This window comes from Paenibacillus sp. J22FR83 (genome assembly GCF_059691955.1).
The window spans coordinates 1-115343 of record NZ_JCAUAM010000010.1 but is presented as its reverse complement, the minus strand read 5'-3'; the positions used below and the strand labels follow the sequence as shown (position 1 = coordinate 115343).

Annotated in this window: 102 protein-coding genes (1 of these 102 running past the window's edge); 27 read left to right on the top strand and 75 right to left on the bottom strand. The window is 45.8% G+C overall.

Translation table 11 applies throughout. The annotated features are described in order from the left end of the window. From AC58PV_RS19010 to AC58PV_RS18980, 7 genes are all read right to left on the bottom strand, one after another. Nucleotides 1-625 carry the 5' portion of a PPK2 family polyphosphate kinase gene (locus AC58PV_RS19010; protein WP_497433871.1) on the bottom strand. It extends 191 nt beyond the left edge of the window, so the window shows 625 of its 816 coding nt (coding positions 1-625); its start codon is at nucleotides 623-625; its stop codon lies beyond the left edge, outside the window. Then, nucleotides 615-1784 (bottom strand): glucose-1-phosphate adenylyltransferase subunit GlgD, encoded by a 1170-nt coding sequence (gene glgD / locus AC58PV_RS19005; protein WP_497433870.1) that lies wholly within the window; start codon nucleotides 1782-1784, stop codon nucleotides 615-617. Before glgD ends, AC58PV_RS19010 begins: the two co-directional genes overlap by 11 nt. A gap of 18 nt (nucleotides 1785-1802) precedes the next feature. Next, nucleotides 1803-2984, bottom strand: a complete 1182-nt coding sequence (locus AC58PV_RS19000; RefSeq protein WP_497433868.1) for a glucose-1-phosphate adenylyltransferase — start codon at nucleotides 2982-2984, stop codon at nucleotides 1803-1805. A gap of 7 nt (nucleotides 2985-2991) precedes the next feature. Further along, nucleotides 2992-4896: a 1,4-alpha-glucan branching protein GlgB gene (gene glgB / locus AC58PV_RS18995; protein WP_497433867.1), complete on the bottom strand. Its 1905-nt coding sequence runs from the start codon at nucleotides 4894-4896 to the stop codon at nucleotides 2992-2994. A 214-nt stretch (nucleotides 4897-5110) separates the two neighbouring features. Continuing rightward, nucleotides 5111-6535 (bottom strand): L-arabinose isomerase, encoded by a 1425-nt coding sequence (araA, locus tag AC58PV_RS18990; protein ID WP_497433866.1) that lies wholly within the window; start codon nucleotides 6533-6535, stop codon nucleotides 5111-5113. A gap of 54 nt (nucleotides 6536-6589) precedes the next feature. Continuing rightward, entirely contained in the window at nucleotides 6590-7285 is a 696-nt protein-coding gene (locus AC58PV_RS18985) for an L-ribulose-5-phosphate 4-epimerase (RefSeq protein WP_497433864.1), read from the bottom strand. Nucleotides 7286-7287: 2 nt separating this feature from the next. Further along, on the bottom strand, nucleotides 7288-8904 hold the full coding sequence (locus AC58PV_RS18980; protein ID WP_497433863.1) for a xylulokinase: 1617 nt from the start codon (nucleotides 8902-8904) through the stop codon (nucleotides 7288-7290). Between the two features lie 285 nt (nucleotides 8905-9189). Here AC58PV_RS18980 and AC58PV_RS18975 point away from each other — a divergent pair, with 285 nt between their 5' ends. After that, complete coding sequence (locus AC58PV_RS18975; protein ID WP_497433862.1) at nucleotides 9190-10287, top strand: GntR family transcriptional regulator; 1098 nt, start codon at nucleotides 9190-9192, stop codon at nucleotides 10285-10287. A gap of 82 nt (nucleotides 10288-10369) precedes the next feature. Here the strand turns inward: AC58PV_RS18975 and AC58PV_RS18970 are convergent, their stop codons facing one another. From AC58PV_RS18970 to AC58PV_RS18955, 4 genes are all read right to left on the bottom strand, one after another. Then, nucleotides 10370-11131, bottom strand: coding sequence for a GTP cyclohydrolase II (locus AC58PV_RS18970; RefSeq protein WP_497433861.1), 762 nt, complete (start codon nucleotides 11129-11131; stop codon nucleotides 10370-10372). Nucleotides 11132-11192: 61 nt separating this feature from the next. Continuing rightward, the gene (locus AC58PV_RS18965) at nucleotides 11193-12554 is read right to left on the bottom strand and encodes a hypothetical protein (RefSeq protein WP_497433859.1); all 1362 of its coding nucleotides are present in this window, start codon (nucleotides 12552-12554) and stop codon (nucleotides 11193-11195) included. Nucleotides 12555-12582: 28 nt separating this feature from the next. After that, entirely contained in the window at nucleotides 12583-13353 is a 771-nt protein-coding gene (locus AC58PV_RS18960) for a DODA-type extradiol aromatic ring-opening family dioxygenase (RefSeq protein ID WP_497433858.1), read from the bottom strand. Nucleotides 13354-13361: 8 nt separating this feature from the next. Continuing rightward, entirely contained in the window at nucleotides 13362-14021 is a 660-nt protein-coding gene (locus tag AC58PV_RS18955; protein WP_497434062.1) for an alpha/beta hydrolase, read from the bottom strand. A gap of 142 nt (nucleotides 14022-14163) precedes the next feature. On the opposite strand from AC58PV_RS18955, the gene AC58PV_RS18950 reads away from it, so the two are divergent. From AC58PV_RS18950 to AC58PV_RS18940, 3 genes are all read left to right on the top strand, one after another. Beyond that, on the top strand, nucleotides 14164-14715 hold the full coding sequence (locus tag AC58PV_RS18950; RefSeq protein ID WP_497433857.1) for a helix-turn-helix domain-containing protein: 552 nt from the start codon (nucleotides 14164-14166) through the stop codon (nucleotides 14713-14715). A gap of 489 nt (nucleotides 14716-15204) precedes the next feature. Continuing rightward, nucleotides 15205-17022, top strand: a complete 1818-nt coding sequence (locus AC58PV_RS18945; RefSeq protein WP_497433856.1) for a PAS domain S-box protein — start codon at nucleotides 15205-15207, stop codon at nucleotides 17020-17022. Between the two features lie 27 nt (nucleotides 17023-17049). Further along, the gene (locus AC58PV_RS18940; RefSeq protein WP_497433854.1) at nucleotides 17050-17823 is read left to right on the top strand and encodes a helix-turn-helix domain-containing protein; all 774 of its coding nucleotides are present in this window, start codon (nucleotides 17050-17052) and stop codon (nucleotides 17821-17823) included. Nucleotides 17824-17930: 107 nt separating this feature from the next. Here AC58PV_RS18940 and AC58PV_RS18935 read toward each other — a convergent pair whose 3' ends face one another. Continuing rightward, complete coding sequence (locus AC58PV_RS18935) at nucleotides 17931-18902, bottom strand: Gfo/Idh/MocA family protein (RefSeq protein WP_497433853.1); 972 nt, start codon at nucleotides 18900-18902, stop codon at nucleotides 17931-17933. Between the two features lie 218 nt (nucleotides 18903-19120). Here AC58PV_RS18935 and AC58PV_RS18930 point away from each other — a divergent pair, with 218 nt between their 5' ends. Together AC58PV_RS18930 and AC58PV_RS18925 are read left to right on the top strand one after the other, a co-directional pair. After that, on the top strand, nucleotides 19121-19930 hold the full coding sequence (locus AC58PV_RS18930) for a helix-turn-helix domain-containing protein (RefSeq protein ID WP_497433852.1): 810 nt from the start codon (nucleotides 19121-19123) through the stop codon (nucleotides 19928-19930). Nucleotides 19931-20015: 85 nt separating this feature from the next. After that, nucleotides 20016-21830 (top strand): glycoside hydrolase family 43 protein, encoded by a 1815-nt coding sequence (locus AC58PV_RS18925; RefSeq protein WP_497433850.1) that lies wholly within the window; start codon nucleotides 20016-20018, stop codon nucleotides 21828-21830. Between the two features lie 64 nt (nucleotides 21831-21894). On the opposite strand, the gene AC58PV_RS18920 is transcribed toward AC58PV_RS18925, so the two are convergent. After that, nucleotides 21895-22737 carry a phytanoyl-CoA dioxygenase family protein gene (locus tag AC58PV_RS18920; RefSeq protein ID WP_497433849.1) on the bottom strand — a complete coding sequence of 281 codons (843 nt, stop codon included), beginning with the start codon at nucleotides 22735-22737 and terminating at the stop codon, nucleotides 21895-21897. 184 nt (nucleotides 22738-22921) lie between these two features. Between AC58PV_RS18920 and AC58PV_RS18915 the strand changes: the two genes are divergently transcribed. Further along, complete coding sequence (locus AC58PV_RS18915; protein ID WP_497433848.1) at nucleotides 22922-23800, top strand: helix-turn-helix domain-containing protein; 879 nt, start codon at nucleotides 22922-22924, stop codon at nucleotides 23798-23800. 70 nt (nucleotides 23801-23870) lie between these two features. Here AC58PV_RS18915 and AC58PV_RS18910 read toward each other — a convergent pair whose 3' ends face one another. The 4 genes from AC58PV_RS18910 to AC58PV_RS18895 form a co-directional block, all read right to left on the bottom strand. Further along, a complete protein-coding gene (locus AC58PV_RS18910) occupies nucleotides 23871-24953 on the bottom strand; it encodes a Gfo/Idh/MocA family protein (RefSeq protein WP_068662829.1) in 1083 nt (360 codons plus the stop codon). A 445-nt stretch (nucleotides 24954-25398) separates the two neighbouring features. After that, a complete protein-coding gene (locus AC58PV_RS18905; protein WP_497433846.1) occupies nucleotides 25399-26115 on the bottom strand; it encodes a response regulator transcription factor in 717 nt (238 codons plus the stop codon). 120 nt (nucleotides 26116-26235) lie between these two features. Beyond that, nucleotides 26236-28032 carry a two-component system histidine kinase PnpS gene (pnpS, locus tag AC58PV_RS18900; protein WP_497433845.1) on the bottom strand — a complete coding sequence of 599 codons (1797 nt, stop codon included), beginning with the start codon at nucleotides 28030-28032 and terminating at the stop codon, nucleotides 26236-26238. A 146-nt stretch (nucleotides 28033-28178) separates the two neighbouring features. Then, entirely contained in the window at nucleotides 28179-29729 is a 1551-nt protein-coding gene (locus tag AC58PV_RS18895; protein WP_497433844.1) for a fumarate hydratase, read from the bottom strand. Nucleotides 29730-29846: 117 nt separating this feature from the next. Between AC58PV_RS18895 and AC58PV_RS18890 the strand changes: the two genes are divergently transcribed. Beyond that, nucleotides 29847-30986, top strand: a complete 1140-nt coding sequence (locus AC58PV_RS18890) for a polysaccharide deacetylase family protein (RefSeq protein ID WP_497433842.1) — start codon at nucleotides 29847-29849, stop codon at nucleotides 30984-30986. A gap of 253 nt (nucleotides 30987-31239) precedes the next feature. After that, nucleotides 31240-31836: a 5'-deoxynucleotidase gene (yfbR, locus tag AC58PV_RS18885; protein ID WP_171637869.1), complete on the top strand. Its 597-nt coding sequence runs from the start codon at nucleotides 31240-31242 to the stop codon at nucleotides 31834-31836. Between the two features lie 471 nt (nucleotides 31837-32307). Here yfbR and AC58PV_RS18880 read toward each other — a convergent pair whose 3' ends face one another. The 4 genes from AC58PV_RS18880 to citZ form a co-directional block, all read right to left on the bottom strand. Then, the gene (locus AC58PV_RS18880; protein ID WP_497433840.1) at nucleotides 32308-32748 is read right to left on the bottom strand and encodes a hypothetical protein; all 441 of its coding nucleotides are present in this window, start codon (nucleotides 32746-32748) and stop codon (nucleotides 32308-32310) included. A gap of 191 nt (nucleotides 32749-32939) precedes the next feature. Continuing rightward, on the bottom strand, nucleotides 32940-33881 hold the full coding sequence (gene mdh, locus AC58PV_RS18875) for a malate dehydrogenase (protein ID WP_497433838.1): 942 nt from the start codon (nucleotides 33879-33881) through the stop codon (nucleotides 32940-32942). 51 nt (nucleotides 33882-33932) lie between these two features. Beyond that, entirely contained in the window at nucleotides 33933-35231 is a 1299-nt protein-coding gene (icd, locus tag AC58PV_RS18870) for an NADP-dependent isocitrate dehydrogenase (RefSeq protein WP_497433836.1), read from the bottom strand. A gap of 155 nt (nucleotides 35232-35386) precedes the next feature. Next, nucleotides 35387-36499: a citrate synthase gene (gene citZ / locus AC58PV_RS18865; protein ID WP_497433835.1), complete on the bottom strand. Its 1113-nt coding sequence runs from the start codon at nucleotides 36497-36499 to the stop codon at nucleotides 35387-35389. A 303-nt stretch (nucleotides 36500-36802) separates the two neighbouring features. On the opposite strand from citZ, the gene AC58PV_RS18860 reads away from it, so the two are divergent. Further along, complete coding sequence (locus tag AC58PV_RS18860) at nucleotides 36803-38341, top strand: Ppx/GppA phosphatase family protein (RefSeq protein WP_497433834.1); 1539 nt, start codon at nucleotides 36803-36805, stop codon at nucleotides 38339-38341. Here the strand turns inward: AC58PV_RS18860 and AC58PV_RS18855 are convergent. Then, nucleotides 38310-40466: an RNA degradosome polyphosphate kinase gene (locus AC58PV_RS18855; protein ID WP_497433833.1), complete on the bottom strand. Its 2157-nt coding sequence runs from the start codon at nucleotides 40464-40466 to the stop codon at nucleotides 38310-38312. The two genes, AC58PV_RS18860 and AC58PV_RS18855, sit on opposite strands and share 32 nt — an antisense overlap. A gap of 186 nt (nucleotides 40467-40652) precedes the next feature. Between AC58PV_RS18855 and ytvI (AC58PV_RS18850) the strand changes: the two genes are divergently transcribed. Continuing rightward, on the top strand, nucleotides 40653-41789 hold the full coding sequence (gene ytvI, locus AC58PV_RS18850; protein ID WP_497433831.1) for a sporulation integral membrane protein YtvI: 1137 nt from the start codon (nucleotides 40653-40655) through the stop codon (nucleotides 41787-41789). A gap of 32 nt (nucleotides 41790-41821) precedes the next feature. Here the strand turns inward: ytvI (AC58PV_RS18850) and AC58PV_RS18845 are convergent, their stop codons facing one another. The 8 genes from AC58PV_RS18845 to AC58PV_RS18810 all read right to left on the bottom strand — a co-directional run bounded on the left by AC58PV_RS18845 (nucleotide 41822) and on the right by AC58PV_RS18810 (nucleotide 51511). Beyond that, nucleotides 41822-42217 carry an FxsA family protein gene (locus tag AC58PV_RS18845; RefSeq protein WP_497433830.1) on the bottom strand — a complete coding sequence of 132 codons (396 nt, stop codon included), beginning with the start codon at nucleotides 42215-42217 and terminating at the stop codon, nucleotides 41822-41824. A 4-nt stretch (nucleotides 42218-42221) separates the two neighbouring features. After that, nucleotides 42222-42665, bottom strand: coding sequence for an acyl-CoA thioesterase (locus tag AC58PV_RS18840; protein ID WP_497433829.1), 444 nt, complete (start codon nucleotides 42663-42665; stop codon nucleotides 42222-42224). Nucleotides 42666-43275: 610 nt separating this feature from the next. Then, complete coding sequence (gene pyk, locus AC58PV_RS18835; protein WP_497433828.1) at nucleotides 43276-45030, bottom strand: pyruvate kinase; 1755 nt, start codon at nucleotides 45028-45030, stop codon at nucleotides 43276-43278. Further along, nucleotides 45023-46003 carry an acetyl-CoA carboxylase carboxyltransferase subunit alpha gene (locus AC58PV_RS18830; RefSeq protein WP_497433826.1) on the bottom strand — a complete coding sequence of 327 codons (981 nt, stop codon included), beginning with the start codon at nucleotides 46001-46003 and terminating at the stop codon, nucleotides 45023-45025. Before AC58PV_RS18830 ends, pyk begins: the two co-directional genes overlap by 8 nt. Next, a complete protein-coding gene (gene accD, locus AC58PV_RS18825) occupies nucleotides 45993-46859 on the bottom strand; it encodes an acetyl-CoA carboxylase, carboxyltransferase subunit beta (RefSeq protein WP_497433825.1) in 867 nt (288 codons plus the stop codon). Before accD ends, AC58PV_RS18830 begins: the two co-directional genes overlap by 11 nt. A gap of 66 nt (nucleotides 46860-46925) precedes the next feature. Then, a complete protein-coding gene (locus tag AC58PV_RS18820) occupies nucleotides 46926-47114 on the bottom strand; it encodes a hypothetical protein (RefSeq protein ID WP_028554922.1) in 189 nt (62 codons plus the stop codon). A gap of 170 nt (nucleotides 47115-47284) precedes the next feature. Beyond that, nucleotides 47285-47785 carry a phosphatidylglycerophosphatase A family protein gene (locus tag AC58PV_RS18815; RefSeq protein WP_497433824.1) on the bottom strand — a complete coding sequence of 167 codons (501 nt, stop codon included), beginning with the start codon at nucleotides 47783-47785 and terminating at the stop codon, nucleotides 47285-47287. A 129-nt stretch (nucleotides 47786-47914) separates the two neighbouring features. After that, nucleotides 47915-51511, bottom strand: coding sequence for a DNA polymerase III subunit alpha (locus tag AC58PV_RS18810; RefSeq protein ID WP_497433823.1), 3597 nt, complete (start codon nucleotides 51509-51511; stop codon nucleotides 47915-47917). A gap of 122 nt (nucleotides 51512-51633) precedes the next feature. Between AC58PV_RS18810 and AC58PV_RS18805 the strand changes: the two genes are divergently transcribed. The 3 genes from AC58PV_RS18805 (at nucleotide 51634) to AC58PV_RS18795 (ending at nucleotide 52833) form a co-directional block, all read left to right on the top strand. Continuing rightward, nucleotides 51634-51966 (top strand): YtrH family sporulation protein, encoded by a 333-nt coding sequence (locus AC58PV_RS18805; protein WP_068662847.1) that lies wholly within the window; start codon nucleotides 51634-51636, stop codon nucleotides 51964-51966. Continuing rightward, on the top strand, nucleotides 51963-52454 hold the full coding sequence (locus AC58PV_RS18800) for a sporulation membrane protein YtrI (RefSeq protein ID WP_497433821.1): 492 nt from the start codon (nucleotides 51963-51965) through the stop codon (nucleotides 52452-52454). The genes AC58PV_RS18805 and AC58PV_RS18800 overlap by 4 nt, the downstream gene beginning before the upstream one ends. Before the next feature lie 85 nt (nucleotides 52455-52539). Continuing rightward, nucleotides 52540-52833 carry a YtpI family protein gene (locus AC58PV_RS18795; protein WP_497433820.1) on the top strand — a complete coding sequence of 98 codons (294 nt, stop codon included), beginning with the start codon at nucleotides 52540-52542 and terminating at the stop codon, nucleotides 52831-52833. Here AC58PV_RS18795 and AC58PV_RS18790 read toward each other — a convergent pair. The 7 genes from AC58PV_RS18790 to AC58PV_RS18760 all read right to left on the bottom strand — a co-directional run bounded on the left by AC58PV_RS18790 (nucleotide 52830) and on the right by AC58PV_RS18760 (nucleotide 59254). Continuing rightward, on the bottom strand, nucleotides 52830-54158 hold the full coding sequence (locus AC58PV_RS18790; RefSeq protein WP_497433819.1) for a DRTGG domain-containing protein: 1329 nt from the start codon (nucleotides 54156-54158) through the stop codon (nucleotides 52830-52832). The two genes, AC58PV_RS18795 and AC58PV_RS18790, sit on opposite strands and share 4 nt — an antisense overlap. 176 nt (nucleotides 54159-54334) lie before the next feature. Continuing rightward, the gene (locus tag AC58PV_RS18785) at nucleotides 54335-54637 is read right to left on the bottom strand and encodes a hypothetical protein (RefSeq protein ID WP_497433818.1); all 303 of its coding nucleotides are present in this window, start codon (nucleotides 54635-54637) and stop codon (nucleotides 54335-54337) included. An 86-nt stretch (nucleotides 54638-54723) separates the two neighbouring features. Continuing rightward, the gene (gene nfsA / locus AC58PV_RS18780) at nucleotides 54724-55452 is read right to left on the bottom strand and encodes an oxygen-insensitive NADPH nitroreductase (protein WP_497433817.1); all 729 of its coding nucleotides are present in this window, start codon (nucleotides 55450-55452) and stop codon (nucleotides 54724-54726) included. A gap of 727 nt (nucleotides 55453-56179) precedes the next feature. Further along, nucleotides 56180-57235, bottom strand: a complete 1056-nt coding sequence (locus tag AC58PV_RS18775; protein WP_497433815.1) for an acyltransferase — start codon at nucleotides 57233-57235, stop codon at nucleotides 56180-56182. A 118-nt stretch (nucleotides 57236-57353) separates the two neighbouring features. Beyond that, nucleotides 57354-57926, bottom strand: a complete 573-nt coding sequence (locus AC58PV_RS18770; RefSeq protein WP_497433814.1) for a ferric reductase-like transmembrane domain-containing protein — start codon at nucleotides 57924-57926, stop codon at nucleotides 57354-57356. After that, nucleotides 57923-58888: an FAD:protein FMN transferase gene (locus tag AC58PV_RS18765; protein ID WP_497433813.1), complete on the bottom strand. Its 966-nt coding sequence runs from the start codon at nucleotides 58886-58888 to the stop codon at nucleotides 57923-57925. Before AC58PV_RS18765 ends, AC58PV_RS18770 begins: the two co-directional genes overlap by 4 nt. Before the next feature lie 30 nt (nucleotides 58889-58918). Next, nucleotides 58919-59254: a hypothetical protein gene (locus tag AC58PV_RS18760; protein ID WP_497433812.1), complete on the bottom strand. Its 336-nt coding sequence runs from the start codon at nucleotides 59252-59254 to the stop codon at nucleotides 58919-58921. Between the two features lie 407 nt (nucleotides 59255-59661). On the opposite strand from AC58PV_RS18760, the gene AC58PV_RS18755 reads away from it, so the two are divergent. From AC58PV_RS18755 to AC58PV_RS18735, 5 genes are all read left to right on the top strand, one after another. After that, nucleotides 59662-61053 carry a YheC/YheD family endospore coat-associated protein gene (locus tag AC58PV_RS18755; protein ID WP_497433810.1) on the top strand — a complete coding sequence of 464 codons (1392 nt, stop codon included), beginning with the start codon at nucleotides 59662-59664 and terminating at the stop codon, nucleotides 61051-61053. An 8-nt stretch (nucleotides 61054-61061) separates the two neighbouring features. Next, nucleotides 61062-62174 (top strand): YheC/YheD family endospore coat-associated protein, encoded by a 1113-nt coding sequence (locus AC58PV_RS18750; RefSeq protein ID WP_497433809.1) that lies wholly within the window; start codon nucleotides 61062-61064, stop codon nucleotides 62172-62174. A 104-nt stretch (nucleotides 62175-62278) separates the two neighbouring features. Continuing rightward, the gene (locus AC58PV_RS18745) at nucleotides 62279-63643 is read left to right on the top strand and encodes a YheC/YheD family endospore coat-associated protein (RefSeq protein ID WP_497433808.1); all 1365 of its coding nucleotides are present in this window, start codon (nucleotides 62279-62281) and stop codon (nucleotides 63641-63643) included. Continuing rightward, nucleotides 63643-64770, top strand: coding sequence for a YheC/YheD family endospore coat-associated protein (locus AC58PV_RS18740; protein ID WP_497433806.1), 1128 nt, complete (start codon nucleotides 63643-63645; stop codon nucleotides 64768-64770). Before AC58PV_RS18745 ends, AC58PV_RS18740 begins: the two co-directional genes overlap by 1 nt. A 6-nt stretch (nucleotides 64771-64776) precedes the next feature. Next, the gene (locus tag AC58PV_RS18735) at nucleotides 64777-65883 is read left to right on the top strand and encodes a YheC/YheD family endospore coat-associated protein (protein ID WP_497433805.1); all 1107 of its coding nucleotides are present in this window, start codon (nucleotides 64777-64779) and stop codon (nucleotides 65881-65883) included. 91 nt (nucleotides 65884-65974) lie between these two features. Here the strand turns inward: AC58PV_RS18735 and AC58PV_RS18730 are convergent, their stop codons facing one another. From AC58PV_RS18730 to AC58PV_RS18720, 3 genes are all read right to left on the bottom strand, one after another. Beyond that, nucleotides 65975-67033: a cation diffusion facilitator family transporter gene (locus AC58PV_RS18730; protein ID WP_497433804.1), complete on the bottom strand. Its 1059-nt coding sequence runs from the start codon at nucleotides 67031-67033 to the stop codon at nucleotides 65975-65977. A gap of 193 nt (nucleotides 67034-67226) precedes the next feature. After that, entirely contained in the window at nucleotides 67227-67451 is a 225-nt protein-coding gene (locus AC58PV_RS18725; protein ID WP_497433803.1) for a spore germination protein, read from the bottom strand. A 76-nt stretch (nucleotides 67452-67527) separates the two neighbouring features. Further along, a complete protein-coding gene (locus tag AC58PV_RS18720; RefSeq protein WP_497433801.1) occupies nucleotides 67528-68199 on the bottom strand; it encodes an HAD family hydrolase in 672 nt (223 codons plus the stop codon). A gap of 277 nt (nucleotides 68200-68476) precedes the next feature. Here AC58PV_RS18720 and nagB point away from each other — a divergent pair, with 277 nt between their 5' ends. Both nagB and nagA read left to right on the top strand, forming a co-directional pair. Then, a complete protein-coding gene (gene nagB, locus AC58PV_RS18715) occupies nucleotides 68477-69205 on the top strand; it encodes a glucosamine-6-phosphate deaminase (protein ID WP_497433799.1) in 729 nt (242 codons plus the stop codon). Continuing rightward, nucleotides 69202-70374, top strand: coding sequence for an N-acetylglucosamine-6-phosphate deacetylase (gene nagA, locus AC58PV_RS18710; RefSeq protein WP_497433797.1), 1173 nt, complete (start codon nucleotides 69202-69204; stop codon nucleotides 70372-70374). The genes nagB and nagA overlap by 4 nt, the downstream gene beginning before the upstream one ends. Before the next feature lie 298 nt (nucleotides 70375-70672). On the opposite strand, the gene AC58PV_RS18705 is transcribed toward nagA, so the two are convergent. The 11 genes from AC58PV_RS18705 to AC58PV_RS18655 all read right to left on the bottom strand — a co-directional run bounded on the left by AC58PV_RS18705 (nucleotide 70673) and on the right by AC58PV_RS18655 (nucleotide 82583). Continuing rightward, nucleotides 70673-71242, bottom strand: coding sequence for a manganese catalase family protein (locus AC58PV_RS18705; protein ID WP_497433796.1), 570 nt, complete (start codon nucleotides 71240-71242; stop codon nucleotides 70673-70675). Between the two features lie 21 nt (nucleotides 71243-71263). Beyond that, entirely contained in the window at nucleotides 71264-71530 is a 267-nt protein-coding gene (locus tag AC58PV_RS18700) for a spore coat protein CotJB (protein WP_068662867.1), read from the bottom strand. After that, on the bottom strand, nucleotides 71527-71766 hold the full coding sequence (locus AC58PV_RS18695; RefSeq protein WP_497433795.1) for a spore coat associated protein CotJA: 240 nt from the start codon (nucleotides 71764-71766) through the stop codon (nucleotides 71527-71529). The genes AC58PV_RS18700 and AC58PV_RS18695 overlap by 4 nt, the downstream gene beginning before the upstream one ends. 680 nt (nucleotides 71767-72446) lie before the next feature. Beyond that, nucleotides 72447-73493, bottom strand: coding sequence for a sporulation integral membrane protein YtvI (gene ytvI, locus AC58PV_RS18690; RefSeq protein ID WP_497433794.1), 1047 nt, complete (start codon nucleotides 73491-73493; stop codon nucleotides 72447-72449). A 14-nt stretch (nucleotides 73494-73507) separates the two neighbouring features. Further along, nucleotides 73508-74845: a hemolysin family protein gene (locus tag AC58PV_RS18685; protein WP_497433792.1), complete on the bottom strand. Its 1338-nt coding sequence runs from the start codon at nucleotides 74843-74845 to the stop codon at nucleotides 73508-73510. 27 nt (nucleotides 74846-74872) lie between these two features. Next, nucleotides 74873-76000: a radical SAM/CxCxxxxC motif protein YfkAB gene (yfkAB, locus tag AC58PV_RS18680; RefSeq protein ID WP_497433791.1), complete on the bottom strand. Its 1128-nt coding sequence runs from the start codon at nucleotides 75998-76000 to the stop codon at nucleotides 74873-74875. Between the two features lie 128 nt (nucleotides 76001-76128). Then, nucleotides 76129-78354 (bottom strand): MMPL family transporter, encoded by a 2226-nt coding sequence (locus AC58PV_RS18675; protein ID WP_497433790.1) that lies wholly within the window; start codon nucleotides 78352-78354, stop codon nucleotides 76129-76131. A gap of 72 nt (nucleotides 78355-78426) precedes the next feature. Next, nucleotides 78427-79560: an HD-GYP domain-containing protein gene (locus AC58PV_RS18670; protein WP_497433788.1), complete on the bottom strand. Its 1134-nt coding sequence runs from the start codon at nucleotides 79558-79560 to the stop codon at nucleotides 78427-78429. Nucleotides 79561-79677: 117 nt separating this feature from the next. Next, the gene (locus AC58PV_RS18665; RefSeq protein ID WP_497433787.1) at nucleotides 79678-80496 is read right to left on the bottom strand and encodes an undecaprenyl-diphosphate phosphatase; all 819 of its coding nucleotides are present in this window, start codon (nucleotides 80494-80496) and stop codon (nucleotides 79678-79680) included. 46 nt (nucleotides 80497-80542) lie between these two features. Continuing rightward, the gene (locus AC58PV_RS18660) at nucleotides 80543-82009 is read right to left on the bottom strand and encodes a bifunctional metallophosphatase/5'-nucleotidase (protein ID WP_497433786.1); all 1467 of its coding nucleotides are present in this window, start codon (nucleotides 82007-82009) and stop codon (nucleotides 80543-80545) included. Nucleotides 82010-82112: 103 nt separating this feature from the next. Further along, nucleotides 82113-82583 carry a hypothetical protein gene (locus tag AC58PV_RS18655; RefSeq protein ID WP_497433784.1) on the bottom strand — a complete coding sequence of 157 codons (471 nt, stop codon included), beginning with the start codon at nucleotides 82581-82583 and terminating at the stop codon, nucleotides 82113-82115. Between the two features lie 124 nt (nucleotides 82584-82707). Here AC58PV_RS18655 and AC58PV_RS18650 point away from each other — a divergent pair, with 124 nt between their 5' ends. The 3 genes from AC58PV_RS18650 to AC58PV_RS18640 are packed head-to-tail and all read left to right on the top strand — an operon-like array spanning nucleotide 82708 to nucleotide 85594. Continuing rightward, on the top strand, nucleotides 82708-83412 hold the full coding sequence (locus AC58PV_RS18650) for a molybdenum cofactor biosynthesis protein (RefSeq protein WP_497433783.1): 705 nt from the start codon (nucleotides 82708-82710) through the stop codon (nucleotides 83410-83412). Between the two features lie 57 nt (nucleotides 83413-83469). Beyond that, nucleotides 83470-84498, top strand: a complete 1029-nt coding sequence (locus AC58PV_RS18645; protein ID WP_497434061.1) for a ThiF family adenylyltransferase — start codon at nucleotides 83470-83472, stop codon at nucleotides 84496-84498. A gap of 46 nt (nucleotides 84499-84544) precedes the next feature. Continuing rightward, complete coding sequence (locus tag AC58PV_RS18640; RefSeq protein WP_497433782.1) at nucleotides 84545-85594, top strand: HD-GYP domain-containing protein; 1050 nt, start codon at nucleotides 84545-84547, stop codon at nucleotides 85592-85594. Nucleotides 85595-85620: 26 nt separating this feature from the next. On the opposite strand, the gene AC58PV_RS18635 is transcribed toward AC58PV_RS18640, so the two are convergent. The 14 genes from AC58PV_RS18635 to AC58PV_RS18570 all read right to left on the bottom strand — a co-directional run bounded on the left by AC58PV_RS18635 (nucleotide 85621) and on the right by AC58PV_RS18570 (nucleotide 97187). Further along, complete coding sequence (locus AC58PV_RS18635) at nucleotides 85621-86010, bottom strand: DUF350 domain-containing protein (RefSeq protein WP_497433781.1); 390 nt, start codon at nucleotides 86008-86010, stop codon at nucleotides 85621-85623. Continuing rightward, nucleotides 86007-86657 carry a signal peptide protein gene (locus AC58PV_RS18630; RefSeq protein ID WP_497433779.1) on the bottom strand — a complete coding sequence of 217 codons (651 nt, stop codon included), beginning with the start codon at nucleotides 86655-86657 and terminating at the stop codon, nucleotides 86007-86009. Before AC58PV_RS18630 ends, AC58PV_RS18635 begins: the two co-directional genes overlap by 4 nt. Further along, nucleotides 86654-87850: a glutathionylspermidine synthase family protein gene (locus tag AC58PV_RS18625; RefSeq protein WP_497433778.1), complete on the bottom strand. Its 1197-nt coding sequence runs from the start codon at nucleotides 87848-87850 to the stop codon at nucleotides 86654-86656. Before AC58PV_RS18625 ends, AC58PV_RS18630 begins: the two co-directional genes overlap by 4 nt. 4 nt (nucleotides 87851-87854) lie before the next feature. Further along, nucleotides 87855-88517: a hypothetical protein gene (locus tag AC58PV_RS18620; RefSeq protein WP_497433777.1), complete on the bottom strand. Its 663-nt coding sequence runs from the start codon at nucleotides 88515-88517 to the stop codon at nucleotides 87855-87857. Then, complete coding sequence (locus AC58PV_RS18615; RefSeq protein ID WP_497433775.1) at nucleotides 88514-88735, bottom strand: hypothetical protein; 222 nt, start codon at nucleotides 88733-88735, stop codon at nucleotides 88514-88516. The genes AC58PV_RS18620 and AC58PV_RS18615 overlap by 4 nt, the downstream gene beginning before the upstream one ends. Nucleotides 88736-88854: 119 nt before the next feature. Continuing rightward, nucleotides 88855-89967 (bottom strand): C40 family peptidase, encoded by a 1113-nt coding sequence (locus tag AC58PV_RS18610; RefSeq protein WP_497433774.1) that lies wholly within the window; start codon nucleotides 89965-89967, stop codon nucleotides 88855-88857. Between the two features lie 366 nt (nucleotides 89968-90333). Then, nucleotides 90334-91731, bottom strand: a complete 1398-nt coding sequence (sufB, locus tag AC58PV_RS18605) for a Fe-S cluster assembly protein SufB (protein WP_497433772.1) — start codon at nucleotides 91729-91731, stop codon at nucleotides 90334-90336. Nucleotides 91732-91794: 63 nt separating this feature from the next. Then, entirely contained in the window at nucleotides 91795-92229 is a 435-nt protein-coding gene (sufU, locus tag AC58PV_RS18600; RefSeq protein ID WP_497433771.1) for a Fe-S cluster assembly sulfur transfer protein SufU, read from the bottom strand. Further along, a complete protein-coding gene (locus AC58PV_RS18595) occupies nucleotides 92216-93442 on the bottom strand; it encodes a cysteine desulfurase (protein WP_497433770.1) in 1227 nt (408 codons plus the stop codon). Before AC58PV_RS18595 ends, sufU begins: the two co-directional genes overlap by 14 nt. Continuing rightward, entirely contained in the window at nucleotides 93439-94734 is a 1296-nt protein-coding gene (gene sufD, locus AC58PV_RS18590) for a Fe-S cluster assembly protein SufD (RefSeq protein ID WP_497433769.1), read from the bottom strand. Before sufD ends, AC58PV_RS18595 begins: the two co-directional genes overlap by 4 nt. A 53-nt stretch (nucleotides 94735-94787) precedes the next feature. Beyond that, on the bottom strand, nucleotides 94788-95618 hold the full coding sequence (sufC, locus tag AC58PV_RS18585; protein ID WP_497433767.1) for a Fe-S cluster assembly ATPase SufC: 831 nt from the start codon (nucleotides 95616-95618) through the stop codon (nucleotides 94788-94790). Nucleotides 95619-95727: 109 nt separating this feature from the next. Further along, nucleotides 95728-96354 (bottom strand): DUF1802 family protein, encoded by a 627-nt coding sequence (locus AC58PV_RS18580; RefSeq protein WP_497433766.1) that lies wholly within the window; start codon nucleotides 96352-96354, stop codon nucleotides 95728-95730. Between the two features lie 116 nt (nucleotides 96355-96470). Beyond that, nucleotides 96471-96638 carry a hypothetical protein gene (locus AC58PV_RS18575; protein ID WP_497433765.1) on the bottom strand — a complete coding sequence of 56 codons (168 nt, stop codon included), beginning with the start codon at nucleotides 96636-96638 and terminating at the stop codon, nucleotides 96471-96473. 90 nt (nucleotides 96639-96728) lie between these two features. Continuing rightward, on the bottom strand, nucleotides 96729-97187 hold the full coding sequence (locus AC58PV_RS18570) for a Dps family protein (RefSeq protein WP_497433764.1): 459 nt from the start codon (nucleotides 97185-97187) through the stop codon (nucleotides 96729-96731). Between the two features lie 239 nt (nucleotides 97188-97426). On the opposite strand from AC58PV_RS18570, the gene mtnK reads away from it, so the two are divergent. Both mtnK and mtnA read left to right on the top strand, forming a co-directional pair. Then, nucleotides 97427-98647, top strand: a complete 1221-nt coding sequence (gene mtnK / locus AC58PV_RS18565) for an S-methyl-5-thioribose kinase (protein ID WP_497433763.1) — start codon at nucleotides 97427-97429, stop codon at nucleotides 98645-98647. After that, on the top strand, nucleotides 98644-99738 hold the full coding sequence (mtnA, locus tag AC58PV_RS18560) for an S-methyl-5-thioribose-1-phosphate isomerase (protein ID WP_497433762.1): 1095 nt from the start codon (nucleotides 98644-98646) through the stop codon (nucleotides 99736-99738). The genes mtnK and mtnA overlap by 4 nt, the downstream gene beginning before the upstream one ends. Before the next feature lie 336 nt (nucleotides 99739-100074). Here mtnA and AC58PV_RS18555 read toward each other — a convergent pair whose 3' ends face one another. Together AC58PV_RS18555 and AC58PV_RS18550 are read right to left on the bottom strand one after the other, a co-directional pair. Next, the gene (locus tag AC58PV_RS18555) at nucleotides 100075-101058 is read right to left on the bottom strand and encodes a helix-turn-helix domain-containing protein (protein ID WP_497433760.1); all 984 of its coding nucleotides are present in this window, start codon (nucleotides 101056-101058) and stop codon (nucleotides 100075-100077) included. A gap of 34 nt (nucleotides 101059-101092) precedes the next feature. Further along, nucleotides 101093-102109 carry a Gfo/Idh/MocA family protein gene (locus AC58PV_RS18550; protein WP_497433759.1) on the bottom strand — a complete coding sequence of 339 codons (1017 nt, stop codon included), beginning with the start codon at nucleotides 102107-102109 and terminating at the stop codon, nucleotides 101093-101095. A gap of 277 nt (nucleotides 102110-102386) precedes the next feature. Between AC58PV_RS18550 and namA the strand changes: the two genes are divergently transcribed. Further along, complete coding sequence (gene namA, locus AC58PV_RS18545) at nucleotides 102387-103391, top strand: NADPH dehydrogenase NamA (RefSeq protein ID WP_497433758.1); 1005 nt, start codon at nucleotides 102387-102389, stop codon at nucleotides 103389-103391. Nucleotides 103392-103446: 55 nt separating this feature from the next. Here the strand turns inward: namA and AC58PV_RS18540 are convergent, their stop codons facing one another. From AC58PV_RS18540 to AC58PV_RS18505, 8 genes are all read right to left on the bottom strand, one after another. Next, nucleotides 103447-104310 (bottom strand): M15 family metallopeptidase, encoded by an 864-nt coding sequence (locus AC58PV_RS18540; RefSeq protein ID WP_497433757.1) that lies wholly within the window; start codon nucleotides 104308-104310, stop codon nucleotides 103447-103449. 205 nt (nucleotides 104311-104515) lie between these two features. Continuing rightward, the gene (locus AC58PV_RS18535; RefSeq protein WP_497433755.1) at nucleotides 104516-105811 is read right to left on the bottom strand and encodes a homocysteine synthase; all 1296 of its coding nucleotides are present in this window, start codon (nucleotides 105809-105811) and stop codon (nucleotides 104516-104518) included. Nucleotides 105812-105992: 181 nt separating this feature from the next. Next, nucleotides 105993-106874 carry an ABC transporter ATP-binding protein gene (locus AC58PV_RS18530; RefSeq protein WP_497433754.1) on the bottom strand — a complete coding sequence of 294 codons (882 nt, stop codon included), beginning with the start codon at nucleotides 106872-106874 and terminating at the stop codon, nucleotides 105993-105995. A gap of 2 nt (nucleotides 106875-106876) precedes the next feature. Beyond that, nucleotides 106877-109768, bottom strand: a complete 2892-nt coding sequence (locus AC58PV_RS18525) for an ABC transporter permease (RefSeq protein ID WP_497433753.1) — start codon at nucleotides 109766-109768, stop codon at nucleotides 106877-106879. Nucleotides 109769-109804: 36 nt separating this feature from the next. Then, nucleotides 109805-110845, bottom strand: a complete 1041-nt coding sequence (locus AC58PV_RS18520) for an efflux RND transporter periplasmic adaptor subunit (RefSeq protein ID WP_497433752.1) — start codon at nucleotides 110843-110845, stop codon at nucleotides 109805-109807. After that, the gene (locus AC58PV_RS18515) at nucleotides 110835-111524 is read right to left on the bottom strand and encodes an ABC transporter ATP-binding protein (RefSeq protein WP_497433750.1); all 690 of its coding nucleotides are present in this window, start codon (nucleotides 111522-111524) and stop codon (nucleotides 110835-110837) included. Before AC58PV_RS18515 ends, AC58PV_RS18520 begins: the two co-directional genes overlap by 11 nt. Before the next feature lie 154 nt (nucleotides 111525-111678). Continuing rightward, entirely contained in the window at nucleotides 111679-113232 is a 1554-nt protein-coding gene (locus tag AC58PV_RS18510) for a response regulator (protein WP_497433749.1), read from the bottom strand. A gap of 7 nt (nucleotides 113233-113239) precedes the next feature. After that, nucleotides 113240-114991: a sensor histidine kinase gene (locus tag AC58PV_RS18505; protein WP_497433748.1), complete on the bottom strand. Its 1752-nt coding sequence runs from the start codon at nucleotides 114989-114991 to the stop codon at nucleotides 113240-113242. Nucleotides 114992-115343: the final 352 nt, after the last annotated feature.

Below are 115343 nucleotides of genomic sequence, written 5' to 3'. Positions count from 1 at the left end.
CTTGATATTCATCCCAAGATTCACGTTCAACCAGGTCATTCTTATCGAACTTCCAACGCTTTGTTGGATCCTTGAGTCGATTTCGAAGCTTGGCTAATTGGAAATCTTGCGAAATATGCAAAAAAATCTTTACGATTTTCACACCACTGCTCTCCAACAATTTCTCAAAATGTTTAATATGTTTGAAGCGTTGCTTGGTTTCGAATTCGTCAATCGTTCGATGCACACGGGTGATCAGCACATCTTCATAGTACGAGCGGATGAAAGCTCCGATCATGCCTTTGGCCGGCGTTGCCCTATGTGCACGCCATAAGAAATCATGGGATGCTTCTTCTTCGGTAGGTGTTCGGAAACTCGTGACTTGGAATCCTTGCGGATGCAAGCTTCCAAGCGCATGCTTCACAACGCCATCTTTTCCACTGCAATCCATGCCTTGAATGACGAACAGAACAGACTGTTGCTTTTCTGCATACAGCATGTTTTGAAGAGCTTCCAATCGTTCCCTTAAACGTGCCATATTGAGCTCGATTTCATCTCTTTCATGATGTGCATTTGTATCGTTGGGATCTATTTCGGATAAATGTACTTTTTTACCAGGTTCCCATCGGAAATCGCTATTCGTCATACTTAACCTCCTCTGCCGTGTTGTCCTGTGCTACATTCACCCCATTTTTTTCTGCCACAATGGGGTGGGTGAATTCGCCGCGTAAAATGACCCCTTGTTCTACAACAACTTGTTTGTCCAAAATGACATGGTCCAAATAAGCATTCGCTTCAATGGCGCATTGATGCATCACGATACTATTTTTGATGGTAACCCCACGATTTACCTTCACACCTGGAAACAGAATACTGTTTTCCACATAGCCTTCAATGCTGCATCCAGGTGCAATAAAGGAGTTACGAATCAATGCTTGATTATAGCAAGCCGTCTCCAGTTCTTCTTCTTGCCTTGTATAGACAGAATCATGATTAATCATGATTTCCCGCCACCCATGCGGTTGCAGAAGGTGCATACTATGGGCGTAATAACTGTCAATCGAATCCATAATAGCCACGTACCCATGATTGGCATAGCCTTGCACATGTATATCTTCTAAGTGGTTCCAGATAACTTCTTTCAGATACCTTTCACAACCCAGCTTCATACTTTGTTCGATTAAATCAATGAGCAGACTTCGTTTGATAATCATCGTATCCAAATCGATATTTTGTGGTTTCAAGCTCGGTAACGCATGGTACGTTGGTGCGACACTTACGACTCTGCCCTGGTCATTCATCTCCAAGTTGTAGGCATGACCAATATGCGCATGTCGATCCATCTCCATCAAATGCTTATAGAGAATCGTAATATCAGCGTCGTTGTTAAGATGGTAATCAACCATATTTTCAAAATTCATATGGTAAATTACGCTGCTAGGCGCAAGCAGGATATAGGTTTCCGTGCAATTCTTTAGACTATCAATATGACTGTACAGGTGAAATAGATCTCCACGCATATCTTTGGCGAGTTGGCAAGGTGGGAGAACGGTTACCCCGCTTTCCCCCGTCATCGTTAAGCCCCAATGATAACCGTCACCCACATGTTCAAGAAGGGAGTCCGCCTTGTCATTCGCTAGCAGCATAACCTTCTGAATACCCGAATTGCTCATATTGGAGAGCGCAAAGTCGACGATCCGATAACGCCCTGCAAAAGGCACCGCACCTACGCACCGATTGCGTGTAAGTGTAGATAAATCATCCTGTTCATTCATCAAATTGATCATCCCAAGAATATCCTTCATCTTATATGCCTCCTTGGATTATCCGAAGTACACTTGATTGGTTAGCTTGGCCGGAATAACAGCTGGGTATTGACGTCTTACCGTTGTTCTCTCGGCAATGGTTGTAATCTCGAATCCGTCTAACTGGCCTACAACAGCTCCATCTCTAATGACCGCGCCTTCTCCGATAATCGCATTGCTAATAAGTACATTTTTCCCAATCTGCACGCCTGGCATGATAACACTATTGAGTATTCTGCTATTTTCTCCAACCTTTACGTTATCGAATATCACAGAATGACTGATATTTCCATAAATAGTCGTGCCATCACCGATGACTGCATTATTAACTCTAGCCGATAGGGCGACATGCGTTTTGGATAGATTCTTCTTTTTGGTCAGTACAGGCCACGTTTCCTGGTCCAACTGCAACTTCGGCGTATAGCCAAGTAAATCCATATGAGATTCCCAAAGGCTTTGAATCGTACCTACATCTTTCCAATACCCTTCAAATGGATACGCAGACAAATGAGCTCCTCCCGCCAGTAAACTCGGAATGATATTGTGTCCGAAATCATGGTCCGAAGTCTGGTCTTGCGCATCTTGTTCCAAGGAGGACCGAAGAACATCCCAGTTAAACAAATACACACCCATGGAAGCTAGATTACTATCAGGTTTCAGTGGTTTCTCTTCAAAAGCTGTCACCCGATGATTGTCATCCGTGCTCATAATGCCAAATCTGCTCGCTTCCTCCCATTTCACAGGCGTCACGGATATGGTCACATCTGCACCCGTTGACTTGTGATGCTCAATCATTTCGCGGTAATCCATGTTGTAGATATGATCACTGGAAATAATTAAGACATAACTTGGATTCTGTTTCCGAAGGTAGTCCAAATTCTGATAAATGGCATCTGCCGTCCCCGAATAAGCATTGGGTGCGCCCACTTGTCTCTCGAAGAGAGAGATTCCGCCTCTATCATTCTTCATTCCCCAAGCTTCCCCGTTTCCGATATGAGCATGCAGAGTAGCAGGTTTGTACTGTGTCAACACGCCAACCGTGTCAATACCCGAATGGGTGCAATTGCTCAAAGAAAAGTCAATAATTCTATATTTCCCACCAAAATGGACAGCTGGCTTTGCAATATTTTTCGTTAACGGACTAAGTCTACTGCCCTCACCACCTGCTAATAACATTGCTACGCATTCCTGTTTCTTCACTGTAATCTCATCCTTCCTTAGGCATATATTTGAGGATTACCGCTGCAAGTGGCGGTATGTTAACTGAAATACTGTGAGCATATCCTTGACAAGACCATTCCTCAGTTTCCAAACGATCCGCATTCGTTATTCCTGAACCGCCAAATTCCAACCTGTCGCTGTTAAAAACTTCCTGATAGCCCCCAGACTCCGGGACCCCAAGTCGATATCCCTCATGCGCTTCCTGTTTGAAATTGTTAATGATAATCAACTGTTCGTTGCCAGTCTTCGCATTTCGCAAGAGCGTTACCAAGCCATCCTCTTTCTCTTCCGCAACTAGGGAGGTAAAGCCGTTGGACTCGAAATCAAGTTCCCACAAAGCCTTTTCTCCTATGTAAAAATGATTCATCCCCTTCACGAATTCCGCAAATTGCTGATGTTCTTCATGGCTCAACAATTCCCATTCCAAGGAATCTTCTGAATTCCAATCGTTCATTTGACCGAATTCGGTGCCCATGAAAACTAGCTTTTTGCCCGGATGAGCCATCAAATAGGTATACAGGACACGCAGATTAGCAAAACGTTGCCAATTATCTTCCCCTGACATTTTACCTAGCAAGGATTTTTTCGGATAATTCACTTCATCATGCGAATACGGTAACACATAATTCGCATCCCTTGTCCCTAACAATGACCGGGTTAGCTGATCTTCTTGTCCGCTGCGTTCGCTTTGCGTTTGCTTCATATATGCCAGCGTGTCCGAGGTAAAAGCTAAATTCCACTTGTAATTAAACCCGAGTCCGCCAAACTCAACTGGTGTCGTAACACCCGAATATGCGCTGGAGTCTTCTGCAATCATTAACATCCCCGGATACCTGGAAAATACGACGGCATTTAATTTCTGCAGGAACGCAATCCCTTCCAGGTTCTCGTCTCCACCTTGTTCGTTTTGAATCCATTCCTCTTCGGGCCGATTAAAATTCAATGTTAACAGACTATATACAGCATCAACTCTTAACCCATCCACATGATACATGTCCATCCAGAACAGGGCATTCGAAATTAAATAGCTAATGACTTCCGGCTTCCCATAGTCGAAAATATACGTGCCCCATGTCGGATTCTCACCTTTGCGACTATCCGAATGCTCATACAAGGGCGAGCCATCAAACCTGCCTAAGCCATGTGCATCCTTGCAAAAATGTGCAGGAACCCAGTCCATAATGACGCCAATTCCCTTTTGATGACAACGATCAACAAAGTACATGAAGTCTTTCGGTGATCCAAAACGACTTGTCACGGAATAATAGCTAGTTACTTGATATCCCCAGGAGGAGTCAAGTGGATGTTCAGCTAATGGCATGAGCTCAATATGGGTATACCCCCGCTCGTGAACGTAATCCACGAGTTCGTCGGCGAGTTCCACATAACTATAAAATCCGCCGTCCTCCTTGCGCTTCCAACTGCCCAAATGCACCTCATAGATAAGTAGTGGCTTCTGCAAGTGTTGGTCTGACGCGTTATTCGCAAACCAGTCTTCATCCTGCCATTCATAATTTTCAAGAGACGTAATAATGGAAGCGGTTTCCGGTCGAACTTCCGTTTGAAACGCGTAAGGATCCGACTTTAAATACCGATCCCCGTCCAGCGTAACGATTTCATATTTGTATAGTGTTCCTTCTTCAAGATCAGGTATGAACAATGACCAAATGCCATCCTGCATGGTCATCGCATGATGGGTACCATCCCATCCGTTAAAACTGCCAGATACGTTCACTTCCTTGGCATTCGGCGCCCACACAGCGAAGTTGACTCCTTTGCAACCATCGCGTTCTTCCAAATGCGCGCCAAGAAAATGATAGCTTTGATATTGCGTGCCTTCATGCAGTAAATAGAAAGCATCTTTATTTGTTTTCGAGGCAATCAATGTCATGCTGTTTCCTCCCCGTGTGTCGAGTTTAATCCTAATTACACACATCTTGGTGAATTGAAACAACTGATGTATAACTTATTGCACGAATTTCCAAAAAAAAAATACCATAATGGTTCGTGCTTCGGGGTTGTAGTATTTATACTACAAAAAAAATACATGAAAAGCCCGGGGGATGTTTTCCCACGGGCTTAAAAACTCTTCTCTTCATGTCGAATTACTTAATGACGACGTATTCTAAGTTAACCAGCTTTGCATAGGTCACGATTTGGTCTGTCGTCAAGTTCAAGGAAACGACTGTATGGTGGCCTCCACCATTCTCGATCCAGGCTTTTACCCCATCTTGGAAATTCGGCTTAACGTTCCACAGAACTCTAGCTACGGGAAGATTAGGAGCTGGAACAGTCGGCTCGAATGCAGTAATTTCGTTGATTAACAGTTTATAATGTGTACCGAAATCCGCCATAGATACGACGACGCCATCGCCGGCTTTACCGTCGAATACTAGACGCGCCGGATCTTCTTTACCACCGATCCCGAGTGGGGAAACGATGATTTTCGGTTGGTTGCTTGCCAAAGTTGGATCTACCTCGAGCATATGGGATTGCAGAATGGATTCCTGACCAAGCGCCATCTCATACGTGTAATCCTCCATAAAGCCCGTGTTCTGGTTGCGGCTCATCACCTTCAACAAGCGATCGATTGCGGCTGTCTTCCAGTCGCCTTCTCCGGCAAAACCGTATCCTTGTGCCATCAGACGTTGAACCGCAAGGCCTGGTAACTGTTTCATCCCATGCAGATCCTCGAAGTTCGTGGTGAAAGCATTATAACCTCTCTCGTCGAAGAAGCGTTTCATAGCGATTTCATAGCTTGCTTGAACTCTGACGCTGGCTTCCCAGGACTCTTTGCTGTTCGTACCATAATCGAATGCATAAAGCTCCGCATATTCACCCATCAGAATGTCGATTTCCTGCTCTGTCACGGCATTCACGTATTGCACGAGGTCGCCGATGCCGTAGTAGTCCACGGTCCATCCGAACTGAATCTGAGCTTCAACCTTGTCCCCATCCGTTACACCAACGTTGCGCATGTTATCGCCAAAGCGGGCAACTTTGATGTTGAAGCTTTCGTTATAAGCAACAGCTACGTCCATCCAATCCGCAATCTGTTGCTTGACTTCCGCACGTTCCCAGTAGCCTACTACGATTTTATTTTGTTTCTTCAGACGAGCATTGATGAAACCATATTCACGATCGCCATGAGCGGCCTGATTCAGGTTCATGAAGTCCATGTCGATCGTTGCCCAAGGAATGCTTTCATTATATTGGGTTGCCAAATGCAGCAGAGGCTTCTGCAGCAATTTCGTACCGCGAATCCACATCTTGGCTGGTGAGAACGTATGCATCCACGTAATGACACCCGCCACTTCATCGCGATAGTTGACTTCTTTCATAATGTTTGTAATTTTATCTGCGGAGATAGCCAGGTCCTGCAAAACAAGCGGATAAGGTAACACGCCGCTATTATTCAAAGCATCTGTCATCGTCTGTGCATGAGCTTTAACTTCTGCCAAAGCTTCTTCCCCGTACAAATGCTGCGATCCTACAACAAACCAGAACTGTTTAGTAGTTGTTGCTGACATCCTGATCATCCTCTTTTCACTATTTTTATAATGAATAATGCCATTACTTCACCATTACTTCTGCCCGTAGTAGGCATCTTTCCCGTGTTTACGAAGATAGTGCTTATCCAAAATGCCTTGAGGCAATTCTTTGGCAAAGTTGTTAAGTTGTCGCGCGTACAAATTCATTTTGCATACTTCTTCCAGCACGACGCTGTTCACTACGGCTGATTTCACGTCTTTCCCCCAAGTGAACGGCGCATGACCTTGAAGAAGGACAGCAGGAATTGCCATAACATCCACGCCAAGTTTCTCGAAAGTCTCTATAATGACGTGACCCGTCTCAGCTTCATAACCACGGTCAACCTCTTCTTGGGTCAAAAAGCGCGCGCAAGGGATGGCGCCATAGAAGGTGTCCGCATGTGTCGTACCCATGACCGGTACGTCCAGTCCTGCTTGGGCCCAGATCGTTGCCCAAGTAGAGTGGGTATGGACGATACCGCCAATCTGCGGATAATGTTTGTACAAGACCGCATGCGTCGCCGTATCGGAGGAAGGTCTAAGCTCTCCTTCGACTACACGGCCATCGAGATCCACAACGACCATGTCGCTTGGCTTCATCGTTTCGTAGCTGACCCCGCTTGGTTTAATGACGAACAGACCGCTTTCCCGATCGACGGCGCTCGCATTGCCCCAAGTGAATTTCACCAGTCCGTGCTTCGGCAAGTCTAGATTCGCTTGATATACTTCTTCTTTCAGCTGTTCTAACAACGTTAGTCCCTCCCGTTCTCTAACAGATGCTCCACTGCAGCCTGTTCAATGGCCAGACCTGCCTGGTATCGTTTAATGAAGGCTTCGAACCCGCTTACGTCCTTCGCATCCGGAGCAATTTCCTGTCCTTCAACATCTTTGAATACCTTCTCAGCGAGGAAGGTCTCCAAGCTTTCACCCTGATCCTTATTAATCAGGTAAGAGGCCAATAGTGCCATGCCCCATGCCCCGCCTTCGCCAGCTGTGGACATAACCGAGATCGGTACATTCAGGGCAGCAGCAAGGATCTTTTGTCCAACGACAGGAGTCTTGAAGAGGCCGCCATGAGCTAGAATACTGTCGATGGCTACCTGTTCGTTTTCCGTCAAAATATCCATGCCGAGCTTGAGCGCTCCGAACGCCGCGAATAGATGCGTACGCATGAAATTCGCCAGATTGAAGTTGCTCTCTGGTGAACGAACGAACAACGGTCGGCCTTGCTCAATGCCCGTAATATTTTCGCCCGAGAGATAACCGTAGCTAAGCAAACCGCCGCCATCCGGGTCGGCTTCGAGCGCCTTGTTAAGCAGCACGCTGAACAATTTCCCGGAATCCACGTTGAATCCCATCGCTTCAGAGAACTCACGGAACATTCCGACCCAGGCATTGAGATCGCTGGAACAGTTGTTGGCATGCACCATTCCGACAGGGCTGCCATCCGGCGTCGTCACCATATCGATCTCTGGATATACCTTTGCTAATTCCTTCTCTAGTACAATCATCGCAAACACGGAAGTACCTACGGAAATGTTGCCCGTACGCTTCCTCACGCTATTGGTCGCCACCATACCTGTCCCGGCATCGCCTTCTGGAGGACATAGCGGAATTCCAAACTTCAGATCCCCGGCAGGGTCGAGAATTCCAGCTCCCGCTTCAGTTAATTCGCCTGCTTGCTCGCCGGAAAGATATACCTTAGGAAGTAAGTCCGCCAGCTTCCACGGATAGCCTTTGGCTGCGATTCGTTCATCGAACTGCTTAACCATCGCTGGATGGTAGTTATGAGTTGCTTCATCCATAGGGAAAATGCCGGAAGCATCTCCAATTCCAATGACTTTATTGCCTGTTAGCAGCCAGTGAATGTAACCAGCCAGCGTCGTTACGTAATCAATGCGAGGCACATGCTCCTCTTGGTTTAAAATCGCTTGGTACAAATGCGCGATGCTCCACCGCTCAGGAATATTAAATTGAAATAAGTCCGTTAGTTCCTTTGCAGCCGCGCCGGTTGTTGCATTGCGCCAAGTCCGGAACGGAACTAACAGCTCACCCTTATTGTCGAATGACATATAGCCGTGCATCATAGCGGAAAATCCGATTGAGCCCACTGTTTGGAGCGTGACTCCGAAATTCTGTTCCACTTGCTGCTTCATTTCGCGATACGCGGTTTGGAGACCTGTGATAATATCCTCCTGGTTGTATGTCCAATATCCGTCTTTCAACAGATTCTCCCACTCATAACTTCCCGATGCGATGGTCTCGAACTGACGATCAATCAGCACCGCCTTGATCCGCGTAGATCCTAATTCGATACCTAGCGAAGTTTCTCCCTTGGTTATCGCTTCTTTCAAGTCTAGATGATTCATGTTCACATAAATCCCCTCTCTATTCGCGGTGATACACTTTAAACAACTTCAATTCTCAACTAACAACATCAGTATATTTTCTGTACGTACATTTGTCAACGAATATCACTAGTTATACCTACATCATTCCCGATACCATCTCTTCTCAACTACACCTACTGCCCCTGATAAGGACAAGCATAATACTTCTACTGCAATATACGTCACTTGTATTTGCATTCCATGCAATCCATGTTAGAATATGTACGTACAACTTTATCGACAACAATGAAAGAAGTGGATTGCGTGAAGCCAAAGTATCAAGTAATCATTGATGATATAAAAAGTAATATCCTTTCAGGAACGTATAAAGCAAACGAGCAGATCCCTTCGGAATCTACTTTGCAGGATAGCTATAACGTTAGCCGACAGACCGTTCGAAAGGCCATTCTAGAGTTATCAAACGAGGGGTTCTTGAGAAGCGAAAGAGGATCTGGAACGTTCGTTAGCAGCCAGTACCGGACCAAGTCGGGCGGGAATACTACGAAAAAAACGATCGGCGTCATCACGACCTACATTTCGGATTACATCTTCCCCTCCATTATCCGCGGCATTGACAGCCGATTAAATGAAGATAATTATTCGTTACTGCTAGCCAGTACAAATAATGATATCGCCCAGGAAAAAAAGGCGCTGGAGATGATGCTAGCCTACGGCGTCGACGGACTCATTATTGAGCCTACCCGAAGTAACGAGTACAACCCGAACATCGCTTATTATTTGGCATTTAGGGAGCAGGAAATTCCCTTCACGATGATTAATGCTTATTATGAAGAGTTGGAAGTCCCTTTCTTCTGTCTGGATGACGTGCAGTCTAGTTATCTCGCAACCCGAGAACTGATTGCCAAAGGACATAAGCAGATCGGCATTATCGCGAAAATGGATGATTTACAAGGAAAGTATAGAATGAAGGGTTATATTAAGGCGCTTGGGGAAGCCAAGTTAAGATTCCACTCTGAACATGTGCTTTCTTTCGATACATCCACGAAGCCACACCTGTCCGCTAACTTGGAGGAATACCTGAACGATAATCGGGATGAATTGACTGCGCTTGTGTGTTACAACGACGAGGTCGGCTTGGAAGTTGTACATGTCTGCGGAAGACTGGGCATCTCCATTCCAGACGAACTATCCATTATAGGTCAGGACAATTCATATATCGCCAAAAGCGCCAATATCAAACTAACAACGCTAACACACCCTCAAGAACAAATGGGACGCGACGCAGCAGACTGGGTCATTAAACATTTACAAGGCAAAAAAGACCTACCTACCAACACCTATTACCAACCCGTGCTAATCGAGGGTGAAACCGTGAAGGAGATTGTAGCTGAACCTAGCTGATCTTCTAGAGATGTACCTTCATCGCAAATACAAAGGAGCCACCCAGATGCTTTCTGGTGGCTCCTTTGCTCTAGCTTTTAAGTTAATCATTATTGCAACAGCCGTCGTCGCCATTCAAATGCCCGGACCGCTCGATTTTCGTTTTCAAATATTTCTCATTATACTCGGACACATCTCCCCATAGCTGCACGCGATCCTCTATATCCAGTCCTGCCTTGCTAAGCGCATCTAGTTTCTTGGGATTGTTTGTCATCAGAGTGACTGGCTTTGTTCGAAGTGCTTTCAATACCTTAATCGCATCGCTATAATCACGCGAATCATCTACAAAACCAAGTTGAAGATTCGCATCCACCGTATCATATCCGTTTTCTTGCAGAATATAGGCAAGCGCTTTGCTGAAGAGGCCAATACCTCGACCTTCATGATTCGCTAGATAAAATAACGCGCCGCTTCCATGATCGGCAATATGTTTCAACGACTGATGGAGCTGATAGCCACAGTCACATCGCTTGCTGCCAAATATATCTCCGGTATGACAGATAGAATGAAACCGAATCAAGGCATGATCTGCCTGCTCGAAATCCCCATGAACAAGAACACTCGATTGTTGAAATTCTGCCAAATTAGCAGAAGATAACTTGGCGACAATACGCTCAAAATCTTCCGTTACTTCATTGCAATTGAGCCAGCAATACCAATTAAACTGGATGGTCTCCCCAAATAAGTTAACCGGCAGCTTAATAGGTCCAACAAGATATACCGCCCCTTCGTCGGTTTTGATCATTTTTATTTTCTCTTGTAAAAGCGAAATCACTTTAGGATCAAAACTTTGTACAACAGGCATGAATACTTCTCCTTTTCAAACTGCATGTGGAATTTGGGCTACATCCTAGCATCTGTCTTTCTTACTCCCCTAATACAACCATCACATAAATGATTAACACGATTGCCATGCAACCAGCGAATTTGTAATTGGGCACAGCCACTTCGAACACCGGCTTCTTAAACAGTCCCGCTAACAAATTATTAACGGCTGAGGCTGGCGATATGGGATTGGATAAGCTCCAACTTCCCAACAACAGTACTGCGAAATATAACGGACTGATCCCCACGCTTGCTGGATCAATGCCACCTGCAAGAATGGTTACTGGGACGATCGGATGTAGACCAATTAACGATGATCCCGCAATGAGAAGCACTGTGAATAGCGAGAAAGTAATGGCTACAGACAGTGGTATCTGCTCCAGCATTGCCGGAATCGAGGATCCGAACTTGGTTGCACCAATGGAACCGCTAAAGAAACCGGCTGCCAAGAATAGTGTAATTTCCTTCTGCAAAGCGGGTAGCGTGACAGTAACATGATTCTTCAACCCTTCTCTGTATACGGCCATCGCTCCATTAGCCATGCACCAAATGAGCGGAAATAATACCGCGGCCATACAAATTAATATCACCATCGGCAACTCGATTAACCGTTCCAAAATCAATATGGCGATGATTGCAGATATTAAATATAAGCCCAGCCCAATCGGAAAAACAGCACTTCTCTGCTTCTGTGTCGACTCCTGTTCAGTCTGGTCCGTTGCAGCTTCCCGTATTTCACGGAAATCAACCGCCAAGCTCACGACAATACTTAGGATTGCTAATCCAAGCATGTAGGGAAGAATGGACGACCAAGGCAGGTCAAGCGCCGTTGTCACGAGCGTCATCGCAGCGAAGTACGGCGACCATAGAATCGCCCCCGCAAATCCCCTGTTTAACGCATTGGCAAGCAGTCGGGACATGCCAGGTTGCGGTTTAACCAAAACCATTTGATAGACGACAGGAATTGAACCAACGTTAATAAACACACCCATAATTTGTGTAAGAAACTGCGTTCCTATGAATAAAGCGGCTTTACTGCGAAAATTTTGTTCGTAGAAACGTTTCAGCGCTTCTACGTATTGGGGAATCCGTACCGGAATCCCGAACAGCGGCGCGAATAGAAATAGCGTTACGATCGTCACATTGATTCCCGCGGACTCGAACCATACGGAAGCCTGCACATTTTGAAACAACATGAGCACAATCCCGGCAACCATAAAGGACACGGAAAGCCAAAAGGTTACGCCCTTCAGATTCGGCAACAAGATGGCGATTGCTAGGAAGACAAGACATCCCAGAACAGGAGTTAGCATCTCCAACTGCGTCAGTTGCTGAACAATATAAACCACGGCAATAGAGAAAATGAGTATTCTCTCCATTGCCGCTTTACCTGCGGATTTCATCGGATCCGCCCTCTTTCATTTAGCTTCATTAGTTAAATTGCCAGCAACTTAAACTCAGGTTGCCATATTGGTAGCTGCGGTGAAGCAGCTTCGCTTGACGATTGGCATCTCCGGAACCCATTGCAAGAAACAATGGAATAAAGTGTTCATTGGTTGGCACAGCTTCTTGAGCATTAGGAGCCAGCTCATGATATTGAAATAACGCTTCTGTATCCCATGACTCAAGTTTATTCTGAAGCCAGTTGTCGAACTGCTCTGCCCACTTATCGATTCCTTGTGATTGCCAATTCAATCTTCGTAGATTATGAACGGTTCCTCCGCTTCCGATAATCAGAACATCTTGTTCTCTAAGCTCCCCTAACGCTTTGCCGATCTGATACTGCTGTTCATTGCTAAGATGACGATTCACGGATAATGCGACAACCGGAATATCCGCGTCTGGATACAGCAGCTTCAAAACCGCCCAAGCTCCGTGGTCAAGCCCTCTACTCTCATTCAGAACGCTCTGAATGCCTTGCTTCTCAAACAGTGCACGAACATGCTCACTTAGTGCTCGGTCGCTCTTGGCCGGATAGGTCATCGTATAGAGTTCATCTTGAAACCCGCCGAAATCATAAATGGTGTCATACGTTTCTGCAGCGCCGACAGACTGCTTCGACTCTTCCCAGTGGGCGCTAAAGAGCACGATCGCTTTGGGTCTAGGTGTATTTTCCTTAAAAGTCTTTAGCAGTTGTGTGTATGCGTTATCCTCAAGTACGATCGACGGGGCGCCATGCGCGAAAAAATAGGAAGGCATCATATCAGTTCTCACTCCTTTTTTATTGTCAAACCAGCATCCTGTTTAAGCCAGTTCAGGAAATCAAACTGGTTCTCTTCAGATACGCCATGGTCAGTTGGATACAGTTTAAATGTTAAACGCTGAGTCTTATCTTTGAAATAAGCTGCCGACTCGTGACCGATCCGAACAGGAAAGACGGAATCATACTCACCATGGGAAATAAATACGGATACATCCTTCACACTTCGCAATGGATACTCCGTCTTCACGAAATCAGGAACATAACCGTTCAGCGAAACAATTCCCTTCAGCTTATCTCCCATGGTAAGTGCTAGCGTCATCGAGAGGATGGCGCCTTGGCTAAACCCCAGCAAATACCGTTTGCTTGGATCGATTGGGTATTTTTCCGTTGCATAATAAATGAAAGCTTCGAGTTGTTCAGCCGCTTCATCAAACATCTCACGAATAGGATTGCCTAAGCTTTTCAAATCATAATACTGATAACCTGAGCCAAGGAGCAGATTGCCGCGGATGCCGATAATAATGAATTGATCAGCCAACGGAGCGACCAAGCCATACATATTATTTTCATTGGAGCCTTTGCCATGCAGGGTAAACACGACTGGATATTTCTTGTTCGTGTCCATATGGGTCGGTAAATGAATGTCATATTGGTAAAATGGTTTCATCATGATCCCCCTTATTAATATTAGTAATAAAAAATTAAAGTTTATATAACTAATTTAAGACATAATGAATTGACTTGTCAATAGATAAATTGCTAATATGAAATTATATTTTCTATTACTAATATTTAAGGGGTGCATGAGGATGGATATCGGCTCCACGATTCGAGCGATTCGAAAGAGAAAAAATATTACCATCGCCCAAATTTGCGAGGAAACCGGCTTGTCCCAAGGCTTCATGAGTCAGGTTGAAACGAATAAAACGTCCCCTTCTATAGCAACGCTGGAGCATATCGCGCAAGCTTTGAAGGTGCCATTAGCTTATTTGCTCCTTAAGAAAGAAGATCGTATGCATATTGTTCGAAATCATGAACGAAGAACCACAACAAGCGGTTCCGAGAAACTGAAGGTAGAACATCTCAGCTCAACGAAGAACGTTAGAATGATGCTGGTGGAGTTCCCGCCAGGAGCCTCGACAGGAGATGTACCACATGCTCATGAAGGTGAGGAGGTTCATATGGTCGTTAAAGGTAGCATATACGCAGAACAAGGAGAGGATCGGGCTGAATTCGGAGAGGGTGATTCGTTCAGTTGGAACGCATGTACCCCCCATGTGGTCAGAAATATAGGAGAAGATACGGCAATCGTGCTAATATCGATCTATACAGAAAGTGACAGCGGCCAGGACCTTATCTAAAAGTATGCTAACAAAATAGACGGACATTGGTTCCCAACTCAATTGTCTCCGCCATTAGTTTAAAGAGGTGTCTCAAAAGTCTATACAGACTTATTGAAACGCCTCTTTTTGTTACTGACCCATAAATAATAAACCGATTTCCAGCCGATTTAACTGGATTTTCTCTATCTATTTGAAGCGAATTTAGCGAATTCGGATGATTAACTGTATTTTCTGTAGTTAAATTCCTTCCATTGTATCGATTTTTCAAATACCATAGAATTTACCTGTATGTTTTCCATCTATTCACGGAAATACCTCAAATTCGAGCATATTAGCTGTAGTTTTTACATCTAAATGTGATGCTACAGTGGCCCCCGCGGTTAACTCACTGTTTGGAATAAACAAAGAATGAACAAGTTGAGATCCCGATTGAAATGGGAAGGAAAATATGACACTTTGTCCAATACTCTTACTAAGAATGAAATCATCGTGGATCAAGGAGGATACATGGCAACGACGCTAGATATTTTACAGCCCGATCTCTTCTATCAAGTGTTCAAATACTCCCCTATTGGCATGGCAGTCCTAGCCTATGAAGGAAAAATGCGACAAATAAATACCGCACTATGTCAAATAATTGGTTATTCCGAATCAGAGCTCCTTGGCATGACATTACAAGACCTCACGCATCCAGACGATTTGGATGGTGCATTTCATGTAAGCAATCATTTCGTAGACCCTATGATGGATTGTTACCAAATAGAAAAATGTCTTATTCATAAAAATGGCTCCACCATACGCGTTTTATTGGTTATTACTTGCATCAGGGACGAAAGTAGACAACCCTTGTTTTTTATTAGTCAAATAAAAGATATTACAGAAAGAAAATTAGCAGAAGAGGATCTCAAAGCTAAGACGGAGCAATTGCAATCTTTTATCCAAAATAATGCGGACGCAATGTGGGTCATTGATGTCGACGATATCCTTCTAGAAGTGAATCCAGCTTTTGAAATATTGTTTGGTTGGTCGGCTGAAGAGGTTAAGAACAGGAAATTACCTATCATTCCTAATTTCCTCAAGGATTCTATGGAAGATATTCATCAAGGCATCAAAGTTGGAGAAACGGTCATAGGGTTGGAAACCACTCGCCAGCGTAAAGACGGCGTCTTCATTCATGTAGAGGCAACGTTATCTCCGCTTCGCGATCGTAATGGATCGGTTATCGGAATCACAGGCATATGCCGTGACGTTACCTTAAGAAAACGTGCGGAAGAGGATCTCAAATCTAAAACGGAGCAACTAGAGTCTTTTATTGAGAATAATGCGGATGCGATTATTATCTTTAATAACGAAGGTAATGTGCAGCGAGTAAATGAAGCATTTGTAACTATTTTCGGATGGTCGAAGAAAGAAGTCTTTCATGTCGAGTTAAATAAGCCTCCATTTATTCCTACGGAATATGGCGATGAATTTAACCTTATGCTTGAACAAGTGACACAAGGGCAGTCTATCATAGGAGTCGAAACGGTTAGAGGACTTAAGAATGGAGAATTAATCAATGTTGTTTTAACTGCTTCGCCTATTGTCGATGGGAAAGGTATCCAAGTTGGTTGGTCAGCTACACTTCGCAATATCACCGCGTGGAAAATTGCACAAGAACATCTTCAAAATTCGGAGAAATTATCTGTAGCTGGACAATTGGCTGCTGGAATAGCCCATGAGATCAGAAATCCCATTACTTCCATCAAAGGATTCATTCAGTTAATGAAATCAGGAATTGGCGAGAAACAGAAATATTTCGACATCATGTCTTCTGAAATTGAACGGATTGAATTAATTCTTAGTGAACTGTTAATATTGGCAAAGCCGCAAATCATTAAATTTGAGAGAAAAGATATACGGGTGTTACTCAGCCAAGTTCTGACCCTTCTAGATACACAAGCGATTCTTAACAATATCGAATTCTCCGCTGAATTCAAGCCTGGTGCTACCCATCTGTACTGCGATGAAAATCAATTAAAGCAAGTTTTCATTAATTTTATTAAGAATTCTATTGAATCTATGCCGACTGGTGGGAAAATAACCATCGAAATCAATAGTGATAATCATCAGAAGATGTTGATTCGTCTCATTGACCAAGGTTGTGGAATTCCAGAAGACGTGCTCTCCAAATTAGGACAGCCCTTCTTTACCACCAAAGAAACAGGAACTGGATTAGGTTTTATGGTAAGTAAAAAGATTATTGAGAATCACGCAGGTAAAGTCCGTGTAGAAAGTGAATGCAACAAAGGCACTATAATTGAAATAACACTGCCTATTACTTAATACGGATACGGATTGGAGGCAATGATCATGAGCTTTGAAGAATATCCCCTACTTGCTGGCCTCTATGTGAAAAACGACACCTATAACGAGCAACGTCCTCAAGGAAGGAAAGATTGGCTGCTTACGTTCACCCTCGATGGCGAAGGTTTTATTAACCTGCAAGGCAGCTTGTCCAAATGCAAAGCAGGTGACATTCACTTATTGCGTCCAGGTACCCCGCAGCACTATGGAACCAATCCTGGTTCGACGTGGCGATTCTGCTGGGTTCATTTCCCGGACACCTTTATGGAAACGAACCTGCTTCCCAATCAACAACTACTGCACCTCACTGTAGATAGTGAGTCGCTGCGCGATCGCATTTATCATACCTTTATTCGTATCCTCGAAGATTCGCGCGAAAGGCAAGAATATTGGTTTGAACTCTGCAGCACGTCCGTCCAAGAATTATTACTCGTCATTGCTCAGAAAATGCACAAAAATATCGACCCGCGCATCGAAGAGGTCCAGTATCTTCTCTCGAAGAATATGCATCAATCCATTCGCATAGATGAACTGGCTAGTGCTGTAGGTCTATCCGCTTCCCGTCTGTCTCATCTCTTTAAAGAGAGTACAGGACATTCGGTTATTGATACCTTGAACCAAATGCGAATTAAACAAGCCGTTCTCCTCCTCAAACACACGGATCGCAGCGCTTCTGAGGTATGTTATGACGTTGGATTCCAAAACTACAACCATTTCACCAATCAATTCCGCAAATGGTACGGCGTGAATCCTAGCGTTTTAAAGAAAGAGGAGCGGTAGATTGGCATCCTATATCAAAAAAAGCATGATGAATGAATGCAAGAAATCTCATTCAGTCATCATGCTTGCTAGCTGACCAAGGGTGTTATTCCATGGCCCGCCATTATTTAGTTAAACCGATATGGCAATCCCGTTTTCGCCGATTCCAAGGCGGCAACAGTCACTTGCTGTGTCTTGAAGGCATCCGCGTAATCCGAAAGAATACGCCCCGTATCCCCTGTTTTTAGTGCATATATGAAGGCTTCGTTCTCTGCTAAGTAAGGATTCACTTTTTTATTCTTAATCGTGGTTTCGTGCGCTTCAATCATAGTTAATCTGTCTGGATCCCACTCCAGTATACCTTGTTGTGTGTAACAGGTAATTCCTGTCTTCCCCACACCACTCGGCAATACGCATGTATTCGAAATGTTCGCAATGACTCCGCTCTCAAATTTGAGAGTAACGGTTCCCACGTCAGGCACTGTAACACCTTCAAATTGCTTATGGATCACTTGGTGGCCATACATGGCATAGACTTCCTCTATTTCCCCAATGCAATAACGCATAGTATCAACCAAATGTGTGCTCTGCTCTAGGAATTGCCCACCAGATTTACTCTGATCTCGCCACCAGGCAACCTGTGGCATACTCCCCATCCAATAACCAGTCATCATCCCAATCGGCTGCTCTTTCAACAGCTGTTTCATGAGATCCACGGTATCTGTATAACGGAAATGATAACCTACCGACGTAATTAGGGATTGCTTCCTTATCTCATTGCGAATCTGCTCAGGCTGCTCTGTATTCAAACCCAGCGGCTTCTCTACAAAAAAAGGAATGCCTCTTGCAATGAGCTTCATTTCATATTCACCATGGGACATTGGCGGTACTAGGATATAAACAGCATCCAAGCGTTCGCCGTCCAACATATCATCTAGGCTTTCATAGCTGGACCTAATTCCACACGCCGCAGCAAACGCTTCTGCCTTTACTAAGCTTGTCCCGCATACCGCGACCAACTGCACGTCATCCATATCAGATAGAATTCTCGCGTGCATCTTACTGAACCCACCTGTACCGATAAGACCGATTCGTAACATCGTCATCCTCACCTTGTTCTTAGTATATGTATCTCTTCCTTCTACTGTAACATTCGTGTACGCATTTCGTATAGAATACATATTCGCAAATCACGAACCTGCATATATAATGCCGAACTGACTTATTGTGCTATAATTATTTTCAATTTCCTTTAACTTTTTATGATAGAAGTGGCTTTCCAAAAATAAACTGATCAATGATCTTGTGGTGATAACGAATGATTCAACTATTTAGCTGTGGGTATAACTTCATTCATGAGAATGGCATCGTGATTGATAGGCCCCGTGGATCCGGGGATTATGCATTTGTGTTGTTTAAAAGCCGTGCAGAACTTGTTCTTCATGGTCAGTTGCACACCGTTGAGAAGAATACCTATATCTTAATGAAACCTCAGACTCAGCACCTCTACAGACATTTGGAAAAGCCATTTATCAATGACTGGTTTCATTGTTCTGGCAGCGAACTTGAGTCATTCCTGACAGAGATCGGTTTCCCCTTGGACACGCCAATTTATGCGGATGATACCATGCTGATCTCCAAATATTTGATGGACATGAGTAATTATCATAGACAGCATTCTCCACTGAAAGAAAGAATTTTAGACTGTGATCTTCAATCACTCTTTATGAAGCTCGTTAACTTACGAAACCAATCTGCAGTCTATGAAAGTAAGAGCCAGTATCTGCTTCCGTTCACCAAGCTGCGAAACCAGTTATACAGCTCGCCTCATTCTATTTATACCGTAGACAAGCTCGCTTCCAGCGTTAATTTAAGCAAATCCTACTTCCAACATATTTATAAAGAATTGTTTGGGTGCTCCATCATCATGGATCTCATTAACGCTAGGCTTGAATATGCCAAATACCTCCTGTTGAATAGCAATACATCCATTAGTCTGATTGCAAGCATGTGCGGCTACGAGAACGACACTCATTTTATGCGGCAATTCAAGAAATTCGTTGGTGTTACTCCTACTCAATATAAACGCAATGGCATCTCCGATCATGAAAGGACGATAGGTCAGTAATCGACCACGATAGTCTATTGATCCGCTCTTCACAGCCACCTATACTTTTACTATAATTCGTCAATTAACTAAGGAGTGCTTCCAATTGTCCATACAAACTTATCCATATGCAGGCTATCTTTTGGTGCATTTTATCGGAGAACAGCCACACGGTGAACAAGTCTATTTCTCCTATAGCGAAGACGGTTTGCACTGGAAGGACTTGAACGCGGGTCTGCCAGTACTGTGTTCAGAGTTGGGGGAGCAAGGCGTGCGAGATCCTTTTATCGTCAGATCTCCTGAGGAGAGCAAATTTTATCTAATTGCCACGGATCTGCGTATTGCGAATAACAAAGGTTGGGATACCGCAGTAAATGCCGGAAGCCGCGACATGATTGTCTGGGAATCTGCCGATTTGATCCATTGGTCATCCCCTTGGTCCGTTACAGTAGGTGTGCCAGGAGCTGGCTGTGTCTGGGCACCTGAAGCTATTTATGACGAAGCCTTCGGCGATTTCCTTGTGTTCTGGGCCTCAGCGACGCAAGAACACGATGAGGATCATAGAAAGCAAAAAATCTTCAGTGCGCGCACCAAAGATTTCCGCAGTTTCTCAGGAACGGAAACATACATCGAACGTGAAAATCATATCATCGATACCACAATCATTGCCCACAACGGGTCTTATTACCGGTATTCCAAGGATGAAACGACGAAGAATATCCGAGTTGAAAAAGGTAACTCGCTTGATAAGCATTCCTTTATCGGCCTGAATGCCCCAGCTTTAGAGGAAATGGTAGGCGTAGAGGGGCCTCAAATATTTAAGTTTAACGACCGCGAAGAATGGTGCCTCATTGTGGATCGCTTCGCAGAAGGCAAAGGTTATATCCCCCTCCTGACATCCGATTTGGCTAGCGGTGAGTTTCGAGTTCTACAGGACGGGGAATTCAACCTCGGTGCATCCAAGAAACGTCATGGCGGCGTTATCCCGATTACTTACGAAGAGTGCAGCCGTCTTATTGTAGCATTCGGAGACGGTCATCAAGTACTGGCCGGTCAATTCGCCGACCCCGATCTTGTGAAGTTCGGTGATCGCTATTACCTATATCCGACAACAGATGGCTTCGATGGTTGGTCTGGCACTCAGTTCCGTGCATTCTCCTCAGCTGATCTAACGAATTGGCGGGATGAAGGTGTCATTCTGGATCTTGCAACAGAAGATGTCCCCTGGAGCGTCGGTTCTGCTTGGGCACCTGCTATCGCCTTCAAAGATGGTAACTATTATTATTACTTCTGCGGAAAAACGGCAGATGGAAGCCACTCCATTGGTGTTGCGGTTGCTGAGACTCCCGTAGGCCCATTTCGCGCGCAACCCGAATCTCTTATTTCCATGAATCAAATGAAACGTTTGGGAATTCCCATATCGCTGACCATTGACCCTTCCATTTATATCGAAGACGACGGCACCCCTTACTTGTTGTTCGGAAATGGGAATCCTACCATCGTTCGGCTCGGTGATGATATGATCAGTGTTGCCGAGGATACGATGCAAAGTGTGGCTGGTCTGCACGACTTCCGAGAAGCTGTGACTGTTCTCAAGCGCGGCGGACTGTATCACTTCACATGGTCCTGTGATGACACTGGCAGCGAAGATTATCACGTTAATTATGGTACAGCGGAGCACTTGTATGGCCCTGTCACTTATCGATATCCCGTTCTAGTTAAAAATAAAGAAAAAGATATGCTCGGCACCGCCCATCATTCGATTCTCCAAGAACCAGGCACGGATCAATATTGGATTGCCTACCATCGGTTTGTCACGCCGCTGACACGCTTCACAGATGGCAAAGGCTTTCACCGCGAAGTCTGCATAGATCCACTCAGATTTAGCGAAGACGGGCTTATGCATCCCATTCAGTTGTAGACCACATATGCATGAATAGAAAAGATCGCCTCCCCTCACTATACCCAGGGGAAGGCGATCTTCTTTATTTACGGCTATATACCAAGGGATTCAGTTCAGAAGCAGCTAGATCTCCAGGCCCCAAGCCAGGAAACCACCTATTCAGATCACTCTCCCGCGCTTTACTATCTGGTTCTGCGATGCGCAAACCATCTGCATAATAAATGACCGTCATGACTTTACGCATCGTATCTGTCGGATTGCCTGGCGCATTGTGCAGCGTCCATCCCGCGTGGAACGTCGCATCCCCCGCTGCCATTGCACCGTGTGACTTCGTTTCGAAGCCCTTCCCCTCAATATATCCCGCTAGCGTCCGATGAGACTCATCGGAAATAACCATCTTATTGATGTAACCCAAGAGATGAGATTTCGAAGCAAATGTCATGGAACCTACTGCTTCGGAAATCGGTACAAGGGGCATCCACATTGTAATCGTCTTATCCGTGTCCAGCGGCCAATAAATTTGATCTTGATGCCATGGCGTATGACCGCCATAAGGCTCCTTATACAGGGCTTGATCATGATAGATGCGAACACCGTCTACACCCATTAAATCGGCGGCAATCTTCGCAAACCGCTTCGCAAATACGAATCGCTGAATGGCTTCGCTTTGCTCCCATACATTCGAAATTTGGATAAATGCCTTCCCATACGTATCACGCTGATCAAGCGGTTTATCTTGACGATTCAAATTTTTCACAAGCGTTGATATGATCGGTTCATATACCTGGATCTCAGCTTCGCTCGCAACACCTCGAAGAGCGATATGACCATCCCGTTGATAGCTCTCCTGCTGCTCTTGCGACAATGTGTAACCCTCTTCTAACATCGGCAATACGTTGATTTCATTAGCATTTAGATGACTCATGCGCTATGCACCTCTTTTGTCTATTTATAGCTTTATTATACGAACCACCTGCCTAAATATCTTTGTCAAACAAGGCTATTGATTTGTCAAAAACAACTGTATTTGAGCACACATTCTGTACTAAAATAAGAGTAAATAGTCCATTCACCCATCGACCGGAATTTAATTTGAAAAGAGGACTCCTATGCTACAGCCATTACAAGATTCTCCGCCCATTGTCCCTTACATCCGAGAATGTGATTTTGCCGTTCGCAAGCCATGGAACTATCCAGAGCGCAGACTGCTAGATTATCTATTGGTATACATCCAAGAGGGAACATGTTGTTTCTGGGTGGACGATCAGAAGTATATGTTCAACTCTGGTCAGTTCTGCCTCGTCCAACCAGGCAGCTTGCTAACTTTAGAGGGACTCACGAACACCGTCACACCGTTTCTCCATTTTGACATTGCCTATAATCCCCTCCCAGAAGAGAGCTTTCCCACACGACCAGGACAAATTGACCTATCTGCCTACAGCCATCTCATGCAGCCGTCCTTACAAGACTTATTCAAAATTCGAGTTCCCGTACATTTTCAACCGCAGGACCCTATACTTCTCAAAGAAAAATTGCTGCAAACGATAGAGCTTTTCCATGTTCCCAATTTACTAACCCAACTCCGTACACAGCAGCTTATGTTAGATATCATTCTTTCTATTATGGAACCCCATCAGCGCGAGGCGTCATCACCAGCTCCATCTCTAAACTGGATCACCTCGTATTTCTCACATCATCTGAGTGAGCCGATTTCAGTCAAGGATATGGCCGGCCGCGCCAATCTATCTCTTTCTAGGTTCAACTTCCTGTTCAAGCAACGCTATAGCACTTCTCCACACCAATACTTATTGCAAATGCGCATTCACCATGCGCAGGAGTTACTTACGAACACAGAGCTTAGCCTTGAATCCATCTCCGATTATTGCGGCTTTGCTGATTTACATCATTTTTCTAAAATATTCAAACAACGCACAGGCACAACGCCCGGCGAGCATCGAAAATCAACAAAAAATCCCTCCAACCGATAATCGCTATCGGGTGAAGGGATTTTTCATATCATTAACTATTTCCCAGGAAATAGCATGTTGTCAGTCTAGCCTAGTCGAAGTAAACAGCTTTACCTGTTCTCGCTGACTCATAAATAGCTTCCAAAATCTCCGATACCACACATGCTTGTTCAGGGGTGACCACTGGATCTGTATCGTTCTCTATCGCCTGAATCCACAATTTCATTTCTAAATCTGAAGCAGATTCCGCTTTACCGTCATAGAACGCAACACCGCCAGCTTGCAATTCTACTTCTGTCGTGAACAAGCGACTATGTTTTTCGCCGTTGATACGCAAGCCGCCTTTCATATCCGCACCGCCTTCTGTTCCTGAAAGCGTACATTTTGCTTCGTCGACTTCCAGCGTATTCAATGCCCAACTCGATTCAAGAATAATTGTGGCACCATTTTTCATCGTAATCATGCCAAATGCAGAATCTTCCACCGTGAACTTAGCTGGATCCCAAGGACCCCAAGCATTCGCCGCATTCTCGCGCTGGGATAGCTTGTGATAGGAAGTACCCAAAACAACCGCTGGCTCATAGTTGTTCATCATCCACAACGTCAAGTCTAACGCATGCGTACCGATATCGATCAACGGGCCTCCGCCTTGTTTCTCTTCATCGAGGAACACGCCCCAAGTAGGTACGGCGCGGCGACGAATCGCGTGTGCCTTCGCGAAATAAATATCGCCAAGCTCACCTTCCGAGCATAGCTTATGCAAATGTTGGCTATCGCCGCGGAAGCGATTGTTGTAGCCAACGGTTAACTTTTTCCCTGTACGCTTAGCCGCTTCGACCATGCGTTTTGCGTCAACCGCAGTTTTCGCCATAGGCTTCTCTGACATAACATGCTTGCCAGCTTCCAAAGCCGCAATCGTAATCTCTGCATGAGAATCATTCGGCGTACACACGTGTACGATATCGATAGAGCTATCTTTCAATACCTCGCGATAATCTTCATACACACGAGCTTCTCCCTTACCGTACTTCGCAGCAGCTTCCTGCGCTTTCTCCGAAATGATATCACAGAACGCTACCATTTCTACATTGTTCAACTTGCTTAGACTAGGCATGTGCTTGCCGTTGGCAATCCCTCCACACCCAATAATGGCAATCCGATACGTCGTTGACATGATGTTCCTCCTCTATATGGATCTTTCAAATTTGATAATGACAGTACACGTATGTATAAACTAATTATACCCAATACCACCGTTAATAAAATTCCCGATTTGGCGATGATTGTATGCAATTGTGTTCTCACCATAATTAACTAGCTAGCTTTTCCTCCCCCTCTACTAACACTTAACTGGAAAAAGTACAGCTATTTCAATCATAAATTCACTCAAAATCCGATTTAGCTGGAAGACATGTAGGTAATTCTCGACTTATTCTTCTAAGCAGCCAAATTTACTACATTTACCTGCATAAAATCCATTTATTCATCATTTCAGCCGGAATATCGAGGAATTAACTGTATAAAACCCATTTATTCGTTCTTCTACTAGACAACTCCCCCATCAACCCTTCATAAACAGAAAAAAAGCACGGCTACTGACGAGTCAGCATCCATGCTCCTTACTTTTTAATCATCGTGGCTACAAGCTTGTACCCCACGCCGCGTATCGAATCAATCTGTACCGATTGCTGATTCATTTCCAGCTTCTTGCGCAACGAGCTCACATGCACATCAACCGTACGCTGACCTCCGATATAATCGAAGCCCCATACGATATTCATCAGATCATCTCGCGTCACAACGACACCTGGTCGCTGAACGAGATACAGCAGTACTTCAAATTCCTTAGGACGGAGTGGAATCGACTCCCCGTTCAATACAACTTCATATTTCTCCGGATAAATGCGAAGCTCACCTGCCTGAATCACTTTCTCATTCGATTTGGCGACATCCGCAGCAGCTTCTTCCGATTGAGTACGCCGCAATACTGCAGCCACTCTCGCAAGCAGCTCGGCTACTCCAAATGGTTTCGTGATATAATCATCTGCCCCATGCTTTAAGCCCTGTACGACTTCATCTTCAGCATTCCGAGCGGTCAGGATAATGACAGGTGTTCGATTTCCTTTCTGCCTAAGCTTTGCCAAAACTTCAAAGCCACTAAGTCCTGGCAGCATAATATCCAAAATAATCAAATCATACGACTGCTGGAGCGCCTCTTGCAGGCCGTCTCCACCATGATCGATTACCTTTGTATCATAGGCTTCCTGCGAAAGATTATAAGACAATAACCGAGCCAATGTCGGCTCATCTTCTATAACTAGTATCTTTTGTGCCATGGGATCCCCCGCATTTACAGTTTATTAACATTGCACAACCCCAGTGTATCACATAAATGTAAAGGCATTGTAAAGACTTCGTCAGCGCAATGTAAATCCGCATCAACTACTTAACCTATTTTAATGAATCACAGGCAACTCAATAATGAATTTGGTACCAACTCCAACTTCACTTTCGACACGAATCGTGCCTTTATGCATTTCCACGAGATGCTTAACAATCGATAACCCCAGTCCTGTACCGCCTGAACTTCGGGATCGCGCTTTATCAACCCGATAGAACCGTTCGAAAATACGCGGCAAATCTTTCCTCGGTATCCCCATTCCCGTATCTGACACGATGAAACGCAGTCGCTCATAATCTCCGTCAACATTGGTTTCCAGGGGTTCTACGCGAAGCCTAACTTTCCCGCCATCTTGCGTATAGGCAATGCCGTTGGACAGCAAATTGATGATGATTTGTCGTAACCGGTCCTCATCCGCCTCAATGTACATATCGTCCTCTACCGTCATACTGAGCTCGATGTGCTTCTTCTCTGCTTCTTTCCGCAACACACTGAATGATCTCTCTAGAAACTCTGGCAAATAGACGGGAGAGAAATTCATCGGAATCCGCTTCGATTCAATCTTCGAAAGCTCCAGAATGTCCCCAATCAATCGGTTCAATCGCTCACTCTCATCAAAAATGATTTGCAGAAACGACACCGCCGTTTCCTTATCATTCAACGCTCCTGCCAACAGCGTCTCCGCAAACCCCTTCACTGCAGCAATTGGTGTCTTCAGTTCATGGGAAACATTCGCGACGAACTCGCTGCGCATCCGCTCTAATCTGCGAACCGCCGTGATATCGTGAAGGGCGATAAGCACGCCTGACCATTCTTCATCTTCATGAGCGATCGGACTCAAATGAATATCCAAGATGCGCTCAGCAGGGTAATAGAAAATCATCTCGTCTGAAATCGGTTCCTGCAACTCAATGCATTCTTGAATCATTTTGGTAAAATCATATTGTTGCTTAGCTTCATTGTATTTCTTGCCTAACAGCTCTTGGGAAGAAAAGCCAAGAATCGCTTCAGCAGAAGGATTGAGCAATATAATCCGCTCTTCACGGTCAATCATCATAATCCCGCTCATCATATTTTCCATGACGCCTTGCAGCCTGCGTTCATTTTCTTGAATGCGCTCCATCTGACCTTGCAGACTTTCAGACATCCGATTGATCGCTTGACCCAGCTGTCCTACCTCATCGTTCCGATAAGAAGGCACACGAGATTCATAATTTAAATTCGTAATTTGCTGAGCGACTTTGGTCATTCGCTCGATCGGGCGTGTAATCCCTTTGGCAATGCGATAACTGACGATACCCGCAATGACGAAGAGGATTGCCAGTCCTGAAATAAGGAAATACCAGAGACTGCGAATGGATTTATCCACTTGAGCTAAACTCAAAGAAATGCGTAAATACCCAATTGTTACCTTGGCTTCATTTTTAACTGGAATCGCAGCATATAACATATTTTCCTTCAACGTATCACTATACCTTGTCGTATACCCAATGCCATTCTTAGCTGCTGCCGCAATTTCCGGTCTTGTTAAATGGTTATCCATCTGTTCTGGCATTTGATCAGAGTCACCGAGTACCTTGCCATCCGCACGAATATACGTCAATCGCTCCGTGGTCGCGTCTTTGAGCCGGTGGGCTTGCGCAGTATAGTACTTAAACAACTCAGCTTCCGTCCCTTGAAAATCCCATACACCGCTCGAAGCAATCACATGAAGCTCTCGCTCCATATTCTCTTGTAATGAATTCACATGCGAATTCTCGAGCACCTTTGCCATGAAAATGCCGGCAACCATCATCGAGCATCCAATTAATAAAATTAAAATCAGGGTTAGCTTTGCACGAAATTTGGTCATGGATGCATGAACCTCCAACAGAGTTGTGTGCCTATGTCGTCAATAACATATAGAAAAAGGGCTACTCTAAATAGTAACCCTAATTCCTACAGCTAATCCAGTATTTTTTTTGTAAAGGTCAAGTAGAGATAATTACAAGGAATGCATTATTTGAAAACGGGTTCTTTCAGCGCTGCCAACTTCTCTAACGAATTCTTCTCGACATCTGCATGTAAGCTGTTGCCGTGTGAATCCATCGTTACAATCGCCGCAAATCCTTCTGTTTCTAGATGCCACATTGCTTCTGGAATACCGAATTCCAGATAATCAACACCTTCCACCTTTTTGAAACACTGTGCGTAGTACTGTGCAGCACCACCGATAGCATTCAAATATACACCGCCGTGATCTTTCAGTGCTGCTAACGTTTTAGCGCCCATGCCGCCTTTGCCAATCACCGCGCGAATGCCGAACTTTTTAATAATATCGCCTTGATACGGCTCCTCACGAATACTCGTTGTCGGTCCAGCCGCCTTCACGTGCCACTCACCCGCGTCATCTTTGGCCATAACTGGACCACAGTGATAAATCGCTGCGCCATTCAGATCGATTGGAGCATCATGATCCATCAAATATTTGTGCAGGGCATCGCGTCCTGTGTGCATCGTTCCATTAATAACGACTACGTCACCGACCTTCAAGCTGCGAATTTGCTCTTCTGAAATCGGAGTCGTCAATACGATCTCGCGACGTTCTTCCTGCGGTGTATTTCTGGCTTCTTCTGCACTTGCTTCGAAAGCCTCCTGGAAGGACACTTCAGCACCTCTTGGGTAGGACCAGCCATTGATTTCTCCCGTTTCCGCATTGAGAATAACACCTTGGCGACGGAACGCCCAGCAGTTATACGCCACAGAAACGAAGAAGCTAGCTGGCAGACGGTTCATCACGCCTACTTTACAACCAAGCAAAGTAACTTGACCGCCGAAGCCCATCGTACCAATTCCTAGCGTGTTCGCATGTTCCATCACATACTCCTCGACCTTACGAAGGTCTGGATGTGGGTTCACATCGTCAACATGGCGGAATAATTGATGCTTCGCCAGCTCATAACCGCTTGTCCGATCGCCGCCAATACCAACACCGATAAAGCCTGCGCTGCAACCTTGACCTTGTGCTTGATACACAGCGTGCATCACACACTTGCGAATCCCGTCGAGGTCACGACCTGCTTTGCCTACTCCTTCAAGATCAGCTGGAAGGCTGTATTGAATGTTTTTGTTTTCACAACCGCCACCTTTAAGAATCAGCTTCACTTCCACATCATCACGTTCCCATTGCTCGAAGTGAATCACTGGCGTTCCTGGTCCAAGGTTATCCCCACTATTAGCACCCGTAAGCGAATCTACGGAATTCGTTCGAAGTTTGGAAGCCTTCGTTGCATTCGCAACAGCCTCAAGAATATGTTTCTTCATCACAATTTGGTTTGCCCCAACTGGACAGTGTATAATAAACGTTGGCATGCCCGTATCCTGACAAATCGGGGATACATTCGTCTCCGCCATATGAATGTTATCAGCAATTCGGGAAAGTGATAACGCAGAACGCGTGCCATTATCCTCTTTAATCTGTGCAGCCTGTACCGCACGACGTACATCACCAGGAAGATTCGTGGAAGTTTCCACAATTAAATCATACACACTTTGATAAAAATGTTGCATAACGCTTTCTAGCTCCTCTCAATTACCCGCATAATCGTAAAGAATATCTACCATTATACCATACCTCATAGGAACAGTTCGACGGTTCTTGTGAGCAAAACAAGGAGATTCGCTGACATGTATAAAAGGATCGCGATTTCGGTTCTCGTTAGTCTACTAGGGCTTACACTTTTGCTGACGCCCCTGCAAGCTGAACATTCCGAGACCATTTACTACCAAGATCAGGTTGCCGTTCTGATGTATCATCACATCCATGACACGGATAAGAGCTCAAGCACAATCACAAGTGCCCTGTTCCAGAATCAGTTAACAACACTACTGAGCAAAGGCTATCATTTTATTTCTTTAGATGAGTTCAAAATGTATATGGCCGGCGCGACGGTTCCCTCTAACGCAGTGCTAGTCACGTTTGATGATGGGTATCAAAGCTTCTACACAGGGGCTTATCCGATTCTCAAAAGCTTGCGCATACCCGCTGTCAACTTCGTCATCACGACAGATCTAGCCGATCCGTTGGCATCGTATATTCCGTCGATGTCCAAGGAACAGATTAGTGAAATGACGCATGCGACCAATTTCATTGATATTGGCTGCCATACGGACAATTTGCATCATAAGAATCCAGATGGAGAAGCTGCGCTAGTTGGCAAGCTCGATGGTGAGAACGATGATGCCTACAAGCAGCGTGTTGCCGCTGATGCGCAAGCTTGCGTCGGCAAGCTTGCACCGCTGACAGATAAGCCGCTAGACGCGATGGCGTACCCGTACGGCATCGTGTCGCCTGAGGCGACAGAGCAAGTCAAGAAGGCGGGCATCCGCTACGCCTTCACGATCTCGCCCGAGATGGCGACGCGTAGCGCCGATCACATGTTGATCCCGCGGATCAACGCGGGCAGCCCGAACATCACGCCGGAGCTGCTGCTGCGCTCGATCCAGCGCCGGACTGAGGCGCAGCGTGGCAGCACGCCGCTGCGCGTGGATGCGGCCGCTGCCGCCGCGCAGCTCGGCGGCAGCGCTGTCGTAGAGGGCGGAGAGCTTCGCCTCCGCCTCGGTGATGCGGCATTCACCCTCGGGGTGAATGCCAAGACCGCGACGCGCGGCGACGGCGCGCGCGTCCGGCTGCGGGAGCCCGTGCTGCGCGAGCACGGGCAGGTCACGATCGCGCTTGACGATCTGCAAGCGCTGAGCGGGCAGCCGCTCGTCTACACCCCCGCCACCCGGAAGGTGGCTGTTCGGGTGGCGCCGAACGTGAAGTAGTGCTTAAGGGGCAACACGTTTACTCGTGTTGCCCCTTATTTTTTGCTATCACCGCTATCATTTAGTCCGAAATTTCGGACTAATGCTGTTTCGGCATTGAGTCCTCTCCTACTACCTCACTTCGTGCCCCCTAGTTGCTCGACCACTTCAACACCCACATTTATTGACTTCAAATAGGTGAAGTGTTATACCTGTTAAGGGATAATAAATGACGGAATGCATACGCTCCGTTTTCGGGAGGAACTTACTTACCATGAATCATCACTTTTTCGCTTACTTATATCGTCTCAAATATATCGATCGCTGGAGCCTCATGTGGAACATGCGCCGCGAGAATGTAGCCGAGCATTCCTTCTATGTAGCTTCGATTGCACATATGCTGTGCACCATCTCCAACGAAGTCTATGGTGGGAATGTACCTACCGACCGCGTTGTCTCCATCGCTTTGTTCCACGACGCATCTGAGGTGCTAACGGGTGACATCCCTCAGCCTGTCAAACACAACAACGAGCAAATTCTGCGGAATTTCCGCGAAATTGAAGATGTCGCCGTAGAAAGACTAATCGGCACCATCCCACCTGCGCTCAGCAGCATCTACCGTGGCCTTATTCAAGATCCTGACCCTGAGCTCTATCGCTGGGTCAAGGCCGCTGATCTGATCGAAGCCTACATCAAATGCTTGACTGAGCTCTCTACCGGCAACCGGGAGTTCGTTGTCGCTAAACAGCAAGTGCTCGACAGCTTGAAGAAAATGAATATGCCGGAAGTCGATTACTTCTTGGAACATATGAGCGCTTCTTTCGAGAAAACACTGGACGAAATCACTTTAGACATCGCAGATCCGAGCTAAGTTAGTTCCAAATCTGCACTTTGCTTACGTTGACTCACTTGACTTACTTGACTTACTTGACTTACTTGACTTACTTGACTCACTTAACTTACCAACCTCACCAAAGCTAACCCAAGCAACCCTAGTATACCTAGCGTTCCAAGCAAAACTAGCAAACCAGAGCACACCTTATCAACCGAATAACTGGAAAAACTCCAGTTATTATCTCGATTTCCACCCCAAAAACTGATTTAGATGGATTTCATGTAGTTAATTTAGCCAATAAGCAACCATATTGCTTTTTAAACCTAAGATCAGCTGTGCAAATCCATCTATTTCACAATTTGCACGATTTTCCAGGAAATTAACTGTATGTTTTCCATTTATCTTGCAGTTGCACTCCGCGTGCTCTATACCCTACACAAACAACAAAGAACCTCTTATCCCGCACCTAACATGCGAAATAAGAGGTTCTTTGTGTATCCTTAACCACTATGCCAAAATTTGAGGATTTGTCATAATCACAATTGCTAGAATAACTGCAATGGAAGCGATCCAGCTGAATGTTTTAATTTTCGCAGCATCCCCTGCTGTATTTTTACCTGCTGCACTGTTTGCTCTCAATTTCTTAATACGACCGCCAATCATGCCTGTAACTGCCCCCACAATTACAAGTAGAATGATAGCGAGCGCCATCCATAAACCTGAGAAATTACCTTCGCTGACCATTGCTCCTCCAGAGATGAAGGTAACAATCAAAGAAAACTGGCCTATGCGATTGATCGTTGACAATAGTCCCATGAAGCTCTCTTGTCCTGCGCCGGATAAGCTGGCAGCTCGTCCAACAATGAAAGGGAAAACAACATAAGATCCAAGCAATAAAGCACTAATGACGTGTAAAAAAAGCATAACGTGTTGTACTGATTCTGGCATTGAGTCGACCTCCGCAATTTTAATTAGAATCGTTCTCTTTTAGTATACAGAATCAGAATGTGCGTAACAAGAAAGCGATGTCAAATTCCATGCAAATTCACCATATCTCCATAAAACTGTGACTAAATAAGCAGAAAACAGCTACAAAAAAAAGACCAGCCCCCTAAATCTAGGAAACTGGCTTTCTTGAATTAACCCGCCACGACTTTAATGACATTACGTACGGATTCAGCTGTTTTGTCAAGTGCTGACTTCTCAGCATCTGTCAATTCGATATCCATAATTTTCTCGATGCCGTTAGCACCCAGAACCGTTAGGACTCCCATGAACAGATTGTTATAGCCGTACTCGCCCTCCAGCAACGCGATGGTCGGTATGATTCGCTTCTTATCTTTCAGGATCGCTTCCGTCATCTGCACAAGCGAAGCCGCTGGTGCGTAGTATGCACTACCGTTACCAAGCAGGTTAACGATTTCGCCGCCGCCAGTACGCGTACGCGCCACGATGGCTTCAATGCGATCAGCTGGAATCAGCTTCTCAATCGGTACGCCACCAGCGTAGGTGTAACGTACGAGCGGTACCATGTCATCACCGTGTCCACCGATAACAACACCCTTAACATCCTCAACAGATACGTTCAACTCTTGCGAGATGAACGTTAGATAACGGGCAGTATCAAGTACACCGGATTGACCGATAACACGGTTCTTCGGGAAACCTAGCGCCTGGTAAGCGACGTATGTCATCGCATCAACAGGGTTACTCAGTATAATCACGATGGAATCAGGAGCAACTTCCTTCACGTTCTCACAAACGGATTTCACGATACCCGCATTGGTGTTCACAAGATCGTCGCGGCTCATTCCCGGTTTTCGAGCAATCCCTGCTGTGATGATGACAATGTCGGACCCAGCTGCATCCGCATAACTGGATGTACCTGTGATTTGAGCATCAAAGCCTTGCACTGGACCTGCTTCAAGCATGTCTAGCGCTTTGCCCTTTGTAGGGTTTTCTAATTGCGGTATATCAAGTAAAACAACGTCACCAAGTTCTTTTTGAGCTAGCATTAGAGCAGTAGTAGCACCAGTGAAACCTGCGCCAACAACGGTAATTTTATTACGACGAATAGCCATTTAAAATATACCTCCTCATAATCTTAAATCTAACTCAACTAAGGTTACGAATTAAGCCATGTTTTTGATGATTTCGTTCGCGAATTCGGAGCACTTAATTTCAGTAGCGCCTTCCATCAAACGTGCGAAGTCATAAGTAACGGTTTTGTTGTTGATGGATGTTTCCAAACCTTTGTAGATCAATTGAGCTGCTTCCAACCAGCCAAGGTGCTCAAGCAACATAACGCCGGAAAGGATAACGGAACCTGGGTTAACAACGTCAAGACCAGCGTATTTAGGAGCTGTACCGTGAGTTGCTTCGAAGATCGCGTGACCAGTCACGTAGTTGATGTTAGCTCCTGGAGCGATACCGATACCACCAACTTGTGCAGCAAGTGCATCAGACAGGTAGTCACCGTTCAAGTTCAATGTTGCGATAACGTCGAAATCAGTTGGACGTGTCAATACTTGTTGAAGAGCGATGTCAGCAATCGCATCTTTTACGATGATTTTGCCAGCAGCTTCAGCGTCTTTTTGTGCTTTGTTAGCAGCTTCTGCACCTTGCTCTTCTTTGATGCGGTCGTATTGTGCCCATGTGAATGTTTGCTCACCGAACTCACGCTCAGCTAGCTCATAACCCCAGTTTTTGAACGCGCCTTCTGTGAACTTCATGATGTTACCTTTGTGTACCAATGTAACTGTTTTACGACCATGTTTGATTGCGTACTCGATTGCCGCGCGAACCAAACGCTCTGTACCTTCAGAGGATACTGGTTTTACACCGATACCTGAAGTTTCAGGGAAACGAATTTTCTTAACGCCCATTTCATTTTGCAAGAAGGCAAGAACTTTCTTAACCGCGTCGGAACCAGCTTCCCACTCGATACCTGCGTAGATATCTTCTGTATTTTCACGGAAAATAACCATGTCAACTAGCTCAGGACGTTTAACTGGGGATGGAACGCCATCGAAGTAACGAACTGGACGGGAACATACGTAAAGATCAAGCTCTTGACGAAGTGCCACGTTCAGGGAACGGATACCACCGCCGATTGGCGTAGTAAGAGGTCCTTTGATGGACACGATGTATTCACGCATAGCTGTTAACGTGTCGTTAGGCAACCAGTTGTTGAATTTGTTGAATGCTTTCTCACCAGCAAATACTTCGTACCAAGCGATTTTCTTTTCGCCTTTGTATGCTTTCTCAACTGCTGCATCTAGAACACGAACGGAAGCTGCCCAGATGTCAGGACCTGTACCGTCACCCTCGATATAAGGGATAATTGGGTTATTAGGGACTTGAAGTACACCGTTTTCGATTGTGATTTTTTGTCCTTCAGTTGGTAGTTCGTAAGCTTCGAATTGTGGCATGTGAATAGTTCCTCCTCAAATTTGTATGAAAATGATTTCTTGTCTATATATTGTGCATGACTAGGCACACAAAAAGTGACGGGTATTACAGCACTCCCCCAGATACCTGGGGCACAGTACCGAACGCCCGCACTTTGAGCTTAAAGAAGTAACAATTAGCGTTGGCCAATTGGGATATATTTTTGGTTAACTGGACCTGTGTACTCTGCGCGAGGACGGATCAGGCGGTTGTTCTCGTACTGCTCAAGAATATGAGCGGCCCAGCCGGAAGTACGGGAGATCGCGAAGATCGGCGTAAAGAGGTCACGTGGGATTTCTAACGTCGTGTATACGGATGCTGAGTAGAAATCAACGTTCGGTTTCAAACCTTTAAGACCTGTTACCAACTCGTCTGCTTTAATGGACATTTCGTACCACTTCAGGTTGCCTGTCAATTTACCAAGCTCATAAGACATTTTTTGCAAGTGCTTTGCACGTGGATCGCCGTTTTTGTAAACGCGGTGACCAAAGCCCATGATTTTGTCCTTGCGCTCTAATTTGCCGTTGATGTATGGCACAACATTCTCAACTGTACCAATCTCTTCAAGCATAACCATAACCGCTTCGTTCGCACCACCGTGAAGTGGACCTTTAAGCGTGCCGATGGCGGATGTAATACCGGAATAAATATCAGTCAGTGTTGCAACAGTTACACGGGCAGCGAATGTTGAAGCATTCAACTCGTGGTCAGCATGAAGGACCAATGCTTTATCCAACGCTTCGATAGCAACTTTATCTGGCTCTTTACCTGTCAGTTGGAACAAGAAGTTAGCAGCAACCGAAGAATATCCTGGGGAAGCTACTGGCTCTTTGCCTTCGCGAATACGTGAGAAAGCTGCGATAATCGCAGGAATTTGCGCTTGCAATTTGATAGCTTTGCGCACATTGGATTCCGAACTTGAATCATTTGCTTCGGCATCATACAGAGCAAGTGCAGAAACTGCTGTACGAAGCGCAGCCATGGAATTCACATCTTTCGGGAATGCACGAATAATATCAATTACCGCGTCGGGTACTTTGCTGTATGCGTTCAGGTCACTTTGCAATTTCTCAAGTTCAGCTTGAGTAGGCAATTTACCGAACCAAAGTAAGTAAATAACTTCTTCAAAAGTCGCATTTTCTGCGAGGTCATCAATATCAATCCCGCGATACGTAAGCACGCCATCTACAATGGAGCTGATCGACGAGGTTGTGGCTACAATTCCTTCTAAACCTTTGGTTGCAGACATGGGAATCTCTCCTTAGCTACTCTATTAGCATAATATTGCTGTTTTCTTCCCTTAATAATAAAGTATTTTACTCGTTAAGTGAACAAATGGGGTCATAGAAGTAAATTATCACTACCATAGAAATTCTTTTTGGCGGCCAAACTATCGCGCTTTTTAGAACTCACTGGTTCCAAACACACGATACAAGTTTTTGTTAATTTCCTCGAATTATGCAATTTGTGCGGAAAAATTTGTAGACCTTGTGCGAGCTTGATACAATGTAAAGAATGTAGCCGTGAAATTAAGTTATAAAGGAGCGACACAATGAGCAACCTTGCAACTAGGATTGGCATCATCGATATCGGATCCAACTCCATTCGACTTGTCATTTATGAAATAAATGCGCATGGAGCTTATCGCGTCGTGTGCGAGCATAAAGATTCTGCAAGACTTAGCGAACGTATGGGTCCTGACGGTATCTTACATAGCAAAGATATTATTTCAATCGTTCCTATCTTAACCCACTATGCCAGGTTATGCCAGTCACAATTTGTTACAACCGTTCGAGCCGTTGCTACTGCCGCTGTCCGTAACGCTGCCAACACCTCTGAAATCGTGCGTATTCTTGAAGAACAAACAGGACTTACAATTGAAGTTCTGAGCGGGTTTGAAGAGGCTCGGTATGGTTATTTAGGCGTCATTAACTCCATGGATATTCGCGATGGCATGATCATTGACATTGGTGGTGGAAGTACTGAGGTTTCCTTTGTCAAAGACCGGGAGCTCATGCAAAGTGTCTCTTTTCCTTTCGGAGCTGTGAACACCACTCGTCAATTTATGAAAGGCGATAATCTAACGGATTCTGAGATGGCTGATATTCGTAAAATGGTACACGAGGCCGTAGCTTCACAGCCATGGATTATGAATTCCCCCAATCTTCCTATGATTGGACTAGGCGGGACGATTCGGACACTTGGCAAAATGAGCCGCAAACGCAATAAATACCCGCTACAACTGGCTCATAATTACGTTATGAAGCCCGGTGAGCTTCAAGAATTTTCGTTGCTTTTATCCACACTAACGATAGATAAAAGGAGGAAAGTCGACGGTCTATCCAAAGAACGAGCAGATATTATGGTGCCAGGCCTGCTAATTCTAGAATCCATTTTCGAAGCTGCGCAATCCTCATTATGTGTCATCAGTGGTTCTGGTTTACGCGATGGGCTATTCTTTGAAACCTATAACCCGAAGCAGCCTATAAAGGTTAACATATTGGAGGCAAGCATTCAGAATATTCTGATGCTCCATCCGAATGCAGCTCTCGCGCATGTCCGGCATATAGACACCTTTGCGATGCAACTGTACGACGCGCTGGCACCATGGGCAGATATAGAAGCTCGTGGCAGACTGTTGTTGCACACGGCTGCTCTTCTGTACCGAATTGGTGTAAGCGTCCATTACTACCAGTACTTGAAGCACACCGAATATATGATACAAGAGGCGCATATCGACGGCCTTAGTCATCGGGAAATCGTCATTGTTTCGCTCATTGCAACGTTCAAAACAAAAAATCGGACCCAGCAGCAGGCGCTTGTATACAAGGACCTCTTACTGGAATCCGATATTACCTTAATCATTAAGCTTGGTGCTGTCCTTAAACTTGCCATGACGATGGACGCGAGTGAAACGCAACCTATTCAATCCTTACAAGTTGACAGCTCTGCAACTTCGATGAATCTCATTATGCGTTATGCACACATGCCATACTTAGAGCTCAAGGAACTTCACGCATTCGCCAAGGATTTCGAAAAAACCTGGGGACTCAAGCTTTCTACTCAAGCCGAAGTTTTTTCCATGAAGTAATCCGCATTGCCTCGAACTGGCTCCGATAAGGGGTCAGTTCATTTTTTATGTGCGTATACATACCGTTGGGCATAAGTTCTCTAGCTTTGACATTATCATGAAGTGTCACGTTTAGAATTTGAATCATCATTTTCTTCATATCATGATCCAAAACCGGGCACATCAACTCAATTCGTCGAGTTAAATTACGCGTCATCCAATCTGCCGAAGACAGATAGACATCGACATGCCCCCCATTTTCAAAATAATAAATCCGTGAATGTTCTAAGAATCGGTCTACAATACTCCGAACGGTAATATTCTCACTTAGACCAGGCACACCAGGCCTTAAGCAGCATACACCTCGAATGATGAGCTCAATCTTCACACCAGCTTGGGACGCCGCGTATAAAGCATCCACCATTTCCTGATTGGATAAAGAATTCATTTTGGCAATAATCTGCGCTGGCCGTCCTGCTCTCGCATGCTCTGATTCACGTGCGATAAGCTCGAATAATTTATCTTTCAAGTCCGTTGGCGCGACAGCAAACGATTGCCAGTCATGAGGCGCCGAGTAACCCGTAATTTCGTTGAAAAGTGCAGAAGCATCTTCACCGATCACACTATTCGACGTGAACAAACCTACGTCCGTATAGAGCCGCGCTGTACTGTCGTTGTAGTTGCCTGTTCCTACATGAACATAGCGACGCAGCGTCTGCTCCTCTTGTCTCACGACAAGCGTGATTTTGGCATGTGTTTTGAGTCCTACGAGTCCATAAACGACATGACAGCCCGATTTCTCCAACATCCGTGCCCAAGCAATATTCCGCTCTTCATCAAACCTAGCCTTCAGCTCCACAACTACGGTCACTTGTTTACCTGACTCAGCTGCTCTAGCCAGTGCCTGAATGATCGGCGATTTGCCACTCGCCCTGTATAAGGTCATCTTGATGGCCAATACGTCTGGGTCATAGGCAGCATGAACAATAAAGTCCGTCACCGCATCAAAGGTCTCATATGGATGATGAACGAGGACATCTTTCATTTTGAGTATATTAAAAAATTCTGCCGAATTTGCAGTATCCTCAAACTCAACAGGATATTTGGCTACAATGCGCGGATAGCGCAGATTGTCATACCCGTTTAGCGTATTGGCAAGCTTCATAAAATATGTGATATCCAAAGGTCCATCGATTTCAATGATTTGTTCCTCGATCTCAAATTCTTCCTGTAATTGCGTTAACGCGTAGGGATGAATCCCCTCTTGGACCTCCAGTCTCACAGGAGAGCCCCAGCGTCTGCGCCTAAGCTCCTTCTCGATCTCTTCCAGTAAATCCTCTGCTCCTTCTTCGTTGAGCGTTAGATCCGCATTTCGCGTTACTCGGAAGCCATGCACAGAAATCGGAATGTAACCACTGAATAAGGACTGAATATGATGCTCAATCAACTCTTCAAGTAAAATAAACTCGTTCTTTTTGCTATTAGTGCGGGTAGGAACTGGAATACAACGAGATAAATTGCTAGGAATTTGAACAATGGCAAAGTAAGGTTCTTCGTCCAGATCCTCTCCCTCGCGCAGAAGCAACACGGCCAAATATAAGGATTGATTATGTACGAGAGGAAATGGGCGACTCTGATCAACAGCCATCGGCGTGAGTACGGGAAAAATAATATCATGATAATACGCGTCCATGGCTTTTTTCTGTGACGTATTCAGATCTTCATATTCCGTGAAAACGATACCTTCCTTCGCTAGGTGCCTCGTTACTTCACGATACGTTTTGTACTGCTCTGTCACCATTTTAGCTGTGCGCTTCATAATTCGCTTAATGAGTCCTGCTGGTGTGTAGCCTGTGAAATCTTTCTTGGTATAGCCAGCCTTAATCTGATCTTTGAGTCCTGCGACACGAACACTCATGAATTCATCGAGATTGCTCGATACGATCGATAGAAATTTCACACGCTCTAGCAGAGGCGTACTCGCATCCTGCGCTTCCTCAAGCACACGCCAATTGAACTCGATCCAGCTCAAATCACGATTTAAGTACTTCGTTGAAACTTCTTTGACTTCTTTCACTTCTTTGAGTTCTTTGAGTTCTTTGAGTTCCTTGACATCCTTCAGTTCTGGTTCGCGCGCAATACTCATAAATCCTCCAATATTTTTCCAATTTTAGTGATCTTATATCTTCATTGTACTATGCGTGTTAGGGAGGCGACAATCCAATACCCCTCATTTCAATATATTAAGATTTTGTAAATATGATGATATTTCCGTATTTATCCATGTTCGTGTTACAATATAAATGACTTGAAACAAGGAGTGTTTCCTACCATGGGTATCTTAAATCCGCGACTGGTTCACCAAATTTTCAGGGGCATATGGGTGGCCATCATTCTCTTCGTAGTCGTCATTGCCTTTTACTATATCATTCCACTTATTTACCCTTTTATTTTTGGTTGGATTATTGCGCTTATGCTCAATCCGCTAGTTAATTTCTTTCAATTCAAATGTAAGCTTCCCAGATGGCTGTCTGTCTCGTTATCCATGATCTTATTTGCAGGTGCAATGGTTACGATTATAACCTTGCTTGTAGCTAATATTGTTGTGGAACTTGGCTCCCTTGCGGACACAATTCAACTGCAGATTAACCGCTGGGTCGAAGAATTTAATGTATTTATTAACTCGGTTACCTTTCAACAATGGATTGAGCGCATAAATGAGTTTTTTGAAAATAATCCGAAGTATCAGGAGACCGTTAACACCAATCTCTCCTCCACAGCAGGTTCCATTGCAGACGTTAGTAAATTGGTTATTACCTATATTTTTGCAGGGCTCAAAGCTTTCTTAACTTCTTTACCCAATATCGCGACGATTACAATTATTGTTATGTTAGCTACCTTTTTCATCAGCAAGGACTGGTACGGACTCATTAAGCGCTATAAGGGTATCTTCTCTGACGTGATTGTCAAAACGACCAAATTAATTCGAACAGACCTACAGAAAGCCTTGTTCGGCTATTTGAGAGCTCAATTGATTCTCGTTTCACTCACTGCACTCGTCGTCATTATTGGCTTGCTTGTCCTCCGCGTTGATTATGCCATCACCATCGGCTTATTAACTGGTTTGGCTGACCTGATGCCGTATCTGGGAACAGGCGCTGTCATGGTGCCATGGATCCTCTACGTTTTCTTCGCTCAAGGGAATATCGTGCTTGGTATTGGTCTTAGTGTCCTGTATGGAGTTATTGTAATCGCGCGGCAAATTATGGAACCTAAAGTATTAGCCTCATCGGTCGGCCTAGATCCACTTGCTACACTTATTGCCATGTTCGTAGGGTTAAAATTATTCGGGCTACTCGGACTTATCGTAGGACCTGTATCCCTTATTCTAATCACTGCGTTCTATCGAGCTAGAATTTTCCATGATATTGCAGCTTACATACACAAAGGCTCGGCACCTCCTGAATAGGAGGCTGACCGCGCCTTTCGTTTACACGTTCCTTATCTACGATTAATGATGTGCATCTTGCCTTTGCCAATTTGTCTACGAATGATGGCTAACAGCATAACCTTGAATATCGGCCTCGTGTACGGAAAAACAAGCAAGAAACCTAGAATATCCGTTATAAATCCCGGTGTAATAAGCAAAATTCCACCAAGAAAAATACAGATCCCATCGAGAATTTGCTGCGCTGGCAGCTGCCCCTGCGACCACTCAAACTTCGCATACTCCATCACTTTCCGTCCTTCGCGCTTCGCAAAGTAAGCACCTAAGAAGCCGCTCGCTATGATTAACAGGACGGTCATCCAACCTCCGACTAGATGTCCAAGCATAATTAGAATGGTAATTTCTACTGCAGGAACGAGAATTAAAATAGCTATAATCCATCGCAACATAGGTTCAGCCTCCGTCTTCAGTATACTTCGAAATAAGCTGCCACAATTCTGGCGCTTCCTTATCTATACGTACTGGCTTCCAAGAAGGATTCACCCAAACGTGATGGGATGTTCCGGTAACGAGTAATTCTTCAGTGAGATCGTCATCGATTCTGCGAATTTCATAAGCAAATTGCAATCGAACACCGCTCATTTGCGACACCCGCGTGTAGATGCCAATCAAATCGTCGTATTTCGCAGGCTTTTTGAATTTGAGATCAGCTTCCGTAACGGGGAGCAGGAGCCCCATTTCCTCTATTTCGCGATAGGCATAACCTAAGGATCGAATGAACTCTGTTCTTCCGATTTCGAACCAAGTCAAATAATTGGCATGGTACACGACCCCCATTTGATCCGTCTCTTGATATCGTACACGCAGCTGCTGCTGATACCACCGTTCTTGCGTCATGGTGTTTCCTCCCGCTATAACTTGTTACGTCTATTATACCATAGGTATGGTGTATGTCCTTCATGCTGTGGTCTACTACATACGACTACTGATGTTGGTCCTTGTAGCCTCTACCTCTAGCTCATTACAACTACAACTACAACTACAACTACAACTACAACTACATCTCTGCCACTACCTCTACCTCTACCTCTACTCTGCAGCCGCAACCAAACCTTACTCCGCCGTCACAAACAAATTAAATGGATTTTATGTAGTTATTTCTGCTGATTTTCTGCATAAGGGAGCTTTAGATGGATTTCCTACAGTTAGTTTCCAGGAAAATCTACGAAACCATCAATCTTGATCTGATTAGCTGTACTTTTTCCATCTATTCGGTAATCCACAGTGAAATCAGGAAAATTACTGTACATTTTACATTTATTTGGAAAGCACGCTACTCAATTGACCATACTTCTACTCCTTCGTCTTTACCTTCTACTTCTACAGCCAAGTGGCCCACATATAGCAAATCTTAGCTGCATAGCGGAGGATGGACCGTTAACCATCAGTGTTGATCACGCAAAAAAGAGCGAAGCAAGATGACTCTCGCTTCACTCTTCATTAAACCTTACAGAACGCTCGCTTGACCTGAGTAGATTACGCCTACTTCTGGGTAAATGGAAACTTCTGTACCGTCTTTAATTAATTCAACTGCATTTTCCACGCCTACGATAACTGGGATACCAAGGCTCAGTGCAACAACAGCCGCGTGAGACGTGATGCCTCCTACTTCGGTAATCAGTGCAGACGCTCTTTGAACAGCTGGCATGTACTCTTTATCTGTTGAAACTGTTACAAGCACAGCTCCGTCTACCATTTTGGCAAGAGCCTCTTCAGGCGTACGTGCCGTTACGACAGTACCTGTCGCTGTTTGCATGCCGATGCCTGTTCCTTTGGCAATCATCTCACCAACATGATGAACCTTGATTAGGTTCGTTGTTCCAGAGCGGCCAACTGGCACGCCTGCTGTGATGACAACGATATCACCAAGGGAAACTAGTCCTGTTTTGATGGAACTATCGACTGCAAGGTTGAATAGCTCGTCCGTAGTTTTCGCTGGTGTTCCCAATACAGGGATAACACCCCATACAAGTGATAAACGACGAATCACTTGCTCGCTTGGTGTAACTGCGATGATTGGTGATTTCGGACGGTATTTGGATACCATACGCGCTGTGTAGCCACTTTCCGTAGCCGTCAGAATCGCTTTAGCGCCTAGCTCTAGTGCGGAGTTAGCAACCGCTTGTGAGATCGCTTCAGTCACAGTCACTTGTTGCGCTTGCGCTTGGCGTAGGAAAATTTCTTTATATTCCAAAGCCGCTTCTGCGCGCTCAGCAATACGAGCCATCGTTTCAACGGATTCAACTGGGTATTTCCCAGCTGCTGTCTCTCCGGACAACATTACAGCATCTGTTCCGTCGAATACTGCATTGGCTACGTCACTTGCTTCAGCACGTGTAGGACGCGGGTTACGCTGCATGGAATCGAGCATCATTGTAGCCGTGATAACCGGTTTACCTACAATGTTACATTTTTTGATCATTTGCTTTTGAACAACTGGTACGTCCTCAGCAGGGATCTCAACACCAAGATCTCCACGGGCAACCATCAAACCGTCGGAAACTTCAAGAATTTCGTCAAGGTTATCGACACCTTCTTGGTTTTCGATTTTAGAGATGATTTGGATGTGAGTCGCGTTGTGACGCTCCAACAATTCACGAATCTCCATAACATCACTTGCTTTACGTACGAAAGAAGCGGCGATGAAATCTACACCTTGTTCGATACCAAACACGATATCATTCGCATCTTTTTCGGTGATGCCTGGAAGGCTAATTTTCACGCCTGGTACGTTAACGCCTTTTTTACTCTTGATCGTTCCACCATTGACGATACGGCACTCGATTTCAGTTCCACGAATGTCAACAACGGTAAGACCGATCAAACCGTCATCGATAAGAATCGTCGATCCGACTTTAACGTCACGCGGCAGATCCGAGTAAGTCACAGAGATGCGATCTGCATCCCCCAGAATTTCTTCTGTTGTTAAAATGATGTGCTTGTCCTGAACAAGCTCAATTGGCTCTTCTTTTAGCTTGCCTGTACGGATTTCCGGTCCTTTGGTATCAAGCAAAATTGCAGCTATTTTACCTGTCTCGGCGGATGCAGCGCGAAGGTTGCGGATACGTGCACCGTGCTCTTCAAAATCTCCGTGGGAGAAGTTAAGACGAGCGACGTTCATGCCCGCTACTAGAAGTTTTTTCAAATTCTCTTGTGATTCGCTTGCTGGTCCAATGGTACAGACAATTTTCGTTTTACGCATGGTTAGTGGTACCCTCCTGAGTGAATGTGAACCGACCGATATCTCTGAATTTCCGATAACGGTCATCGAGCAGCTCCTGTTCGTTCAAACTTAGCAGTTGCTGAAGCTGTTCCCAGATCGCTGATTTAATATGTTCGGCTTGTGTTGCTAAATCGCGGTGAGCGCCGCCCTTGGGCTCCGGTATGATCCCATCGATAACACCGAGTTCCAAAATGTGATCAGCCGTAATTTTCATAGCTTCTGCCGCGTGTAATGCTTTGGACGCATCCTTATAAAGAATTGAAGCCGCGCCTTCGGGACTAATAACCGAATAGATCGCATTCTCCAACATTAACACCTTATTGCCTAAACCTAATGCAAGAGCGCCACCACTGCCGCCCTCTCCGATAACGATACAAATGATCGGCACACGAAAAGAGGCCATTTCCAGCAAGTTTCTGGCAATCGCTTCTCCTTGACCGCGTTCTTCCGCAGCATTCCCAGGGAATGCCCCTTTGGTATCAATAAAAGTCACAATCGGACGCTTAAATTTGTTAGCTTGACGCATCAACCGCAGCGCTTTACGGAAACCTTCTGGGTGAGGACATCCGAAGTTACGTGCGATATTGTCCTTTGTATCTTTCCCTTTTTGGTGTCCAACAACCGTCACGGGTACTCCGTTCAGCTTCGCTAGTCCCCCAACGATGGCTAGATCATCACCATATAAGCGGTCTCCATGAAATTCGATGAAATCCGTAAAAATCGTATGAATATAATCGATCGTCGTCGGTCTTTGCGGATGACGTGCTAATTGCATTTTTTCCGCAGACGTCATCGTTGTATACAGTTCATCCTCTAATTGCGCATATCTTTCTTCTAAACGTCGAATTTCCTCTGAAAAGTCAATTTGCTTCTCTGCTCCAAATTTACGCAGCTCGGCAATTTTGCTTTTGAGTTCCGCCAGCGGCTGTTCAAACGGCATTTCACCCGGCATAAGTCGCCTCCTCCTTCGTCCCGTGCATGTCGAGCAGCTTAATTAACGTCGGTCTCATATCCTTGCGGCAGACGACCTTGTCGAGCTGACCATGTTCGAGATTGAATTCAGAAGTTTGGAAATTCTCAGGAAGCTTCTGCTTAATCGTTTGTTCGATAACACGGCGACCGGTAAAACCAAATGAAGCAGCCGGCTCTGCAATAATAATATCGCCAAGCATCGCAAAACTCGCCGAAACCCCGCCGAATGTCGGATCGGTAATAATAGATATGAATAATCCGCCATCCTCGCTAAGCTTGGACAATGCTGCACTTGTTTTGGCCATTTGCATAAGGCTAAGAATACTTTCTTGCATACGTGCGCCACCAGACGTGGAATAAATGAGAATCGGAAGCTTTTTCTCAATCGCAATTTCGACGGCTCTCGTCATTTTTTCACCAACAACAGAACCTAGCGAGCCTCCCATAAAATCAAAGCTCATCGCAGCAACGATAACCGGATATCCGCCAATTGTTCCTTGACCCGTCATAATCGCATCCTGAAGCTTCGTTGCGTTCTTGGCTTTGTCCAATTTCTCGACATAATCAGGAAACTGCAAGGGATCTTCGGAGATCATATCCGCATCAAATTCTATAAATTGACCTTCATCGAGCGTTAGTTGGATTCGTTCGGATGCGCTTAAACGATAATGGTAACCGCAAGACGTACACACTTTTAGATTCTTCTCAAGCTCTTTGCTTGTTTGAATCGTGCCACACTTCGGACATTTATTCATTAAACCCTCAGGAATCTCCCTTTTCGTTCTCTCGGAAGGAATCGTTGCATATTTTCGCTTTTGAAATAAATCCTTTAGCACATTTCCACCTCTACTTGGCTATGATCTATATTCCCTGATAAGCCACGTTTCTTAGTTCTACTTTAACTATCTATGTAAAATAGAATTGAGCACTTCTTGCACTTCTTCTAGCTCCCCTTCGGGAACAACAATTTCAAACTGATTCTTGGATAAAGAGATGCCTCGTACTTGAACCAGAAAACCTTCTTCCGTCAGCCTCTGTTTAATCCGCTCTGCAATTTTCGCAGTAGGAGCTATATAGATCACCGTCCACATGAATAAACCTCCTATGACGTGCAACTACAACCACTAAGGCAACTAAGCTATGACGAATAATAACATCCTTATACCCATAGGAACACACAATGCAATAATGATAGCATAATTTCTCTTTTGCCCGCAACAGAGCACATTCTTGAAAAAAGTAAAGCCTGAACTATTTGGGTTTAGTCCAGACGTTGTTTAGAGCTATAATCAGGCGCATGCTCATTTTGGTGAGCGATTCTGGCTGAGGCTGCTGCCGCTAATCCACAAATTAAGTCATCCAGAAAAACATGCACGCTGCTGCGATCATCGTTTAGGGCGCGGATAATTCCTATTTTTTCCTTATCCAAATATCCGAAACTGGTTAACCCAATCATCCCATACACATGCACAATCCCAAGTGCCAGCGTTTCGTCTACTCCGTAGAGAGGCTCATCTACATCAAGGATCGATTGCAGCGGCTCTGGCAGCATCTTCTTCTCGGCTAATTCATCCAGCGCAATCCCTGTATAGAGGGTATATTGCACTTCGCGTTTGGAAAGTACTGCCATCACACTGTCGACACATTCTTGTATCGTGAGTTGATCATTATACGGCTTCTGCAGCTTATATACGATTTCTGAGACTTGGTCCACGGACACACCGCGTTTCTGGAGTAGCTGGATCATGTGTTGTTCGGTCATAAATCCTCCTCCTAGTAATGGGATGCTGATATGAATAAGAAAAGCCGGGTTCCTATTCATATGCGGAGGATGTCATATTTACCACAAGAAACACTAGAACAACAAGTGAAAAACAACGAGTGAAATTTCTCATTTCACTCGAACAGACTCTTTGCCCATAATCGTCTCGATCATGCGTATTAAATCCTTGTTGGGATCGACCCGGTACTGGTCGCTTAAAGCCAGGAGCTTGTTGCTGCTCTCATAGAAAAGCGCAACCGCAAGCTGGCCCTTGTGCAGCTTCAGCAGCGCCTTCAGCTGCAGGAGCTTATCCGGCTGCTCGCAGTCAGCCGTGATCTTGACGAACACCCGCTGCGGCTTCGCCTCCGCAGCGACAGGCTCTTGGCGGCCCGCTGCCGGGGCCGCCTGCACTGGAGCGGCGCTGCGCGCGCCGCTCTGTGGGGCAGCCGCACGCGGCGCACGATCCCTGACATCGTCAGGGGATCGTCTGCCCGCAGGCTGCCGGCGAAGCCGCTGGACGGCCTCCGGGTCGTCCAGCGCGGCAAGCTGCTCCGCGAGCAGCTTGGGCGGGTCCTCGTCCTGAAGCTGCAGCTTCCCGCGGACGAGGACGAGCCTGCCCTTCCCTACGAGCGGAGCCGACTTCTTCCAGGTCTCGGGGAACAAGACCACCTCGACCTTGTCAATGCGATCCTCGAGCTCCATGAACGCCATCGGGTCACCTTTTTTGGTGACGATGGTCTTGTTGGAGAGGATCATCCCGGCCACCAGAACATCGCTATGATCTGGTTGCTCTGTGAGCTGATGCAGCATCACAGCATCCAGCGCTGCTAGCTGTTCCGAGTAGGCATCCAATGGATGACCTGAGATGTACATGCCAAGGAGCTCTTTCTCCAGCTCAAGCTGCTTCGTTTGCGGCATTGGAGGAATATTCGGTACTTCCACCTCCCAATTCGGTTCTTCAACGAATCCGAAAAGGTGAAGCTGGAGATCGTCCCGTTCCTTGCGCCATTTCGTAGCGGAAGCGATCGTTTCGTCAAGGATGGCAAGATGTTGCGCACGGTGACCGCCAAGCGAATCGAAGGCGCCGCCTTGAATGAGGGATTCCACCACGCGTTTATTACATACACGGAGGTCTACTCTTCGACAGAAATCGAGCAAACTCTCGAACGGCGCTTTCTTTCTCTCGCTAAGAATGGCATCGATGGCTTGCGTGCCTACATTTTTGATAGCTGCCAATCCAAAACGGATCGCGCCAGCACGCGAATCTGGTGTAAACACCGTTCCACTGCCATTCACATCCGGCGGCAGGACGGCTAGCTTCACGCGTCTACATTCGTCCACATACTCAGCAACCTTGCGGTGATTCCCCATAACGGCAGTTAGCATGGATGCCATGAAATAGATAGGATAGTGCGCTTTAAGATATGCCGTTTGGAAAGCTAAGACGCCATAGGCTGTCGCATGTGCGCGCGGGAAACCGTAATCGGCAAAACGCACGATCATATCATACACATGGTTCGCCTCATCCGCGTTAAAACCTTGACGCAAACTTCCCGAAACGAAATGCGTCCGTTCTTCATCGAGGACTTCCCGCTTCTTTTTGGAAACAGCTCTACGTAATAGATCCGCTTCTCCTAGGCTGAAACCTGCCATCGACGAGGCAATTTGCATGATTTGCTCTTGGTAGACAATGATGCCGTAAGTGTCCCCCAGAATGGGTTCAAGTGTTGGATGCGGATAAACAACCTCCACTTGTTCGTGCTTACCAGCAATATATTTAGGAATAAACTCCATCGGGCCTGGACGGTACAGAGCCAAGACAGAAATAATATCTTCGAATTGGGATGGTTTCAAGTCCTTAAGAACCTTGCGACAGCCAGTTGACTCCAATTGGAATACGCCAGTTGTTTCCCCTTTACTGAGCATTTCATAAGTGATATCATCCGAATCCATATCAAGGAGATCGAAGTTAATGTGAACCTCTTCCATTTGGGCAAGCCAATCCACAGTTCGTTCAATAATAGAAAGCGTCCTTAGACCCAAGAAATCCATCTTGAGGAGTCCTATCGCCTCTAAATGCTCCATCGTGTATTGGGTAAGCGCCGTCTGAGTCGTCCCTTCTTGCAGAGGCACATAGTGCGTCAGTGGCTCTCGTGAAATGACAACACCAGCAGCATGCGTTGAAGCATGACGCGGCATCCCTTCAACACGCATTGCCATTTCTAGCAACTCTGCGGTCTTAGGTTGTCTAGCGACCATTCCTTTCAAGTCAGAGCTTATCTCAAGAGCATCCTTCAGGGTCATCCCCAGCTGATTCGGAATGGCTTTCGCCGCTCGATCTACATCCCCGTAAGGCACATTAAGGACTCGCCCTACATCTCGAACTGCAGCTTTTGCCGCCATCGTTCCGAACGTAATAATTTGGGCAACGTGCTCATGGCCATATTTGGCAACGACATAATCAATGACTTCATCCCGTCGTTCATCGCTAAAATCGATATCAATATCGGGCATTGAGATCCGCTCTGGATTCAAAAACCGTTCAAATAGCAACTTATATTGCAACGGATCGACATTCGTAATGCGCAGGACATACGCAACTAAACTTCCCGCAGAGGATCCCCGCCCTGGCCCTGTCATAATCTTTTTCTCATGCGCAAATCGAATAAAGTCCCATACGATTAAAAAGTAATCGGAGAAGCCCATGTTCGCAATAACACCCAGCTCATACGTGAGCCGGTCTTCGGCTTGTTTCTTCATGGGATGAGTCGTATCCTGCCACTCAGGCTTGCTGCCGTAACGCTGTTCCAGCCCTTGTCTGCATAGCTCCTCCAAATAAGCTCCCGCTGTTAAATGCTCCGGGATCGGACGGAAGCTTGGCAAAATCGACTTCCCGAACGTCAATTCTACATCACAGCGCGATGCTACCACAGCCGTATTCGCAAGTGCTTCTGGCACATGGACGAATAGACGCCTCATTTCCTCTTCGCTTTTCAAATACATCTGGCTCGTGCCCATCTTCAGGCGATCCGTGTCTTCTACCGTTTTGCCCGTGCCGATACAAATCAGAATATCTTGCATCACGTGATCCGGCTCTGTGACATAATGCACATCATTCGTTGCAATTAAGGGGATGCCGGTTTCTTTGCTCAATTCGATCATGGAAACCATCACTTTTTTCTGCTCAATCATGCCGTGATCTTGAATCTCCAGAAAGAAATCGTCGCCGAAAATATCGCGATAACGCTCTGCTGCTTGGCGAGCCTCGTCATAGCGGTTGTGCAGCAAATGCTGGGAAACCTCACTCCCTAGACAGGAACTGAGGCAAATTAACCCTTCCGAGTACTGGGATAAATGCTCTAAATCAATACGTGGTTTATAGTGAAAGCCCTGTAGATGTGCAATCGACGTGAGCTTCATAAGGTTTTGATAGCCCTTGAAATTTTTGGCAAGCAAAATAAGATGATAAATCGGCTGCTCCTGCCGGGTCCCTTTTTCACGAATGGAACTCGAAGTGAAGTAAACCTCACAGCCAATAATTGGTTTGATTCCCCGCTGTTTGCAAGCTTTGTAGAATGCGATTGCCCCGTACATGACGCCATGATCTGTCAACGCCAGAGAGGTCATACCCAGATTGGCCGCTTGTGTAACAAGCTCCTCCATTCGTGCCGCACCGTCTAATAAACTATATTCACTATGCACATGCAGATGTACAAACGAACTCATCGCTGGTTCCCCCCTTCTTTCGTGATTTATTCCTTACATTTTATCATATTAGAGCTAGCCAGTCCCATACAGTAGTAGAGAGAGTTTGTCCTCCAACTCAGTAGAAAGGAAGCGATTGGCACATGGCTGGCTTTTGGGCAAGTATTATCATGTATTTCTGTATTGCGTTTGGGGTCGTATTTGGAGGAAGTATGCTGAGCGGCATCGCAGCCGTATTAACTTTGCAGTCTCCAACGGAAAAAATGCTGACCATTTCGGAGAATATTAAGATCTGGGCGATGGTCGCTGCGGTAGGCGGTACCATTGATCCAATCCGCTATATTGAAAGTCATGTGGCTATCGGTCATCTCAATCCGGCCATCAAACAGATTGTCTATATCATCGTTGCTTTTACAGGGGCACAGTTCGGAACTGCACTCATTCAAATGATTTGCAAAGGTGGGCATCAGACTTGAGAATTCCTCCTTTTGCAAGATACCAACGACTGCTGGCGAGCTTTGGACTGCTGTTGTCGGGAGCGATCATTGGGAGTGCCGTGTACATGAGTATTCATCAACATACATACAACGAGTTGTATGTACAGTTACATAAAGTTTTGCAGGAAAATCAAGATCTCGAAGACGATATCGCTAGTTTGAAAAAGACCAAAAATAATCAAACCCTAGTCAATGTCATTAATGTTCATTTGCTGCCTAAGAACCAAGATGATCTGATCAGCGAGGATATTCAAAAAGAAATCGAAGGCGATGTGAAAGCTGAACTCAAGCTTGTTATTGGTCAAAAGGCAACCTTCGTGCGGGATTCTCAGCCCCTCTACGAGCGTCTAATCACACAAAGAACGTATTTCCTACACGATAAAAAATATGTTGTCGAAGTCAAATCCATCGTCCTTATTCAGACGGAGTTAACCCTTTGGATTACAGCGCAAGAGAAAAAAACATAACGTCGACTGGCCTCTCATCTTGCAATCCCCTCATAAAATCGCTAAAGTTAATTGTAAAATCAATGAAAAGGGACGGATTGTCGCTATGCACGCCATACAACTGACGTTATTCATTCTTATTTGCCTCTTCCTCGCGCTTACATTGTTCTACAGCATTCGCTCACGTCGCGAGCCTGATGCCGCCAAACGAGGCTTGTATACAGCACGCATGAACATTTGCATGGGCTTGATGCTCGTACTCATTGCGATTACACAGATCTTCTTCTTCAGTGAATCGAGTTTCCGCCGCATCTTCGGTACTGTGCTCGTATTGATCGGGGTATTCAATGTATTCGTTGGTATCCGCAATCACGGACATTTCGACCGCATGCTGCGCTAGATCACTTGTGCGGTCAACATCGCCTTGGAAACCAAAGCTCCCGCATGATAAATTTCTACATCAATCTTGCCAAATTTACGGCTCACCTCAATGATGGTGGGTCGTATTTCTATTTTGGAATCAATCTGAAGCGGCTTGAGGAAATAGGTCGACATGTTATCCATAACGAGATCCCCCTTCTTATGCTCTTGCACAATGCGGTAAGCGGCCTGCGTCATAAGTGTCGTAAGAACCCCTTCTGAGACCGTCCCCAAATGATTCGTCATCTGCGGTGTAATGATCCCATGAAATTGCAGTTTGCCCTTCTCATCTCTAACCTCTTCCATCCCAGACCAGATAAGATCTTCAAAGGTTTCGCCGTTCTGCGGCTGTTTTTGAATCGATTGCATAGCTTTCAAGATATCGCTGCGGTTGAGCACCCCGACAATTTTGCGATTGGTATCCACAACTGGCAAAAGCTCAATGCCTTCCCACACCATCATATGGGCAGCCGATGCGACTGAGGTCTGAGGTGAGACCGTTAATGGATTGCGTGTCATCAGTTTATCAACGGATTGCTGGATGCTCGCGCCAACCATATCTTTGGACGTCACAACACCGATAATGCGATTCCACTCATCGACAACGGGAAAGCGGCTGTAGCCTGTGTCCTCTGACATGCGCTGCCAATCCTTCAACGTACTGTTCGCTTTCAACGCGAAAAGCGCTGTGCCAGAGGCGAGAATATCTTCGACGAGCATGATTTTCTTTTTGATCAGACGATCGTAGATAGCTCGGTTAATCATGGATGCGACAGTAAACGTGTCATAGCTGCTTGAAATAATCGGCAACTCCAACTCATCCGCCAGCACTTTGACCTCAGTACTCGTATTAAATCCACCTGTAATGAGAACGCCGGCGCCTTGCTCGAGGGCACATAAATGAGCCTTGTTCCGGTTCCCCACAATCAATAGGCTGCCAGCCTCAATGTAGCGCATCATGGCGTCTTGCTCCATCGCACCGATAACGAACTTATGCAGCGTCTTATGCAGCCCCTTCGCTCCACCTAACACCTGGCCATCCACCATATTCACAACCTCGGCAAATGTCAGCTTATCAATGTTCTGACGAAGCTTCTTCTCCACACGAACGGTTCCGATCCGCTCTTTCGTTGAAACGAGTCCTTGATTCTCCGCCTCTTTAATGGCGCGGTATGCCGTGCCTTCGCTGACTTCCATATTTTTGGCGATTTTACGAACGGAAATCCGACTTCCTAACTTCAAGTCCTCAATATGCCGCAAAATTTGCTCATGTTTCGTTAATGTATCGACCGATTGTGTATCCAACTGTTACACCTCATTATTAGATCCTGTATTAGTCTGTATTACTAGTATAAACATTCTATGGGGTAAGAACAATGAGGCATAGAAAGATGGAAAAGCATCCAACCCCATTGGATTGGATGCTTCCTATTCATTATACCAAACATACGTTCGATGTCAAAATTCAGCTCATTCTTCGCTTACTTGCGGAATTGAAGAAGCTTCCGTCTTCCTTGCACAAGCTGTTCCATCTGCCATTTCTTCATCCGATTAATGCGGAGTTGTTGCTTGCGTTTCTCTTCATCTACACCTAGGATCTGATGCAAATGCGAGGCGATGATCAGCAGGGCCATTACAAGCCAGATGACACTAAAAATCATCGGCAAGGAGCCCACATCACGAAAATTCAATTGAGGAATGGAATAAAATAACATGCCGACTGCCAAACTCATGTACACGACATTCTTGAAACCTTTCAACCGGATCACACGCCTTTCGTTCATATTAACCGCGAACCTCGCTCTACCTACTTCCATTGTATGAGACAAGTCATCGAGATATGAACACATGTGGCACCGTACGGCCAAGTTTATTCGACTTCGTACCCTTGGCTGCTCAGAAAAGCTTTCATATGCTTCCTTGGACGCTGCGCTTTGGCAGCCATTTCCTTGGACCAGGTCGTATCGACTTTGCCGTCGGTACGTACGTTCATGTAATCGCGGATCGTCTCGTCGTACGAATCGACCGCGGGTGCGTTATAGGCATACCGATTCTCGTGGTATACCGCTTCGAGCGGGAGCCGCGGGCGAAGCAGCGGCTCTTGATCCGGCATGCCGATACACATGCCGAAGATCGGGTACACGAGCTGGGGCAAGCCCAGCAGCTCGGATACTTCCGCGGGCTTGTTGCGCAGCCCGCCGATGTAGCAGACGCCGAGGCCGAGTGACTCGGCGGCGATCGCTGCATTTTGCGCAGCTAATGCAGCTTCGACCGTGGCAATGATGAGATTCTCAGCATTGCCGGTAATTGGCGTGTCCACGTGCAGGTGGGCCGCTTCCGCGTAGCGGTGAAGGTCTGCGCACCACACGAGGAACAGCGGGCACTCGCTGACGTATGCTTGATTGCCAGCTAGCTCCGCTAGCTGGCTCTTCAAGTCAGCATCGGTTACATGGATGATGCTGTAAGCTTGCATGTTACTTGAAGTGGATGCTGCTTGAGCAGCCTGAAGAATCGCTTCGCGCTGCTCGGTGCTCACGGGTTCATTCGTAAATTTGCGAATGGAGCGATGACTTTTTAGTAGATCAATAATTGCATTCATGAATGGATCCACTCCTTTTTCTCTTTTATCCCAGTATCCATGATAATGGATCGATATTCAATTTCTAATCACTTTTTGGCATGTCAGCCAGCTGTGGCGGATGTTGCGAGGTTGTAGGAGAAGTAGTAGAGTGCTGTTGAATAGCTGTAGTGTATCATAGTGCTGTTAAAGTAACTGTAGAGTAATTGTAAAGTGCTTGTTGAATTGCTGTAGAGTTGCTTGTGACGTGAGGAGCAGATTATATAGCTATCCATAGACCAAAAATGCAATAGTGCAACCTTTCCCACACATTTCGGCTCAAAACTAGTAAATTGTTGCAAATAGGCAACCTTTTCGAATAAAAACTCATTATTTTCACGAAATAACTAAAAATAAGTGCCTTTTTGCACTTATTTCCATTTTAATCGGAGAAATCCCCATTAAAGATGCCTTTTTGCAACTTTGCTTGTGTTTTGTGTGAAACTAAGTGGTGCGCGGCGATTGAGGTGGTATCTACAGTTAGCTAGTTTATGACGTTCAATCGGAAGGCTTGACGGTGGATGTACGATACGATAACTAGTTAGTTACTGGCACTTTCACGGAGAGCTCGACGGCGGATCCACTCTACGTTTTCTTACACGCCACGCCATTCCCTTCTCTTTACAAAAAAGCTCCCGCAAAGCTGCATTTTCGCAGTTTTGGGGAGCTTTGATATGAAAGCGGGGCAGTCTCTTACTCTATTTCCACCTCACTTTAATAGCACTTTTCTTGCCTTTCGATACAACAAAGTCAGTATCCACGGTATAGCCACAATCAAGACAAACACGATGCCATTATACAGATTGAATAGGAGAATGGAGCCCGGCATGTGCACCTTGTATTTCCACAAGGAAAGTAAGGCTGGATGCATGAGGTAGACGCCGAAAGAAACTAGCCCCAGCGAGACGAAAAATTTCGCCACGCGCTTCCATCGCACTAGGAGTTCCTTCGCCATCCAGATCATGCTCACGCCGATGCCTAGATTGTACAGCAGCCACGCGATTTCATACCATGTATTTTCAAAGGTGTATCCTCTAGAAGCTAATAAGTAAAGCCCCGTGTACACCAGGCCACTTAAGATTGAAGTCGGAATGACCCACCCTTTGTTGCGATCCAGCCAAGCACGGAAGTTGCTATAATTCATCCCGATGGCACCGCCAACTAGGAAATAACCGAAATAAGTGATACATAGTTCAGGTTTATGAGAGATCGGACCGATCCAGTGACTATAGATATAAACTCCAGCCTGAATTGCCAACCCCCAGAACGCTAACGTTTTGCGGAACCATACAGCATTCCTTACGGCCCATACGAGCAGAGGAAACAACAAGTAGAACTGCACAATAATAATCATAAAATATAAATGATAGCCTGAATCTGCCCATCTGAGCTGCTTGAGAAATACACCAAAATCTAGCGTAAACGGATGCCCAGGGGTCCATAACCATGGATTATATATATAGTAGAAAAAGGACCAAACGATATAGGGGACGAGCACTTGTCGAACACGTTTCCAATAGAATATGCCTGCTTGCTTAGCACTCCAATTGTCCGCATAAATATAGAACAACACGATGCCACTCAAAAATATAAAGACAGGCACAGCAAAATAACTTATTTTGTTCAGAAATAAAATAAACAGCTGGGTGCTGCTGCCTTTCAACGCTGGATCCACTGTCCAGTCGGCCGTTACATGAATCAGAACTACAGCCAAGATGGAAATGGCTCTGACAATATCAAGCTCCGTAATCTTTGCTTTTGCCATGTCGGTTTACGATCCTCATTTCAATAATAAATACCCTTTAACTATAGACATTTTCGACATGTTTCGCAACATGGGAATAAGCAAAAGAGCCCCAATCACATCGAATTGGAACTCTTCGTCACATCGGTTTCGTTTGTCCTACTTTTACTTGACGTTTACGTGATGACATTTGAAATCTAACCAGTGTTAAACCGACTAAAATAATCGCCGTTGAGATGTACATCGCGGCTGCCCAGCCTTGCTTGCTATCTGTCCCTAGGAAGATGCCATGCAGCATAGACAATGCAAATATGGGATAAGACAGCATGTGAAGGGCAAGCCATACTTTTCTTTTGAGCTTATTTCGAATATCCGTTGTAAAAAGTACAAGGAGTAACCCATACATGGCGATTGTTCCCAAGCCGGTAAGTACTGGATTATTTTGGGCCGAAAATGGAATTAAGATCTCAGCCCAGTCGAAAGGCATGAAAGTATCTATAATAAGTAGAACCGTATGAAGGAGAGCGAAGCCCACCCCTGTTAAATTGGCATATGTGTGCCAGCGAAGCAATTGGCCTTTCTTGTGCCCTTTGAACTGTGGAAAGCTGTAGGCAATACCGATCGCCATGCCAACAAACAAGGTGAGATAGGAAAGTATCCCAAAGGTTCGAATCAGTATCCAAGTAGGTAGTTCAATCAAGAAATGAATCATAGGCATCTTTCTCCTTTCAACCCTATCCAGTTAAGCTCTACGCTGCCCAGAAGTGGCTTCACATGAAACACAGCACCATCTGAGGTATACAACAAGGCTTCCATACCAAGTGATCTGCGCCGGAAGAGGGAAACACCTTCCTCTATCCCAAGTATGCACAACACTTTGGCCCAGACTTCACAAGCTGTCAAATCTTGACCGACAACGGTACATTGCACAACAGAAGATAAGCTTGGCCGCATCGTGCGTGTATCAATGAGATGATGCATCTCGCCTGCATTCGTTTGCCAACGTCTGCGCATGATGCTCGAAGTAGCTACAGCACCCGTTTGCAATTCAATTCTTACCTCCTTGGAAGGATCAGCTTCGAAGGGGTTGGCAATACCGATACACCAAGGCTCATGTTCTCCAGCACCTCCCCAGACCGCCACGTCTCCACCAGCATTAATGAAACCACGACGAACTCGCCAATCACGCTGGAGACGACTTGCAATGTGTGCTGCAGTCCAGCTTTTGACAATGCCACCGAAATCCACTTTGTACCCGGCTAATAGGCGGACCGATTTCATCCAGGGATCTATTTGCAAGGCCATTTCGGAGTGTTGAGGAGCATTCCGTTGCTCAAGCTCCATTATAGGATCCCGTATATTCTCAAAGGATTGTCGGTATCCAGCCTGCTCTATTGCATGTCCAACACAAATATCAAAAGCACCGTTGGTTTGTTCCTGGTAATGTCTGGCTAGTTCAAGAACTTCGAGCATGCTGTCAGAAATAAAGCTTAGCTGCCCGCTTCGCGCATTGAGATAAGAACATTCACTTGTCGGAAGAAACCGACTAAATCGTTGTTCTGCCTGGTCAAATCCATCCAACACAGGGATCTCAAGCTCAGCAGTTGGTGTTTCTGTTTCCAGTAAGACTTGTATGTGTGAATTCATCGCGCGAAAGGTCATCTCATGAAACATATAGCCATCCTCTCCTGTCCTGACTCGACGCTAGGATGCGTGACTTCTTGTGTGGCTCTTGGTCTGATCGGACTGTTGTGATTGCGGTAGTGATTGGGAGGACGAATCATCTGTCCGATTGATGGAATCCCGACTACTTTCACTACGCGCCGGCCTTTTCGAAGCATTTCGACCGGAAAATTCTGACGATGGCATATCTAGCCTTTTCTGTGCAATTACGGGTGTCGTGTCCAGCTTGGCATTCGAAGCTTCACGAACTGCCGTTAGAAATTCTGGACTTTCTTTGACTTCCTGAAACAAATAGACAACAATCATCGCACTAACGATTCCTAACTGCCATTTGGTCCATTTCGAGGATGCTTTCATGCCTAACCCATCCCATCTCTATGAATAAGAATCTAAGCTCATTATACGAGGTTAAGGACCTTAAAACCTGAGTAAGCCCTAAAAATTAGCTGAATACTCCCTGAAGTATGTTTGAAGAATGGGCGCTTTCCTCCCGAAGCCTAGGCACAAAGGGAAATATGTCCTCATATGATGGAGTAGTTTACTTGGCATAAGGGCAATACCGCCATGACCAGATAAGAAAGTTCGCTTCGGTTTAACGAAACAGCTTGCTTATTGGAGAAAAATCAATCTACCAGATAAAGGGATCTTTGGTCGGATACCAAAGTCTCTCCTTTCCCGGGGCCCCTTTGTAAGGGAGAATAGCGGTCGATCATCCTTGAATGGCCTCGATAGGGATTTTCTCATGCTGGAAGGAGTGTTCACTATTGACCAGATCGAAAGTTGGCGTAACCATTCAAAGCACCAGCATCTTTTTGGATGATCGGACCGTTGTTCTAAGTGAAGCCATTGCAAGAAAATGGAAAGTTCCGTCCAATCATATGATTAACATGCGATTCGGCTCCTATCAGCAGGACGTGAAAGTAGTCACAGCTGCTGTACCGAATAGCCTTCGTGTCGACCCTGCGCTTGCATCTAAGATAGGCCTTCATCAAGGGGCTCGGCTTACCATCAACTATAAGCCAACTTCGAATACAATGTCGATTGGACCCTTAATTGGTGTCATGATTAGCCGCGTTAACGCGAGTTCCCCGAGTCGCCCTTTTGGTCCTATCACTACGTTTTGTAAAGAATTGACCGATGCATGTGATCAGATGGGAGCTAGCGTGTGTTTCTTCCCACCGAAAGAAATGCGCGCCAACCCACAAACGCTTTCTGCTTATTCTTATGCCAATGGTACTTGGAGTAAAAGAACGTTCCCGATTCCAAATGTTATTTACAATCGTCTCACTTCACGTAAGTACGAGAATTTGCCCAATGTTCAACAGTTTATGAAGGACGTCAAGTCCCGATATGGCACAGAAATCTTTAACGAGAAATATTTGAATAAAACAGAGGTTTTTGAGGCTTTGCGAAAAGATAGTTCATTGCATAGCTATTTGCCGGAATCCTATCTCTTCAAAAACTTTCAAATGCTAAAATCTATGGCTGCACGCCATGGTGTTCTATTCCTTAAACCAATTACTGGAAGTCTTGGAAATGGCATTATTCGCATTCGCAGAGAAGGCCTTGGCGAGTCCTATACGACACATTCAACCAGCCTTGCTGGCGTCCGCAGACAAACGTACCCTACTCTTCTTGCAGTATTTCAGTCGATTTCCGGGAAACTCAAGACACAGCGTTATCAAATCCAGCAAGGGCTTGATCTCATTTCATCCGAGGGCAATCCGATAGACTTCCGAGCACTTGTGCAACGGGGAGAAAAAGGGGAATGGGAAATCACCTCGATTGTAGGTCGGATTGCTGGCAGCCAACACTTTGTTTCCAACCTAGCACGAGGGGGATCATTATCCACTGTGCCTGCGGCGCTTGCCAAAGCTTCTTTCTCCACGACTGCTGCTCGCGCTGCGATTATTCGTCGTTTACGCAAGGCCTCTTTGGAAATTGCCAAAGGGATCGAAACCCAAATCCCAAGTCATTTCGGTGAACTAGGTATTGATCTTGCCGTTGATCGGTCAGGCAGAGTATGGCTGCTAGAAGTGAACTCTAAGCCCTCTAAGGATGACAATACAGCACTCAACACCGACAATACCAAAAATAAGATCAGACCTTCTGTACGAACTTTGGTTAAATACGCTCGTTTTCTAGCGAAGCAATGAGGTGAATTATGAGATTGCGAACACAGCGACCCTTGTTAGGCATCATGGTTACTGAACTGAACCGAGATCTTCCCTTTGCAAGTTCGATCTTTTATCAGAATCTAACGCGACATGGTGCTAGCAAAGGGATTGATGTGTTTGTTTTCTCGCCTAATCGCATCGATTGGATGCAAGAGATGGTAAGGGGGTATATGTATGACCCTACACAGCAAACATGGATTACCAAGCTGTTTCCCCTTCCCTCCCTCATCTATGATCGCTGCTTCTTCAGCAATAAACAAAGCTATCTTACCTATCAATATCATGTACGCAAGTTGCGTGAGATCCCTTCGATTCGCTTCCTTGGCTATGGTCTTGGCGGAAAGTGGGAAGTGGGGCTGATGCTGCAGAGAGATCCATCCTTGCTCGCCTACTTGCCAGAGACGAGTAGACTCCGAAGCGGAAACCAACTTGAACGGTGGCTACAAAGTCATTCTGACGCATTCCTAAAGCCACAAGGCGGTAGTCAAGGCAAAGGTGCGATTCACATTCACAAAGAGAATTCTCACTTTCAATTGAAAGGACGAGATGGGCGCAATCAACCCATCTTAGAAGAGTTTCATACGTGGTCTGCATGCTGGCAGTGGCTGAAGCAGGCAATAGGCTCACGTCCTTATCTCCTTCAATCCTATTTACAGCTTCATGCGATGAATGGCATGTCCTATGACGTACGGTCTCTAGTCCAGAAAAATGGTCGAGGAAACTGGGAACATACGGGCATGGCCGTTCGTGTCGGAAAGCCTGGAAGCATTACTTCCAATCTGCATGGCGGAGGCACTGCCGAAGATGCATGCGAGTTTCTAACTCGCGAATTCGGGGCGAACAAGTCCGACCAACTCATTGACACCATAACCATGCTCTCCACACATATCCCATCTGTGCTCGAGTCCTATCATGGTCGATTAGCCGAGCTAGGCATTGATTTCGGTATTGATAGCAGTGGGCGCGTGTGGATTATAGAAGTGAATTCAAAGCCGGGTCGAACGATTTTCTCCCGTTTGCATAATGAGCGAGCTCGTTCGAAATCTATTGCAAATCCGATCCACTATGCTGGATTTTTGTTGAACAAACAGCTGAGCTGACAGTGGCTAAGCTTTGTTTGAATGTGCTCATGGGGGCAGAACGTCATCTCTGCTTGTTTGGCACAGAAAGCCCCGTAGGGCAACAAGTTTAGGAGGGTAACCTAATGAGTTTGACATCGTGTATGCTCCACGCCGTACAACGAACAGATAGATCGGTCTACTTAACGAGTGATCTCGCCAAAGCTTTACGGTTAACCGGAACTAAATCCATTACTGTAAAGGTTGGGAGTAAAGGGACTTCGTTACCGGTCCGTTTGATCAAAAAAAGTGGTCAGCATATGTACATCCCGCTTTCCCTAATGGCCTCCTTGCGTATTCCTCGCACTGGGAATGTGTTAGTCGTTAATACCAACAATAAAGAGCTTCGCATCGGTCCACTTATCGGTGTTTTAACCAATGTGGAAAGCGGTACATCTCCATTCGGTTCGAAAACAGGATTCATACGTCAAGTCATCAATACCGGCTCACAACGTTCATTCAGCTTCGCTTTCAGCCCTAAGAGTGTGAATTGGATCCAAGAGACGGTAACTGGTCTTATTCCCAAAGAAGGCGGCGGTTGGATGCGTAAAACCTTCCCGCTTCCAGATGTGATTTACAATCGCCTCTCTAGCCGTAAAGCAGAAAAATCCGCAGGTATGGAGGGATTCAAAAATCGCTTCGTAGGACGGGGAGTTCCAATCTTTAACTGGAGCTTCTTTGATAAGTGGGATGTTTACAAAATGTTGGATGGTGATGAAGCGTTCCGATTCGTACCCGAATCTCACATTAATCCCACAGCTGAACAAATCAAAGAAATGCTGGATAAACATAAATTTATATATTTAAAACCAACAGCAGGTAGCCTAGGCATCGGTATCTATCGCGTGACCTACAATCCGAAGCGTGGTTATTTCGTCCGTTTCCGGAAAGGGAACAAAAATGTCCTGATTCGTTATGCCAAGTTCGAAGGTTTGATGCAAATGTTAGGAACAGGACGCGGCCGTTTAGCAAGTTATGTCGCCCAACAAGGCATTCGACTTATCGAAATTGACAATTGTCCGATTGACTTCCGCTTCCACTTGACGAAAAATGGCCAAAATCAATGGGTTGTTGCGGCGATAGGGGCTAAGAAATCAGGCAAAGGCAGTGTCACAACGCATATTCGTAATGGCGGGCAGCTCATGACACCAGAGCAGGTTCTTCGTCTAGTTTATGGGGCACGCGGGGAACAAATTCTTGATAATGCCAAGGAAACCGCGATTAAACTCGCAGAAGGCATTGAAAATAATTATAATCATCTGCTCGGAGAGTTAGGCTTCGATATCGGAATTGATCAGAATGAAAAAGTATGGATGTTTGAAGCTAATGCGAAGCCTGGTCGATCCATTTTCAAGCATCCTTCGCTCAAAGAGGGAGACACTGCTACTCTTCAAAGTGTGTATGAACACTGCCTGTATTTGAGCCGTTTCCGCTCAAGGAGGGAAAACTAATGGGTTTCACCCTTCATGAGAAAGCTCCTAAACCAACACTCGCTATCCTCACAGTGAAAGACAGTTCCCGTGTATTTCGCGGAAATTTAGATAATTTTCTAGATCTCATTAAAACAGGCGAGCGCTACGGCGTAGACGTGTATGTCGTGACGACCAAAGACTTCAGTATTTCAAATGCTGAAATGTACGGCTATCGCTTTCGTCCAAGTGCCAATAAATGGAGCAGGGAACTCGTTCCCTCTCCTCAAGTTGTTTACAACCGCATCCCCTACCGGAAAATGGAAATGAGACCTGAGGTTCAGCAAACCATTCAAGCTTGTAAACGCAGCACCAGCATTCATTTATTCAATCCTTCCTTTTTCAATAAATGGACATTATTCAGTTGGTTAAATAGTGCCAAAGAAAGCAAAACGTTCATGCCAGATACACTGCAAATGAATGAAGTATCGGATCTCTCCCAACTACTGCAAAAGCACCCCGTTCTCTACCTGAAGCCTGTAAAAGGAAAAGCCGGAATGGGCATTATGCGCATAGATCGTGTTAGTCCCAAGGGAAGCAATAGCCAGTATCGTCTTAGCCGCCTACATGACAAGAAAATGGTCTATAGCTACCATACAGATTCAGAGGACATCTGGCAGGAATGGGAGCAGTATAGCGGCGGTCAAGATTATATCGTACAACAAGGGATTGCCCTAACTAGATTCAAAGAACGTGCTTACGATCTGCGCGCACTCGTTCAGAAAACTGCAAGAGGCGAATGGAGTGTCTCTGGGATTGGCGCCCGTGTAGCAGGCAAAGCCAGTATAACCACACACGTTCCGCGCGGAGGTTCAATTGATGAACCAAGGAAACTCCTTGCTTATGTTTTCGGCGCTAAAGAAGCCAAGAACATTCTACGACGTGTTCGAAGCGCAGTCATTACACTAGCAACTCAAATTGAGAAATCTTCAGGCAGTCCGCTTGGTGAAATGTCCATGGATATCGGTGTTGACACATCTGGACATATCTGGTTTTTTGAAGCGAATTCGAAACCTATGAAATTCGACGAACCTCGAATCCGCCAAAAATCGCTTGATCGGATTATTCAATATAGTCTGCATTTGATCAATAATCGGAGAAGAAGGTGATTATGCTTGTCTCAAGAACGACTAGGCGTACTCGCTATTTATTTAAACAACTCACGACTCGAGGAGCTGGCTTATTTCCAGCGGCTTAGCAATGAAGGTAAGCGGCTAGGCGTTCAAGTCGAAGTGTTTACTCCGTCGGATGTACAGGGAAATGCCGTGCGAACGCTCACATTTGATTCCAATCGAGGAAGATGGCTTCGGAAGTACACTACATTACCTCCCATTATCTATGATCGCTGCCGCTATAAAGCCGCGGCGAATTATCATATGCTCCAAGCTTTTCGCAACCGTCATGCCAAACTCATTTATTTGAGCAAACCACTAGCCAACAAATGGTCGATGCACCAAACACTCTCCCAAAGCAGCGCGATTCGCCCTTATCTGCCAGCAACTGTTCGCTACAGCACGATCCAAGAGTTGATGAGGTTTCTGAAGAAACATAAGCTCATCTATGTGAAGCCGAAGAATGGAACCGGAGGAAGAGGAATTCTTCGAATTGAACAGATTTCCTCTGATCTTTATTTGTTACAAGGCAGAAATCAATATCGTTCCATCATTGCTCCCTTCAAAGCGAATGAAAAACAGTTAGCCATCAAGCTGCATACGCTGAATCTGAGCCCCGATTATGTCGTTCAGCAAGGTATCCATTTAACTTTGAATGACGGTCGGGTTCATGACTATAGGCTGCTCATTCAGAAAAATGGTCAAGGCGTATGGGAAGTGACGGGGTGCGCAGGAAGAATTGGCCCTCATCGCAGTATTACCTCCAATCTTCATGGAGGCGGCACAGCTGTAACCCAAGATCGCTTATTAGGATATCGCTTCTCATCACCAGAGAAAATTGCTGATATCAAAGACGAGATGAATGATTTTGCCTATAAACTAGCCGACTATTTGGAGGTCAAATTCGGGAAGCTGTGTGAATTGGGGATGGACATCGCCGTTGACCCCAAAGGCAGTGTCTGGCTGCTCGAAGTGAATCCGAAGCCATCACGAGAAGTATTTCGCAGAATTGGACAGCACGCCACCTACCAGAAAGCCGTAACAAGGCCCCTCGAATATGCGCTTTGGATGCTGCGGCAGAAAAAAGGCGCAGAGGAAAGAACAGATTAATCTTCCACAAAAAAACAAGCGAATCACCTTATGGTGAAAGCTTGTTTTTTGGGTTGACCTCATCTTATTCGGACACTAGATGTCCCGTTTACTATACTGGAAGTACTTGATGGCTGATCGTTGATTTCTCGATTTGTATAGTCGTATGCGTAATGCCAAAACGCTTCTCAATGACGGTGATTCCTTGCTGCAGAATCGCTTGGCTGTCCCGATCATCTCCAATCAATAGATGACAACTCATGGCTTCAATGCCCGAAGTAATCGTCCACACATGCAAGTCATGAACGTCAACAACACCATCAATCTCCTCGAGAACTTGTTTAACAGCTGCCAACGAAATTGCACTCGGTGTGCCTTCCATCAAGATGTGTAGGGTTGATTTCAGGACGCCCCATGCGCCTCTTAAAATAAGAAGAGACACAATGATGCTTATGATTGGATCCGCCACATACCAGCCAAAAAGCAGCATCACAGCGCCAGCTACAATGGCGCCTACAGAACCTAACGCATCACCTAATATGTGCAAGTAGGCACTGCGTAAATTCAGATTCCCCTCTACATCGCCCTTCCTCATAAGCGACCAAGCACTTAATAAATTAGCGATAAGACCAATGCACGCGATGAGCATCATGGAACCACTAGCAACAGCAGTAGGATGTAGGAATCGTTCAATCGCTTCCCATATTATGAGTCCAGCAATGACGAATAACGTCACCGCATTAAACAGTGCTGCTAAGATTTCAATACGATGAAATCCGAAGGATAGACGAGCTGAGCTAGGCTTCGCTGTAAACCATAGGGCTAGTAGACTCAATGCTAGCGCACCCGCATCACTCAACATATGACCAGAATCAGACAGCAAGGCCAAGCTATTCGTCCAGAGTCCGCCTACAAATTCAAGTACCATGATGCTTGCTGTTATTCCAAGTGCGATCAGCAGCCCTTGCTTATTGCCTGAATGCCCGTGGTTGTGGCCATGGTGATGCCCGTGCCCATGATGATGATGCGCATGGCCCTTGTGGTCATGGTGATGACTGTCCTGACCATGCTCATGCTGAGCCTGACCTTCGTGGTCATGATGCACATGGCCTTTATCTTCCCCGTGGTCATGTCCACATGCGTATTCCTTTTTCGAATCATGCTGATGCATGGCATTCCCTCCCTAGTTGCTCACTTACTACATACGATTGTTTAATTGACTATATATGAATGATTGCTCATATGTTAATAATAAAGAATCAGACTTGCCAGTGTCAATAGGCTTCTCCAAAAAAGAAAGACCAATTCATCTCTCCACGCATGGTGAGCTTGAATCGGTCTTTATCATGAACAGCTTGCTTTGCTTAGGTCCCTGTTGCTGTCTTGTTCGCGCCTGCTTCAATCCCGTCAGGGTCTACTGTAATTGTCGCACTGAATACGGTCCCGGATATCGAGAAATCCCCTGTGATTCCGCCGCCAGCACCTGAGTAAGATTTGGAGGCACTCGTAGGGGCAATGACACACGTATCACCGTTAACCAGGTTTCCTTCATTCCTAATAATGTTGAATATCCCTACAAAAGAAGGCATTCTGATCAGCACCTTTATCTCTCAATGTGCTACAGTGTATGCCCAAGGCGCCCGCTTTGCGACAGACCTGTGAGAATTAGGAAATATAGTCCAGCAGCTCAGCGAATCGTCCAATTCGGATATGTGCACCTTCCAGTTCGCCAGCTTCCCGAAAGCCAGCGTAGTCGCATGCCACAACGATAAGGTTATTGCGAAGACCCGCTTCTACATCAGACGAGCGATCTCCTACCATCCACGCGGACTGAATGCCGTGTTTTTCAAGCAAAATTTTGACTAAATCCACTTTAGAACGCGTTTGGTACTCACCTGCACTGAATAAACCTTCGAACAGATGCGCTAGCCCCATCTCCGCGATAACTCGCTTGACGTAATCCTCCAGCCCATTGCTGGCTACAAATAAACGAACACCCTTGGCATGCAAGGCCTGCAAGGTTTCTGCAACCCCCTCGTATACTACACCACGGCCTTCCTGAAGTCCCTCGACCTGGTACTTAATTAGTAACTTATCAGCCTCCTGATGTACGGCAACAGGCGACTCTGGCATGACACGCATCCAAATTTGTTCAAGGAGCATGCCTAATGCACCAAGAATTCGCTCTTCAGGCGGTGTCTCCCCTTCGTAAATCCCTTGTGCTCGAAGCTCGTCGAAGGTCGCATGGTATGCTGGCAATAGTAAGGTTTCTGTTTGAAATAACGTCCCATCCAAATCAAAAAGCATCGCTTCTGGCAGTTGTCTCCGAGTTGTCATGTTCCTACTCCTTTAAATGTGTAAAATAGTTGTAATGATCTATGTTAAGAATGGCAAACATACCCATGTAAGTCAATGTACAATTGAAATAATCGACTACGCTATTTTAGGTAAAATGGTTATTGCCGATCTTATTAATTTCAGTTATGATTGAAATGAGAATAATTTTATACATTAATGATATTTTCACGCAAAATAGAAACGGACTTTTATTAAATAATCCATGAAATTGACTTATCCCTGCCCCTTACATCCATGAAAGCGAGGAATAATGAATATGAATCTTCATATTTTCCAGAATCAACAAGAACTTAACGAAGCAGGTGCAGGTATTATCACCTCCCTCGTGCAAATGCAGCCGAAAGCCGTGCTCGGTTTGGCAACCGGAGGCACACCTGTCGGCATTTATGAAGAACTAGTGAAAGCTTATCAGAAAGGCCGTGTTAGCTTTAAACAAGTAACAACTTTTAACCTTGATGAGTACGTCGGTTTACCGGAGGACCATTCTGAGAGCTATCATGCCTATATGGCGCAGCATTTATTTGCACATATTGATCTTCCTGCAGGATCCGCTCATATTCCGAACGGCAATGCCTCTGATTTGGAAGCAGAATGTGAGCGATTCAATCAACTTTTGGACGATGCTAAGCAAATTGACTTGCAAATTCTCGGCCTTGGCCATAATGGGCATATCGGCTTTAATGAACCTGACGATTCTTTGATCAGTGGTACGCACCGTGTTGAACTGAAAGCAGAAACACGCGAAGCCAACGCGCGATACTTCGATTCCATTCAAGATGTGCCTACACACGCCCTGACGATGGGTGTTGGTACCATTCTGAAAGCCAAAACAATTCTCTTAATCGTACGCGGTGCTGATAAAGCCGAAATCGTACATCGTGCCCTTACAGGACCTATCACAACCGAGGTGCCTGCCACATTGCTGCAGACTCACCCTCACTTAGTTGTTCTATTAGATGCTGAGGCTGGGAGGCTGTTCGAATGAGCGAGCTACTGATCTCTGGCGCTAAAGTAGTTACGGAACAAGGCATCATTGAGGATGGATTGGTTCATGTCATAGATGGTAAATTGGTATACGTAGGCGAATCCTCTGGTTGGCAGGATACAGCTAGTCCAAGTGCAGTTCGCATCGAAGCAGGCGGTAAATGGTTGCTGCCTGGCTTCATTGATGTGCATGTACATGGCGGTTACGGCGCAGATTTCATGGATGCGAATTCGGAAACATTGGATACGATCACCAAATTTCATGCTTTGCATGGCACAACGGGCATGTTAGCTACGACGATGACAGCTACGCGTGAAGCGATCGACCGTGTTCTTGTTGAAGTACACAGCTACATGGAGCAGGGGATGCCTTATGCTCAACTGCTTGGTGTGCACTTGGAAGGCCCTTTCATTTCGCCGAAGTGGGCCGGCGCGCAAGATCCGAACCTCATGGTGCCGCCGCAGCTACCATGGCTTCAGGAATGGCATGAGCGGTTCCCGCAGCTCATGAAGCAGTTGACGTTAGCCCCCGAGCGCGAGGGGGGCCTGGAGATGATCGCATGGCTTCGCGATCATGGGATCGTTGCCGCATGCGGCCACACGGATGCCTCTTACGCCGACATCCAGTCGGCGGTGGCAGTGGGGCTCTCGCATGCGGTGCATACCTTCAACGCGATGAAGCCGTTGCATCATCGCGAGCCAGGGACCGTCGGTGCCGTGCTCACCGACGCACGCATCAGCGGCGAGGTGATCGCCGATGGGATTCACGTGCATCCAGCAGCGATTAAGCTGCTGACGATGGTGAAGCAGCCGCATGGCTTGCTGCTGATCACGGACGCCATGTCCGCTGCCGGGCTCGGCGACGGCCAGTACGACCTTGGCGGCCAAGCCGTGACCGTGCAGGCGGGCGTTGCCCGGCTGACGGAGGGCGGCGCGCTCGCCGGCAGCACGCTGACGATGATCGAGGCGCTCCGGTTTATGGTGCGCGAGGTCGGTGTCAGCGTCGCAGACGCGAGCCGCTACGCGAGCGGCAATCCGGCGAGGCAGCTTGGCCTCGAAGCGACGCACGGCTCGATTGCCGCAGGCAAGCAGGCCGACCTGCTGCTGATCAACTCCGAGTTGGAGCTCGAGCAGGTCTGGGTGCGCGGCACAGCGATGAAAGAAGCTTAGTGTGATTCCTTACGCCTATGGCAATCCTTTTAGTCCGAATTTGCCGACTTAATTTCATTAGCCAAATCATAAAATTATATTTAGTCCGAAATTCCCTAACTAAATCGACCCAAGTAACGATACTTAATGAAAAATGGGTAAATAGTTCGGTATTTTCGGACTATTTGTCTTTTCCTATACGTAATCCTCATTTTAGTTCGGAGAAATCGGACTAACGCAGTCGAGGGCCTCACCAAAGTAGCCATAACTACTTTGAGGTGGCCCTCTTTTTATGGAATGAGGGGTATGCCTCCACTCCCTAATATATCTTCTTCTCAACCCGATCCGCTTTCAAAATCTCAACAGCCTCTCTAAACCGAAGCGAATGCACAATCTCCCTTTCCCTGAGAAATTTCAAGCTATCCTGCAAATCCACATCATCTGTTACGTCAATTAACCATTGATAGGTTGCTCTTGCCTTCTCCTCAGCCGCGATGTCCTCGTAGAGGTCTGCAATTGGGTCCCCTTTCGCTTGTATGTAGGCAGCCGTCCATGGTACCCCCGACGCGTTTTGATAAAATAGCGCTTTATCATGAGCCACATAATGATCATCCAAGCCTGCCGCTTTCAATTGTTCGACCGTGGCATCTTTCGTCAGCTTATAAACCATGGTCGCAATCATCTCGAGATGGGCAAATTCCTCCGTTCCGATATCCGTCAGCAAGCCCACAACCTTATCTGGAATCGAATAGCGTTGGTTCAAATAGCGAAGTGCCGCAGCCAGTTCCCCATCTGCTCCCCCATACTGCTCAAGAAGCAGTTTGGCCATCCGCGGATCACATTTGCTTACCTTGACGGGATATTGCAGCTTTTTCTCATATATCCACATGGGCTATCCTCCTTCCTCTCCCTAAACTTGCCACGGCCAAGGTGTTTCCACCCACTGCCATGGCGCTTTTGTAAAGCTGTGTCCAAAGGGCATCAAAGGTCCAAACTCCATTTCGAACTGCTGCGCCATATGCATGCGCTTATGGGCAAATTGATTATACTGCTGGATCACACTCAGATCGTCAGGGTGCGTATCCAAATACAGTGTCAACTCCACCAATACAAAATCCACGGCTTGCAAATCACGAAGTTGCTTGTAATAGGCTTCAGGCAGCACTTGCTCGCTCATGTTGATTGGCCTCCTTCATCACTCCTTGTCACTTCTAAAGGATTCGGATAGGGTCCATAAAGTGCTGGCCAGAGCGTTCCTGTTTTCAAAGCATCGTAAGGGCTAAACTGTGGTAATCCTGGTGGTTGAAATTGCATATATAGTTGCGGCGGCGTATTGTACCATTTCACTCGAATCGGTGGACAAGGGTCACACGGTCCGATATACGGATACCAACTTTTAAATTGTGTGTACATATGTCTCCTCCTTTACTGAGCCTATATGACTCGTTATATGCGGCATAACTTGGCCAAAATCACCGATATCCCATATTTATCTTTTTATAAAAATCATTTCACCATTGTTTCCCCACTCTCCGCTAGAATGAGGCAGCTAGAGTTAGGAACAATATGTGGGTTATGTGTGCAATGGAGATAGATCGAGCGTTATGATGAAAAGAAGCGTGTAGGACAAGTGGAGTTATGTAGTTTTAGAGGAAGATATGGAGTCATAAGCAGTTTTAGAGGTAACAAATGTAGCACTCGATAGAGTAAGGTTATTGATTTTTTCTAGGAAATCTTTTGCTCAAGTTCTATCCCTATCTAAAATGCAAAATAGCACTTTTCGGATGGGTATTACACTCCGATATTGGAAATTGATGCAAAAAGGCATCAATTTGGAGCAATTTCAGGAAATTATCAAGAAATAGGTTAAAAAGGATGCCTTTTTGCAAGCATTTACCACTTCAACCGTAAATCGTTACAAAAGGTTGCACATTTGCATTTTTGCGAGGTGGGAGAGGTAGAAGTGAGAGCGAAAGTTAGATAAGACCACCACCCCAGAACATAACCTCGCAACACTGCCATCCCGTTAAAAGCAAAAAATCCCTCTCCGATTGCACCCGCGCAATTCGGAAAAGGATTTTTCAATATCATTGTTAATCTAATTGAATATTCAATTTCAACACGCCTGCTTTGCGCAACGCTTGATAAATAATGACAACCAGAGGCCCAAGGAACAAGCCCGCGAAGCCTAACCATTCAAAGCCAATGTACAAGGAAATCAAAGCCGCTAACGAATTGATGCCAACCGCATCACTAAGCACTTTGGGCTCTACAATCCGGCGAAGGATGATGAGTACCAAGAAGAGCACGAACAAGCCAATTCCCATACCCGTATAGCCTAGCAGCAGCTGGTAAATGATCCATGGGATGAAAATAATTCCTGTCCCGATCACCGGCACGAATTCCATCACCATAACCAGTAGCGATATTGCGAGAGGGTACTCAGCCCGAAGAATCAGCAGTCCAATGAAAGTTAGCAAATACGTAAAGATCGCCATAATCAGCTGTGCACGAATAAAGCCGAAAATAGCTTCACGTAAATACGTCAGTACGTTTTCCATTTTTTCCTTGGTTTTCGTTTCAAACATCGAGAGAAAAGCAACTTTCAAATTGGGCAAGTTGTACATACATAAATACAAGGTGATTACATAGATGATCACTAGCATGAATAAATTAGGGATCTTCCCGGCCATATTGAGGAAAAATCCAGAAATACCACTCAGAATACTCGTTAATGCGCCAGTTAAGGTCTCTGTACCCCGTTCTACCCATGTCTGTACTTGCGCCGCCATCTCTGGGGATAACGAATCATAGAATACCTGGGTTCGCACCACAGCCTGATCCACGTAATTATTGACATCCTCCATGTAATTAGGCGCCTTACGTCCAAGGTCAATTAACTCGGTAACGACATTCATCCCAATAAAATAAATTAACGCCACCATCAATAAAGTAAATGCTGTAGAGATAATCGTTGCTGCGATAAAGCGGCTCATTTTTGCGACACGCATCAAGAGCGTTGTGAGTGGGTCCAAAAAAATAGCTGTCACCAGCGCTAAGAGAAATGGCAGTCCTACGGTGAACATACCGTATAACACCAATGCTCCTATCGCCATGATTATAGCTGTCCTGGGTGACATAGAGACGCCTCCGATTATTCATTTCCCGGTTTAACTGTGTCGATATTCGTTATATGTATACGAACGATACGCAATCGATCTACCTCGGTCACTTCGAAAACATGATTAGCATAAGGTACTTTCTTGCCTTTGACAGGCGCGCCTTCCACCTTCTTGAACAGCCAACCGCCAATCGAATCCACATCATCGTCTTCAATTTGGAGATCCAGCATATCGTTCAAATCTTCCAGTAGTACTCGACCATCAACAGAGGTGTATTTATCTTTCACTTCCACTCCAGGTCGTTCATTCACATCGAATTCATCATGCAATTCACCCACGATTTCTTCGATGATATCTTCCAACGCTAAGAGACCAGCCGTCCCCCCATACTCATCAACAACGATAGCCAGTTGGGAATGCCTTTTCTGCATGAGTTTGAGCACGCGGCTCACTTCCATCGACTCAGGAACGTTCAGAATAGGACGGATGAAGGTCTTAAGCTCTTGCTCCACATCCGGATCAGCCGTCAGTAGATCGGCAATATGGACAAAGCCTACAATGTTATCTTTGTGCCCATCCGCAACTGGATAGCGTGTATGCTTGGTTTCGTGAACGAAGCGTAAATTATCAATAAAACTTACTTCGAGAAATAAACAATCCATATCTGTCCGTGGCAGCATGACTTCTCGCGCGATAAGATCGGAGAATTCGAAGATATTATCAAAGAGCGTCATCTCATCTTCGTTGATATGACCGCTTTTGACACTCTCGTCCATCAGGATGCGAAGTTCTTCCTCGGTATGGGCAGCCTCATTCTCACTCGCAGGCTCGACACCAATCATCGCCAGAAATTTATTCGCAGCACCGTTAAGTACCCAAATAATTGGACTAAATATTTTATAGAAAAACAAGAGCGGTGCAGATAACCACAGGGAAGTCAATTCTGGCTTTTGAATGGCAAAGGATTTGGGCGCAAGCTCGCCTAGCACAATGTGCATAAACGTAATAAAACCGAAAGCAACGATAAAAGACAAAGTCGTTGTATACATCGATTCGCCTAAACCGAGTGAATGAAACAGAGGCTCCATGATCAATTCATCAATCGCCGGTTCCCCAATCCAACCCAGCCCCAAAGAAGCAAGTGTAATCCCAAGCTGCGTAGCGGACAAATATCGATCCAGTTGAGACGTTACTTTACTCGCGTATTTGGCCTTGCCGCTGCCTTCATTGACCAGTTGTTGAATACGAGACTGTCGAACCTTCACAAGCGCAAACTCCGCTGCTACGAAAAATCCGTTAAGCATCACGAGTAGGATAACTAGGAAAAGATTAAGTACGATAGAACCGAAATCAAACGACGTATGTGGCAAAATGTTATTTCTCCTTCAGAAAGATGATTAGATAATAGCTTTACGACTTTTGAAATCTACAGATCGATAGTAGGAGTCAGCTACAAGCAAGTTGGGTCCGCAACATGATGCCGTACTACAGAAACAATTCACCTGCTGATTCAGCGGATTGTTCTCCCAACGAGCAAAGATATCATCAAGCCCATCATCATGTATATTTCCAAGCGGAGGCTCATTAGCAAAATCGGTGACGAAAACCTCGCCAGTAAACGTACTGACGTTCAATCGATTCCGCCCATCTGGGTCGTTACGAACCGTAACGTTGCGCTCTTCACGTAGACGCTTAACTAGCGTACGATCTGCCTCCAGTTCGTTACATGCGAAGAACGGCAATGTGCCGAACAGCATCCACATGTCTGGATTCCGCTGGTCTAACAACCGATGAATACTTGCACGCAATTCGTCCAGCGTAACCATCGGAAGATGTGAAGCGAAAGAGCTCGCATACATCGGATGGACTTCGTGACGCTTGCATCCCATTTCGTTGATTAGCTGATGAATCTCAGGCAATTTCAAGTGGGTTCGCGTGTTAATCATCGATTCCGCTGAAACGTACAAACCACCTTTGCTTAGTGCCCTCGTATTATTAACCATGCGCTCATACATGCCTGATGCAGTGGCCTTGCCCACAGGTCGCGGCGAGTTCACAAATCCTACTTGATGGAAGTCATCCTCATTCAAATAATTGAATGAAATATGCATCACATCCAGATAAGGTGCCAGCAGTTCATAACGCTCCAAATCTAATGTTAAATTCGAGTTGATCTGGGTCCGAATCCCCCGCTCCCGCGCATATTTGAGGATGGGCAGCATGTAGTCCTTCACGATCTTGATGTGGTAGGACGGTTCTCCTCCTGTTAAACTAATCGTTTCCAAATGTTCAATTTCATCCAATTTCTGCAAAATAACCGGTAACGGTATACGTGGTCCTTCTGACATCGTAAGTGAATCCCCAACTGCACAATGCTCACAACGCATATTACACAGATTGGTGATAGTAAGCTCTATACTGGTTAATACGTGTTTCCCATATTTCCGATACGACCGAATGGGATCCCAAGGATCATATTGGGGAGTTAACTCCGGTAAGATGGAGTGTGTTGCGTTCCTATTCATGCTGTTTACACCTGACCTATCATTTCCTATTCAAGAACTTGTTACTACCTATTATGCCTATACCTATGCCCTTTATTGTAACTTATGATTGGCAAAAAAGGAAACAGCCATAGGAATCCCTGCTAGCACTACCGCTTGTCTACTTGGGATTGCGGCTTTGCCCGAAGCCACTTCGGCGCCCACCAGTTAGCGTCACCTAGCAACTTCATTAGCGCAGGCACAAGCATGACTCTCACAATTGTGGCATCAATCAACACCGCAAGTCCGAGACCTAGCCCCAGTGCTTTCATAATTTCGATATCTGTGAAAATAAAAGATCCTACGACAACAACAAGAATGAAAGCCGCGCTTGTAATTAAGCTTCCTGTTTTTTTCAAACCTTCCGCAGTACTCTGATCATTATCTCCACTTGCCTCGTACTCTTCCATGATGCGTGAAATGAGGAACACTTCGTAATCCATGGAGATCCCGAATACGACGCAAAAGATGATGACAGGCAGCGTTGCGCTCACATATCCGATGGACGTAATGTGCAACATATCAGCCATGAATCCATGCTGGAATACTAAGACGACAATCCCTAGACTAGCTCCTAAACTAAGCATATTCATCAGCACAGCTTTCAGCGGGAGCAGAACGGAGCGGAATGCTAATAAGAGAACGAGATATGTAATTCCCATTACGAAAATAAGAACTTCAGGAATTTCCTTTTGAATACGGTCAATAATGTCCAATCGATAAGCAGGACCACCTGTAACAGCAGTCTGTAATCCTTCTGGATTCAACTTGCGAAGATCATGAACTAGCTGATCCGTCACAGGATCATCCGTGTCCTTCTCAGGAATAACAATCATCAGAGCTGTATGCCCTTTGGCTAATTGCGTTTCTTCTAACTGTTGTTGAACCTCAGGCTTTGTAAACATGCCCGCAAGCTCTGCATCAGAATGCTGTCCCAGAACAGTTAGATAGCTCTGGACTTCTTTTACACCACCGACAGCTTTAACCTGTTGACCATAAGCTTGAATCTCGCCAATCGAAGCGCTTGACCATATTTCGTCTTTCGTATGTATAACAATTTGAATCGGTGCTGTCATGCGAGGGTCATAGGCGGTTTTGAGCAACTCCGCTCCATAACGGGACTCGTAGCTCGGAGGAAGCACCTCTGCGTTCGGTACACCTAATTTCATTTGCCAGATCGGCGTCATGCTATAAACCAACACACCGCCTACTACAACAACTAACAGGACTGGACGTTTCATTACCGCATATGCGATTTTTTCCCAGAATTTCGATGTTTCTTGCTTACGGAATCGTTTAGGAACGACCTGCAGGGAGTTAATGCGATGACCCAAAATACCTAACAGCGCTAATAACACAGTATTGGCCACGATAACGGAAATTGAAACAACGATAACGCCGCCAAGACAGAGAGAGCGGAAGAAGGTCAAATCCACAAACAGCATTCCCAACAAACCAATGAGGACTGCGATCCCCGAGAAAAATATCGATCTTCCTGCGGTTTGACATGTCATAGCGACGGCAGCAGCAACACTGCTTTGCACTTTGAGTTCTTCACGGAACCGGCTGACCAGAAATAACGCATAGTCAATGCCAACCGCAAGTCCTAGCATCGTAACCATATTCGGTAGAAAATTGGATAGGGATTGATGCTGCGCGATAAAATAAGTAACCCCAAGTGTAAGTGTCACACTCATCAGTCCTACGACCATAGGTAAGAATGCTGCAACCAATGTACCGAAAACAATTAACAATACGAGAAGTGCAATAGGCAGACCTATCGCTTCCGATTTGGCAATATCATGTTTACTGGCGACTTGCATGTCATACAAAATTGCTGGCCCGCCTGTAACATACACGTCCATACCTTCTGGTGGATGTACAAGCGACTTAAGCTCCGGATATCTCTCTAATGCGGGATCTGTATCTAACGAGAGCGATACACTAACTGCTTGTACATCTAGATGTCCTTCATTACGAGGCGTAGTTACGAATCTCACATCTTCCACATACGAAAGTTCTTTCACCTTTGTAAGTGTGGCCATAATCGCATCTTGATGAGCTTTCGCCGTTAAATCAAGCCCATTATGACCCGTATACACGAAACTCAACTGCGTGCGAGGTACCCCAAGCTCATCCCGCATTTGAATCAATCCCAGATCGGATTCGCTCCCTTTGGGCGTAAACCCGTTGTCTTTCAACATACCTGGCGCTTTCTGAGCGAAAATAGCAAAGATGAGCATTAAGCTAATCCCGATCGTTAACACTAACCATCGGAACCGAAACATGGCGTGTCCCCATTTCCAAAACACGCCTTTCTCCATGGACTCCCGCATCGTGACTCCTCCTTAATCTACAAAAAGAACCTGGTTTCCCAGGTTCTTCATCTAATAGGTGCTATATCTATTCTATAGTATTGTAGGCATAGTTGTATCTAATACGGAGTCGTTGACTTTAATTTCCCCAATTTCGGAAATTAATATCGACAGTTTGCTTGAAAGGTCGATTTCATACGGCTCCTTAAGCACAGTACCTGCTTCATTCTGAAGCACACGAATCGTCGGTCTATGCGGAACAGACATGTTCAACTTAGAGACGATACCATATTCGCCAGTATTCAGTCTTACCGTAATCCCCAATGGATAAATGGCTATTTTGTCCCGAAACAAAGCAATCTGACTCTGGTCATACATCGTACCCGATCCTGCGAATAACTGCTCCATAGCCTCATGTGGCAATAAGGGTCTGCGATATACCCGTGTCGTCGTCATGGCATCATAGGAATCGACAAGGCCAATCCATCTGGCGAACTCATTAATCTCGCCACCTTGAATGCCTCGCGGATAACCGCTGCCGTTAATCCGTTCATGATGCTGCAAGGCACAGTGGGCAGAAAGTAGAGGAATATTCGGCTCATCCTTCAATAAATTGAAACCGTAGGTTGTATGATTTTTCATTTCGTTGAACTCTTCTGTCGTTAACTGAGAAGGCTTCCGGAGAATGCCTAAGGGCACTTTCGTCTTCCCAATATCATGCAGTAACGCACCTAAACCAAGTGTCTCAAGCTTTTCTCGACTATACCCGTAGCTGATTCCCAGCATAATCGCATAAATACTCACGTTAACGGAATGTTGGAATAAGTAATTATCCTTCACATTCATATTATTCAGCATGACCATTGCACCCTCATGAGCACTCAGATCATCAATAATCATCTTCATGACATCGCGAAAGTTGCGACCAATGTCGTAATAATTCACAGCGCCGCGTTTATTCGAATCTTCCATAACTTTCTTAAATGTATTGCGAATTTCGATAACGGCTTTGCTTCTTGTTTCATCCTGAATGACATCTTCTTGAATAATGTCATCCGTTCTAGCGTCTTCTATATAAATATAATCAATTCCGTAGCTAAACAAGCGATCAAGGAGTCTCTGTGTAAGCTCAACATTAACGGCCAGAAGGACCATACCATCATCGTTGTATATATTCTTAGCCAGCCTCATCCCAGGTTGACACATGTTGATCGGCATAAACAGCATTTCTAGACCCCCGCATAGGTGAGCATTACGTTCTATTTAAATGTAATGGATTTTAATAAAAAGTTCAATATAAAAAACCGCGTCTTTCGACGCGATTCGCTAATATTTTATAAAAACCTACTTTAAAAACATATAAAGTGCGAAAATAATCGCGACGGCAAAACGATAATAAGCAAAGTAAGTGAGCTTCATTTTTTGTACGAGTTTAATGAAAGTGACGACAGCTAGCAGGGCCACCACGAATGCCACTAGAAATCCTACAATAAAGAAAGCCAAATCGTCGGATGACAGTGCATCGTAATTTTTCAAAAAGTAGACGCCTGATGCTCCGAACATAATCGGAATAGCCATGATGAAAGTGAAATCCGCTGATGCTGCACGACTTACACCCGAAAGCATACCACCGGCAATCGTAGAACCCGAACGCGAAAAGCCAGGCCAAATCGATACGAGCTGCCACAAACCAATTGCGAACGCTTGACGATACGTCAAGTCATCCAGGACGGTCGTTTTGGGTTGTTCCTTTTTCTTCTCGGCAATGATGAGCAGAATTCCTCCGAGCACGAGTCCGACTAGAACGGTTGTTGTATTGAATAACTTCTCATCCACAATATCATTGAATAGAACGCCGATCACACCTGCGGGTATGATACCAATTAGAATGTGCAGTAAGTTCAGCTTTTTCCCGGTTTTACTTTCGCTTTTGCGGTTCACAAGTCCAAACAAGGATAGGATTCGTTTCCAATAAATAACTACGACGGCTAGAATAGCACCCAATTGAATGACAAAGTTGAACGTATTCATTACTGGGTCATTCTCCATGTCAATGTGTAACAAGCTTTCAGTTAAAATCATATGCCCTGTCGAGGATACGGGTAAAAACTCCGTCAAACCTTCAACGATCCCAATAATGATCGCCTCAAAAATTGTATGCATAATTGCCCCCTATATTCTGCTAACTATCAGAAATTTGCTTCGGTTCTTATTCTACCTGTTTAGCACTGGGTCTGACAACATCTATGAACCGAAGGTGCTGGCTGTCGGCGATTGCAGCCTCATCTTGCAGTTGATCGGCTAGCACATCACGGATAAACTCAGGCAGCATATACACGATCTGCTTGCCTCGGCTCAGCGATAAATAGCCTGATCCGAACGTAAACATATCAATCGTACCCACGAGATAGGAACGTTCTGGATCTAGTGGCGTCTCGCCTACATGCACGGCGAGGATACGCTCATAGGGAGGGCGTGAGGCATCCACTTGGACGGTTATCCCGTCCACACAGAGGACGCCTAGCACCTCCCCGCGGAAGCCGTAGCCGCGTATCGGCTTCTCCATGAACTCGTCAAGCAGCGACTCTTCGAGCGCTTGACGAATATCTGCGCCGCTGAGCTCCATGCGGCAGGGATTGATGGGGCCGGGGCAGATTTCCAGCAGCCGGCCCCGGGAGAGGCTCCCCTCCTTCAGTCCCTGAAGGAGCTGCCCGCTATTGACCAGCCCGATCTCGGCGCTGGTCCAGCGGCGAATTCCCGCGGCAAGCAAGTTGCCGAGCGGGGATTCGCCGTACCAATCCAAGCGCAGCGGCTGCCGCAGCTGCGCGACCTCTGCCGCCAGCGATGCGGAGCTGGCGATGCGATAGTGCTCCAGCAGCGTGATAACGCTGCTGTCTTCTTCGCTCGCGTCCGTCATCGGGACGACGCGGCCGTTCAGCTCCACGATCCGGCGCTGCGCCGGGTCGTAGGCAAGTTCGATATGACCGGCATACTGACCGAACTTGCCGGCCGCACCAATATAAGTGCCGCTGAGGAGAAGCGGCTCTTCCAGCAAATGATGGGTGTGGCCGCCAAGGATAATGTCGATGCCTTCCAACTCCTCAGCCATCCGTTGATCCGTTCTCAGGCCCAAATGCGACATAACGATTAAGATATCCACCTTGGGACGCAGAAGGCTCACATGGGCGCTTACAGCTTTCATAGGATCGCTTACGTCCCAACCAAGCAATTCATAGTAAGCTTGATAAGCGGCAGTAACGCCGATTAGACCGATACGCATACCCGACTTCTCAAGCGTCATGGAGGGCAACATCCAATCCGGTGTTTCATTCGTCTTACTATCCGTTATATTGCTCCCAATTATGGGAAATTGGGCATGCTCCAGCACAACAGATCTAAGCCAATCCGGTGTAAAGGTTAATCCTTCATTGTTGCCTAGAACCATCGCTTCGTAGCCGGTTGCATTCATTATTTCTAAATTAGCGATCGCATTCGTTCCTTCTGTTTCTGGAAACATACGATCCATATGATCACCAATATCCAGTGTCAATACTTGATCCGGTGGCCAAAGTCGGCGAACACGATCAAAATAAGCACTAATTTTGGGCATCTGTTCGAAATGGCTATGTATATCATTCGTATGTAATATGACTAGCCGTTGCAAGGGGGCCGACATCCGTTCACCTCTCTTCATAATGAGAAAACGATAAATCTGACTGGGCACATGGTCAACTAGCTTCCAACATGCATGTCTCTATGTTATGCAAGAATCCGCTTCATCATTTCTTGATTTTGAGCTCATCCAGGGTAACTTTGTTCTTAAACCCATATGTTGCTTCATTACCTAAAGCCGGATCGTTTATAAACCATATTTTGATAATACTTTTTACATTCAGGCACTCGCTGCTTCCATCGGGTACATATAATCGAATCGGATACCCCTTCTTCAGTGCCTGTCCCTCTTGTGCATATAGGAACAGTGCTTGATCTGCTTGTCCCCATGGTATCAACGCCTGAAACTCATCTACCGCTTCCACCCGCACGTGAGTGGGCACTTCATTTGTATGATTTTGTCCCTTATTGTGCCAGTTTCGGTACCATGATTTAAGATCAAACGCCTCTCCTTCCACCGACGGTACGCGATCTTGAATATTTAAACTTTGGTCCGCTATTGCAACCATTTCATCAACCGTAAAACTTTCTATGTTCTTATGTAAGCCAGACACTTCTATGCTTGAATTAATTTGCATGCTAATTACTCCTTCTCCATTTCAAATTCCAAGTCCTGCCAAAGGATCACTCCATTATACCATTTTCAGGGCAAAATATGATATGCTGTAAGGGATTCTAACATCTATGGCAAGGAGAAACAAATTGAACTTACATATCCAACTCTTCGCAGGTCTAGTAGACCTATTCGGCACTTCTGTTCTCACGATTACTGTCGATCCTGATTCGATAACGATCGCGCAATTGAAGGATAAAATCATTGCTGATTATCCTGCTGCCTCAGCGCAGCTCTCTATATGTTTCTTTGCTAAAAATCAAGATTACGCCGGTGATCAGGACATCGTTACCGCCTCGGACGAGCTTGCGCTTATCCCGCCGGTTTCAGGTGGGCAGCCATCACTTTACGAAATCACCGATTCAACGATCGATGTCGTTTCCGTGACCAATAAGGTGAATCACCCTAACCACGGAGCTTCACTTGCCTTCATCGGCACGACGCGAGAATTGACACACGGTCAGCGGACCGTCCTTTTGGAGTATGAGGCTTATGTTCCCATGGCCTTGAAAACGATGGCAACCATCGGGGACGAAATCGATGCGAAGTGGCCTGGCACCTTATGTGCGATCACCCATCGATTAGGTAAGGTTGATATTGCTGAAGCGAGCGTCGTGATTGCAGTCTCTTCTCCTCACCGCGCTGACTGCTATGACGCTAGTCGATATGCCATTGAGCGCTTGAAACAAATCGTACCTATTTGGAAAAAAGAAATATGGGAGGATGGGTCCGAATGGAAAGGCAATCAAATAGGCCCCTGGAACCCGCTTCATGCACCGCAGACTGATAACTGACTCGAACGGAGATGACTTCACTTGGATCCTCATTTACATACAGAAGCTTCACAAGAAATTGACCCACGCTATTCGAGACAAATTCTCTTCCCACCGATCGGCATGGATGGTCAGCGCAAACTTGGCCTAGGCCGTGTTGCAATTGTCGGCATGGGAGCATTAGGTACTGTTCTTGCCAATCATATGGTGCGCGCAGGTGTTGGATATGTTCGGATCATAGATCGCGACTTTGTTGATAAGAGTAATCTCCAAAGGCAAATGCTGTACGATGAAGACGACGCCGCTGCGACAATTCCCAAGTCCATCGCCGCTGCGAAGCGTCTGCAGCTCGTGAATTCCAATGTCGAGATTGATCCTCATGTCTGTGATCTTAATGCGACGAATGCCGAGGAATTGCTTCATGATGTCGATGTCATTCTAGATGGAACCGATAACTTCGCTGTTCGATTCCTGCTCAACGATGTCAGCATGAAATTAGGGATCCCTTGGATTTATGGTGGTGCTGTAGCCTCGCGAGGAGTCTCCCTGACCATTATCCCTGAACGAACACCTTGTTTGCGTTGTCTCTTCCCGCAAGCGCCAGCTGCAGGCACTACAGATACTTGTGACACGGCAGGCGTCATTGGAGGAATTATCCATGTTGTTGCTTCCTATCAAGCAACGGAGGCACTTAAACTACTCGTAGGCGCTACAGATCAACTTAATCTCAACATGCAGCAATGGGACTTATGGTTCAATCAGAATTCGGCGATACGGGTCTCCGGGGCTAAGAAGTCAGATTGTCCAGCTTGTGCACTTAGGCAATTTGAGTATTTAGATGCTCATCTTGAAAGTGATACCATTCAGTCTTTATGCGGACGCAATTCGGTGCAAATTCACCCGATTATTCCAAGCACACATCCATTGGAATACTGGGAAGAACGGTTACAACCGCTTGGTCTGGTTGAGAAAAACCGTTTTCTTCTAAAGTTTCACGCATCTGAAGATATTCAAATGATTCTATTCCCTGGCGGTCGTGTTCTCATTCAGGGGACGGAGGATTTAATTCAAGCCAAAAGTCTTTACAGTCGTTATATTGGGATGTAGTATTACAATATACCTATGGGACACTAGGACTTGGAGAGGAGCTTATATGCGTGTACATGTGCTTCAACTAATTGTTGGTGACAAATTAATTTCCGATTCCTACAATGCAGTAGGTCTTCATTTACTCTCTTCAGGCACCATTCTCGATGCTGGAGACATCTCGATGCTTAATCGTCACAGTGTGGATTATGTTGATATAGCTCCAAGAAGCAGTGAAATCGAGAAAGTCGTTGAAGAAGTGCCATCCCGGAAAGCAAATATCTTACAGGTTACCTCTTTTAACAATGCTACTCAGGGCATTAAAGACATGTTTGAATGTTTGCAAGACGGGGGTTCTCTTCGCAACGACGATGTAGAATCCGCTTTCAATCCGCTAATCGAGAGCATTCAGGAAGAAAAGGACGTTGTTTCCTTACTCCTTTCCTTGCATAGCAAAGATGACTATACCCTTCAGCACAGTGTTCAGGTGGGGATGTTATCGTACTATATTGCCAAATGGATGAACAAATCCGAGAAGGAAGCATTAGTCATCGGGAAAGCAGGCTATCTGCACGATATCGGTAAATGTAGGATACATCCAGATATTCTGAATAAGCCAGCTAAGTTGACGAAGGAAGAATTCGAGGAAGTTCAGAAGCACACGATACATGGTTTTGATATCATTCGCAAATCGCTCAAAGATGAAACGTCCGCACTCGTTGCCCTGCAACATCACGAGCGTATGGATGGTTCAGGCTATCCTTTACGAAAAAGCAGTACAGAGATCCATTCCTACTCCAAAATTGTCGCGGTCGCAGATGTGTACAGCGCAATGATTTCCAGCAGAGTGTATCAACAGCGACGTGATCTGCTGCATGTTCTTAAAGAACTTCATCGCATGAGCTTTGGCGAACTCGATCCCAAGATCACCCAAGTGTTCATACGCAACATGATTCCTAATTTTATCGGTAAAAAGGTGTCTCTGAGCGACGGACGTGAAGGGATTATCATCATGACTAACCCTACTGATTTCTTCCGACCGCTCATCAACATTGACAATCAATTCTTAGATTTATCGCAGCTCGCTAATGTAGAAATTACGAAAATTGCGATTTAATACATGGGATATCATACATAGAAAAATTAAATAATTAGAGAGCTTATCGAAATTGCGATTCCGATATATACGGCAGCAAGAAGGGTACCGACAGCCACATTGCCTCCCTTAAGCTGGTCTGATAGCTTCATACCTGGGGTTAGCCAATCGAACACCCAATATGAGGCTATTAAGCATGCGTACCCTACTGCAAACCATAAGCTCATATGCCAGATGGAGGCATTCGTATAGGCAGCGATACCTAGAATGATCGCAGTAGCTATGAACTTGCCTCCCATGGTTATCCCAACAGCTACATTGCCATTATTGATTTCTTCCATATCCCGATAGGGGGTCATTAGACTAAACAAGTACATCCCTGCAAACTGCAACAAGACAATTACGAATAAACTGATAATAAGGTCCACAACGATCATTCTGCCCACCCCCGAAATTTAGCCATCGACTGATCAAAATCCGTATAATCATGTACTTCTTCTAGGACTACACTTACTTCTTTCTTATCTTTGAAGGATGTATATCTCGCTTCTGGAATCGGTTGCTTAACCTTCTGGCCAGTTGGCAATTCTACCACCGCAAAGTACCTAAATTGGCTATCCAGCTCTGTTTTATAAACACCGATTAATTTCACATCTGTCTTTATCTCCACTTTTAATTCCACTAGATCTTTGTCTGCTTCTTCTTTTGTTTTGAAAGACTTAATCGGCTTCCATTGCGACAAAGTAACATCGTTCTTTCCTTGACTGTCCGCCTTCATGGTTGCTTGCATGAAACTCAACACCCAAATACTATCTCCAGTTGCAAAATTCTGATCGTTGGACATACGGTCATTGTTCGGTAACAGCACCATATCACCGTCGATAAGATCCCCAACCTTGACTTGCTGGACTTGATAATCCCATGGCACGTCTCCTGGCGCATAATTCGATGTCGTCGAACCGCTGCCTGATGTTGTTTGGCTTAGTACAGACGGCTTCTTATCCAATGCCGCGGAGATTATCCATATGATGACAATGATGCCTATTAGTCCTATAGCCAATCCAATAAATCTTCCTTGTTTCAAGGCGTTTTCACTCCAATCGCCACAAATTGACTTGCATTCCCGGTTATGATACCGCCAGCTCTACCTAGAAGTCCGCACGGCGTACCATTCAATACGAATAGACCTGTTAATAAATGGCCTTGACCATGCTGGAAAGTTAGCCGCGGCAGGTCAGCTCGTTCTTGGTATACGCGGTTAAAAAACACACTCGTATCAAATCCCGCTTCATCCTTAAATTCCAGTTCTCCCTGTTCGTTATATAACTCAACTGAGCCGCCTTCACGGCCAAACATCGATTTCGACACATAGTTGCCAGCTAGGATAGGACTCCTATACGTTGGTAGCATGTAGGTCTTAATCAGGTCATGCTCCTCTTGCGTAAATAACTCTGACTGATTGATATGAAGATCCCAGATGAGTGCTTGCAACCCTTTGGATTGTAAAATCACAGCATGCAGCCCATTAAATAAATGAACGAATTTCTCCTCGATCGCATACGATAGGGCCTCTCCCCCGTCGTCAACCCCCATCCATTCCTTCGGATATAAGGCAAACATGCGCTCAATAATCCGGTCACTACCAACCTTAACGACGCCCTCGTCAATCCACAAATCCAAACAGTCTACACAGGTCATCTCCCGTCCACTATGCGCGACAAGTGCATCAATGGTGCCGGTGTCTTCGGCATGTGTGCCGTAGGCAATACACGCTGCGTAATCAGGCGCTTCAATCTCCCAGGCTGCCCTTAGAAGTTCCTTCATCCTACGATTCGGTGATTCTACACCATATTGCTCACAAAGCCACGGAGTTGCAATGGAGGCTTCGACATACCCCGTAGGCGTATCCGCATTGAGTTCTAGCAGCTTAATATGGCCTGACTGATCGACTGTAAAATCAAACCTTGCATAGCGGCTTATGAAGCCCTCGCCATTCGGCTCAAGTCGGTCCAACCCATCCCATAACACTTCCGGTATCGATAAGTCTGCATAAAGCTCTCTTTTGCCCGTAACATAACGAGCACCTTTATCAAACACCTGCCAAAGTCCAGAAGCAGCCTGAATAAGATCTTGGTATACGCTACTTGGCATAACGACTAACTGATCAATCCAATACTCTTCCTGCTCCAAGTTAGCCCACGTAAATCCAAGTTCAGCCAGTTCCCGCACACGAGAAGTTCTATCTGTGGCTGGTGCCCCGATAACTTCAAATACCATGACATTAACCCCCAGAGCTTGAGCTGGAGGAGGAGCTGAAACCGCTGGATTTACCGCCTATGCTGCCTGATGAGGTTGATGTTGATTTAGAACTGCTAGAAGATGTATTGCCGCTTACGGAGGAACCCGTTGTGCCTGACTTTGTCGTTGACGATTTATTCGAGTTCGATGTAAAAGTCCCGCTACCGCTTGAAGTTGTTGGTGTTTTGGTCGTCGAACGATTTGTAAAAGTACTTGGTTGATACGTCTTATTAACATATGGTGTATTGGATCGATAATAATAGGAGCGATGATTGTTTCCCCAACTGCTTGAGGAATACGGGCTTACCGTATTGAAAATCAAGTGGTACAGCAGCAGATCATCCCATCCAAAGCCACTGCCTGACACATGATTCACAATAATAGGAGCCGTACTCCCGCCTGATGTGCTCGGTGTGGGCGAAGGCGATGGCGACGGTGCAGTCAAGCCTTTATCCGGAGGGACAGGTAAACTCCAATCCACTTGCGGATCGTAATAGGCTTTCACATCCTCATTCGACCATTCCACCAATTTCGATGCTCCCGCATTGGCAGTTGGCGTCTCCGCGGCCTGTGCCGTTCCTAACAGCATCTGACCTAACAAAATCAAACTCAGTGATGTTGATAGTACTTTAAGCGGTCGTTTCACGCCCTGCTCCCTCCCCCTTCTGCTCCGGCTTTAACGAGCAGCAATTCAAACGCTTGGAGATCCAGATTCAAACGACCTTCAATCATTTCGTATTCCTTCCCGCCAACGAGAATAAAATTAGCCACATTTAAGGCTTGAATAAGCTGATCATCCCAGGCACGATCACTTAAATGGAGCAGTTGCCCCTCGGGCAACTTTTCATACAGTACGATTCTCATTCTGACAGCCTCCTCCAAAAAAACATGCTACACATTTAAACGCATAAGAGATTCAATTGTTTCAAAATAGACAAATATAAAAAGCCTATCCATTGGATAGACTTTTTTCATTACTCTTATTAATAGGCAATTCGCTTCGCCTTTAGAAATGTTTTTTTCCAATATGCTTTATCAATACTTGATATCTGTACCCCATTCTTCGGCTCGGGGGAAGCATGCAGCATCTTCATATTTCCAATATAAATGCCGACATGACCAACTGTTTTGTTCGATTTAAAGCGCCCTGGCACATAGAAAAACAGCAAATCGCCCTTACGCAATGACTTACGAGATATTAATGTGCCTTTAGTACCTTGTGATCGAGCTACACGCGGCAGCTTAATATTATATTTCCCATAAATATACTGGGTAAATGTTGAACAATCGAATCGGCCTGTTTGGGGATATGGGCCTGTACCGAATTTATATTTGACGCCCATATAATTTTTCCCTTTATTAATCATGGCGTTAATATCAATGTTTTTCAGCACGGGCATATCTTCATCCTGATTACTTGGTGACCATACTTGTAGATCATGAAGTGTACGACTAGGCATTCCCGCTGGATTTGCACCAGCACCATCGTCTTTGAATGGATCCGCAGGATCATCCCCGAAATTCAACTCAGGCGAATTGTCATTCGCACCTGCGGGATCATCCTCATGTTCAATGATCGCTACAGGGGAAGCATGAACAATGACGTCTCCTTGTCTAACTTCGTAAGACATATCATCTTGAAATAAGTCCGCTAAGTCTGAAACAGGTACATAAGCCGTACCGCCTTCTTTCACTACGGGCTGACTTAATTGAATATCCGCTCCATCTTTCATAGCTTTATTGGAGTTCATGATTAGTTCAAAGTTAGCGTCATTATCCCCAATCATCAGTTTACCTTCTGAATCTTCCCATTCGGACTGGAATTTGAGTGTTTTAATTAAATCTTGAGCAGAAACATAATTGGTATTTCCTATTTGTTTCATTGGCAGTACCGCATCATTGTTTGCAAGCCCAATGATACCTTTGCCTTCTTGCGACATACTCTTCGTAACCGAATTGCCTGAGCCAGTTACACCTGTTGGGCTTTGCGAAGGTGTTACACTAGGTGGGCTCGCATTATCCTTCCCACAAGCCGTCGAAATCGCCAGCATAAAAACCACACTGCCGATTGCTGGTATTTTTAGCTTATTCCACATGGATTTCTCTCTCCTTCAGGGACACATTATTATCCTTTATAGAGTGAGACAAGTGGGGTACAAATATGCATTTTCACCATCGTAATTGTTGTTGGAGCATCTTGGAAAACGGAAAGATCATTATGAGTTATGGAAAAACCCTTTTATCCAATTTGCAAAATCTGCAGTGACTGGAATAAGTCCTATTCCATGATTTGCGATGGCAATCAAACCATAGGCAGTTTGTCCAATCCCTACAATTCCAAGGGCTGTATGCCCAATACCTACAGATATAAGTTGTACTGTAAACCGCAGCTATGCGTAGTATACATAATTGAAAAAAGCGTGCCCGAGTTACTCGGACACGCTTTTTTCAATAAAAATTATTTAACCGATCGACCCTTCCATCTCGAACTTGATGAGACGGTTCATTTCCACGGCGTATTCCATCGGAAGTTCTTTCGTAAACGGCTCAATGAAGCCCATAACGATCATTTGCGTAGCTTCTGCTTCTGTAAGTCCACGGCTCATGAGGTAGAACAATTGATCCTCAGATACCTTGGATACGGTCGCTTCATGCTCAAGCGTAATGTTGTCGTTCATGATTTCATTGTAAGGAATTGTATCTGATGTAGACTCGTTATCCAAGATCAACGTATCGCACTTGATGTTAGCTTTGGAACCTTGGGAGTTACGTCCGAAGGACGCCAAACCACGGTACGTTACTTTACCGCCATGCTTGGAAATCGATTTGGATACGATCGTCGAAGTTGTATCTGGTGCCAAATGCGTCATTTTCGCGCCCGCATCTTGGTGTTGACCTTTGCCCGCAACCGCGATGGAAAGAACCATCCCTTTAGCGCCGCGGCCTTTAAGAACAACAGCTGGGTACTTCATTGTCAGCTTGGAACCGATGTTACCATCAACCCACTCCATCGTAGCTCCTTCTTCTGCAACCGCACGTTTGGTAACGAGGTTGTAGATGTTAGGTGCCCAGTTCTGGATCGTTGTGTAACGAGCACGGGAGTTCTTCAAACATACGATTTCAACGACTGCGCTATGAAGGGAGTTCGTGCTGTAGATAGGCGCTGTACAGCCTTCTACGTAGTGTACGAAGCTATCTTCATCAGTGATGATCAATGTACGCTCGAATTGGCCCATGTTCTCGGAGTTGATACGGAAGTAAGCCTGCAAAGGCACTTCACATTTCACGCCTTTTGGTACGTAGATGAAAGATCCGCCTGACCATACGGCAGAGTTCAACGCTGCGAACTTGTTATCGGAAGGAGGAATGATCGTTCCGAAATATTGTTTGAACAACTCAGGGTATTCACGAAGAGCTGTATCTGTATCTGTGAAGATAACACCTTGATCTTCAAGCTCTTTTTGCATGCTGTGGTAAACAACCTCAGACTCATACTGTGCAGAAACACCAGCCAGGAACTTTTGCTCTGCTTCAGGAATACCAAGTTTGTCGAATGTTTCTTTAATCTCGGTAGGAACTTCTTCCCACGTTTTACCTTGCTTCTCGGAAGGACGAACATAGTATTGGATATCATCGAAATCCAAATCATCCATGTTTCCGCCCCAACGCGGCATAGGCATTTTGAAGAATTGCTCAAGGGATTTCAGACGGAATTCCAACATCCAATCTGGTTCGCCTTTAATTCTTGAGATTTCTTCAACGATTTCACGAGTTAGACCTTTTCCGGATTGGAAAATGGATTTATGCTCATCTCTAAAACCATATTTGTAATCCTCTAAATCTGGCATTTGTTTCGCCATGGTTGATTCCTCCTTAACGTTCTTTTACTTGCTATATGTTTAACCTATTCCACCGCAATTGCGTTAGCTATCGGTTTTATGAGAATGTTCAATCCCTTTGCGCAGTGCATTCCACGCTAGAGTTGCGCATTTAATCCTCGCTGGGAATTTGTTAACGCCCGACAGGGCCTCAATGTCTTCATATTCAAATTCTACGGATTCGCCCTTCATGAGGCCAGAGAAATCATCAGCCATCTTCAGTGCTTCTTCGACTGTCTTCCCTTTGACAGCATCCGTCATCATGGATGCCGAAGATAAGCTAATCGAGCAGCCTTCGCCTGTGAATTTCGCCATTTTCACGATACCATCTTCAACTTGCATCTGCAGTGAAATTTTATCGCCGCAGGTTGGGTTGTTTAGGTCAATCGTAACGGACTCGCCGGACTCAAATTTCCCACGGTTGCGAGGAGTTTTATAGTGATCCATAATTACTCTACGGTATAAATCATCCAATTGCATCGCCGAAGTACTCCTTTGTTTTCAGTAAAGCCGTCACAAGACGGTCTACATCATCTTCCGTATTATATAGATAGAAGCTCGCACGAGCTGTGCTGCTTTGTTCTAACCATCTCATCAGCGGTTGGCAGCAGTGGTGACCCGCACGAACTGCAATGCCCATGGAATCCAACACCGTTGCTACATCATGAGGATGAACATCGCCAAGATTGAAAGTTACTAACCCTGCACGATTCGTCGTTGGCCCGTAAACAGATAAATCTGGAATTTGCATCATACGATCCAAAGCATAGTTCGTAAGCTCTACATCATGTTTAAAAATGTTATCCATCCCAACTTCTGTTAAGAAGTCGATAGCTGCGCCAAGCCCAACTGCTCCTGCAATCATAGGTGTTCCGCCTTCGAATTTCCACGGAAGTTCTTTCCAAGTTGACTCATACAGATCGACATGATCGATCATTTCCCCGCCAAACTCTACTGGTTCCATGTTATTCAACAAAGACTTCTTCCCGTACAATGCCCCAATTCCGGTTGGTCCACACATCTTATGCCCGGACAAGGCATAAAAGTCACAATCCAAATCTTGCACATCCACTTTCATATGCGGCGTACTTTGTGCACCATCGACCATGATCTTGGCACCATGCTTATGAGCAATAGCAGCAATTTCTTTGATCGGGTTAATCACACCAAGCACATTGGATACATACACGATCGAAACAATCTTCGTACGATCAGTGATTGTATTCTCCACATCTGCAAGGGAGATTGAACCGTCTGGCTGCAGTGGAATATATTTTAAAGTGGCACCTGATTTCTTAGCAGCCTGCTGCCAAGGAATCAAGTTACTGTGATGCTCCATCGGGGTAAGGACGATTTCATCGCCCTCACGAAGTACCGATTCGGCATAGCTAGCTGCCACAATATTAATAGCGGTTGTAGTGCCTCGAGTGAAAATAATTTCCTGCTCACTAGCTGCGCCGATGAACTTCGCCACTTTGGCTCTAGCTCCTTCGTACGCATCCGTCGCTCGGGAACCTAGGGTATGAACCCCGCGATGAACGTTCGCATTATCCCACTCGTAGTAATGCTTCAGTGCCTCGATCACCTGAATAGGCTTCTGGGAAGTAGCAGCACTATCCAAGTAAACCAGAGGATGACCGTTCACTTCTTGCTTCAGAATGGGAAAAAGTTCACGTATCTCGGCAGGTATCATTGTCCTAACTTCCTCTCCACTAAGCTTTGCAGCTGTTCTTCAACGCTCTTAACTGGGATCTCGGAAACGACTGGTGCCAAGAATCCGTAAATGATTAAGCGTTGAGCTTCTTCTTTGGTAATCCCACGGGACATAAGGTAGTGAACTTGTTCTGCATTCACTTGCCCAACGCTCGCAGCATGACCTGCTTTAACATCATCTTCGTCAATCAGAAGAATAGGGTTCGCGTCTCCACGAGCTTTCGGGCTAAGCATCAAGACTTTCTCGGTTTGTTGACCGTTACAGCCTGTTGCGCCTTTCTCAATCTTCGTGATTCCGTTGATAATTGCTGTAGATCCATCACGCATAACGGCACGTGTAATCATATCACTTGTTGATGCTTTACCCCAATGTACGGCACGCGTCGTAAGGTTCAGCTTCTGTTCTTGTGTACCAACACAGATCACTTTGGCATCGGAATCGGATCCTTTACCTTTTAGAACGGATGTCGTATCAGACATTGAATTGCCGTAGTTTAACTCACCAACAACCCAACCAATACGGGAATCATCTTCAAGAATCGCACGACGATACGTGAGGTCTGTTACGGATGCTTCCAAGCTGTGAATGGAGGAATAGCTAACACGTGAACCTGGTTTGGCAAACACTTCAACGACACCGTTCTGCACAAGCTCTGCGCCGCCAACGGAGGACACAAAGTTATCTACATACGTAACCGAGCTGAATTGTTCAGCAACAATGAGAACGTGCGGAGCAAATGTGGCTTCAGCATCATCGGCAACAAACAACGCTTGAAGTGGGATATCAACAACCACGTTCTTGGGAACGTAGATGAAAATACCACCATTCCATAATGCCGCATGCAAAGCTGTCAGCTGATTTTCATTCGCCTCAACAGCCTTCATGAAGTAAGGTTTAACCAAGTCTCCATGCTCACGAACAGCCGTTTCTAGATCTGTGAAAATAACGCCTTGTGCCTTCAATGCTTCAGACACTTGATTGAACACGATACCGGAGTTGCGTTGTACGATCAAGTTTTCAGAATTCACTAAGCCTTGCGTCACTTCAGGCAATGCATCAAGTGAGCTCAACGCAGCTTGCTCTTTATAGGATCCGTAGGCGGAAATGCTCCAACGGTCGATTCTTGTTTTTTCTAGTATAGGTAATTCCAACGAATTCGCTAATGCTACCCCTTCAGTACGAAGGGCTGTCATCCACTCCGGCTCTTGCTTGCTGCGGGAGAGCTCAGTAACAGCATTAGTATCGATGGAAAGTGATGTTTTAGTGCTCATGATTTCCTCCATTTGTAAGTATCTTTGACCCTAAGATCAAAGTCTCTCATCTCCTAGTACTTCGGTCCTTGTGTGTTCATAGGAACTTTGAACTCTTCTTCGTCTTGACCAACAGTTTCGTCAACGATACCCAATTCTTCTTTGATCCAATCGTAACCTTCCGCTTCCAATCGCTCAGCGAGCTCAGGGCCACCGGATTTTACGATGCGACCTTGCATCATAACATGTACAAAATCAGGTTTAACGTAGTTCAATAAACGTTGGTAATGCGTGATGATCAAGAAGCCGCGCTCTTCACTGCGCATCGCATTGACACCTTCAGCCACGATACGCAGGGCATCGATATCTAGACCGGAGTCGATTTCATCAAGGATAACGAATTTAGGCTCAAGCAAAAGCATTTGGAGAATTTCATTACGCTTCTTCTCACCGCCGGAGAAGCCTTCGTTCAAGTAACGGTGCATGAACTCAGGGTTCATTTCCAGTTGCTTCATTTTCGCTTCCATTTGACGGATAAATTTGATCAAAGAAATTTCGTTACCTTCGCCGCGGCGAACATTCATTGCACTGCGCAAGAAGTCAGCGTTCGTTACGCCTGTGATTTCGCTTGGGTATTGCATAGCCAAGAACAGACCTGCGCGTGCTCTTTCGTCAACTGCCATCTCAAGCACATCTTCGCCGTCTAATGTAACAGAACCCTCTGTTACTTCGTATTTCGGGTGACCCATCAACGCGGAAGCTAATGTACTTTTACCTGTACCATTCGGCCCCATGATCGCGTGAATTTCGCCGCCTTTGATTTCTAGGCTAAGACCTTTCAAAATTTCCTTTCCTTCGATGGTCGCTTTCAGACCCTCTATTGTAAATGTTGATGAATTTGCCATTTTCTTTAAGCCTCCATAATGTTTGAGTGTACTAGATAGATGACAATCATATGTAATGATTATCACTGATTCTCATTAGAATAATTCTATTATAACTTACTGTGACAAATCAAGAAAGGGCATTTCCATGAAAAAGGCGAGCGTTTTGTGAAAAGCTACGTGAATTATACGCCAAAGTACGTTTTATTTCAGCAACTTGTGCAGTAAATTCTACCTCATTCAACACGGGGGTCATCTCAGAATCATCCGGTATCAATGCCCCCAGCTGGATCCATGATTTGCAGCCAATATAGGCCTGTTCGATCTCAATCCGGATCGGTTCGTTAAGCATATATACCCTTAAAATCATTATATGCAACGGGTTTTTACGTTTCCACTTCAATCGCTCTTCCGTGAAATTTTCTGTCCAAATATGAAAAGGAAACAACTGATTCAGCTTTTCTTGGTCGCTGACTTCGATATCTTCCACCATTCGAGCAAAAGAATGAATGGTCACATGCGTATCTTGTGCGCTCCAGTTGACCAATGTTTCATCGATAATTCCGCGATAGGGCTCTTTCAGCAGTTCTTTTCTCTGATGCTCATATGTTGGATAGAGAAAGAAATCATTCGATTCCACCTGAAAATCTCTTGTTTCTTCGACAATACCTCCCTTGCGCATAATAAAAATTTGTGAGCCGGCTTCTAAAGCTTTAACTGCAGATGCCCATTCCTTCAATGCTTTCCCATTCCCCATGTCGCCAACCCCGTTCTCCTCATTAATCTATCTATTATAAATAAACTTTGTACACAAGACAAATCCGATTGATGTTGATAAAAAAAAAATGGAACAGCCTTAGAATCGGCCATTCCTTATTTCGTTGAATCCTTTTCATACGATACTTGCATTCGGGTAAACTGATCTTGATTATGTTTCATCGGATTCGGATCATGGGTGCTGTCTGGTGTATCTGCTTGGTAGGCAAGAAGTAAGAACGTCATGCCCAGGGCAATAACCAATAGGACATTCAGAAGTTTCATCCATTTCACATCCTCGGATATCAGGTATCTTTAGGATAATGGGAATTCATATCATGAATGTTTGTGTGAGTTAAAGATTGTGTAAATATTTCATCCCAGGAATGATTGCAGCATCCAACGATGCTTCTCCAGAGAAGTTTGGATCGCTAAGAGCATATCCGATGTGGTATCGTCGCTCGCTTCCTCGCAGATCTCCATGCCCGCCTTCAGTTCTTGCGTAAGGATAGTGAAATCTTCAATAATCGCTTCGACCATTTTCGTAGCCGTTTCCGTACCCGATGCTTCCTTGAGTGAAGAAATATCTAAGTAAGCTTTCATCGTTGCGGCAGGTTGACCGCCAATCGCCAACAGTCGTTCAGCTAATTCATCCACATGAAGCGCAGCCTCATTGTAAAGCTCCTCAAATTTGACATGAAGCGTAAAAAATTGATTTCCTTTGACATACCAATGAAAATTATGAAGCTTAACGAACAGTAAATTCCAGTTGGCAATTTGCTTATTAAGTACCGTTTGAATGGATTGCGTTGAGACCAATGTTGCGCTTGTCATTCAAATCCTCCTTCATTTTCCTAAAAATCGTCCTTGTACACGCTAATTTACGTCTATCACGCGGATTTTATGTAAAATAACCAACATTTCTGAAAAGTGTATTTCATGCGGAAACAATTTGTCTTATACTAGGTAAAGACAATTAATACTCAGTAAATTAGTTGGAATTAATTCCAATCACTTTAAGAAGATGCTTACGAAGTCAGTTTTCTGACGAAAACTTTTTGGGAGGTTCATTCATGTCCACTTATCATCCGTTATCGGAAGCGCAAGCCATCGAATACGCTCGACGTATTCCAGAATTGTTCCAATCAGGTTCTGAACTAACTAGCCAAGAAATTGGAGATGGAAACTTAAACCTCGTGTTTCGTATATCAGAGGCAGCTACAGGAAAAAGTATTATTTTGAAACAAGCTCTTCCTTATGCCAAAGTTGTTGGGGAATCCTGGCCGTTGACGCTTGATCGTGCGCGCATTGAGAGCGAAGCATTGATTATTGAAGAAGGCCTTGTGCCAGACCTCGTCCCGCATGTGTATGCTTATGATGCAGACTTAGCGCTTACCGTCATGGAAGATTTGAGCGATCACGTGATCATGCGTCGCGGATTAATCGAAGGTAATCAATATCCGCTGTTTGCTGAACACATTGGGCGTTTTATGGCGCATACCCTTTTCTTTACTTCGGATTTAGGCAAAAATCAACAAGAGAAAAAGATTCAGCAAGGACGCTTCATCAACCCGGAACTTTGCAAAATCACCGAAGATTTGATCTTCGATGATCCGTATCGGGATGCGGAAACGAACAATATTGATGCCGCGATCCGTGATGCTGCAGAGCAACTATGGGGGGATAGCGAACTTCACTTTGAAGTTGCCATTCTACGCAATAAGTTCCTCACTTCGTCACAAGCTCTGCTTCATGGGGATTTGCATACTGGCAGTATTTTTATCAAACCCGACTCTACGAAAGTAATTGACCCTGAATTCGCTTATTATGGCCCGATGGGCTTCGATATTGGTGCTGTTCTCGCTAATCTGCTACTTAACTTTGCTGCGCAAGAAGGTTGGAGTAAAGATGATGCAAGCCGTTCCGCTTACCGCGCCTATTTGACACAAACTGTGAAGGATGTATGGTCACACTTTGAAGAAAATTTCCGTGCACTATGGAACGAGCATGGGGTAGATCGCGTATTTGCCGCGCCAGGTTACCAAGATTATTTCATCTCCAACTTGCTGCGTGATACAGTTGGATTCACAGGCGCCAAAATGGTCCGTCGGGTAGTGGGTCTTGCCCACGTGGCCGATATCGATAAAATTGAAGACGCGGCAGCAAGAGAGCGCGCACAACGTTTGGCCTTAACAATCGGGACCGCTGCTATTCGGGCGAACCGTCAGGTAACCACAATTGATGAACTAATAGCAATTGCAACACGAGCAGCAGAAAGAGGTTTTGTACTATGACAACAAACAATGTAAAAGATGAAAACGTGAAGGACCAACATCAAGAGCAAGGGGCTTTGCAGTCCTTGCGCTGGAATGGCCAGCAGCTAGATTTGCTCGATCAACGCCTCCTTCCGGAGGAGATCGTGTATTTGCCGCTGGAGACACCGATCGAGGTGTGGGAAGCGATTCGGCACTTGAAAGTTCGCGGCGCACCTGCGATCGGGATCGCCGCCGCGTATGGGGTATACCTCGGCATCCGCGGTGTGGATGCTACAGTTGATGGGCTTCTGGCGGAAGTCCAGAAGCAAGCGGATTATCTGGCGACGTCGCGTCCGACGGCGGTGAACTTGTTCTGGGCGCTCGATCGCATGCGTGCGAGAGCGGATGTTTTGGCAGCCGAGGGCGTGAGCCCGGATGCGTTCAAGGCTGCGCTTCTGCAGGAAGCGCAAGTGATTCAGGCGGAGGACGAAGACACCAACCGCCGTATTGGCGAACATGCGCTCACGCTGTTCGAGGATGGGTTCGGCGTGCTGACGCATTGCAACGCCGGCGGTTTGGCGACCGCCAAGTACGGCACGGCGCTAGCGCCGTTCTACTTGGCGAAGGAGCAAGGGCTGAACATCAAAGTGTTCGCCGATGAAACACGGCCGGTGCTGCAAGGCGCGCGGCTCACGGCATTTGAACTGCAGCAGGCTGGCGTAGACGTCACGCTGATCTGTGACAACATGGCCGGCGCGGTCATGGCCAAGGGCTGGATTCAAGCGGTCATCGTAGGAACGGACCGCGTAGCGGCAAACGGCGATGTTGCCAACAAAATCGGCACCTACAGCGTAGCCGTGCTGGCAAAGGCGCATGGCATCCCGTTCTATGTGGCAAGTCCGCTGTCGACCATCGACTTGAACACGCCGACTGGCGGCGACATTCCGATCGAGGAGCGCCATGAGGACGAGATCACGCAAGGTTTTGGCAAGCGGACAGCACCTGCCGGCGTGAAAGTATTCAACCCAGCATTCGATGTAACTCCGAATGAGTATGTAACCGCGATTATCACTGAAAAAGGTATCGTTCAAGCTCCATATGGCGAAAACCTGCGTAAGCTTTTTGAATAAACTTGAAGGCTCCGCTTTCAGGCCATTAGAATTGAATTTAACTGAAAAACCTCCAGTTAAATTCGCGAGATTACACTAAAATATAAGTTTAGATGGAAAAACTCCAGTTAAATTCCGACTCTCTGCTTCTTTTGCGGAGAAAGTCAGAAAATAGCTGGAGTTTTTCCAGTTATTCGGCTTACTGTGCGAAATTTGCTCCAAATAGCTGGATGTTTTCCAGTTAAAACGTTGCAGTGTGCGATGGGGTGGTGGATTGTGGGGTTGGAGTAGCTAAGAATAACTAAATAGAGCTGTCCAGAAGTAGATTTTCTACTTTCGGACAGCTCTCTTTGGAGTTTACATCGTGCTCGCGTGTTGGAGCAACGTATTCTCACGGTAAGCGTTCGGCGTTGTGCCGTGCGCCTTCTTAAATACATAATGCAAGTAATTGCTGGATGTGAAGCCGCTGCGCTCTGCTATTTTCTCCAGCGTCAGCGTGGTTTGCTGCAGCTCGCTGCATACGAATTTGAGGCGAATTTGCTCTAAGAATTCGCTGAAGGACACATTAGCCTTCTCCTTGAAAATCCGTTGAAGCTGCCTCGAGCTAATCTGCACACGTTCAGCCACGCCTTCCAAGGTTAAGGGACGACGGAAGTTATCCGTGATGAATTGAACGGCCATCTGATAGCGATAGTTCTTCATATCACGAGCAGGCAGATTAACTCCCTGCGGCTCCTGTTTGTACGCACTAACGGTTCTTAGCAGCATCTGGATGATGGACTGTTTAATAACCGTATACTGACCTAACTGGTTGTTCCGCCAAGCTTCGTAAGCCACCAGGAAGCATTTCATCGCTTCATGGCGATCCACGGCTGGAACATGAGGCAGCCTGCTTAGCTGTCCCATACAAGCTTCAGCTTCCGCCATCTCCCATTCCTCTCCCCAACTAGAGGAGGACGTACTAGAAGAGGACGTACTAGAAGAGGCAGCTTCTTCCTTATCCGCTAATTTCACAATATCTACATGGAGACATAGCTCACCCATCGCTTCGTGCTCATCTGCTTCTTGCCGATGAATGACACCGGGTGCTGTGACATAGAGGAGTCCTTCATGGAGGGCATGCGTAACTCCTTCTAGGATAACTCTTCCTTTGCCACTAGGAATATAGTGAATTTCGTACTCTGAATGCTGATGATAATCGACGATTGCTCCTGCAGGAAAGGAAGTCAGATGGCAACGCAATACTCGAATTCCGTAAGCTCCCCAACGAAAGCTTAATTCCAGGCGATCTAATGCCATCGGATTTTCTAACATAGGTTCGAAGTAAAAAGGTTGACTCATAGGTCTATACCGCTTCCTTTCCAGATGGTGACGATTAGTTTGCTAGGGAATCCAGACGCACTTGGCTTTTACTAGCAACCGATAGATTTGAAGCTTCCATTAGCTTCGTTAAGTCTACAGCCAATCCGATATTTTCAGTGGCTTTAGTACCATTTTGAATATGTGCTACCCATTGATCAAACGCAGTTGGCTTCGCATCAGGAATTGGTTCGTAAGCCACCCACTGATTTGTTGCTTCTTCCAGCTTGCTCGTACGCAGTAAGACGCGGCCATCGTGCTCGGAGTACAAGATACTGCCTGATGTACCATGTACTTCAATCACGAAAGGCGAAAAAGCATTCACAAAACCTGCTTCCACGATACCGAGCGCACCATTCTCATATTGAAGCAGCGAAACGGCATTATCTTCAACTTCTCTTCCTGTTACATAGCCATAAGAAGCGCTTACAGCAACGGGCAGACCTAGAAACAATCGATTAAGATACATCGGATGACAACCAAGATCGATAAGTGCTCCGCCACCGCATTGCTCAGCATTGTAGAAGTGCTCCGGCAACCAGCCATTCGGATTCGCGGTAGTCGATATGCCACCATTATGCGAAAGTCGTGTACGGACAAGCGTGACTTGACCAATTAACTCTTTAGCAAGGATATCTTGAATCGCCAAGGTAGATGGAGAATTCAAACGCGGCAAGGAGACTGTTAACGTTACGCCAGCTTCCTCTACGGCTGCTAGAATTTCATTCACTTCGTGAAGCGTAGGAGCGATAACTTTCTCTGTGAAAATATGTTTACCTGCCTGTGCAGCAGCGATAATGACATCTCGATGAAGGTTGGTTGGCGTGTCAACAACAACAGCTTCAATCTCTGGATTAGCTAGTAACTCTTCAAGACTTGCGTAGAACGCCACACCTCGTGTTTCGGCTTCCTGCTGACCTCTCTCTACAATCTCGTCCCAAATAGCCACGATCTCTGTATCCTGGTGCTCATTTACCTGTTTTGCATAATCCTTTGCATGTACATGCCAGAAACTTAACATTGCTACTTTCATCCTGAATAACCTCCAAATAAGTGACTTGGGATCATTGTATCATGCGCACAGTAGCGGATAAATTCCGATTTCGTGACAGTTGAAGGTACAAAATTACGACATACACTTATTTGTTTCCCTATTCGAAGATTAGGATAGAATATCTAGAACGTCAAGTTTTTTCAAAGAAATAAACGGGAACACGTTCACAACTCCAAAGTTTAAAATTGATAATTCCTATGTGTTTAGTATACAATTAAGGGATTATCTCATATTTCCTGAAAGGAGTTCATATCCTATGTTGTTTACACCCTATACTATTGCTGGTGTCACTCTCAAAAATCGGATCGTCATGTCACCGATGTGTATGTATGCCTCTGATGAATCTGGTGAAGTCAAAGACTGGCACCATGTACATTACGCTTCACGGGCCGTCGGCCAAGTTGGGCTTATCTTAATAGAAGCAACGGCAGTTACGGCTCAAGGTCGGATTTCGACGCGTGATTTGGGCATCTGGGAGGACGCGCATATCGATGGCTTGAAGCGCATTGTCACTTCCATCCATGGACATGGCTCCCATGTGGGCATTCAGCTCGCACACGCAGGCAGGAAAGCTGTCCTCGACACACCTATCATTGCCCCATCGCCTATTCCGTTCTCAGATACGTTCAAAACACCGGATGAAGCTACACTTTCAAACATTCAAGAAACTATTCAAGCATTCGCTGACGCGGCTGATCGTGCCAAGCAAGCTGGATTTGATGTCATCGAAATTCATGCGGCTCATGGCTACCTCATTAACGAATTCCTATCACCTTACTCCAATCATCGTCAAGATGCATACGGAGGTAACCAAGAGGGGCGCTTCCGCTTCTTGCGCGAAACCGTTCAAGCCATCCAAAAACGCTGGGACGGCCCCCTGTTTGTCCGAATTTCGGCTAATGAGTATGTGGAAGGCGGACTTACACCGCAGGATCACGTCTATTTCGCAACGCAACTCAAGGAGCTTGGCGTCCATCTGATTGATGTCAGCTCCGGTGGCAATGCACCGATCGTTCCCAACTTCTTCCCAGGCTACCAAGTGCCTTTCGCGGAAGAAATTCGCACCAAAGCCGACATCCCTGTCGGAGCTGTTGGACTGATTACGGAGCCGCAGCAAGCGGAAGAGATTCTGCAAAATCACCGTGCCGATCTCATTTTCCTGGGTAGAGCCCTATTACGTGACCCGTATTGGGCGAGATCCGCCGCACAGGATTTACGCGTAGAACTCGTGCCTCCAACACCGTACCAACGAGGTTGGTAATGTAAATAAAAACACCCCCACTGGGCACTTCATTCGACCACGTGGGGGTGTTATGTTATTTGGATACTGGCACCGTATTATAATACTCTTCCATCGTCACTTTCTTCGATTGGATCTCCTTAGCGACGTCAGTGCCTACATATCTCAAATGCCAAGGCTCATATTGATAACCCGTAATGGCAGCTTTTCCTTGCGGGTAGCGGATTATAAAACCGTACTCACTTGCATGCTTCTCTAACCAGATAGCTTCCTTCGTTCCGCCAAAGCAATCGGATGCCGCGCATTTGCCATTACTACCCGTTACGTCAATGGCAAGTCCCGTTTCATGCTCACTTGTTCCAGGAACCGCGCTGTAGGTTTTGGCCTTTTCTTCGCCATCCTTTTTCACGTAACTATCAAACAGGGCTTTCTGTGTGGCATACGAACGATAGGCCGAAACACCTGCTAATGGAACACCATCTTTTGCCGCTTCGGCGAATAGCTTCTCTATGGCAGTTGCCGCGACTTGGCGCATTTTGCGTTTATCAATCTTTTCGGAAAATGTAAAGGCAATGTTCGGGTATACAAGATCTGTCGGCTCATAAGTGGATGGCAATGAATTCGTCTTATTGACCAGAACGGTAATACTCTCCGGCTTAGCAATCACTTGAACTGCGCCATTCTTAGTTGGTGTAGGGCTAGCAGCAGGTGAAGTCACAGGATTCGACGATGGTTTCGTTGTTGCTGTAGCCGTAGCTGCAGGGGGCGTTGTAGTCGGTGTCGTTCCTACACTTGGCGAAGCCGTAGGGCTTGTTGTCACACTAGCTGATGCTGTGGGGCTAGGAGAACTCGTAGAGGCTCCTTCATCCTTACTTCCGCAGCCTGCCACAATTGTTAACGCCAAGAGGATGGCGATGGATACGTTCATTTTGATTGTCATGTGATCTACCTTAATCCTTTCATTTCGTGTCGTCATGCCGCTTAGAGGGAGGTTAAAAAAGCTTTCCAAAGTAATAGACCGCGAATGCAATGAAAAAGTTTCATTCCCACGATTATTTTAACTTAGGCAAAAAGGCTGCATCTAGGATGAGCTCCTAAATCGCAGCCTTCTCATATTTTATGCGGAACTGGTTACCGTTTCAAGTTTACTTCTGACTAGCGACAATCGCTTGTTCCAAATCATAAATAATATCTTCAATCGCTTCTGTTCCAACGGATAAACGAATAAGTCCTGGAGACACACCAGCTGATGTCTGTTCCTGCTCATTCAATTGTGAGTGCGTGGTACTTGCAGGATGAATGATTAAGGATTTGGAATCGCCCACATTGGCCAAATGAGAGAATAGCTCTACGGAGTGAATCAGCTTCTTACCCGCTTCAATGCCGCCTTTGATACCGAAGCTTAGAATCGCACCTTGACCTTTCGGCAAATACTTCTTAGCTAAGGAATAGGACGGGTGACTTTCAAGTCCCGCGTAGCTTACCCACTCTACAGACTCATGAGCTTCTAAATATTGAGCTACTTTCAACGCATTGGAGCTATGACGCTCAAGACGAAGATGCAACGTTTCTAAGCCTTGCAGTAATAAGAATGAACTATTCGGGGATAGGGATGCTCCCAAGTCGCGCAATAATTGGACGCGTGCCTTAATAATATATGCAATCGAACCAACCGCTTCCGTGTAAACAACTCCATTATAACTCGGGTCTGGTGTCGTCAAACCAGGGAATTTGCCGCTTGCAGCCCAGTCGAATTTCCCGCCATCTACGATCACGCCACCAATTGTCGTACCATGACCTCCGATAAACTTCGTCGCAGAGTGCACTACGATATCAGCGCCATGCTCGATCGGTCTAAGCAGATATGGACTTGGGAATGTATTGTCAACGATAAGAGGAATACCATTCTCATGCGCAATCGCCGCTACGGCTTCAATATCCAAGACATCCCCTTTGGGATTACCAATGGATTCTGCATAGATGGCTTTCGTTTTGTCCGTGATCGCTGCGCGGAAATTATCGGGATTACTTGCATCAACGAATTTCACTTTAATGCCTAATTTAGGCAACGTGTTCGCAAATAAATTGTATGTACCGCCATACAAGGCGGAAGCGGATACGATTTCATCACCAACTTCAGCAATGTTCAGAATTGAAAATGTGATGGCTGCTTGTCCGGAAGCTACAGCAAGTGCTGCTGGCGCACCTTCCAGTGCAGCGATACGTTGTTCGAACACATCTGTTGTCGGATTCATAATACGTGTATAGATATTCCCAAATTCCTTCAGTGCAAATAAATTCGCTGCATGCTCGGTGTCGTTGAACACGTAGGATGTCGTTTGATAAATAGGAACCGCTCTTGAATTCGTGGCGGGATCAACCTTTTGGCCTGCGTGAATCGCTAGTGTTTCTGGTAAATGTTTACGTTCAGAATTTGACATGAACATGCCTCCTAGGATAATAATTCGTTTGGGGATCAATGAAAAAAATCACAAAAAATGTAATTCCTACTGAAATAGTATGATATAAGTTTACTGGTATATTCTACCTAAAGTCAACATAAGAATTTCGATCATGTAAAAACCCGCAATCGAAACGAATGTCGATTACGGGCTCATCTTATCATTTATCCTGAGGGAGCAAAATAATGCGTCCATTTTCCATTTCTACGCGCATTTTATTCGTCCCTGCCGCACCGATAGATTCCAAATAATTAGCTGGAATTTGCAGTCTGCCGGCCTTGTCGACGACGGCATATTCAATATGCGAATCTTCGTTAGACGAAATAATTCCCTGCTCCATCTCCAGCAATTCTTCCTGATACGATTTGCGCCGCAAGATTTCAGAGGAAGTTTTGCCGTCGCGAATCGCAACGACACGGTCTACCTTCTTCGCCAGAAGCGGATCGTGCGTAACGATTACGACGGTCAAACCGAAGCTGCGATTCAGCTCACGAAACAGATCAAGAATCTGATTCGCCATCTTCGTATCGACAGAGCCGGTCGGTTCATCCGCTAGCAGAAGCCTAGGCTGATTAGCCAGGGCAATGGCAATCGCAACGCGTTGCTGCTCTCCACCAGAAAGCTCACCTAGCTTATTATTTCTCCGGTGACTCAAGCCAACAGCTTCCAATAAATCCAGCGCGCGATATCGTTTGCGCCGTCCCTGCAGCAGAATGGGCAGCTCCACATTTTCGAGTGCCGTCAAATAAGGTATGAGATTACGGGCATTATTTTGCCATACGAAGCCAACGGTCTCCCGTTTATATTTGACCAAATCAGATTCTTTAAACTTCAATAAATCTTTGCCATCCACGCTCAGATTGCCAGCCGAAGGTCGATCCAACCCCCCGAGCATATTGAGCAGCGTCGATTTCCCACTACCGCTATTGCCGATAATGGCCATCAATTCGCCTTCTTGGATATGAAGATCAAGACCTTGCAGCGCAACAACTTCTAGATCAGCCGCTTTATAAATTTTAACTAAATTCTCACAATGAATCATATCTAATCCTCCCCAAGCTTGACGGCTTGATGAATCTTGATTCTGGAGAGCATCGTGCCGAGCAGCAGCAGTCCCAGCCCAATCATAATCGTGACAATCATATACAAATGCAGTTGATCCCTCGGATCAAAGCTGACTTGGAAAGGGGGTACTTGGCTCGATGAATCGAATGTAATTTGAAATAATGGAACGAACAGACGGCTAGCTACATTCCCCGTAATCATGCCGATTAACACGGCCGCTCCTGACGTTAGCAGCTGTTCGGCAACTAGCATTGCGATCAACTGCCTGTAGGATATTCCCATAGCACGAAGCACTCCGAATTGAAGGATCTGTCCATACAACGAAAGCAGCCAATATAGGAGAAAGCCAATGAAGCTGATGCCAATCGCGATTAAAAAGCCAAGCGTCATAACACCATTCACAGCTAATTGGAAGGGATCATTCTTCGACTGAATCACCATCATATTCGTATCAACTAATTGCGTAACGGACATGCGCTTCTGCTCTAATGACGCATACAAGGCTTGACTCGTCATACCCGGCTTTAGCTTTAGCCATACTTGATAAGGTTCCACAGCTAAATTATTCTGAATGAATGAAAGATGTCCGATGACGAGTTTCGGTGAATTTGCTTTACTTCCTGAACTCGATGATGAGGATGTAGATGTTGAGGATGCTGTTAAAATCGGATTCGGATTCCAACTAGGCCAATAATCAATAATCCCGTAGATCACCGATGTAGCCCCTTCCACATCATTCCAACCGATTCGAACGACATCTCCTACTTTGGCGCCCGTTTCTTCCGCAATGGACCTAGAGATCAATACAGCTTTGGAATCCGTCGCCAACACATTCAGATAGTCATAGAAATGATGATCTAACAAATGATCACGGAACCAGGCTGTGCGTCCGAAATCGTCGGTATCAATCCCCATGAGTGTCGCTTTCTTCGAATCTTTGCCAATAGAGATATAGGCGTCTTCTTTCTTAAATACCCGCGCCGCAGACGCTACACCGTTCAACTGTGTGAATGGCATGAATGGCGGTTCAATGTATTGGACACGTTTCTTCCCACCGCCTTCGCTGCTTTGAGGTTTCGCTTCATCAAACCCCGGCGGACCTGACTTTGGAGGCGGCGCATCATTATCCCATGCAGTTTGCAGCACTATATCGGAGCCATTCTTATACTGGATTTTCTCTTCCACATTCTTATTCATCGTTCTTGCTGCGCTCGCGCTGAAGATGCCCGTTGCGAGTGTCATGATAATAAATAACATGATGAATTGATACTGTGTCGTTGATCTTCCCACTTGCAGCAGAGTGGAATATAAGTAAGGTGGCCACCATTTTCGACCGAGTGCGTAGATTAGCTTAATGACCCAAGGGTAAATCCTGAGCAGAAAGAGTCCCATAGCGAATATGAAAAAGGCAGGTACAACGAACAATAAGGGATCAATCTTCATGTCCAGCGAATCTAAGCCAAGCGCAACCAAATCATCCATCCGTCGCTTAAAGCTTTGCAAGAGATACATCGAAACAGCTAACAAGACGACATCTAGATATATTTTATGGACAAAAGAAAGTGTATTCTTCCTTGCGAGTGTTTGCTTATGACCCACTATACTCACGCGTGTTGCCAGTACGGCAGGAATGAGCACCATTACAACCGAAGCGATAACCGCTATCAACCCATATTGATAAGCCTCCTGACCAAGCTTTACTTCAATGGCCGCTCGCTGGACGAACGATAGAAATCCATTTGAAGCTCCCAAGATTTTGGTGAGTTGCAGTCCTAGAAATGGTCCGATGAGGAGAGCAATTCCACCTAGCAGAATCCCTTCGATTACATACCCCATGATAATCTGAGCCCGGCTTGCCCCTCGGCTTCGCAGTACAGCGATTTCTGTTTTCTGCCGTTCGGTAATCAAGTTAGCAACCATAAATAAATAGAAAGCAAGTAAAATACAGACTGGTACATTCAATGACCATAACAGGATCCGGAGCTTCTTCTCTTTGTCCCCGTAGGATTGCAAGGTGAATACCGTTGTATTGCTGGATGTATACGTTTCTAAATTCCGACTGAAATATTCATCCATCTCCTTGAAGGTCGCAATAAAGGTGTCTATCCCCTCTAACTTCAATTGATGGTAGTCCAAAAGGATATTCCAGTACGAAAACAGATCCATAAAATTGCTGCTACTCGTAAATTCTTGTTCAAATAAGTCCGACGGAATGAAAAATCTTGAATCCAAATCTTTATCCGTATTTGTCCAATACATATCCGTGAAATCTGCACGATCAATGACGGCAACTGGCTTAATTCGAATCGAGTTCTTCAAATCGTTGTCCAAGACAGTGAGTTCATTGCCTAGCACAATTTTCTGCTTCGTCAACAATTCTGGAAACACCCAAGCCTCATAAACGCCATTCACGAGCTTTGCCGAAGGCATGACGCCATCAACAAGTCGAATATGTTTTTCCAGATCGGTTATGGCCGCAAGTTCGCCATATCTATTCACTTTGGGATCTAATTGATTGGGATCGCTAGGTGTCAGTTTAAACGTCTTGGTGCCTCGGATTATCGTAGACATCAAAATTGGTAAGTCAAAACGCTTACTCCTATCGATCATGAGCGAGTCCGTTTCTTCTAAGCGTTTATCGCCTTCCTTGGCTTTGGCAAAATAAGCTTGGTAATTAACAAGTCCTGGATACTTCTGTGAATTCGTCTGTTGAACTTCCAAGTCTTTGATCAACATACGTTGCAAAATGGCATGGGTATAAATCGGCATGGAGCTCGCAAGGGCGACAGAAATAATTAACCCTAGTAATAAACTAAGCTCTAGCCAACGGTTTTTTGCCATTTTGCGGAGAATCATCAGTAATAAAGCCATGCCAATCCTCCTAAAGGTTTCGCCTTTGAAAGCGTACTAATTATTTAAAATGACATTCTGACCTTCTGATAGCCCTGTTCGTATTTCTACTTCCGTAGCAGTGACAAGCCCCTTCTCGACATCGACTTCTTTGCGACTTTCACCATTCAGCACTTGTACATAATCGCGACCGAGATAAGATCGTAGGCCTGTTCTTGGAATGATCAGGACATTGTCACGTTTCTCCACGATAATCGTCATATCACCAGACGCACCAATCTCCGCGCCAACCGTCCCTTCCGGAATCCCTACGATAACCGTTTTGGCATTTCGTTCCATCTGCTGTTTATTATCGGTTCGAGGAGCACTTGAAGGGGTTTGCAGCACTTTACCTGGCACTATATCTCCCTTCGAACCGAACTTCACTTCTGCATTCATGCCCACTTCGATTCCCGCAATTGCTCCGCTATCAGACGCTTCGTAGACTAACTGCACCTTGCTCGGATCTGATACGACAACTAGCGTACTGTAGGCATCCACGATATTACCTTGTTGCGCATCCGTTACGAATGTAACGATACCACCGTTTTCGGCTGTTAATTTGGTTTTCGCCAATTCGGTTTGCAGATTAGCGAGTTGCAGTTGAGCTGCTTCCACATCGATGGCCTTAAGTCGAAGTGACAACTCTTGATCAGTCGAAGATACGGTCATCTTTACTTGCCTATACGCGATCTCAGCCTTCTCCACATTCAGCTTCTGCAAGGCAATTTTCATTGTTAAATCACCTTGTTCCAATTCTGCAAGCACATCGCCTTGCTTCACGATATCTCCTGATCTAACACGCAAACCAGCTAGTCGGTGGCCTGATTCTTTAAAAAAATAATTCGTCGTTTGGCTCGATCTTAATGTCGCCATCGCACTGACTTTCCTTGTGATGGAGCCTTTCTTCACTTCATACAGTTCAAAGTTTTCTTTGACTGGCTTCACCAGAGGCGGCTTCAGTGCTTCTTCTTCTTTGGGCAGCAACGCACAACCAGCAAGTATGACAAGCACACCTGTTAGTAGAACAATCTTGGAAGCAATGTGATTAACCTTCATCAACAATGGACCCATCCTCCAATGCATAGACTTCATCGACAATTTCCATAATCGCCAGATCATGTGTCGTCATAATAATCGTCATCCCTTCTTGCACCAAATCTTTGAATAACTTCAGAATCTGCAGACCCATTCGACTATCCAACTCCGCCGTAGGTTCATCCGCAAGTATTAGCTTAGGCTTATGAGCAATCGCTCTAGCGATAGCAACTCGTTGTTGTTCCCCGCCAGAAAGTTCATAGGGTCTATGTTTCATTCTCGCCTTTAACCCCACGAAATGCAGTGCCTCTTCGGCAAGCGTCTTGTATTGACTTGGAGGTACGCCTGAGATGCGTAAACCAAACTCGACATTCTCGTAAGCCGACATATACGGTACTAAGGCGAACGATTGGAAAATAAGGCCTACCTGTTTGCGCCTGAGTTCATTTCGCTTGGATTCGGGGAGTGTGCTGATCTCGAGCCCTTCCAAATAAACGGCACCTTCGGAGGGATAATCCAAGGCCCCTATGATGTTCAGCAAGGTTGTTTTCCCGGAACCTGATCTTCCGCGCAAAGCCACGAGTCTGCCCCTGGGGATCGATAGATTCGCTCCGCGCAGGGCATGAACCGCTCCTGATCCTTTTCCAAATACACGTGTAACACCAATGGCTTGCACCATCGGCACTTGATAGTCCTGCATCGTCAAAGTGAACACCTCATCTTTACGCTAATCCTGCTTCTCTCTTTAAATGTAAACCTTTACATAACAAATAAACAGACTGCCTTTGTTGGAAAAGGTGTCTGTTTGTTCGTTTTGCGAGTTAAGAGTAACTCACTGAAAATACCATACCGGTTTAATTCGGCTTCTCATACTCTTTCGGTGAACAGCCAACAACACGTTTAAACGTCTTGGCAAATGTTTTGGCATCAGGAAAGCCTACAGCTTCCGCTACTTCATAGACTTTCATCTCACCGGTTCGCAATCTTCGCTTCGCTTCTTCCATACGGATTCGAGTCAACGTCTCGCTCAGTGACTCTCCCATTTCCTTACTGTACAAATCACTTAAATAACTGCGGCTGAGCCTCACATGATCAGCCATGTCCGATGTACTGATTGGCGAGGCATAATGCTCTCGCATATAGGCAAGTACCTTCCGGATAAACGGATGATTGGCGCGATGCTTCTGATCGTTGCCAAGAACTTCCACCGAAGTCTCGTTCAGCATGTTCATCGCTTCACGTACAAGATCCGTCACTTGTTCAAAGCTGTTGCATTGGCTCAGGGCTTTGTTATGTACGAACAGCTCTTCATAGCGTTCAATGTCCGCATAGCCGCGTTCGCGGGCATAACCAGCTGCGAGCGCAAGCAGCTCTTGGATAAAAGCCAGCACCCTCTCCTTCTCGGGACGCTGCTCTCCCAATCTCGCGCAGAGAAGGTCCGCGTGATGCAAGTACCCTGCGCTGTTATCGTGCACGATACAGCGCAAGAGATCGCTGCGTATGTCATACGGCAGCGCTGTTGTCGGCTTGCTTGCGGCCTGCGGCGCAAGCACCATCCGGCGATTCCGGCCGAGGCCGTAGAATCGCTCGTGCAGCTGCTGCGCGTGGAGCGCCGCAGCAGGCTGCAGTTCTTGGAGCCGGCGCAGGACGACGCCGGCTCCAATGAACCAGTCCGGCGCGGATGCGAGCCGGACTTGGGCAGCGCGCTCGAGCGCTGCGGCAGCGGCGAGAGCGTCGCCGGCTGTGGCTGCTGCTGCCGCCGGCATGAGCAGCAGCACGCTGTCCGCGGCGAGCGGCAGCGCTGCGAGGCAGCCGGTCCAGCGCCAGCCTGCGGCAGTCGCGGGGCTGGCACCCGCGGCGCCGGTGTGCAGCAGCAGGCTGACCAGGGAGCTGCCGCCGAAAAGCTCAGCCTGCAGCTCCGCTTCACCAACGCCCGACTGCAGATACACCTGCAGTCGGGTCACCAGCTGCATCTGTAGGGTCGACGCAAGCTCTAGCTCCCGGATCCCCTGCTCCCGTCGCTCTTTCCGCTCTATTTCCAGATCGCGTTTCACGCCAACCATAATCTCCAGTAACGACTCGGGCTCCATCGTTGGTTTCAGAATATAATCTTTGGCTCCCAACTTCATCGCTTCTTTGACATAGGTGAAGTCGTCCATACAGCTCAAGACAACGCTGCTAATCGGTCTTGAACGCTCTTTGAGCTTGCGGAGCAATGCCAAACCATCCATGCGGGGCATAATCAGGTCCGTGATAACAATGTCGATATCCAAGGCATCTATAAGCTTGTAGGCTTCCTCGCCATCTTCTGCATCACCTGCGTAGGTAAACCCGAAATGTGCCCAATCTACCAACTCACGTAAACCTTGCCGAATGATCGGTTCATCATCCACAACGAGTACATTCATGTAAGCATCACTCCTCACCTTGATGGATGGGAAGAAACATGCGAACCGTGGTTCCTTCACCGGGTTTACTGCTAATATGCATTTTGTACTCGGGTCCATAAATCAACTTTATTTTCTCTCGAATATGTGAAATCCCCACGCCACTCATGCGCTCCTTCAGCATACGATTAGCCTGCACATCTCCAATTTCAATTCCGGTTCCAACTTCAGTTCCAGTTGCAGCCATCGTTTGCCAAACAGAACTCCCCTCTTCAACCGACATCCCAACCCCATTATCTTCCACTTGGCAAAATAAAAGATCACGATCTAACCAAGTCCGAATTGTAATGAGGCCCTCTCGCTTGGTCGGCCCAATCCCGTGAATAATCGCATTCTCCACTAAAGGTTGTAAGAGCATCCTTGGAACTAAGCAGCCTAATGTGATGTTATCTGCTTGCATGTCTATCCGAATACGATCCCCGTATCGGAATCTTTGAATTTCCATATAATCATGCGTCAAAGCAATCTCTTCCCGCAGGGTAATAAAATCACCTTTTTTACCTAAGCTAGCTTGCAAAAGGCGAACTAAAGCACTAACCACCTCAGAGATCTGAGGTGTCTTATGGATTTTGGCCACCCACTTGATCGTATTCAAGGTATTGTAAAGGAAATGGGGGTTCAATTGATAATGTAGCGCTTCCATTTCTGCTTCTTTCTTCAGGGATTCTTCTCGCTTCACTTGCTTAATGAGATCTTCCAAACGATTCAACATTTGGTTATAGCTCTCACCTACTTGCGTCCACGCTTCAGAGCTTTTGAACGTCCAATATGCCCTCAAATCGCCTCGTTCTGCACGATTCATTAATGCTTTTAAGACATACAAAGGCTTGGTCACAGCGTTGATAAAGAGAAGTAATCCCCCTACGCTAAGTGCGATAACTAGGGTGAATAGAATAACCAGCCAAGTGCGGTAGTTAGGAAATACGTCAAGACGATCGACGGTTAGAGGTGCTTCATAATACGATAACCATGAAATATTACCACTGACTTCCATTTGTTTGACAGAATGAATCATGGTCCCATTGCTACTCAATCCGACAACTTGGTGACCTCCCCCTTGCAAATCACCTGTATAAACACCTTCCCGATACAACACCTGTCGATCAGAATCCATCAAAACATAGGTATGTGTTGGATTATTTGTCGTGAACTCCTTCCATACCTTGTTCATATTCAACCAAATGGTAAGCTTACCAAGCTCTTGTGTACTCGAAGTATCAATAATTGATTGCGAATACGTCATGAGATTTGCGTTATACCGACTAGATTCTGCTCCTAACGGCTCAAAGCGCTTATTTATACGTTTGACCTGTGTGACGAGCGCCCCATCCGTTTCCCCCGTATGAGCACATAGTGTTCGATTGGTTGAATGAACCGTCAGACATACCTGCTCGATGTAACGCGTATGCGCCGTTTGCTCCGACAGCAAGCTATTCACGTAAGCGCTCAGCTCCTTGGCCGTCTGTGAAGAAGACTCTTGGAGTTTAGCAAAAGAAATAAGCGCATAATCCGATGCTTGTCGATGTGTCATTTCTGCTGTGTAGTGTAATTCCCGCTGCAGCCCCATGACAATTTGATCATGTTCGAGATCCACGGCATGCATGGCCGTTCTTTCCATATAACCTGAAAACTGCTGATAGCCTACATAGAGCACAAGCCCTAATGGCAATGAAATCCCTAGAAAAACATAGAGCAACACGCGTAGTTGAAATCTATTCATGAGGTGAGAGAACAACGATGGCATATGTCACCTTTCATTAAAGCATGAATCGTTAGCTGATTAACGTATTCTTATCATAGCATACTGGAAATTTTTGTAGCTTCATTTTTTACTCAACGATACTGTTATGGAAGCTGGAGTTTTCGAGGTTGCCGGGTTGTGTGGTATCCAGTTTCGAATTTGGGGTTGCGGTTGAGACTTAGGGCTCTACACGTCCCAATGTTAAAATAACTGGAAATTATCAGGCTGTCGAGTAAAGCGCTTCCAATTACGAATTGAAGCATATTTCTGCTCTTCCACGATGTTTGTAGGTGTAGATAAAAAGATCGCTCCTAGGCTTGCATACTTTGCA

Excerpts from the sequence above, each read along its gene's own strand:
- AC58PV_RS18520 (WP_497433752.1), bottom strand. The coding sequence starts at position 110,845 with ATGAAGGTTAATCACATTGCTTCCAAGATTGTTCTACTAACAGGTGTG.
- yfkAB (WP_497433791.1), bottom strand. The coding sequence starts at position 76,000 with ATGAATAGGAACGCAACACACTCCATCTTACCGGAGTTAACTCCCCAA.
- AC58PV_RS18820 (WP_028554922.1), bottom strand. The coding sequence starts at position 47,114 with ATGTGGACGGTGATCTATATAGCTCCTACTGCGAAAATTGCAGAGCGG.
- AC58PV_RS18535 (WP_497433755.1), bottom strand. The coding sequence starts at position 105,811 with ATGTCAAATTCTGAACGTAAACATTTACCAGAAACACTAGCGATTCAC.
- AC58PV_RS18720 (WP_497433801.1), bottom strand. The coding sequence starts at position 68,199 with ATGACAACTCGGAGACAACTGCCAGAAGCGATGCTTTTTGATTTGGAT.
- sufB (WP_497433772.1), bottom strand. The coding sequence starts at position 91,731 with ATGGCGAAACAAATGCCAGATTTAGAGGATTACAAATATGGTTTTAGA.
- glgB (WP_497433867.1), bottom strand. The coding sequence starts at position 4,896 with ATGACATTGATTGCCTCGAAAACAAATAAAGATGCTTTCTATTTACTG.
- sufD (WP_497433769.1), bottom strand. The coding sequence starts at position 94,734 with ATGAGCACTAAAACATCACTTTCCATCGATACTAATGCTGTTACTGAG.
- AC58PV_RS18740 (WP_497433806.1), top strand. The coding sequence starts at position 63,643 with ATGGGTTTCACCCTTCATGAGAAAGCTCCTAAACCAACACTCGCTATC.
- AC58PV_RS18525 (WP_497433753.1), bottom strand. The coding sequence starts at position 109,768 with ATGGCTTTATTACTGATGATTCTCCGCAAAATGGCAAAAAACCGTTGG.
- AC58PV_RS18880 (WP_497433840.1), bottom strand. The coding sequence starts at position 32,748 with ATGCCAGAATCAGTACAACACGTTATGCTTTTTTTACACGTCATTAGT.
- AC58PV_RS18785 (WP_497433818.1), bottom strand. The coding sequence starts at position 54,637 with ATGAACGAAAGGCGTGTGATCCGGTTGAAAGGTTTCAAGAATGTCGTG.
- AC58PV_RS18725 (WP_497433803.1), bottom strand. The coding sequence starts at position 67,451 with ATGCCTTCTTTTGTAGGGATATTCAACATTATTAGGAATGAAGGAAAC.
- mtnK (WP_497433763.1), top strand. The coding sequence starts at position 97,427 with ATGTCCACTTATCATCCGTTATCGGAAGCGCAAGCCATCGAATACGCT.
- AC58PV_RS18905 (WP_497433846.1), bottom strand. The coding sequence starts at position 26,115 with ATGGCACAAAAGATACTAGTTATAGAAGATGAGCCGACATTGGCTCGG.
- AC58PV_RS18920 (WP_497433849.1), bottom strand. The coding sequence starts at position 22,737 with ATGAGTCATCTAAATGCTAATGAAATCAACGTATTGCCGATGTTAGAA.
- AC58PV_RS18695 (WP_497433795.1), bottom strand. The coding sequence starts at position 71,766 with ATGTACACACAATTTAAAAGTTGGTATCCGTATATCGGACCGTGTGAC.
- AC58PV_RS18750 (WP_497433809.1), top strand. The coding sequence starts at position 61,062 with ATGAGATTGCGAACACAGCGACCCTTGTTAGGCATCATGGTTACTGAA.
- sufU (WP_497433771.1), bottom strand. The coding sequence starts at position 92,229 with ATGCAATTGGATGATTTATACCGTAGAGTAATTATGGATCACTATAAA.
- AC58PV_RS18555 (WP_497433760.1), bottom strand. The coding sequence starts at position 101,058 with ATGAGTCAACCTTTTTACTTCGAACCTATGTTAGAAAATCCGATGGCA.
- AC58PV_RS18505 (WP_497433748.1), bottom strand. The coding sequence starts at position 114,991 with ATGAATAGATTTCAACTACGCGTGTTGCTCTATGTTTTTCTAGGGATT.
- AC58PV_RS18515 (WP_497433750.1), bottom strand. The coding sequence starts at position 111,524 with ATGCAGGACTATCAAGTGCCGATGGTGCAAGCCATTGGTGTTACACGT.
- ytvI (WP_497433831.1), top strand. The coding sequence starts at position 40,653 with ATGGGTATCTTAAATCCGCGACTGGTTCACCAAATTTTCAGGGGCATA.
- AC58PV_RS18940 (WP_497433854.1), top strand. The coding sequence starts at position 17,050 with ATGAGCTTTGAAGAATATCCCCTACTTGCTGGCCTCTATGTGAAAAAC.
- nagB (WP_497433799.1), top strand. The coding sequence starts at position 68,477 with ATGAATCTTCATATTTTCCAGAATCAACAAGAACTTAACGAAGCAGGT.
- AC58PV_RS18915 (WP_497433848.1), top strand. The coding sequence starts at position 22,922 with ATGCTACAGCCATTACAAGATTCTCCGCCCATTGTCCCTTACATCCGA.
- AC58PV_RS18575 (WP_497433765.1), bottom strand. The coding sequence starts at position 96,638 with ATGAAACTTCTGAATGTCCTATTGGTTATTGCCCTGGGCATGACGTTC.
- mdh (WP_497433838.1), bottom strand. The coding sequence starts at position 33,881 with ATGGCTATTCGTCGTAATAAAATTACCGTTGTTGGCGCAGGTTTCACT.
- AC58PV_RS18640 (WP_497433782.1), top strand. The coding sequence starts at position 84,545 with ATGCGTGTACATGTGCTTCAACTAATTGTTGGTGACAAATTAATTTCC.
- AC58PV_RS18960 (WP_497433858.1), bottom strand. The coding sequence starts at position 13,353 with ATGATGCCTTCCTATTTTTTCGCGCATGGCGCCCCGTCGATCGTACTT.
- pyk (WP_497433828.1), bottom strand. The coding sequence starts at position 45,030 with ATGCGTAAAACGAAAATTGTCTGTACCATTGGACCAGCAAGCGAATCA.
- AC58PV_RS18670 (WP_497433788.1), bottom strand. The coding sequence starts at position 79,560 with ATGCTGTTTATGCCGATCAACATGTGTCAACCTGGGATGAGGCTGGCT.
- AC58PV_RS18665 (WP_497433787.1), bottom strand. The coding sequence starts at position 80,496 with ATGCATACAATTTTTGAGGCGATCATTATTGGGATCGTTGAAGGTTTG.
- AC58PV_RS18610 (WP_497433774.1), bottom strand. The coding sequence starts at position 89,967 with ATGTGGAATAAGCTAAAAATACCAGCAATCGGCAGTGTGGTTTTTATG.
- AC58PV_RS18570 (WP_497433764.1), bottom strand. The coding sequence starts at position 97,187 with ATGACAAGCGCAACATTGGTCTCAACGCAATCCATTCAAACGGTACTT.
- AC58PV_RS18760 (WP_497433812.1), bottom strand. The coding sequence starts at position 59,254 with ATGAAAGCATCCTCGAAATGGACCAAATGGCAGTTAGGAATCGTTAGT.
- AC58PV_RS18860 (WP_497433834.1), top strand. The coding sequence starts at position 36,803 with ATGAGCAACCTTGCAACTAGGATTGGCATCATCGATATCGGATCCAAC.
- AC58PV_RS18810 (WP_497433823.1), bottom strand. The coding sequence starts at position 51,511 with ATGAGTTCGTTTGTACATCTGCATGTGCATAGTGAATATAGTTTATTA.
- AC58PV_RS18540 (WP_497433757.1), bottom strand. The coding sequence starts at position 104,310 with ATGACAATCAAAATGAACGTATCCATCGCCATCCTCTTGGCGTTAACA.
- AC58PV_RS18765 (WP_497433813.1), bottom strand. The coding sequence starts at position 58,888 with ATGTTTCATGAGATGACCTTTCGCGCGATGAATTCACACATACAAGTC.
- AC58PV_RS18970 (WP_497433861.1), bottom strand. The coding sequence starts at position 11,131 with ATGCCTGTTGTACAAAGTTTTGATCCTAAAGTGATTTCGCTTTTACAA.
- AC58PV_RS18705 (WP_497433796.1), bottom strand. The coding sequence starts at position 71,242 with ATGTGGATATATGAGAAAAAGCTGCAATATCCCGTCAAGGTAAGCAAA.
- AC58PV_RS18580 (WP_497433766.1), bottom strand. The coding sequence starts at position 96,354 with ATGGGGAATGGGAAAGCATTGAAGGAATGGGCATCTGCAGTTAAAGCT.
- yfbR (WP_171637869.1), top strand. The coding sequence starts at position 31,240 with ATGAATCATCACTTTTTCGCTTACTTATATCGTCTCAAATATATCGAT.
- AC58PV_RS18930 (WP_497433852.1), top strand. The coding sequence starts at position 19,121 with ATGATTCAACTATTTAGCTGTGGGTATAACTTCATTCATGAGAATGGC.
- citZ (WP_497433835.1), bottom strand. The coding sequence starts at position 36,499 with ATGTCTGCAACCAAAGGTTTAGAAGGAATTGTAGCCACAACCTCGTCG.
- sufC (WP_497433767.1), bottom strand. The coding sequence starts at position 95,618 with ATGGCAAATTCATCAACATTTACAATAGAGGGTCTGAAAGCGACCATC.
- pnpS (WP_497433845.1), bottom strand. The coding sequence starts at position 28,032 with ATGACCAAATTTCGTGCAAAGCTAACCCTGATTTTAATTTTATTAATT.
- AC58PV_RS18675 (WP_497433790.1), bottom strand. The coding sequence starts at position 78,354 with ATGCGGGAGTCCATGGAGAAAGGCGTGTTTTGGAAATGGGGACACGCC.
- ytvI (WP_497433794.1), bottom strand. The coding sequence starts at position 73,493 with ATGTCACCCAGGACAGCTATAATCATGGCGATAGGAGCATTGGTGTTA.
- nfsA (WP_497433817.1), bottom strand. The coding sequence starts at position 55,452 with ATGAATGCAATTATTGATCTACTAAAAAGTCATCGCTCCATTCGCAAA.
- AC58PV_RS18595 (WP_497433770.1), bottom strand. The coding sequence starts at position 93,442 with ATGATACCTGCCGAGATACGTGAACTTTTTCCCATTCTGAAGCAAGAA.
- AC58PV_RS18840 (WP_497433829.1), bottom strand. The coding sequence starts at position 42,665 with ATGACGCAAGAACGGTGGTATCAGCAGCAGCTGCGTGTACGATATCAA.
- AC58PV_RS18815 (WP_497433824.1), bottom strand. The coding sequence starts at position 47,785 with ATGACCGAACAACACATGATCCAGCTACTCCAGAAACGCGGTGTGTCC.
- AC58PV_RS18625 (WP_497433778.1), bottom strand. The coding sequence starts at position 87,850 with ATGGTATTTGAAGTTATCGGGGCACCAGCCACAGATAGAACTTCTCGT.
- AC58PV_RS18910 (WP_068662829.1), bottom strand. The coding sequence starts at position 24,953 with ATGTCAACGACGTATCGGATTGCCATTATTGGGTGTGGAGGGATTGCC.
- AC58PV_RS18895 (WP_497433844.1), bottom strand. The coding sequence starts at position 29,729 with ATGCAACATTTTTATCAAAGTGTGTATGATTTAATTGTGGAAACTTCC.
- AC58PV_RS18845 (WP_497433830.1), bottom strand. The coding sequence starts at position 42,217 with ATGTTGCGATGGATTATAGCTATTTTAATTCTCGTTCCTGCAGTAGAA.
- nagA (WP_497433797.1), top strand. The coding sequence starts at position 69,202 with ATGAGCGAGCTACTGATCTCTGGCGCTAAAGTAGTTACGGAACAAGGC.
- AC58PV_RS18805 (WP_068662847.1), top strand. The coding sequence starts at position 51,634 with ATGGCTGGCTTTTGGGCAAGTATTATCATGTATTTCTGTATTGCGTTT.
- AC58PV_RS18635 (WP_497433781.1), bottom strand. The coding sequence starts at position 86,010 with ATGATCGTTGTGGACCTTATTATCAGTTTATTCGTAATTGTCTTGTTG.
- araA (WP_497433866.1), bottom strand. The coding sequence starts at position 6,535 with ATGTCAGCAACAACTACTAAACAGTTCTGGTTTGTTGTAGGATCGCAG.
- AC58PV_RS18965 (WP_497433859.1), bottom strand. The coding sequence starts at position 12,554 with ATGAAATCCGCAGGTAAAGCGGCAATGGAGAGAATACTCATTTTCTCT.
- AC58PV_RS18950 (WP_497433857.1), top strand. The coding sequence starts at position 14,164 with ATGGATATCGGCTCCACGATTCGAGCGATTCGAAAGAGAAAAAATATT.
- AC58PV_RS18890 (WP_497433842.1), top strand. The coding sequence starts at position 29,847 with ATGTATAAAAGGATCGCGATTTCGGTTCTCGTTAGTCTACTAGGGCTT.
- AC58PV_RS18795 (WP_497433820.1), top strand. The coding sequence starts at position 52,540 with ATGCACGCCATACAACTGACGTTATTCATTCTTATTTGCCTCTTCCTC.
- AC58PV_RS18615 (WP_497433775.1), bottom strand. The coding sequence starts at position 88,735 with ATGAGAATCGTACTGTATGAAAAGTTGCCCGAGGGGCAACTGCTCCAT.
- AC58PV_RS18730 (WP_497433804.1), bottom strand. The coding sequence starts at position 67,033 with ATGCATCAGCATGATTCGAAAAAGGAATACGCATGTGGACATGACCAC.
- AC58PV_RS18530 (WP_497433754.1), bottom strand. The coding sequence starts at position 106,874 with ATGATTCATTGTGAGAATTTAGTTAAAATTTATAAAGCGGCTGATCTA.
- icd (WP_497433836.1), bottom strand. The coding sequence starts at position 35,231 with ATGCCACAATTCGAAGCTTACGAACTACCAACTGAAGGACAAAAAATC.
- AC58PV_RS18935 (WP_497433853.1), bottom strand. The coding sequence starts at position 18,902 with ATGTTACGAATCGGTCTTATCGGTACAGGTGGGTTCAGTAAGATGCAC.
- AC58PV_RS18660 (WP_497433786.1), bottom strand. The coding sequence starts at position 82,009 with ATGTCGGCCCCCTTGCAACGGCTAGTCATATTACATACGAATGATATA.
- AC58PV_RS18510 (WP_497433749.1), bottom strand. The coding sequence starts at position 113,232 with ATGAATGTACTCGTTGTGGATGATGAACCGATCATTCGGCAAGGTTTA.
- AC58PV_RS18700 (WP_068662867.1), bottom strand. The coding sequence starts at position 71,530 with ATGAGCGAGCAAGTGCTGCCTGAAGCCTATTACAAGCAACTTCGTGAT.
- AC58PV_RS18830 (WP_497433826.1), bottom strand. The coding sequence starts at position 46,003 with ATGCCGGGTGAAATGCCGTTTGAACAGCCGCTGGCGGAACTCAAAAGC.
- AC58PV_RS18550 (WP_497433759.1), bottom strand. The coding sequence starts at position 102,109 with ATGAAAGTAGCAATGTTAAGTTTCTGGCATGTACATGCAAAGGATTAT.
- AC58PV_RS18955 (WP_497434062.1), bottom strand. The coding sequence starts at position 14,021 with ATGAAACCATTTTACCAATATGACATTCATTTACCGACCCATATGGAC.
- AC58PV_RS18745 (WP_497433808.1), top strand. The coding sequence starts at position 62,279 with ATGAGTTTGACATCGTGTATGCTCCACGCCGTACAACGAACAGATAGA.
- AC58PV_RS18775 (WP_497433815.1), bottom strand. The coding sequence starts at position 57,235 with ATGGCAAAAGCAAAGATTACGGAGCTTGATATTGTCAGAGCCATTTCC.
- AC58PV_RS18655 (WP_497433784.1), bottom strand. The coding sequence starts at position 82,583 with ATGCAAATTAATTCAAGCATAGAAGTGTCTGGCTTACATAAGAACATA.
- AC58PV_RS18945 (WP_497433856.1), top strand. The coding sequence starts at position 15,205 with ATGGCAACGACGCTAGATATTTTACAGCCCGATCTCTTCTATCAAGTG.
- AC58PV_RS18855 (WP_497433833.1), bottom strand. The coding sequence starts at position 40,466 with ATGAGTATTGCGCGCGAACCAGAACTGAAGGATGTCAAGGAACTCAAA.
- mtnA (WP_497433762.1), top strand. The coding sequence starts at position 98,644 with ATGACAACAAACAATGTAAAAGATGAAAACGTGAAGGACCAACATCAA.
- glgD (WP_497433870.1), bottom strand. The coding sequence starts at position 1,784 with ATGAAGGATATTCTTGGGATGATCAATTTGATGAATGAACAGGATGAT.
- namA (WP_497433758.1), top strand. The coding sequence starts at position 102,387 with ATGTTGTTTACACCCTATACTATTGCTGGTGTCACTCTCAAAAATCGG.
- AC58PV_RS18980 (WP_497433863.1), bottom strand. The coding sequence starts at position 8,904 with ATGAATCATCTAGACTTGAAAGAAGCGATAACCAAGGGAGAAACTTCG.
- AC58PV_RS18770 (WP_497433814.1), bottom strand. The coding sequence starts at position 57,926 with ATGATTCATTTCTTGATTGAACTACCTACTTGGATACTGATTCGAACC.